This is a genomic window from Sedimenticola selenatireducens, assembly GCF_007625115.1.
Classification (GTDB): Bacteria; Pseudomonadota; Gammaproteobacteria; order Chromatiales; family Chromatiaceae; genus Sedimenticola; species Sedimenticola selenatireducens_A.
In genome coordinates, this window is record NZ_VMNH01000009.1 from 1 (window position 1) to 112,032 (window position 112,032).

Here is a 112,032-nt window from a genome sequence, read left to right on the forward strand (position 1 = left end):
CTGGAAACCTTGCAAGATGGGAAACAAATTTGGCAGGAGAAGTTAGTCAACTGAACTTGACCTGACAATACGGACTTCCAGAAAGCTGGTAACTGTCAGATCAAGTCGCGACTACTACAAGTGATATTATTGTTGACATAAACGACTACCCACTCGGGTTTACCATTTAGGGTTTGTTTCTCTATTGAGTTGGCCTTAACTGCACCCCAACTTTCATCTACTTTCCCTCTTGAAACAAGTGAGGCAATTACTATCCCGGCATTTCTTTCGGCTGCTGATTCATCTACAGGGATTACTGGACCACCAAATCCATGGCTATGCCCCGATCCTGCCATGACTGATGTGCCTGCAAGTAAAAATGACAGTATAAAAATTGTAAAGAACCTTTTCATCGTACTTCTCCAGTTTACTTATCAATAGTTTCGTGTTTACCAGGAATCTGACTATCTGCCGGCTCATTGTGGGAGTGACCATGATCTGAACAGCCTGCTAGTATGAAAATTATAGAAATGGTCAGAGTAAATCGTACTTTCATTGTTTTTTTCCTTAAATGCCAATAAGGATGTATGAATAGATTTTCTAGTAATGATGATAGTAGAGCCCCACTTTAGATTAATTAACCTAAAGTGGGGCTCTACAGTAACTACCAGCGATCTACATGCCTGTATAATTTGCAGCCAGATATTCCCCGCTCAGGGTAAGGAAGATATATAATGTGCGCTTCTCTGGTTCACTCACTTCAGGGTTCGTAAACGCAGCAACCCATTCTTTGCTGCCTTTAAAGGTTTTTGCCTCAATCTTTGAAATTTCAATCGATTTCCAACTTTCCTCAATAACGCCTCGATTAACTAGATTAGAAACAATTTTAGTAGCGATAAGGCTTGCCTTATTTTCATCTACTGGCGCATGTGAATGTCCGCTGCCAGCAAAGACACCGAATGCCAACAGACTCATCACCAATACCATAATCATTTTGTACATACGCATTATTAATTCTCCTGTTGCTTAAAAAATACTGTCGCGTTTTTTCTCAGGTGTTGGTGTTCCTAAAAGAGGTTCACCGACTGCTCCTTTTTTTTCATCATCCAGCCGCGAATAACCACCCTGAACATTTAATGTGATTGTAACGATCGAGTTTGATGAGCTTTTCCAGTACCACCCATGCGTACCTTCAAAAGGTGCAAGCAACTGACCTGAAGCACTACTCATCGTATTTGTCTGATAGCTCTTAAAGGCACCAGTGGTATCGCCAGCCGGTTCTCCATGAAAATCATAGTAGAGCTCTTCTCCATCAGTTTTCCAGGAATAGGTAAGTACAGCACCCTTGGTTAGATAGAGTTTGTACTCTTTCTCACCACGAGGGGGGAGAGTGATGCTGATCGTTTCTGTAGCGCCTGTAGAAACTGGATCCTCGGTTCCTTTATCGGCTTCAGTTACAGCACTAGTATTTGTACCTCCCAGTTCACTCGCATTGGCCACATGCTCATAGCCATGCATCTGCATCAAGAAGAGAAATAGCCCCCCCATAATTAAAGTATAATTAGCTATGAAGCTAAAAGTAGTGAAGCTCTTGCGTTTTCTCCAAGCCGCAACCAGCAGTAACATCACTGCCAGTGCACTGATCTGCCCTAACTCGACGCCCACATTGAATGAAATGATATTGGCCAACAGGTCATCTTCGCTCAGTGGTAATTGCTGGAGCCGGGTAGACAAACCAAAACCATGAATTAAACCCAATCCAACAATCATGAACATCATGTTTGGTGGGTTGATATTGAGGTATTTACGAAAGCCATCGAGATTAGCAAATGCGATGTAGCAGACACTCAAGGCGATAATGGCGTCAATCAGGAAGTAGTTAAGCTGGATGCCATTAAAGGTGGCATATATTAAAGTAACACTGTGCCCCAATGTAAAAGCGGTCACATATTTGGCAATATCACGGAAACTCGTCAAGAAAAAGATAATACCAAAGACGAATGCCAAGTGATCATAACCGGATAGCATATGAGTGGCACCGAGCCAGAGGTAACGGAGATTACCACCAGCAATCACGGCCTGTTTTTCCTCCTCTGACATACCATGCGCAAACGATGCATCTGATAATACAAGAAGAATCACAATGCCCGAAATGAGCATCAGTAAATGACGTATAACTAACATGAATTACTCCGAGAAAATTGGTCTAGAACAGCTGCAATCTTGATTAGATATGACCACTCGTTTCTGTGGCAGTAACCCAAAAGACAGTATGCCCCTTAAGTGGGCCTTTACTCTCCTTCAGCATCGCTATAACTTTTTCGCAGGCGAGATTGTCCAGCAGCATATCAACTCTGAGTCTCGCGGAGTGCCCGACTACTTTATCTCGTGCAGCGAGAAAGTCATTGTCTTCGACATGAGTTCCGTGTCCTTCAGCATGGCTGAAGGTAAAACCATTTACCTCTTTTAAACTGCGTATTTTATCTAGAAGCGCTTGTTGTGCTTCGGAATGAATGAGGATAGTCAGTATTTTCATCTTCACGTTTTTTACCTTAATATTGTATTGACCCATCTATAGTCCCATGGGCTATAGAAATAAGACGCTTGTGTTGGAAGATATCAATGCCTGGAGTCGCCAAAAAGCTGGCTACCCTCCTACTTTGACCTATGACACAAGACCAGGATATTAATGGATTGAGAGGCCACCCCATTGCAGAAAACCCGTCATCTCATTGAAGAGTGTGGTGGCGTTTCTGAATGAGTGGCTTGGGTCAGCTATTGAGGTGGTGCGCGAAGAGGTGGGCAAAGAAGGTAGCGCCAATAGAGGTTGATCGGCCCCGTATGACGATTAATAGTGATGCTACAAATAAACTGGATTAATAGCCCTAGCCAGATCGATACTAAAAACAAGAACGCAGAAGGCCCATCGCTCAATTTAGTAAAAACTGCCTTGGGAGATAGATCCTTCTGGGAAGCAATCTCCCCGTGCTCTATGTCATGTGAGGTATCTGTAGAGGCATGAGGCGCATAAGAGTGGTAATGAGAAGAGTCAGCTATGGAATCAGTAATAAAGAGCGATTCGTGCGCGTGTTCGATGCTATGAGAGTGGATGCCCGTTCCGCTGGAAAACACAAAAGCCAAGGCTGCTAGTAGCACCCAGGAGGTAATTCGCCAAACTTTATGATCTCTTGTAAACATTTCAGCAGAGTCTAATTGTATGCCTTATAGAGATCAAGCTTGTAAGAGGTAAGCACTTTAATTTGTGCCTATCCAGATAAGAGCTAGGCATTATGCACATATGGAATGGGGTGTTTATCCAACCAGTTGCTTTGGAAATGCTCCCCAACAATGCTGACGGGCACCAATAGAAGAACCCACGAACCTTTATTAGTCTGGCTTTATGATCGTGACATATTGTTATTACTGGATGTGGACAGGTTACCTGGGAATTATAATACTGGAAGAATATCCGTTCCGATAGGGTGTTACGATGAGATCTTGTAATTGGAAGATGTATTTTGTAAGCTTCTGAATAATTAGGTATTAATGAATGGGCTGGAGTTTCCCTCGCTCTCCGCCATTATTTATGTCAGTTGTAGAGTTGACAAAGGAGCAAGAAATCTTCAGAATTCGCGCTCCAAAGTTAAGCGCCCGTAGCTCAGCTGGATAGAGTACCTGGCTACGAACCAGGTGGTCGGAGGTTCGAATCCTTCCGGGCGCGCCATTTTATAAGCAAAAACAAACGGTTGCAGAGTTTCATCTGTAACCGTTTTTGCGTTTTGTCCCATAGATAGCTATTTGTCCCATAGATTTATACATAGTTACTCAGAGCCGGGGCGTTTTAGTGGCTTGATATGGGTGGGTTTTCGGCGATAAACGCGGTCGGTTATGCGTGTGTCTGAGTGCGCTAGAAACTCTGATGCCTCTTGCAGTGTGTCTTTGTCACTGCCTGCTTTGGCGCGCAAGTCCCTTTCCTGGAATCTGTCTGTGATTTTCGTCTGGTCCATTACTCTATCCATGAACCGTTGCCAGAGGCTGTCGAAGGCGTTGGCGCTGCCGTCTGCTTTTATGTAGGGCTTGCCTTGGTTTGTGGTGAACAGGGGTGCGTCACCTATTCTGCGTGGCGGTATGCGTAGGATGTCATCAATCAGGGCTCTGAGTTCACCGGCTTCGTCCCAGTCAATGATCAGGCGCTTGCCGGTTGTCTTCGCTGTTTTATTGGGCTGTACGTGGATTCCGTCATCTTTTATTTGTAGCAGCTTCAGTCTGAGGATGTCGCCGCGCCTGAGTCCGGTCATTAGCTTTAGTTGAACGTATAGCTGAGCTATGCGGACATTGCGCGCGCTGCGTTTGTCTGTGGGTGGTTTTAGGTTCAGCGCTTCAGTTATCTCCCAGTCTTCAACCAGTCGCAGCCGGGGTGGTGTGCTGTGTTTCTTTACCTGCCCGAGTAGCGGATTTCTGTCAATAGCTCCCCATTCAACCGCCATGGTGATGAGGTGTGAAAGCACTTCAAGGTCATGGTTTACGCTGGTTTTGCCGTACTTCTTCAGGGCTTCGTGCTTATAGGCGTTGTAATGGCGTGGCTTGATGCCGTCGGGTTGCATGGGGCCAAAGATGGGCCTGAGCCTACCGATGCTGGTGCGGTTGCTGGTTTGTGTTTTGGGTGCCTTGCTGGGGATCACTTCCAGTAGGTAGCGATCCATGAGTTTTGTCATGGTAGATAGGTCAGAATCAACGGCGTTTAGTCGTTTTGACCAGGTTTTATAGGCTTCAGCTTCACTCTTTCCCAGTCTGAATTCTTGTTTTCCATCCCATAGGTCAAGATCGGCAGGCGGTACGCGGTAGTAGTACGCGCCGTTTTTGATTCGCCAGCGCTTTGGAAGTGGGCGGTTGATGGGGAGTTTTGATTTTGGGCTCATGAGTTTTCAGTTATACCGATTTAAACATTCCGAAATCGTCGTTGAATAGCTCAAGAAATCTTCCTTTATACTGAATGTAAGCCCATGGGTAGCCTCTCACTTTATCGTAGGCGCTCATTGCAGCATCAAGGCTTTCGAATTCTTCGCTGTATTTGCAGTTTGGCTCATGGCTCTCGTATTTGCCGGCGATAACTGAGAACATTATTAACCTCGTTATGTTAGATAGCTTTTTCCTCTTCTTACTATTCCGTACATATCGGCTCCGGCATCCAGTGGGCTATTCTGGCTCCGGTCACTATCCACTTTCTTTCTCTATCGCTAAAACTGGTTGTTTCAGTTGTGCTGATGGTCACGGCGCCCAGTATTAGGCCGGTTTGTTCACTCAGGGTGGCCAGTTTTTTGTTGACGATATCCGCTATTTCGTGGACCAGCTCTCTTTCTGCTTTATAAACGGCCTGGGCCATGTCTTGTGCTTTCATTTTAAATTTCAACCTTGTGCGTGGGTGGCTGTTCGTAAATGTACATAGCTAGGCGCTCTGTTTATTGTGCTTGCGCTGCTCAGCGTTTCCAGTGGGCTGGTGATGGCCTTGCCGTTATTCTCCAGTACATGAGTGTAGATCATTGTGGTGTTGAGGTCTTTATGGCCTAACAACTCCTGTACCCGGCGGATGTCGTTGCCGTCTTGCAGCATGTGGGTAGCGAAGCTATGGCGCAGGGTGTGCGCGGTGGCGGGCTTGGTGATTTTTGACCGCCTCACGGCTGATTTGATCGCCTTTTGGGGCGTGGTCTGGTAGACGTGGTGGCGTTTTTGTTCGCCGGTTTCTTTGTCTACCGCATAACCGATAGCCGGGAATAAGTAGTACCAACCCCAGTCATGGGGTGCTGATTTATATTTTCTGGCCAGCGCAAAGGGCAGGGTGACGCCTATTCCTTTTTTTGTGTCCTTTTCGTGGGCTTGTTCAGCCTGTTGCATCTGCCTTTTTATGGGCTGTATGAGTGAGGCTGGTAGTAGGGTGGTTCTATCTTTATTGCCCTTGCCTGATCGCACAGTGATGGTTTGATATTCGAAATCAATGTCTTTGATTCTGAGCCGTAGGCATTCAGATATACGCAGCCCTGCACCATAAAGTAGGTTGGCTATTAGCCAGTTGGTGAAGCCTTCACGCTTCATGTTGTTGAGTACGTTGGCGGTTTCCGTTTTTGTCAGCACCACGGGCAGGCGCTTTGGTTTGGTGGCGTAGTTCACGCCATTGATGTAACCAATATCTTTCTGTAGGTGGTGTTTATACATCCATACCAATGCACAGAGCGCCTGCTTTTGTGTGCTGGCAGTGACGTTTTTGACCGTGGCGAGATAGGATAAATATTGGCCGCACTCATCGGCCCCCATTTCGTCGGGGTGTTTGTTGTGATGAAAACGGATAAAGCCCCTGATGCGTAGCAAGTACGCATCACTGGTTTTATCGCTGTAGTTCATCGCCCGCATTTGATTGCGGATGCCGATTAGGAAGGGTGATTTTGTTTGGAACATTTAATCATTCTCCTGTTGAGAATTATTCTCACCGCTGCTTTTGCCAATATATTTATGCCGCATAATCCCAGTTATAACGAACGGATGCGCTCACGTAGCGTCACCAGCATATCATTACGCGGTGTGTACTTGGCCGCATCAGGTATCTTGATCTTATGAATCGTCGATATCCAGCCGCTCCATGTATACCATTTCAGCTTATCCAAAAATGCCGTTCTTGCTTCCCACGCATTATGCTCTGTAACATGAAACCGACCCATGCCTTTACACCACCAGTAATGTAATGGGCGATTCGCTGGCATATGCGCTGTGTAAAACCTGCCTTTTCTTTTGTGCATGCAAACTCCGTTATAACCAGTAGCTACAGCCGATTCACTCGCTGCGCTCGCTCTCGCCTGAGCATGGTCGTTATATTTCTACCACTCCAAGCCTTTTACATTGAACGTGGTCTTGCATTTTGAACAAGTAACTTCCTTGCACTCGAAGTCATCATGGCTGCCGTGTTCAGGGAATATTTGCCGTACTAGGGCAGCATCATCATCGTGCAATGTTCCATCTGTGTCGTCTTCCCTCAGTAAGTCGATGAGATATTCGCAGTCCTCGTTAGGGCAAGTCACAAACAGTTCAATATCTAGCCTGGCCTCTACTGTTTTAATATCAGTCATATCAATCTCCAAAATATAACAAGTCGCTCCAAAAGATTCGCTTCGCTCACAGTTGAGCTTTAGCGTTGTATTGCCTTAGTGGTCGCTCAAATGCTCCTCCCTGTGTTTCTCGTAATCAGCCAGAGCGCGAAGGATGGCGGCTCGTACCGCATACTCACTCCACACCTTTACCTCTGGCGAAAAGTTACCGGCGCGCTCACCATCGCCCATTTGGGTAGTTACCCAATTAAATACCTTCTCACTCATAATTCTGTTCTCCGTATATGATCGGCAATACAACAAGTCGTGCAAGTTCACTTCGTTCGGACTGGCTGACGCCAGCCGCTTCACTCAGCGTTAACTGCTCGTGCTTCCAATCTCTCGGTATAAGTCATCGCGCAGCTCTTTAATCTCAGTCAGCGCATCCAGATAGCACTGCTCTATGTGGTATAGAGCCGCCTTTGTTTTCGCTAATTCGTTTTCCAGTTCCTTTTCCCGGCGCGTTCCATACTTAAAAAGATCAATCATCCTATCTAGCACATGCTCATATTGTCTTTTCTTCATCGCAGTTAACCAGCAATTCAAAACCGAGTCGCTACCGCTCCCGGCTTAATCAAAATCGTTATGTGCTACTGCTTTCGTAAATCATGTCAAACAGCCTTTTGCTCACCATCACGGTATCTGGCGGAAGCATGTCGTTTTTCATAATCTTTAAGCCGGTTAAGCCCTTGATCAGAAACGTTCCTTCTGGTGCTCCTTTTGGCGCTAGTGCCTTTATTAGCTCCAGTGCCTCATTCAGTTTTTCCATGGTTAGAGTATCGTCCTGGCTGTTTTTTGCGGTGCCAGTTCCCGCGCATAACAAATCGTTCAAAATCGACCTCCTTTCAGTCGGCGCTTTAACTCAAGCGTTAAGTGGATTTGTAATCCTGCAAATCATCATCGCCAATTTCAGTAATATCCCAGTCGTGCAAATCAAAGTCGTTGTGAATGTTTGCTGTAGGATAATTCCATCCTTTTTCTGCCCATAGATCGTGCGCTTTTATTTTAAATTCCTCTGCACTGTCACATTCAATCTCCCCGATCACATGGGTTGCAACTGTCTGTATCGATACCGGTACTTTATACTTTGCCATTGCTTAATTCCTCACTTAACCAGTAATCCAAAAGGAGCGCCTAGACTTTGGCGCTTTATTCTATTCCGTACCACGCCCTTTTAATTTGGCGTTAGTGTGAAAACCTGTGCGACCTATCGCGGCGCCTATCGCTCACGTTGTTCCAATAGGTATCCTTGCAGTTGCCTTTTCCGCTGTTGCTGCAAAATTGAGTTTGATACGACTTTTTCAAAATTCGCCCTCCGCAGTTGGCACAGCGAATCGTTGTGCCAATTTCTGACCGCTTATTGTCGCGGTATCTAGCCTCTTTCTTGTTCAGTCCATCGTAATACGCCCGCTGTTCAAGCTCTCGCATATCGCGCTCTGCGCCACCATCACACTGGCTCTCTAAATAATCAGCCTCTTCACCCATCATCTTGTCCTCTAAATAATCACACTAACCAGTAGCTACACGCGACCTATCGGCGCGTGAGCATGGCCGTTAACACTCGTATATGTCGTGGCGTTGGCAGATGTTGTTAATGTCGATACGCGCACGGAATGTCTGCCATGTGCCTTCCCATATGCCGCGCACCTTAATGTATTTTTGGCCTTTCAAAATCTTATACCGATCTGCCTTGGCCGCGCTGATTGCGTGACGCTCATCGTCTGCCAGATCACACTCATCAATCGGTACATTGTTAATCCATTCACATGCATCACATCGGTACGCCTTTTTTGCTACCGGGTAACTTATATCCTCAACATCCCAACTCATAAAATCCTCCAGTGTTAACCAGTAGCTATAACCGGTTCACTCGCTGCGCTCGCTCTCGTCTGAGCATGGTCGTTAGGCGCTCAGCAATGCCTGTGCACGCGCCCATTTCTGGCGTTCCTCCCCGGTAGAATAGTCAGGCTCCCAGCCGCGCATTATCGGCATTAAGTCGGTAAGTGCCTTTTTAAGCGAGTCGTTCTCTTGTTGCAGTCGCTCAATCTCTTCAGCGGCCCAGTGTGCTATATGTTTTTTACCAGAGCCGTCACTGGTGTATTTCACCTCATGGTCTGCGTATGCAATCAACTGCACTAGCGGCCCAACCTGATCTGTAATCCCTGTCATTTTCATTACCCCTAAAATATCGCCTAACCAATCACACCAGCCGACTCACTCGCTGCGCTCTCGTCTGAGCCTGGTCGTTAGCCGTCATATCCACCAAGGTCTACGGTTTTTGCATTATGGTTAATTTCCGGCCTGTCGTTTTTCTTAGCAAGCGTGTACTCGCTATTGCGAGTCACAACGTAATGCCCTAACCCCTCCGACTCTAGCTGTGCCATTATCATTAATATATCGCTTACAGTTGCATCATTTTGTTTGTTCATGTCTATCTCCTGATAATGGCGCTATGCTCTGTTCCCGCGTAGCTGAAACCAATCAACGGCGTTGCAAATCCCTGCATCGTCCCACCAGTTGTCAATGCCCCTTGTAGCCGCTCGGTCTTTGTAAATCGAAGGGCCAAGATAATCGTGCCAGTCCATAAAAAAGTATCTCCCGTCGGCGGTTCTCATTCGATACCAGCCAGCGGTTACGCATATAATTGCATTTCCAAAATCTAAACAAGGCATAGCTATTCGCTCAAGTTCGTTCCGTGGCCCGCGTTGGCTTAATGGAATCTACAGGCTCTCGCATCCGAAGCGCCCCTTTGTGTTCTTCTATGGCCCATGTTCCTCTGACCAGGGTTATCGGGTCACGCATAATCATACGCCAGCCGCTTTGCAGGTGTTTGTCGATGGCTTGGCGGAGGTCTATTTGCATTCTCAGGTCTACCGCCATCGTCCAATCTCTTTGGCCAGTGTGTTGCTGGGTACGGGCCATGCGTGGGCGATGTTGATTTTGGGTATTGCGCCGTGGAATACGGCTTCTTTTACGCTCATTGTTTTGAGTCGGTACAGGATGGCTGATGGCGGACTTCCAGACTCTTCGCTCCATTCGGTAACGGTTTGTTCTCTGCCGTCGATCTTGAGCGATTTGATACGCTTTCTGCCGGTGCTGAAGGTTTTATAGATGATTTCTTCGGGCATGCTGGTTCCTTTTTGGGTGAGGCTGTACGCCATGGGTGCCAAGTTAATGACCAGGGCGAATAGGCCGAAGCTGATGATTGTTTTTAGTTCGCTCATGGCGGTCGCTTCAGGCAGACAGGTTGCTGAAGTCGGGCTCGGTGTTGGGTTTTTCTGGTGCGCTCGGGTCAAACCCACCCATCACTTTGTTGAAGTGTGAGCGCGCAACCAGTGGGGTGCCGTCGGCGCGTTTTTTGTGCATCAGCCCGTTATCCGTCAGCCAGCGCAGTTGCCGCGCGGGTTGTTGGTAGCCGGTGATTTGTTCTATCTCTGCGGGTAGCAGGTAGATGGGTTCGGGGTTGTTCATGATGCGGCCTTTGTTTTGGGTGGTTCAAAGCAGTTGCGGGCTTCGTCACGCAGTCGGGCGGCTTCGGCTGTCAGTCTGCGGGCCAGCCGAAGTTCTTGCGCGTAGCTGATCATGGCGTCTATGTCGCTTTTTTCAGTGATCTGCCAGTGCCCGTCAAGGGTGTGCATCGCTTTCAGGTGGGCGGCGTTTTCTCTGAGCGTGACAGCGGCTTCATCCAGTAGCCGTAAGGTGATGTCTGTAGCTTTCATGGCGTTACCATCCGTGATAGTTAAAAAGTAGGTCACCCAGCACGGCGCGCGCAGCGTCTGGAAGGTGTAGGGCCAGATTTCCCAGGCCGGTACAGCCTGTTTTTGCCATTAGGCGTGCGCCTTCTTCCGGGTTGTAGAAGCTGACCATGGCGGCGATCATGGCCGCTTTGCTTTTGGGTAGCCGGCTGATGACCTGGTTGATCTCTTTGATCTTGGGCGCGTAGCCGTCCAGCCCCATCAGGTAGTTGCCACCGAACAGGGTGGGGTGGCCTGTGAGGCTAATGGCTTGCTTCCAGGCTGCCATGAAGGCGTCCGGTTTTTCGGATGGCCAGAGTTCGCGGGCTGCGTTCTGCATGGTGTTCTCCTTATGCGGCCGGGTCTGGGTGGCGGGGCAGGTCTGCGCCCATGTACTGGCGTTTGCGCAGCGGCATTTTCAGTACGTTGGTGTTGGTGGCTATGGCGGTGCTTTGCATTTGTGCCAGCATCAGCCGTTGTTCGGGCGTGGTGGGCGGGTTGAGTACGTAGACCGGTTCCCGCCCGGTGGCCAGCAGCCAGCGTGTGCGCCAGGCTTTGAGGCGCTGTTCGTTCATTAGGGCTTGGTAGGCTTGTCTTTCGGCCTCTGAGCTTCTGAATTTTATGGCCATCATGGTTGCTCTCCTGTTTGTTTGTTTGTCGGTGAGTGGGTGATTAGATGATCCCAATGCCGCCAGAAGCGGCGTTGAGTAATCTCAAAAAAGCAAAATCGGCTGATTGCGTTGGCACCATAAAAGAGGCACCGAACAGCAATGCTTTATCCGATTGTTCTGACCCCAATGTTGACCATTTGTCTGGTCTAAATAGATAACGCGCGGCATCCTCTGTGTTGCCACTGATAGGGTCGTTCCTATCAACGAAGGTCGCCCGTGCCGGTTCCTGGCTGTAGCTGTTGGAATAATTTTCCATGCGCGTTTTCCTGTGGCTCGGTTGTTAATAGGTGCCCGGTTTAAGCGCCGGTCGCGCGGGCCGCTGACAGTGAGTCGCGGCGGGTGCCAACCAAGGCTTTGTTTGTTTCAGTTAGGATAAGATAAACAACAAGTTTGCTAAAGTCAAACATAATGTTTATTTAAAAGGCGAGAAAAAACCAGATGGTTTGGTGTGTGGGGGTTAGGCGGTCTAAAAAAAGTGGTAGAGCGGCGTGGTGGTATTCGCCATAGGTGGCAGTAAGGGGGTGGTGATGGGTCTAGTTATTAGGTGAGCGCTAGCGTTAGGGCCATATAAGATTCTTTGTGTCAAATTCGAATACGTGGTTGCCGTTCTGATAAAAAGTGGCTTCGATTTGAACGCGGTTAACCTTCATGATTTTTGCGACAAAATCATTATATTTTTGAATGAATAGTAGCGTTGTACTCTGGTCCTGTGGTTCTAAGGCGGTAAAGGTTTTTGGTTTTTCGTCGCCAAAGCGAACGTTGACTGTACATTTGTTTATTCTGCACGTGAATTGTCCTTTCTCTATATAGAAAAGAACGTCCTTTCCATATTTCGGGTGATCTCTTAGTTGTAAGGTCGCTCTTTGTTCGCCTCTGTATGGGAAATCGAAAGATACTGTATTGATGGATTTTACAGTCGCTCTTTTGATAACGCCCCGTCCCAGTGGGTCTTCTGTCTCATTATAAAACCAATTCAGGCCAAGAATTTTGGTGTCATCAAAAACCGGTGGCTTCGTAATATCGGTGTTTTGGTGTTGGGTGGGGTTATTGGGGCGGGTGGCGCGGGTAGTGCTTTTGATGCCTTTATATAGCGAAAAGAAGATCAAAATAATAAAGCCGATAATTATCAGATATAGCCAATGGCCATTTTTTGTCTTTGATCCGCAATATGGGCATGTGTCAGCTTTTGTGCTGATAATCTTTTTGCATTCCCTGCAGGGCTTCATGGCCATATTAATTCCTTATCGCAGGCTCTCAGTCTGTGATGTGTTAGTTGGTGTAATACTCTTATTTGCAAGTAGCCGCTTAATTTCCTTTAGCTCGCGGTTGGCTTCTTTGGCCTCGATGATGGCGTCTGATAACTTATCGCTTACCCTTAGTACAATATAGGGCATTACGATCCAGGCAACGATCAGTGTCACTAATACGACTAAGACGAATAGGCCGAATAAGCCTGATATGGGTATTCCCTGCATAGATATTGCTCCTTGCTAGCAGAAGTTGATTACATATCACCGCCGATCCAGACCACGCGCCCGATGATGTTGAGCTGCTCTATCTGTTCTGGCGAGATGATTTCATCCCGGTAGTGCCCGGTTTGATTGTCTGAACTGACCACTACGGAACCGTCAAAGCGTTTAGATAGTCGCTTTACCTTGGCCTCGCCTGCGTAGTTGATGGCGTAGACTTTGCCGTCCAGGATGTTGTGGTTTTCGTCTGTTTTTACCAGCAGTACGTCACCGTCACTGATGCGGGGTGACATGCTGTCACCTCTGGCGAATACTACCACCAGGTTGTTTTCTTTATAGCCTTTTTTATTTAACCATGTGCGTTTAAAGGCGAGGGCATTGGTCGCGGTTTCGTTGTCGATGTAGCTGCCGTGCCCGGCTGCGAGGGCAATATCTTCGTATTGCGGGATCAAGACGTCATCGCCTGATGGGTCATTCCTGACATTGTAACTCCCTGAAGCATCGCGCACTGACTGTGCGTCTATTATTTTTCCGGTATCAAGCCATGCGGGCGATACATCAAGGATGCCCGCGGCTTTGATTAACGTGCTACCGGGCATTCCTCTTTTTCGCCAGTTGTTGTAGCTTTGAGTGGATGCGCCAAGTTGCTTGGCAAAATCTACCTTCTTCATGCCTTTCTCGGCAAGTAGTTTTTCAACCCTCTGCATTTGTTCGTGTATTTCAGACATAAACATATTGTTTAGCAGTTTACGACCGCTCGCAACAAACAAAAAGTTTGATTTCATCAAACATATAGTTTACTTTACGTTCATGGACGCATTAGAAACAGTCATTGAAATTATGGGTGCTGGCAGGTTGGCGGAGAGTCAAGGGGTTACTCCTATGGCAATCAGTCAATGGAAAAAGCGTGGTGTTCCGGCTGACCGGGTTATTCCTATCTGCTTGGCCGTAGACCTACGGGTAACACCGCATGAACTTAACCCGAAGATCTACCCAGACCCGGAGTGGTTGCCACCACGTCCGGTTGATGATTCGCCCGGTGATCTGAACGAGCAGGCGGCGTGATGCTAAAGCTGTTGATTCTGATCATTTTGGTCAGTGTGTCGGCTCCTGTGTCGCTGTAACTGTTTTAAGCGTAGACGATGACGGGGGATTTTGAATGATTGATGAAAATCAGAAAAGTGAGGGGTTCATGGCAAGGGCTTGTTCAGTGTCTGCCGAAGAAATGCCGTCATTCCCGCATCCAGGGCAAATTGAAAGTCTGCATTGTGGGTCGTTTGAAGTTGGATCGCACAACCGCCTGTCTCATATCGAACCACATCTATGTGCTTGGCGAGCAATAACAGGGGGTTCAGCTCATGTGTTTCGGTATCGGTGTCCGTTGGTAGAGGAAGTGTGTTAGCGATGTTTTTAGATACGGATGATTCAATTAGATATGCGAGCAACCCCGTGAATTCATCGTTTGTCATAACGGCATCGGCTAGTTCGTTGTTTGTACCTTTGATGGTTAGCTTTACAAATTTTCCGTCTGCGCTGCTGACTACAGTGGCGTTTTTTAATTGCATGGTCACCCCTTTAGCTTGGTGGCGTGTTGCTGTGCAACTTGGGAACCAAGGATAACACAATGGAAAGTCATTCAAGAGAGTCACGCTCCCGCCTGATTGGGCGGTTTATTGAGAACTGGCTGCAGGGGGTGGTGGATAACCAGCTTTCGTATGCTGACCAGGTGCGGTCTGTTTATTTTGCGTATTTCCCGGACCCGAGGGACCGGAAGATTCGTTTTCCGTCAACCGGTGATGCCTTTCATGATCTGCGGGAAACCAAGCAGATTGTGATGCGGCGGTTGCGGGGTGAGATTAAGTTCGAATGTGACTTTGAAGAGTGCGCGGTGGATGCCTTGCCGCCTGAACCCCGTGCGGCGTTGTTGCGCAAGTTGAGCGCGCGCTATGGGTTGATGGCGGTGCCGGTGCCCGGTTCGGTTGCGCCGGGTGTGGCGGCGGATTTGGCCCGGTTTGCCAGGGAGTTTGGTGAGGCCATTACGGCTTACGGTGAGCTACTGGGTGATTCGGGTGTGATTGATGAGCATGACAACCCGGCCAAACTGCGCAAGGCGCTGAATGAAACGGATGATGTGTTGGCGGCGGCTTCGGTGTTCCGAGAGGCGGTGCTGGATGCGTTGCGTAAGCAGGATAAAAAACGCCCATTGAATGTGGTGCGGGGTAGATGAGCGGGGCGTTGCCTGGGGTTTTCTATGGTGACCCCGCTGAGGCGCTTTCGCGGTTAGAGCGCAACAGCGTTTATCGCAAGGTGCGTTGTTGCGGGTGCCAGCACCATGATATGCGGCGGAAAGATGATCCGTGTATCAAGCGGTTGTCGCCGGGTAGAAATTCGTGCAAGGGGTTTGATGAGCGATGAAAGAGTTGAACTTGGATGATGTGGCGGGTGCGCTGGATCGGTTGAATTATGATTGCCGTGATACCTGGGTGCAGATGGGTATGGCCATCAAGACCGAGTTTGGTGATGCGGGGTTTGATACCTGGAATGCCTGGTCTGAACTGTCGGGCCTTTATGATGCCGCTGCGGCAAAGAGTGTGTGGAAGTCATTTAGAAAGGGTGGCGTGGGTATCGGCACGCTGGTGAAGGCGGCAAAAGAGGCCGGCTGGGTGTTTAACCCCGGTGAGCTGGATGAGGCTGAACAGAAGCGCCGCCGTGAAGCGGCTGAGCAACGGCGCAAGGCGTTGGCCGCTGAGATTGAGGCAGATGAGCAGGCGCGCGCTGAATGGCATGAACGTGTGGCACTGGCCTCGGCTGAGTTGGATGAGTTGTTGGCCTGGGGCGGTAAGTCGGATTATCTGTCACGCAAAAAGGTGCGGCCCTACGGCATTAAGTTTGTGAGCAATGGCTTGGTGGTGGTGACACACATCAAGGCGAAGCGCATTGAAATACTATCCGGTAAGGCGTCAATCGACGCTTTTTTTGTGAAAGTGAAATCACCGGACTTTGACCGCGAGACGACCTCATTCAAGTACCTGCGCTATGGCACGGTGGCCCTGCCTTTACGTGATGTCAGCGGCAAGTTGTGGAGTTGGCAGTTTATACCGGAGAAGGGCGGCAAGCAGTTTTTGAAGTTTGGGCGTAAGAGTGGGTTGTTCCACCTGATTGCCGCTGATGCTGAGGGTGATTACAGCCGGGGTGTGGTGGGCTTTCAGGCCGCTACAGCCTTTGGTGAGGGTCAGGTTGTGACACAGGCGGAAGGGTATGCGACTGGGGCCAGCATTCACCAGGCGACCGGCTACCCCTGCGCGGTGGCACTGGATAGCGGCAACATGGCGAAGGTGGCCAAGGCGCTGCGGGGTGCATGGCCTGAAGCCACGCTGTTGATGTGTGGTGATAATGACCGGGACACAGAAGGCAATCCCGGTGTTAAGGCGGCCAAGAAGGCGGCGGGGTTGACGGCGGGCAGGACAGTTATACCCGACTTCTCAGGCTATGAGGAGCAAGCCGCATGACGCAGCCGGCCGATAAGAATAAACAAAAACGGGCCTCTGATTTTAATGACCTTCATCTGATCGCCGGGCTTGATGTGGTTGCGCAGCAAATCAATTCAGCACTCGCTGATGCGCAGCGCAGCTTAGACAGGGGTATAACGCAAAACTCGCCAGAATATGAACCGTCAACCCTACCGCCTGAGCCGCCGATTGAGGCTTATGTGGATGATGCCGCTCAGCCGGGCTGGATGAACCCCAAGGAATTTGGTTGGTATGCGCGGCTGGATACCACGGAGAAGGGCCAGATCAGGCCGCATGCGGCCAATTTAGAGCGCATTTTGGCGAGTGACCCGCGTTGGTCAGGTGTGCTGGCATATGACGATTTCTCATATCGGTTGATCAAGCTGAAAACACCACCCATGCCGCATTCTGCAGCGGGTGAGTGGGAGGATGCGGATACATCCCGTCTGCGGATCTGGTTACACCGTAACTATTTCATGATGCCGCCACCCAAGACAGAGCTACAGGACGCGCTGATCACCGTGGCGCAGGCCAATCGTTACCACCCGGTAAGATCCTATTTGCAAAAGCTCCGCTGGGACGGGGAGAAGCGCATCGGGGCTTGGCTGACAAGTGTGTTCAGGGCGGGTGGTGATACCCGTTATCTCCGCGCGGCGGGGGGCAAGTTTTTGATTATGTGCGTGGCGCGGGTGATGGTGCCGGGGTGCAAAGCGGATAACGTGATGATCTTGGAGGGTGGTCAGGGTTGGGGTAAATCAACCGCCATCGGTGCGCTGTTCGGTGAGTGGTTTTCTGATTCGCCTATTCCAATTGGTGAGAAAGACGCTTATAGCAACATACAGGGTGTGTGGGGCTATGAGCTGGCGGAGCTGGACAGTTTTAATAAAGCTGAATCAACAGCCGCGAAGGCGTTCTTTTCGCAGCGTCGTGACCGCTACAGGCCGCCGTATGGCAGCACATCACAAGATTTCCCACGGCAAACCGTGTTCATCGGATCGACCAACCAAGAAGAGTACCTGAAAGACTACAGCGGCAACCGGCGCTATTGGCCGATTCGCTGCTTGGCGGTGGATGTGGCGTGGGTCACGGCGAACCGGGATCAACTGTGGGCGGAAGCGCTGGACTGTTTCAGTCGCGGTGTGCCGTGGTGGGTGTCAGACCCTGCCGAGCGGGAGCTTTTCGAGCGCGAACAGGATACCAGGCTTCAGCGAGATCCCTGGGAGGATCGCTTACGTGATTTCCTGGGTGGCAATACCACGCAATATTTCACGGCTGAAGAGCTGCTGTCACAGGCGATAGAGAAGCCGGTGGGCACCCAGACGCGTGCGGATATGAACCGGATAGCGCCGATCATGATGTCACTGGGGTGGCATAAGGCCAGAAAGAGTCTGCAAGGCAAGGGTCGGCATTGGGTGTATCTGCGTCCGGTTGAAGATGATTCACCGGATTTACCGGAGGGTGAGGATGAATAAAGCCGTTTTCTGCCCAACCTGCCCAACCTCGGTCAAGAGGTTGGGAGCCACTAAAACCCACCAACGGCGGGGGCTACAGGTCAATGCCCAACCTGCCCAACCTTTTCTACGTGAGGCGCGCACGCGCACGCGCGCACATGCGAGATATAGGTTAGGCACGTTAGGCATTATAAAAAAACAACCAGTAATCAAAAGTTTAAGTATGCCCAACCTAGATAGTGCAGGTCGGGCAGGTTAGGCAGGGCAAATGATATGGCAGAAAAACAGCAAGTATCACTCAGATTCAGACCAGGGCTATCGGGTCTGTGCGTGCCGGGTGTCGGTGTCTGCGGGTTGGTTGTATGTGGCATGGGGGCCAGAGCGTGCGGAGTGGAAGGAGATCATAAAATTTATGCGAACAAGATACGGGGATGTGGATCAGGTGAGGCAATACGGGCTGCTGGCGCATTACAGCATGGGTGAGCCGGTGCCGGGTCCACGAGAGTGTTTGGGGGTCTTTGGTAGCCCGGAAGAGGCAAAAGGTGTGTGTGGTGAGCATTGGGAGATTAACGATGATTGTGCAGCATGAGGGTGATGCAGTGGAGCAAACAAGGGAGCGTTTGCAGTTGTGGGGGCAATGGTTGCGGGATACCTGTGGTGTGGGCATGGGTGGCAATGTGATTGCGATGTACGATGAGCGGATAGGTGGTGATGCACAAGGGCTGGTGCTGATGCCTGATAACGATGTCGCGGAGCGGATTGAGCGTATCTTGTGCCGACTGAAGAAGCAGCAACCCAAGGTGTTCAAGGTGCTGTGGTGGTGGTACTACGGCGGTGTATCCGTTCAGGATATTGCGGACCAGGTGAACGTGAGCCCTGCAACAGTGAAAAGCAGGCGGATGATTGGCGAGGCATCAGTCACATCATACTGGGATGCAGGCTATGGTGAAATTGATACTCAAGAGTCATTGAAAAAAAGTGCTTGACCAGCTAGCCGCCAATTGCTATTTTCCTGCTAACGTAGAGAAAGTGTCACTGCGAAACCCGCAACCGGAAACGGTGGCGGGTTTTTTTATGATCAATCGGGATGATCAGTGGATAAAGAAATTACAACACCTGAGTATTCCGGTCCTGAGCGTCGCGGTAACCCGTGGCACTTGAAGCGCGAGATTTCTGTCGGTCATTTGTTGACTACCATCAGTATGCTGCTTGCCGCGTTCTGGTTCTTCGCGGGCCTGGATAAGCGGGTCACTGTGTTGGAGCAGGTGTCAGGATCAAGGAGCATCGAGATTCAGCGGCGGTTGACCGGGATGGAGTCAAAGATCGATGAAGTCTATCGGCTGCTACTCAATTCAGAATCAATTAAACGATGAAGAAATCTGCCCTCTATAACTACAGGTGGCAGAAGGAACGCGCGAAATACTTGGAAGAACATCCGCTCTGTGTGACGCACAAGGCACAAGGCAAGGTTGTTCCGTCGGCGGTGGTTGATCATATCAATCCGCATCGTGGCAACCTGGAATTGTTCTGGGACAAATCAAACTGGCAGGCACTATGTAAGCAGTGCCATGACAGACATAAACAACGGCTAGAAAAATCAGGCACAGTCATCGGCTGTTCTGATGCTGGCCTACCCATCGACCCACACCATCACTGGAACAGGGGCGGGGGGGCGTAAAACTTCAGGTCCACCCGCACCTAGACCGCGCTCTCATAGTTGTGTTTACAAGCGGGAGTTTTGGAGGGGGGTATATGGGACAGCGAGGGCCGAAAAGTAAGCCGGCGAGTGTTCATTACCTCAATGGAAATCCGTCTAAAAAGCCTGCGGCGGCGCTAGCCGCTGGGTTGCATCCTGCAATTGAGATTCCTGTCTGCCCATCTGACCTGCTGTCAGATGATGCGCGGGCTGAATGGGACCGGATCACAATTGAACTGGCGAAACTGCGCGTGATTGCTCAGATCGATCTGGCTGCCGTGGCGATCTATTGTCAGGCCTGGGGTGATTGGTGTGAGGCCCGCCGCAAACTGAAAGTGGTTGGCTTTACTGGTTACATCACCACAACCCCTAGCGGGTACGAACAACAAAGCGTGTTATTTCAGATCGCCAACAAGGCGGCTGAAACAATGAAATCATACGGTGCATTATTCGGCATGAACCCTAGCGCTAGAACAGGTGTGCAGCCTTCGCAGGGTGATATGCAATTAGGATTATTTGAATCAGATGAAAACGGCTCAGGCGCAGAAGAAGAGGCCGGACCCGAAAAGTATTTCTGATGAGGCCACAGAATACGCGCACGCAGTTGTATCAGGTAAAACGATTGCGGGGCCGCATGTCAGGGATGCCTGTCAGCGCCATCTGAATGATTTAGAGATTGGCCATGAACGCGGCCTAGTGTGGTCGATTGATCACGTCAACTGGGCCATTGGCTACTTCCGTGATGTTCTCTGCCTAAATGGTGGTGAATACGAGGGGGTGCCGTTTGAGCCGTTAGGCTGGCAGCTATTTATTATTGGTAGCTTGTTCGGTTGGTTGGGTGATGATGGTTTCCGCCGCTTCCGTGTGGCGTATGTTGAAACAGCTAAAGGTTCCGGTAAAAGCCCGTTGGCTGCGGGTGTTGGGCTTTACGGTTTAACGGCTGACCAAGAATCCCGCGCGGAAATCTACGCGGCCGCCACAAAGAAAGACCAGGCGATGGTCTTGTTTCGTGATGCGGTGGCCATGGTTGACCTATCGCCGGAACTAACGTGCCGTATTCACAAAAGCGGCTCACCCGGTAAAGAGTGGAACCTGGCCTATCACTCAAGTGATAGCTTCTTCCGCCCGATCAGTGCAGATGACGGCCAATCTGGCCCGCGTCCGCATATCGGGTTGATTGATGAAATACATGAGCATCGCTCACCTGTAGTAGTTGAGATGCTACGCGCGGGCACCAAGTCACGCCGCCAGGCGTTGATGTTCATGATCACCAATAGTGGCACTGATAAACAGTCGGTCTGTTGGGATTACCATGATTACGGCGCAAAGATTGCTGCAGGCACTATTCAGGATGACTCGTTTTTCTCGTTCGTCTGTTCGCTGGATGAACATGATGATCCGTTCAAAGATGAAACATGCTGGATAAAAGCCAACCCGAGTATTGATGCCGGTATACCTGGTCTAAAGTACCTGCGTGAACAGGTTGTGCAAGCGCGCGGCATGCCTTCAAAAGAAAGCATTGTCCGCCGGCTGAACTTCTGCCAGTGGGTTGATGCCGCATCGCCCTGGATCAGTAGTGATGTATGGTTCGCCGCGCAAGATACTGATTTCGACCCAATAGAATTACAAGGCCGCCGCTGCTGGGGTGGCCTGGATCTGGGCAGCACACAAGACCTGACCGCCTTCGTGCTGCTCTTTGAGCCAACAGAAACGGATCAGCACTGGCGGTTGTTGCCGCGCTTCTGGGTGCCGGGTGATCAGCTCACAGAAAAAGAACGCCTTGATCGTGTACCGTACCTCTCGTGGCGTGACGCTGGGCATTTAGTTGCCTTGCCAGGGAAGGCCATTAACAAACTGGCAGTGATCAAACAAGTGGCGGAAGACGTGTCGCGCTACGCGATACAGTCCATCGCCTATGATCGCTGGCGAATAGAAGACCTGAAAATGCTCATGGAGCAGGAAGGCATCGAGTTACCCCTGCAGCCATTCGGGCAGGGCTTCAAAGACATGAGCCCGTCGCTGGATGAATTTGAACAGCGGCTACTGAATGACAGCCTAAAACACAGCGCCAACCCGGTGATGACTTGGTGCGCGGCCAATGCCGTAATCGCCTCTGACCCATCAGGCAACCGAAAGATAGACAAAAAGCGCGCCACCGGCCGGGTGGATGGAATCGTTGCGGCCATCATGGCAGCGGGCCAATCGAGCAAAGAGGCTGAACAACAGCCAACACCCGAGTTGATAATTTTATGAATGAGCTTGCAGACAGAATAGAAGCCTGTGGGCGGTTCAATAATGCCCTGGAAAAATGCAAAACACCGGGCAGCCCCATCCTTGACCGGTTTGTCTCTGAACAACAAGCGTCACGCCGTGCGCCCGCTGTGCGTAATGAAACACTCGACTCATCAAAAATAATCAAAGGCTCCGAACTGTTTGATTGGATGACCGGCGGGCTCAGTGCCTCCGGTGTCGCGGTAACCGAACAGAGCGCCATGCGCGTATCGGCCGTTTACGCCTCGGTCAACCTGATCGGTGGCGCGCTTTCCAGTCTGCCCTTACCTGTTTATCAGCGTGGTCAGGATGGCGAAAAAAAGCGCATCGATCATGACTACTGGTGGCTGCTGAATCGCCAACCAACAGACGCCCTATCGGCGGCGGTGTTCTGGGAATTTCTCACCGGCTCACTCCTGCTGAACGGTGACAGCTTCGCGCGCATCCAGCGCCAGGGGCGCTCACCCATGGCCACGGGGTTTGACCCGCTGCATAAATCCCGCGTAACCGTCGTGCGTAAAGATGGCCGGCTCTGGTATCACGTAAAAAATGATGAAGGCAAAACCGAAGTCATTGACCAAGACGACATGATCCACGTACCCGGTGCCGGCTTTGACGGTTGCAACGGCCAAAGCCAAATCCGCCACGCCCTGCGCAATGCGGCCGGTATCTCGCTGGCTGCGGATGAATACAGTGGCAGCTTCTTCACCAACGGCGCGCGGCCTGATATTGCGCTGGAATTACCGGGGAACCCAACAACCGATCAACAAGACATGATGCGCAATAGCTGGAATGAACGCTATCGCGGATTAGGTAACAACCACAAGCCCGCACTATTGGCGGGCGGCATTAAAGTCCATGAGCTGACAATGAACGCAGAAGATGCGCAGCTCATTGACACACGCAAATTCCAGGTTGAAGACATCGCGCGCATCTTTGGTGTGCCGCCTCACATGATCGGCCACACCGAAAAAACATCCAGTTGGGGTAGCGGTGTAGAGCAGATGTCCATCGGCTTTGTGAAATACACCCTGCAGCGCCACTTGGTTAAATTTGAACAAGAGTTCAACCGTAAACTGTTCCGCGATAGAAAAACCTTTGTTGAATTCAACACAGCCGGGCTTGAGCGGGGTGACTACAAAACCCGCAACGAAGGCTACCGGATCGCCCTGGGTCGCGCGGGTGAGCCGGGCTGGATTACAGTCAACGAAGTTCGGAAACTGGATAACCTGCCACCTATTGCTGGTGGCGAAAAACTCCACGGAGGAGAAGAAAGTGAATCCACTGCTTAAACTGCTGGCTGACAATCGCGGCGTTGGACAATTCCGCGCGGACGCCGCCGAGCAAGAGGCCACCATCTACCTCTATGATGTGATCGTGGCGGATGACTACTGGGGCGGCATCGGTGTAGAAAGTTTTGTACGCACCCTAAACAGCCTGACCGCTCCCGTCATCCATCTACGCTTTGACTGTCCGGGTGGTGATGTCTTTGCCGGCCGCGCTATGGAGCAAGCCATACGCGAACATCCCAGTAAAATCATTGCCCATATCGATGGCTATGCCGCCAGTGCTGCTTCATATGTGGCGCTGGCAGCGGATGAAGTGCTGATCAGTGAAGGCGGCTTCTTCATGATCCACAAAGCCTGGACCATCGCCATAGGTAATGCCGATGAACTGATGGATGTGGCGGGCCTGCTGGAAAAGATCGACGGCACACTAGTGAAAACCTACGCCCGTGAAACAGGCCAAACCCCCGAACAGCTAAACGAATGGATAGCCGCCACCACCTGGTTTGATGCAGAAGAGGCTATCGAATACGGCTTTGCCACGGGCATGGATACACTCGGATCAAAAGCCAAAGCCAAAGCACCCGCGCAACACTGGAACTTGGCCGCCTATGGCCATGCCCCGCAACCAGCGCCGGTTGCAGAACCAGACCCTGTGCCGGAACCAGAACCCACACCTGAACCTATTGCGGCTTACAACAACAGCCACACAGACCACCTAGCGCGCCGGTTGCGCCTGGTCGCCCATGCTGCCTGACGCGCTCCCGTGTCTTGCAACACAAACCGCCTAACGGCGGTTTTTTAATGTCCATAACTTTTTGAGGAACAACACAATGCCAACCAGCATTCAAGAACTGCGGGAGCGTCGCAGCGAACGCGCTCAGGGACTCCATGCACTGTTGGAGAAAAATCCAGGTGACAAATGGGCTGCAGAACTGCAGGCCAAATACGATGAAGGTATGGCGGAAATTGACGCCCTTGACGGCGAAATCAACCGCCATCAAAAGCTGCTGGACGCCATGGCGTTGGAAGCAGAAACCCAAGTCGTCATCACCGCCGCTGATCGTCACGCGCGTGATGCAAAATCACCCGCCTCTGCTCTATTTGCTAAATGGTTGCGGGGTGGTGATGGTGCTTTGTCGGCTGAAGAGTGGGCAGGCATTCGTAACACCATGAGCACAGGTACGGGCTCAGAGGGCGGTTACAGCGTGCAGTCAGATGTTGCGCAAACCATTATCGATGCCCTCAAGGCGTTTGGTGGTATGCGTGAAGCAGCTACTGTGATTCAAACTGAAATGGGCAATCCGCTGTCGTTCCCTACATCAGATGGCACCAGTGAAACCGGTGAGCTGATCGCGGAAAACACCACCGCAACAGCGGCTGACCCCACCTTCGGCACCGTATCCCTCAACGCCTACAAGTTCAGCTCAAAGATCGTGGCAGTCCCGTTCGAGTTGCTGCAGGACAGCCAGGTCGATATCGAGTCGTTTATCAATAACCGCCTGGTTGAACGCATTGGCCGGATCACCAACAGCTACTTTACCACCGGCACGGGCTCATCCCAGCCGCGCGGTATTGTAACGGGTGCGGGTGCAGGTAAAACCGGCACAACCGGCCAAACCACAACCGTGATCTTTGATGACCTGGTTGATCTGGTTCACGCCGTTGACCCCGCCTATCGCCTCTCGGGTAACTGCCGCTTCATGATGAACGACTCATCACTCAAGGTGATTCGTAAACTGAAAGACAGCCAGAACCGCCCGGTATTCCTGCCGGGTTACGACGGTCTGGGTGGCCCGATGGCTGATTCAGTCTTGGGCTACGGCGTCACCATCAACCAGAACGTGGCCACCATGGCGGCCAGTGCAAAATCCATCCTGTTTGGTGATATGGCGAAATACTACATCCGTGATGTGATGCAGGCTTCACTGTTCCGCTTCACCGATTCAGCCTATGCCAAGCTCGGCCAGGTCGGTTTCCTGATGTGGGCACGTTCTGGCGGCAACCTGTTGGATACCAACGCCGTCAAATACTACCAAAACTCCGCCACCTAAGCGGGTTAGGTAATCCACAACGCACAGCAGGGCCAGTCCGCTGGCCCTGCTTGAATCGCGCAAGAGGAAACAATCATGTCAATGAAAAAAGCCAGAATCCTGGTCAATACCCCGCTGGACGGTATCGACTACAAACCAAACCAAGTCATCGAAGCCGAAGCCGCCACCATCAAAGACCTAGTAAACGCAGGTTTTGCCGATGACAAACCCGCCGCCGTCAAATACTGCCTTGAAGAAGGCGAGGAAGTCATCACCCATCAAGGCGTGACGGCTGAGTCAGAGGCGGCTGTAATCACCGATGACCAAACAGGTGAGCTGGCCCCTGATGATGAACCCCCCGATACCGGCGGTTAATCAAAAACCTAACCCACCAAAGGCGGCCAAGTGCCGTCTTTCTATTTCCTGGGACACGAGGAATAAACCATGTCAGATGGTGTATTTAACATAGCAAAAGGCTCCGTTGTGGAAAAAATCCGCGATGCGTCAACCAACGTCCTGCTGTTGCTACTCAAGGCCAATGAGGCGGAAACCGCCCTGGTTGATCACGACAACGTGTCTGTACTGTTGGGCGCTGCGGGTAACACAGAGGCAGACTTCACCAACTACGCCCGTAAAACCGGCCTAACCGGCACCATCACGGTTGATGACTCCAATGACCGGGTTGATGTGGACCTACCAGACCAAGCCTTTATCAGTGCCGGTGGCGCATTAAACAACACGCTGACCAAGGCCGTGGTGGCCTATGAAGAGTCCGCGACTGATACCGGTCGCGTACCACTCACTCATCACGATTTTGCCGCCACCACAGACGGCAGTGATCTCACGCTACAAGTTAATGCCGCCGGTTTCTACCGGGCCGCATAAGGGGAATACCATGGCAAGAAAAGCATCCCTGCCGGATTGGGCAAAAGCCATCGCCCCCGGCAAGATCGATCTGTTTGCAGATCACTTCTACCCAGAACTGCTCATGGAGCTGGGTGTAGAAGGTGAGGCCATTGATCAATACTGGCTGGAAGTCGCCTACCAATGCGCCAAGTTGGACGTGCAAAACGCCATTCGTGGCACGGACCTGATGCCAAAGGTCGGTGGTGCGCTGTGCCTGTTCGTGCAAGACCCAGACAAGCGCTGGTCCCAAAAGAATTACCCAGAAGGTAAGGGCGCAGAATCAGCCACCAAGGGAAAAGAAGCCAGGGACCACTACACCCGTATTCGGGGTGGGTTCTAGGGCGCATAGTGCGCCCGTTGATTCTCGTATTAACGGCCGGCGCTCTCTCATTTGGAGTGGGCTTTCTATGCGGATCACTGGTGGCGTTAATGCTGGTGCAACCGTTTTTACATTTTTAGGAGATCGTGATGGGCTTCAAATCAATCGACCGCGCGCGAAAAATTGCGGATGAACTGCAAGAGATCAATCGAACTGTTGCGCGCTCAATCTCTGATATGTCCAGAGATTTAACCCGCGTTCAACACTTTGCCGCATTTGTTTTTAATTCAGCAGTGAATGGCGATGGCGATGCAGATAGCGCAGACGTTGCGGCGGTCGTTGCAGAGTTCAGAGCGCAACGCGCACAGATAGACGCATTCATTCCTATGCTGGACGCGATACAGGCGATTAATGATGAGGCTGTTCCTACGAACATCCCAACGAATCTTGCGGCCTTTATCGCGAATGAAAATATTGACCTTAACAGCTACGTGACGCGCTTTAAATAATGGCATACGGCTTTACCTATACGCTGCCGACGATCACCGGGAGTCATAGTGATTTTCCGGTTGTATTAAAGACAGCGGACTTCCCGGCTACTGCGATAGACGGCGGAAGCTCGTCCATTTTAAATGGTGGTGGAAATCTACGGGCGTATACGTCCAGTGCGAAAACTACGCAACTAGCAGTTCATGTTGTTGAGTTTGTTGCTGGTGGTACGCCTGCGGCTGATGTCAGGGTAAAAATACCCACTGCGGCTACAGGTAACACGATATACATTGAGGCTGATGCCGTTGAAACGGTGCAGCCTGCCGTTACTAATACCTATGGCCGGAATGCGGTCTACTCGAATGATGATAGGCGATATGGTCTAAAAGACAATTCATCAACGGTTGTCGATTACACGGGCAATGATGATGGAACGCTAGGCGGATCGGGTGCAACTACTGGCACATCACCTGCCTTCGGCTCTAGCAATTTAGAAATGAACCTGACCGCCTATGTCGGTGGGTTGACTGACCCGTTCCCCGGCGCGTCACATGCCGCCATTCGGTCATGGTACAAGATACCAAATGAGGCGAGTAAGGGCGTTTGCGGTGCGTGGCTGGGCGGCGACAGCAATATGTCTGTGCTGCTATTTACCGGCAGCAATGATCTAGTCTTTTTCCGCGTTAATACGGGCGGAACGGCGGCGACCGCGACATCAACGTCCGTCGTGCAAAACTCCGCTTGGCATCATGTCTGCGGATACTGGGACGGCACGACCGTCAGGACAATGGTTGATGGTGCGTTAGAGGGTAGCGCATCCAGAACAGGGACAATTAGCACGCCGTCATCTGCCGTATTCGAGATAGGTAGATATAATAATAATAATTGGACCATTCCTGATGATATGCAGGAGGTTAGTTTATCCACTAACTCGAATGTAACATCAGATTACATCGCCACAGAATACGCCAACCAATCAGCAGCAACCGCATGGGGTACGGTAGGAACGTGGGCGGATAGTGGGGGCGGCTCAACCATCCAAATCGCCCAGGCCACCGAAACCAACACCGCGTTCCCTATAACCGCCCAAAAGTCCCTAGCCATTGGGCAGGCGGTAGAAACAAACACGGCCTTTGCTGTCACGGCACTCACGGCACAAAACATCCCGATCGGGCTGGCCAGTGAAACAGGCACCGCATTCAGCGCCACCTGGTCAAAGGTACTCACCATCGGCTTGGCCGCTGAAACAGATGCCGCTTTTTCAGTAACGCCCGTAACGGCCAACAACGTCCCTATAGGGTTGGCGGTTGAAGCAGATGCCGCTTTTGCCGTCAGTCACATCAAGGCACTATCAACTGGCCTTGCAACAGAAACAGACACAGCTTTACCGGTCACGGCCTCCATTGGTCAACCCATTGGTTTGGCGCAGGAAACAGACACAGCCTTTACGCTGAGTCACAGCAAGGCGTTGGGTATTGATCTCAGTATTGAAACAGACACGGCGTTGCCGTTTGCCTTTCCGCAAACCATCAACATCGGGTTAGCGGTTGAAACAGCCAGCGCCTTTCCCTTCGCGGTCTACCTGGGCCAAGGGGTCATCGCCGCCGCCAGAGCCAGCCGGCGCAGCTACTCCAGTAGACCACCGGCAATCACACACTCAAGGCGTTGGTAATGACACCAAAAACAATCACACCACCAGCAACCACCCCCATCGATCTGGCGGATGTAAAAACCCGGCTATCAATCACCGATGCCCTGGAGGATACCGAAATCCCTGCGCTGATACAGGCGGCGGTAGAACAGGCTGAATCCTACACGGCGCGCTCGTTCATCACCCAAACCCTGGAGCTGGCGGTTGATCGGTTCCCGGTTGAAATTGAACTACCCAAAGGGCCGGTTCAGTCGATCACTTCCATTAAATACCTGGACAGTGACGGCAACGAACAAACCCTCTCCGCAGGCAGCTATGTGCTGGATGACTACAGTCCACTGCCTTGGGTACTGCTGTCTGCGGGTCAAAGCTGGCCATCCACCTATGACGCGGCCAATGCGGTCAAAATCCGCTACGTGGCTGGGTTTGGTGATGCCGCCGATGTGCCTGAAGACATCAAAAGCGCGTTGTATATCGCGGTAGGTCACTGGATCAAGTTTCAGTCAGAAGTTGAAAGCGGCGTCGGGCCATCCCGTATGCCTCGCCAGTTCTATGACCTATTAGAACGTCACCGAATCATTAAACTCTAAGGCTCACATGGCGCACGTAAGACAACAAATACGGGATGCAGTGGGTACACTGCTCAACGCATCCCCAACTGCCTGGAAGGTGGCGATCAAATCCCGCTTGCACCCAATGCGGGAACTGTTGCCGTTGCTGTTGGTGTACATTGAATCAGAAACCATCTACCAGGAAACCATCCACCAAGCGGGTGTGCAATCCAGAGATTTATCCCTGGTGATAAGCGGCCGCGTGCGTATCCCGGACAATGAAACTTTTGAAGAAACGCTGGATGCACAATCAGCAGAAATAGAAACCACGTTGACCTTTGCCGCACTGAATACCGCGTTAAGCGGCAAGCTCGGCGGGCTGACACTCAACAGCGCCACCACTGAAATCATAGAAGAAGAGAATGAAAGAACCTTCGCGGCTGTCAACATGGAATACACCGTCAAAGTGTTCACTCAAGAAAACAGCCCTGAAACGCTGATATAACCAAAACCCACTTCACAAACAACCCGCCTCGGCGGGTTTTTTAATGCTCGGAGAATAGAAATGCCAAGTCCAAAAATATGGTCCAACGTGCAAGTCGCCATGCAATCCGTGCTGGCCACTGCAGACACAATCACCGGTATCACCAAAGCCAATCCGGGCGTTGTCACCTCAACGGGTCACGGCATCCTGGACGGTGAATACGTGGTGCTGACATCCGTCGGCATGAGCCAGCTTGACCAGCGCGTCGTGCGGGCGGCAAATGTCACCGCCAACACCTTTGAACTGGAAGGTGTTGATACCACCAATTTCGACACCTTCACATCCGGTAGCTGTCAGGTGATCACCTTCGGCACCACCTTCGGCACCATCAAAAGCCTGTCCGGTTCCGGTGGCGACTTCTCCTTTGTGGATACCACCACCATTCATGACAGCGTAGCCACCCAGATCCCCGGCATCGCCTCGGCCTCAACCTATTCGTTCGACAACATCTGGGACGTGGCAGACGCGGGGCTGATCGCCATGAAAGCGGCATCAGACACCAAGGCCAAGCGTGCGTTTAAATTCACCTTCTCCGACGGTCAGATCATGGTCTTTAACGGTTATGTTGGCGCGTCGTTACTGCCTACCGGATCGGCTCAAGATCTGGTTACCACATCGTCTGTTGTGACGATGTATGGCACGCCTACCTACTACGCGAGCTAAGCATGCACCCATTAATCGAGAAAATGCGGCGGGCGCGTGAAAAGGTCGTTGAAACGGGCGGCCATCGCTTCACGATCCGCCGTCCTACCCACCTGCAGATCATAGAAGCCCGCGCGGCATCTGGCGGAACCACCGTCCGGTCTGCGCTGGGTTATGTGGTCGGCTGGAATCTCACAGAGATTGATCTGGTCCCAGGCGGCGCGCCTGATCCGGTGCCGTTTGACGAAACCCTGTTTATTGAATGGGTGGAAGACAAGCCAGTGATATGGGGTGACTTGATCCAGGAAATACAAAACGCCTATGCGGATCACGTCAAGAAGATGGAGGAAGCCGAGGGAAACTGACCGGTTGGCTGGAGTCCACTCAGCATAAGGGCACAGCCAAACCGCCGCCGCTCAGTTCAGAGCCTGTTATTCGTGCATGGAACCTCATGGACGGAATTGATTGGGTCGCCTTGCCTGTCGTTGCTGAGATGCTGGGTATTGAAGACATTGATTGGCTAGTCAGTCAGTTGGTCACCATTCGGGATTTTCATCGTGCCAGAAAGTAGCGTCAAAGGGTTGCGTGAACTGCAAAACAAGCTGGCCACGTTAGGCCCAAAACTGGCGGGTCGGGTGCTAAGGCAGGCGACCATGAACGCTACCACGCCGGCCATGAAAACCATGCGCGAAGCGGCCCCAAAAGGTAAGCAGGCCCATCGTACCTATAAAGGTAATTTGGTTGCGCCTGGGTTTCTGTCTCGCAGTATCAAACGCAAATCCAGTTACAAAAACGGCAAAGCGCGGGTGATTATCGGGGTAAAAAAAGAGGCGTTCTATGGTGTGCTGTTTGTAGAGAAAGGCACCAAGGCGCATGACATACCCAAAAAAGAGAAGTGGTATCAGCACCGGGTGCCGCGCCGTAACGGAAAAAGCGTAACCGTGCGGCGTAAATCCCGCGTGACGGGTGCGTGGCGAAAAAAGGCGTTGTTCTTTAATGGTCGTGTTGTGAATCACGTTCGCCACCCCGGAGCCAGAGCCAAACCCTGGTTTGTAAAATCATTCGTGAAAAATGAAAAGGCCATGCTGACTCGGTTATCTGAGCAGCTAAGTAAAAAAATCCAGAGGCATTTACAGCAATGACCGATCTCGCAAAGTTAGTAGTCAGCCTGGAGGCGGAATCATCCAAACTCAGGACTGATCTTGAAAAGGCGCAAAAGCACCTGGATCGATTTGAAAAGAGCGCTGATCGGGCGTCATCCATTGCCAAGAAAGGGTTTATAGGGCTGGCCACCGTATTGCCATTGGCGGGTCTTGCGGCGGCAGCAAAATCATCATTGGATTTTGCAGATGCAATCAGCGTGGCGTCTGATAAAACCGGCTTCTCAGTAAAGTCATTGCAAGAGCTTCGGTTTGCCGCTGAACAAACCGGCGTGGGTATCAGTGTGCTGGATGGTGGCTTGGGGCGATTTACCAAGCGCCTCGGCTTGGCGCGCGCCGGTACGGGTGCGGCGGCTGATACTTATAAGAAGCTGGGTATTGATTTAAAGCAGTCAAACGAGCAGGTATTCCGCCAGGTTGTGAATACGCTGGGTGATATGGATGACCAAACCAACCGGCTGGCCTTAACCACTCGGTTGTTTGGTGATGACGCGCAAAGCCTAGCAACCACCTTTAAAAACGGCACAGCAGGGCTTGATGACTTTGCCGATAAAGCCAGAGGCCTGGGTATTATTCTGGATGATGACCTGGTAGAAGGTGCCGCCGCTGCGAATGAGCAGTTAGGCATACTGAAGCAGGTTATAAACGCGCAAACCACCAAGATATTTGTTGAGCTGGCTCCAGCGATTATTAGTGTGGGTAATGCGTTGTCAGAAGCCGCGCCGAAAGTGGCGAATTTCTTTGGGGCTTGGGGGGATGTGGAGCATCAGACCCTTGGTGCCTTGGATGAGACTATTGAAAATATTAAGGCCCAAATTGCAGAGGAAACGAATAACGCGAAACGAGTAGCAACAGATTCGCCTAACTGGGCTGAGTATTTGTTTGGCTTTAATGAGACAGAAGAAGAGGTCAATCAAAAAGTTGATTCGCTTATTGAAAGATATTGGAAAGCGGTCTCAAGAAAAGAGAAGCTATTAAAACAAAAAGACAAAAACCCCAATTCTGCGGTGGCGGGTGTTGATGTATCCGGTTTGTTCAGTATCGATTCACAAGATACAGAAGCATCTAAAGCAGCAAAGCGTGTTCAAGAGCAATATGACGCGGCCCTCGAATCCCTCAACCAAACCGTTGCTTTACTCGGTGTCACCACGCAATACGAAAAAACCCTCTGGGATGTCCAGAAAGGTCGCTATAAAGATCTGAACGACAACCAGAAAAAAGCCCTGCTGGATGCTGCCCAACGCATTGACCAGAAAACGGCAGACATTGAATCCACCAAAGAGGCGGCGAAGGCAGAAGAAGAGGCCGCTAAATCGGCAGAGCGGCTGAACGAACAGCTAGAAGCACAAGCCAAGCGCTGGCGCGATCTGGTAAACCCCGCGAACGGCGTCAACGACCAAATGGCCGAACTGGATCTACTGCTGGAAAAAGGCAAGATCAGTTGGGATACCTACGGCGATGCCATGTTTGAGGTCATGGGTGGTCTGGAAGACGAAGCAAAAAAGACAGAGGATAAATGGAAAGACCTGGGCCTGACCTTCTCCAGTGCGTTTGAGGATGCCATTGTAAACGGTCAAAGCCTGTCCGATGTATTGGCGGGGTTAGAGCAAGACATCACCCGCATAGTCACCCGTAAACTGGTCACAGAGCCCTTGGGTGATTTCTTTACTGGGTTTGCCAAAAGCTTTATTCCGTCATTCGACGGCGGCGGCTTCACCGGCCTGGGTTCGCGCACGGGTGGGCTTGATGGCAAGGGCGGCTATCTATCCATTCTCCATCCCAACGAAACCGTAATCGACCACACAAAATCCAGCCGTCAATCCAGCGGTATGCGTGTCGTGAATAACATCACGGTATCGGCACCTAACGGCCAAATCTCAACCGAATCCATGAACCAGCTACAAACCAAGCTGGCTAAATCCATGCAACGTTCACTGGCGCGCAATACATGAGCTTTCTAGAAACCCCGCGTTTCCCTGATGACATCTCACTCGGCTCAACGGGTGGGCCTGGGTACAACACCACCATCACGCCGTTCACCTCGGGAAAAGAGAGCCGGAATATTAACTGGGCTGAATCCCGCGCTGAATACGATGTGGCTTATGGGGTACGCACACAAGCGCAACTCTATTCACTCACTGAGCTATTCCATGCGGTAGCGGGGCGGGGTCATGGGTTCCGCTATAAAGATTGGAGCGATTGGAATTCATCAACCGATCAAACCCACGGCGCAACGGTATCGGATACAGATCAAACCATCGGTACGGGTGATGGGGTGGTGGTTGATTTTCAACTGATCAAAACCTACACGAAAGGCGCACTATCCAGAACCCGTGACATCCGCAAGCCCGTTACCGGCACCGTGGTGGTTTCGCTGGATGATGTCACGCAGGGTTCGGGGTGGTCAGTTGACACCGCAACCGGCTTCGTCACCTTTGTAACGCCACCGGGTGTCGGTGTGGTGGTAAAGGCCGGGTATGAGTTTGATGTACCTGTTCGGTTTGATATCGACAAACTGCCCATCCTGTTTGAAAGCTATGAACTGCAATCAGCCAGCGTGCCGCTCATAGAAATACGCGTATGAAAACCATCAGTACGGCATTAAAAAATCACCTAGCGGAAGAGGTGACGACGCTCTGCGTCTGCTGGAAAATAGTCCGGCGTGACGGGGTAGAGCAGGGCTTTACCAGCCACGTAAAAGACCTGACTTATGACGGCCTGCTGTACGAAGCCGCCACCGGGTTTACGCCATCAAACATCGCCTCAACCGATGATCTGGCCGTCAACAACATGGAAGTGGTCGGGCTGCTTGAATCACAGCGCCTCAGCGCCAGTGAGTTGCAAGCCGGTCGCTATGATTATGCCGATGTCTATGTCTTCATGCTGAATTATGAAGACCTGACCATGCAGGATCTCAAGCTCGCCTATGGCAAATTAGGCCAAGTCAGATCCGGTAAGGTGGTGTTTGAAGCAGAAGTACGGAGTCTATCCCAAGGGCTACAGCAAACCATCGGTGAGCTGTTTGATACGGCCTGCCGTGCTGATCTGGGTGATAGCCGTTGTGGTGTGCTGATAAAACCGGATAGATGGGAACCTCACACACTCTACGCCCTTGATGATGTTGTTCGCCCAACGCTGGCCAATGGCAATGAGCGCCAATACAAAATAACAACCGCCGGGTATTCAGGCAGCACAGAGCCCACATGGGATGCAACCATTGGCAATTCCACCAACGGGGTTTCTGTTGAGCTGTTAACCGATGGCGCGTTTACAAATGCCAAGGGCGTTTACTGGAATGGCTCGGCCGCCTGGACGATAGCGGCAGGCGTGGCCAGTTGTGATGGCACCCAAACCGCCAATGATGCCCTGTCCCAGCCGGTAACGGGTGTGAATGGTGTGTTGTATGAAACCAGCTTCACCGTATCAAATTTTTCAGCCGGTCAGGTGCGTATTGTCTGTGGCACACAAGTAGGCACCTGGCGCGTTGCCAATGGCGCGTTTACTGAAGACATCATCATGACAGGCACCACGCCCATCAGCATCGAAGCGGATGCAGATTTCGTGGGTGATATTGATGATGTGTCGGTATCCGAAAAAGTCACCACCGTTTGGGAAACGGAAAATTGCTATACCAAACTCGGCACCATCACCGCTGTTAACTCAAACGAGAATTTTACCGACGCCGCCAGAACAGAAGCCGATAACACTTTTGACCGAGGCTATCTGACCTTTACCAGTGGGTTGAATGTGGGCGTGTCAATGGAGATTAAAACCTTCACATCTGACACATTCCAGAGCGCGTTGCCATTTCCCTACACCGTGCAAGTGGGCGACTCATACGAAGTCTATGCAGGCTGTGATAAGACTATGGAAACCTGCCGGGATGATTACGACAACATCATCAACTTTCGCGGTGAACCGTTCATTCCAGGGTCTGATGAAATTATGAAATTTGGTGGCCAATGATTACCCGCGCTGACATTGTAATCGAAGCAAAGACCTGGATCGGTACACCCTTCCACCATCAAGCCGCTGTCAAACGGGTGGGCTGTGATTGCGCGGGCATGGTTAAAGGTGTGTGGCGTGAACTGGGGAATGATGTTTCAAAGGTGCCGGTAGATTATCCGCGTACCCCATCAGGCGGTAACCTGGTGAGAATACTGATTGAGTTTCTTGATAGAACCGTCACACCTAAAGCGGGTGATGTCATCCTGTTTACCCTGCTCAACGAACCGCAACACCTGGGTATTTTGACCGATAAAAACACCGTAATTCACGCTTATCAGCCGTTTGGAAAAGTGGTGGAGCATCGTCTGGATGATAAATGGAAAAGAAGAGTAACCGCGTACTATTCATTCAGGGGTGTTGAGTAATGGCCTCGCTGGCACTGGGTTTAGTCGGGGCGGGTATTGGATCACTAGCACCTGCCGGGTTCTCGTTTCTCGGTATGACCGGCGCGGGTCTGGGTTGGTCTATCGGGTCAACGCTCGGTAGTATTCTGTTTGCACCGGATGGCCCCAACACCCAAGGGCCGCGACTGTCTGATCTGTCCGTTCAAACCTCCACGCGTGGTGCGCCGATCCCCAAAGTGTACGGCACGGCGCGTATTGCGGGGAATGTGATCTGGTCAGGTGGCATACAGGAAACCTCACACACCCAAGACGTGGGCGGCAAGGGTGGCTCCAGCGCATCACATACCACCTATACCTATAGCTGCTCTTTTTCGGTGGGTATCTGCGAGGGCGAAATTACAGGTATACGCCGCATCTGGGCTGATTCGGTACTGATCTATAACAAGGGCGACACCGCCACGGCTGATGAGCTGGCGGTATCAAACCAGAACGGTATTACGGTCTATACCGGCTCAGAAACCCAGGAACCTGACCCCACTATAGAGGCCGCTGAGGGTATGGGTAATGTGCCTGCCTTCCGTGGTTTGGCGCATGTGGTGTTTGATACATTTCAACTTGAAAACTACGGCAATCGTATTCCTAATTTTACGTTTGAGGTGGTAGGGAGTGGCTACACATCTCATCAAATAGACTCGCTTAATGATTACACTGTAGATGGTGAGCAGTTTGAGCATATAGGTATTCCCTATGCCGATAATAGTGGGTTTGATGTAATAGATTATCAAACGGACTATTTAACATATGCAACTGTGCACAAAAAAAAATACAGCTCCGAAGGGGTTATGATATCAGATACCTCAGAGTCATTATCTTTGCCTGTCTATTCGATAGGTACAATTAGATACTCACAGGACTATGAGTATATATTAAGGGTTTCTGTTTCAAGCCTACAGTATCTGGCACTGAATAGCGGTAATGTACTGCTTTCGCCTCCAGCAGGGACAAACCAGGTATTGGCAGCGATCAGGTATTACCCAACTGATAAAATATTTGTGCTATGGATCAAAAACACCTCATACACAAGTTACGTCCTGAAGGAATACACATCCGCCGGTTCTCCAACTGGAAGAGAGTATATCGGAAGTAAAGGGGCAAATATTAGGCCGGGGCTTTGCTCCAATCAAAACGGCAGTATATTTGTTACAGGAGCAACAGATGCGAGTACAGATGTTGATGTTGATGCTATAGACGCGCTCACAATGCTTTTTGATAAAGCCTGGCAGGTAACTGCGCAGCATATGTCGTCTACTGTAGATTCGTGCGGCGGACACTCTTTTGACGTTAATGCCGACAACATTATTTTCTATAAAGACCAGAATTATTATATAGCCGCTTCTAAGTTAAGTGATAACGGGGCTGTTGTTTATATTGGTAATGTGCCTTCTATTGGCTCCGATCAGTATGATTCAGTAACGTGCTCAGGCAGCATTGCGTACACTAAAAATGGGTCCGCCGTCGTCAGTGATACAGTTGGTATCGTCAATGAATCACTAGCAGACGTTATAGTAGATATATGCTCAGAATCAGGCGTTCATGAACTATCCACAAACACAGTGACTGATGAGATATATGGTTACGTTCGGTCGGGGGTGATGTCATCGAGGTCAGCTCTTGAGCCGCTTTTGTCGGCCTATCAAATAAGCGCAGTAGAATCCGATTACAAACTAAAATTCTCACCCTTAACAGGTACGTCATCAGAAACCATAGTCGATGATGATCTTGCCGCCGATATCAGCATCACCCGCGCACTAGAAACAGAACTACCTCGCCGCGTGACGCTGGCTTATGCGGACAAAGATGCCGACTATCTCCCGGCAGTACAATCGGCGCAGCGCATCAAATCAGCCGGTCAGATCGTCAATGAAATTTCGCAACAGTTCTCACTGTCAACTGACGGCGATCACATGTCGCAACTGTCAGAGAAAATACTCTATCGCGCATGGACAGAGAGAGAATCGTTTGATTGGTCATTGACCACAAAGCATGCCTATCTGGATGCCGGTGATGTGGTTACGCTGGAAAATGGCGGGTTTAATCACATCACCCGCATTACATCCAATGACCAGCAGTTGCCGGGGTTAATCAACTGCGGCGGAGTAGCGACCCGCGCCTCTGTTTATTCATCCAACCTGACCGGGGCAGCATCAAGCTACACCACGCAAACATTGGTGTTGGTGGGTAATACGCTATTCGAGATATTGGATTTGCCCGCGCTGCGAGATGCCGATGCAACAACGGCAGGCTATTACGTCGCTGTGTATGGTCAAAAAACAAATTGGACATCGGGCATTGTCTATAAATCCATTGACTCTGGCGCGTCATGGTCTGGGCTGATCACGACTAGCACAGAGGCAACAATGGGCATCACAACCAATGTGCTGCCTGATGCTGATGCTAAAACATGGGATATGACCAGCACGGTCAATATCTCCATGCACCACGGCACCCTGGCGAGTGATACGGTTGAGAATGTATTGAACGGCGCGAACGCCGCGCTGATCGGAAATGAGCTGATCCACTTTACAACCCGCACGCTTGAGGGTGATGGCACCTATACCCTGTCAGGATTATTGAGGGGTCGAATTGGCACCGAACATGAAACCGGAAACCATGCGATAGGTGACCGGTTCGTGTTACTCAACACAACCAGTATCTACCGCGTGTCGTCTGAGTATTCACAAAAGGGCGTGACCAACAAATTCAAAGCCGTAACCAACGGCCAATACCTTGAATCAGTCACCAATACCACAGATGTGACGTTTGATAACCTTAATTCAAAACCGCTTAGTGTGTGCCAAATCTCAGGCACCCGTGACGGCTCAAACAATTTAACGATCAACTGGCTCAGACGTTCCAGGCTGTCGGGTGTGTCACTGGATGACCCAGCATTAGGCGAACAATCCGAGCTGTACGAAGTGCATATCATGGATGGTGCTGTGGTCAAGCGGGTTATTCAGGCTGCAACCAACAGTGCAGACTATACCGCATCCCAGCAAACCCTGGACGGCTTCACGCCGGGTGATCCTATAACAGTCAATATCTATCAAGTATCCGCGACGGTAGGGCGCGGGTATGTCAGGAGCGAAACACTATGACAGTCGGGTTAGATGCAGGGCAGGCCAATAAAGAGGTCACGGTTAATCAGATGGTGATGGGGTATTTGGCGAAATCAGTAGCGGGTGGTGTTGATGTCACGCTGACTGATAACGAATGCACCTATCAACAAATCGAGCTGACAGGGGCCATCACCGCAAACATCGTTGTCAACATGACCGATTCCGCCAACGTGACCCACTTTTACAACAACACGAGCGGGGCTTTCACGGTCACGGTACAACCCACATCAGGAACGGGCGTAACCATCACCCAAGGCACCCGTTGCCAGATCGGGTGTGATGGTGCGGGGAATGCGTACAAGCTCACAGCGGAACTGTAAACAACAGGGGATCACTATGAAAACGTTAATGATCATGATATCAACCCTATCACTCACCGGCTGTGCGACATCCCCGTTTGGCACAGCCGCCAGTGGTGGTGCTAACTATGCTTACCAAAAAACGGCGGCGGGTGATTGCGTGGTAACCATCAACTCAGCCAGAGATATAGCAGGCGGTACGCTGATGATTGAGGATGACTGTAAAGTTACAGTCTCAGCAGACACCGCCGGGGGCGCTGCAGCAATGAAACTGATCAGTGACCTGGTGGGTAAAATCCGATGAGAAAATTCATTGTTTACCGGTCGATCAAAGGTTATAAGTACGAGCTGGCCGGGCCTGCAGAAACCGAGTCCGGTATTATTGGGCTGGATCTCGAAACCGAATATTTGAAACTGCAAAACGATGGTTTGTTCCTCGCGCGGAAAGGGTACTGCTGGGACGGTCCATCAGGCCCGAGTGTAGATACCAAAACATTTATGCGCGGCTCCCTGTTTCACGATGCCGGGTATCAGTTGATCAGGATGGGGTTGCTGCCGATTGACTATAAAAGCCAGATTGATGACCTATTAAAACGGATCTGCCTTGAGGATGGGATGTCTGGATTCCGGGCGTGGTACGTGCATCAATCGGTATCACTGTTCGGGGGTGGCTCATGCCTGCCCAACACTCAACGCCACAGACTGCCCGAGGTGGCCCCGTGACCGCGTTAACGCTCAGGCAGAAACAATCACTGTTTGTGCGTATGGTGGCTTTGTTGATCGACTATGCTACTGAGCTGGGTTATGAGCTGACCTTCGGTGATGCTTATGCGAAGTCAGGCCACATCAATGGGTCATTCCACTATAAGCGGCTGGCCATTGATTTTAATCTGTTCAAAGATGGTAAGTACCTGACAAAAACAGAGGATCATCAGCCATTGGGTGAGTTCTGGGAATCGATAGGCGGTAGCTGGGGTGGGCGGTTCAAACGGAAAGACGGAAACCATTATTCCCTGGGGGAGCTATGAGGTCATTATTATCAAAAATTGCCCTGCTTTTGTACATAGTGCCGGTGCTGGTTTTCGCAGACTACAAAGCCGAAGTCGTGCGCGTGGTGGATGGCGATACCGTCAACCTAAATGTGCATATCTGGCCCGGCCTGACTCAGCAAATCAGCCTAAGATTGGCCGGGGTTAACACGCCAGAGAAGCGCGCCAGCGCAGAATGTGAGCGGTTAGCCGCAAAAAAAGCCACAGAATTCACGTTATGGTTTCTGGAGGGTGTGGAATCGGTGACTGTCACGGATGTGAAATTGGGTAAATACGCGGGTCGGGTGCTGGGCAAAATCCAGGTTGGCGGAGTTGATCTAGGTCAAGCGCTTATAGAAACAGGTCATGCGCTACCCTATGACGGCGGGCATCGCGGCCCGTGGTGCAGTGACCCAATAAAACCACCCTAAAATTGTCCCATAAACAAAAACAGCATCAATAAAAACAACAAGTTACAAAGAGCGAAAACCTGGTTTTGTGGGACAATTAGCAAGCATTATTCATAATAAAAACAAATACCTACAGAGTTCTAGCTGTCTTTCTACGAACCAGGTGGTCGGAGGTTCGAATCCTTCCGGGCGCGCCATATAAATCATAAAGCTCACCCATAGGGTGGGCTTTTTGTTTATGTGTTGTCAAAAAGTTTGAACTTCAGCAAGAGCTTGTGGCGTGAATCTTCTTTCCGGACGAGTCATTTACCAAAGCTGTGTACCGGGCACATAGGTCACGCTTTATACCGTAGAGATAGGTAACACTTCGGTCTAGCTAAATGCGCCCATACCATGTTCCTTTCCCTTTACCGTGTTGTATGAGTTGCTGGTTGGCAACCAAGGTCTGCAGGTGCTTTTTTACAGTATTGCGATTTGCGCCGGTCAATTCTACGATCTGACTTACGGACAGCCGTCCGTGTTCTGTTGCCAGTTCAAGGATGTTGAAAGAGAGTTCGGGTAGCTTGGCTAGCACAATATGCTCACGTTCAATCTTGGCTTCGAGGCGTTTCTTTTGCTTCTTTAAAGCCTGAAGAAAATATCTTATCCATGGCTGCCAGTCCGGGGTTTTAGTACGAATCGTACCCTGTGTTTTACGTAGTGCTATGTAATAGCCCTCCTTTGACTGCGCAATGATGCTCTCCAGCGAGCAATAGGGAACATAGGCATAACCCTCCCTGAGCAATAGTAGGGTAGTAAGTATGCGCGAAAGGCGTCCGTTACCATTCTGGAATGGGTGAATCTCCAGAAAGATCACTGTAAACAACGCGATCACCAAAAGCGGATGAAGGACTTTGTTCTCAAGTGCGTGTCGTGTCCATTCAACCAACTCCGTCATGAGTCGGGGGGTATCGAAGGGGCTTGCTGTTTCGAATACGATCCCGATTTCATTCCCTTCGACGTCGAAGGCACTGACGTGATTGGGAGTTGTTTTATAATTGCCTCGGTGGCGTTCATCTTTGCTGCTGTAGCCGAGCAGGTCGCGATGTAGCTGTCGGATATGGTTTTCTGTTAGGCCAATGGCTTCCGAGTGGCTGTAAAGAGTGTTCATTACGCCGGCATAGCCGGCAACTTCCTGCTCATCGCGCGAGTCGAACTTCTTGATCTCGATATTTGCAAGGAGTTGGCCAACCTCTTGGTCAGAAAGCCGGCTGCCTTCAATTCGCGTAGAGGAGCCGATGCTTTCGATGGTTGCCACTCTCCGAAGTGCCGAAAGACGTTTTGGAGCTAGCGTTCCTAAGGCACGCCAGGCACCCTTGAACTCGTCCAGCTCAGCGACCAGAGAAAGGATCTCGGGGGTAATGACCAAAGTGTCGGTATGAATGCTCACATCCGAAATGATATCCATAAGTATCCAATAAATCCATATCAGATGTCTAAAAAATCATCCATATATATCCAAATAGATTATAAGGAAGAGACAGAGATGCATCGATTTTATAATTATGCGATTGAACAGACGCTAAGCGGCTAATGTGAAAACAGGAAGGACGAAGTCGTTCACAGTTGAAAGAAAAATACGAGCAAAACCTATTCAGGTAGATAGTTACCTGTTGAGTTGTTGTTGCTATGTAGCGTTGAACTGAGTGTAGACGAGCAACAAGCCTAATGTGTTCTTTGATAAGGGTAGACTTTTTCAAGGCAATTGAGAGTCATCCAAAATTTCTCGATGTGCAACCTATGTGTCAGGTAGCACAACAAGGCTTACGAGAAAACGTGGGCCATTTATTTTTCTAGCGTAGGGAATTTTGCGTGGTTTCTTACGACGCTAAAATGCCGGAAATTGGTGATTTTATCCAATCGTTTTAGGCCTGCTCCTTATAAACCGCCATCGTCCTATCGGTAGCATCGTCATTTAGATAGCGCCGGGTAAAGTTGATAAATGCCGGATGCTGTTTAAGTGGCTCGACGACTTCTGCGCAGGCCAATTGGATCTGCCAGCAGTACCGAGGTGCGGTATTGCTGTTGATCGATTCTCCTGCCTTTATTGCCCGCACACCTGGGATTTGTATCAGCGCCTGTTGACCTCGTCGGGTAATCAGCGCCATCTCTTCGGCGTCGGTACCGGGAAGATTGAATCGGATTTCGTAGATCGCTGGTTGCCATGGATCGCACTGTTCAAATACTTCGGCAGCCCGGCCTGCACAACCCCAGATACGCATCAGCCGGGTCGCTTCCTCTTCCATTTCTGCGCGAACATCAGTAAACAGTTTCAGGTAGCCCTCGTCTTTGGCGCGTGCATTTTTGCGCAGTAATTTTGCAGCGCGGTCGGTGATTGATGTGAATGCGTTAACCTTGGCAATGCCGTTGGCGATGAGGCGTCGTAGCTGGTCTTCGTTCAGTCCTGAACTGCCGTGCAGTACCAGCGGGATCTGCAGGGCTTCATTGATATGGCGCAGACGTGGGTAATCTAGTTGCGGTTTACCGCTGAAGCGACCGTGTACAGTACCAATTGATACGGCCAGAAAGTCTACACCTGTCAGGCGCACAAATCCGCGGGCTTCATCGACCGTGGTAAAAACCAGTTCATCCCCACTGTCCGGAACATAACCCAGTTCGGCTTCTACCGGTATGCCGCAGGTGTGGGCCATGGCCACGACTTCTTTGGTGATAGTGATATTCTCTTCCAGTGATCGATGAGATGCATCCACCATGACACCATTACAGCCGTAATTAATGCCGCGTACAGCCCCCTCAATACCACTGCCATGGTCATAATGAATCGCTACTGGTACCTCACTGCGCCGCGAAGCGGCTTCCACTGCATTGGCGAGCAATGCCAGGTCAAAGTAATCGGTGTGAGGTTCTGACAGTCCTAAAATGACTGGGGCTCGACACGCTTCTGCTGCATTCATAATGCTTTGCAGTTGATCAAGATTTACGATGTCGAATGAACCGACCGCATATTTGTTGTTGTAGGCATGGTGTAACATGTCCTGCATTTTAACGAGTGCCATAACGCTTTACTCTCGGTGAGGGAAGTTGATCACATGATGTGAATCTTCCGTAACATTCAATTGCTGTTCCAACATCGCTTCCATGGCCTCCAGTACACGCTTGATGATCATGCTGGCATTAGAGTGAAACAGCCGAAGCTGACAGTTAATCGGTGTATGCAGCGCATTGCGGTCCGCTGTTTCAAAATCTGTCCAGGCTGCCACAGGCAGGTCATTCAAGGCATTGTCGACAATAATCCAGGCATCCGGCTGCAAAATAATATCGAGCGTTCTTAACTGTGGTATGGCGAGTCGAATACACAGGCCCAGTCGTTTGAAAGCGGTTTGCACCCTGTTGTAATAGAGGGCGTCAAGAACACCGGCTTGGTATTCATAAACGGGCACCTCATTGTGTCGGGTATACATGGCTTTCTTGTGTCTCGCTTGTCTGTACGGTTTACATGGGCGCTATCACATTGCCTGGATAGTATTTGATGAAGCATCAGCGGGTCAGGCTGGCAAACAGCGTTGGCAGTTTTTCCGGTAACCGGTCGACGTTATTAATGATGGTGTAATTACTCTCGCCAAAGATTCGCTTTACATAGCTGTCCGCGTTGGGGTCCAGTGTCAGGCAGTAACTCAGTACGCCGTGACTGTAGAGTTCCTCAACTGCTTTTTTGGTATCGTGACGCAGATGTTGTGGATCACGCTCATCAATATCTGCCGGTTCGCCATCGGTGACCAGCAGGATCAGCTTGCGACGTTCCGGCTGTTTCAGCAGATGATGGCCCGCATGCCGCAGGGCTGCGCCCATGCGTGTTGAGAGTCCACCTTTCATGCCGGACAGTCGGGATTTAGCCTCATCATCAAAATGCTGATTGAAATCCTTGAAGCGGTAGTACTGCACATCATGTCGACCATCTGAGGCAAAACCATGGACGGCGAAGGGATCACCGATACCCTCGATTGCGGTTGAAACCAGGGTGGCCGCCTCACGGGTCAGTTCCAATACGGTTTTGTCCGAGCCCGCCATCTTTTCATTGGTGGATTCTGAGAGATCCAGTAACAGAACAACGGAGAGGTCGCGGTTCTTCAGTACATTCCGCATGGTGATGCGCGGGTTGGGTTGCTCACCCATACGAATGGAGACCATGGCGTCAATGGCTGCGTTGATATCGATCTCATCGCCATCTTCCATATTGCGTACTCGCTGCACACCCTCAGGCGTGAGCAGGTCGATGATCTGTTTAATGCGGTGTGCGATGGGTTTATAGTCCGTAAGAATCGCATTGATTGCTTCCGGATCACCCTTGGGTTGTCGGCGTTCATAAACCGTTGCCCAGTCTGGGCGGTGCAACTGGATCTGGTAATCCCACTCCTGGTAATGGAACGGTTCGGAAACAGCCTCTTTGCCCCACATGTCATTAAAGCTGATCCCTTCGTCTTCGTAGGGGTACATCTCCGTGGCACAGGTCCAAATCTCCTGTGCATCATCGCCGGCCAGTTCACAATCAACTTCGTTGGCCATCTCGATCACGCTGACTGTTTTACGCACCTGGCGTTGACTGGCGGGAATGTATTCATTGCCCAGGTTTAGATCGAACTCCTCAAACTCCCAGATAAAGCGGTTATCATCCCGATAGGGTATGCGGTTGCGCTCCAGTATGCGCAGGCTGGGTACTTCACGACGTACCGAGAAGATATTGAATAGTTCCATACCCATGTGCCATGAGAAGGTATTGTCATCCTGACGTTCTGCAATCTGCTCATGGAAGCGCGCGGCGAAGGCGTTGAGTTCATCGTCATCGGTGGTAACAGTGCTATCGAGCAGCATCAATGACACATCCTCAAGGATGGCCGCTGTGGGGTGTTCCACCTGTCCCTCATAATCATGGGCGAGCAGGGTAGCCCATAACTTCTTCAGGCCGGGAAAATTCTGAATGGCTTTGTATTCGATTCGTGCATCTTCAAGCAAGCCGATGAAATACATTTGGGCCGGGCTGAGTTGTTCTGCAGAGATCCGCGAGGTGGTATAGCTCATGTGAGCGGACATATGGGCAGCCGTGGCGCGATAGAGTTCAAGGCCGGTTATTTCGCCTACATTATCGACCGCATCCGGTAGATGAAAGATGCGGTTTTCGATATAGGGTTTGAAATCGGTGTAGTCGGCACCTGTAGGGCGCAGGAAAAAATCGCGGCCCCATAAGGCACGCAGATAGAAATTGAGTTTGCGCTGCACGCGGATGAAGAGAATGCCTCGACGTTCCTTCTGTAGCATGGCTTTGCTATCTGCCGATTCCAGGTTGAAATAGGCGGTCAGGTTGTCAAAGTCACGGCGATAGGCCTGGGCACCAAAATTGGCCCAGCGACGAAGCCCGCTAATGGTTAGTTTGGAGAGCAGTTCATCCATGTGGTTCAGCATCGGACGCAGGCCGCGTGCGGCAGTACCTGAGAGCTGATGAATCAATGTCAAATAGCCACGCAGCAGTTCGGCATCACCCAGGTTACGCGCGGCAGAAGGCAGACTACTGAAGAGCAAGCCGACCACTTCGCCAGAGACCATAGAGGCGAGTTTCATGGCGGCAGTGATACAGTCAGGAATGATGTCCTCGCCACACTCTTTCACAACCAGGGGCATCTCCTGGACGTAAGTGATGACAACATCACTGCCCCGACCAAGATTAGACAGGCTCTTTGCACCATCCATGTAATCCTGCAATCCGGCAGGTGACATGATGCGTGCCGCTTCATGAAAAGTGCCTTCTAATACATCACGTATTTCAGGTGCTACTTCTCCCAGAAGCGCTTCGTAGTCTTCGAGATTAATACTCATTGTTGATACCTGACCACAGGGTTACAGCGTTGGCAGTAAGTTTGAAATAGATCAGGCAAACCGTCCGATATTAACGCTGTATCTCCTGCGTGAATGATTGATCAGCCGAAGAATGTCTGTACTGCTGCGTCGAGTGTGTCACGCATATCAGGGTCATCCGTCAGTGGCGTCACCATGGTCATCGAGCAGGCTTCCACAGGGTCAATTCCCTTGGCGATCAACTGCCCGGCATAGACCAGAAGGCGTGTTGATATACCCTCATCCAGACCGTGGCCTTTCAGGTTGCGGGCGCGGTGCGCAATCTGTACCAGTTTGCCTGCAGTAGTGAGATCAACGTCAGATTCCTTGCAGACAATCTCGGCTTCTTTCTCCGCGCCCGGGTAATCGAAATTAAGTCCACCAAAACGTTGTTTGGTTGACTGCTTTAGATCCTTCATCAGGCTCTGATAACCTGGGTTGTAAGAGATGACGAGTTGGAAGTCCGGGTGGGCTTCGATCAACTCACCTTTCTTGTCCAGGGGAAGCGAGCGACGATGGTCGGTGAGTGGATGGATGACAACGGTGGTGTCCTGTCGCGCTTCAACGACCTCGTCGAGATAGCATATCGCACCAATTCGCGCAGCGGTTGTCAGTGGTCCATCCTGCCATTTTGTTCCATCCTTATCTAACAGGAATCGGCCTACCAGGTCGGAGGCGGTCATATCTTCATTACAGGCCACGGTGATCAGTGGCTTGTTCAGCTTGTAAGCCATGTACTCGACAAAACGGGATTTGCCACAGCCGGTTGGTCCCTTGAGCATCATCGGCATGCGTACATTATAGGCCGCCTCATAGAGGGCAATCTCTTTTCCCACTTGCTCGTAGTAGGGCTCGTTCTTAACAATGTACTGTTTTGGATCTACTGTTGTGACTGACATGACAGACCTTCTTTTATATCTCGATGAGTTTAGCTTTCGTCGTCGGTTTCGACGTTGCCGTTCCAGCCAGCGGCTTTTGCCAGGGTCATGGCATTTCCATGAATTCGGCTGTGACGCCCGACAAGTGTTTCAGGGAGATGACTGACCAGGCAGCCATACTTGTCCCATTCGGTATTGACCTTCTGTAACAGCGCGTCAATGCCGGCAAGGTTCCAGCCCTCGCATGTTTCAGTCTCAGGGATCAGCTCAAATACCCAAGCGTCGCGGATAACTTTCCCGATGGTGGTCATGCCACCATTGATATCTTTGTCAACGCCTACATATCGGTCAGGTTTAGCCATTGTTTATCTCTCTGATAGGTTGGTTAGTGGATTAAATAGAACCACCCTTTCGATAGAAACCCCCGCCCGACACGATTCGGTCGGGGGTTTTATCTTTACTCTTTTATAGGGTCTTAAACCACATTGCCTCGGTAGATGACCATTGAAGCCCCTGCGCATTGGGCGTAGTTATCCAGCCCCAGCAGACGCACATGGTTTTCCGGGTGTGCCTTGTGGCACGCTTCCAGTTCAGCCAGGATGGCATCGACGTCAGTCTCGCCAAACATCGGCAGTTTCCACATGTACCAGTAGCTGCCGCTAGCGTTCTGAGGCTCGGTATGTTCAATGGAAGGGTTCCAGCCCTTGCTCACGATGAACTCGATCTGTTGGCGTGTCTGCGCTGCATCCATTGCTGGCAGGTATGAAAAGGTTTCGAACTTGCGACTGGTGTTATCACCCAGGCTCGATTTATAGTCTTGCACTGTACTCATTTTTAAATTCCTTCATTCAATGTCGATATATACGAAATCAATTCACTGAGACTAGGCAGGCTCCGAGATATCTGGAGCCGCCAAATCTCTCAAGTCTGTTACTTATGTGAAACGTCCAGTTTGTCGACGGTATCGAACTCGAATTTGATCTCTTTCCAGGTCTCCATGGCCATTTTGAGTTCAGGACTGTGTTCAGCCGCTGTAGTAAGAATATCCTTACCTTCTTTCTCAAGTTCACGACCCTGGTTACGTGCTTCGACACAGGCTTCAACTGCCACACGGTTGGCTGCTGCACCTGCCGCGTTACCCCAGGGGTGACCGAGGGTGCCACCACCGAACTGCAGTACGGAGTCGTCGCCAAAGATGTTGACCAGCGCCGGCATATGCCAGACATGAATGCCGCCGGAGGCAACAGGCATTACACCTGGCATTGACCCCCAGTCCTGATCAAAGAAGATGCCGCGTGAGCGGTCTTCCTTGATGTAGCTGTCGCGCATGATGTCGATCCAGCCCAGAGTGGCATCGCGGTCGCCTTCCAGCTTGCCCACAACCGTGCCGGAGTGCAGGTGGTCACCACCGGAGAGACGCAGGATCTTGGTCAGTACACGGAAGTGGATACCGTGGTGCGGGTTACGATCCAGTACCGCATGCATGGCACGGTGAATATGCAGCAGCATACCGTTGTCCTGACACCACTGCGCCAGCTGGGTATTGGCAGACCAACCGCCGGTGATGTAATCGTGCATGATGATCGGCGCGCCGATCTCCTTGGCGTATTCCGCACGCTTCATCATTTCATCGGAAGTCGGTGCGGTAACGTTCAGGTAGTGACCTTTACGTTCTCCGGTTTCGACTTCAGCTTTATGGATGGCCTCCATCACAAAGTCGAAGCGGTGACGCCAGCGCATGAAGGGCTGGGAGTTGACGTTCTCGTCGTCCTTGGTAAAGTCGAGGCCACCACGCAGGCCTTCATAACAGGCACGGCCGTAGTTCTTGGCGGAGAGTCCCAGCTTGGGTTTGATGGTACAACCCAGTAGCGGACGGCCATACTTGTTCAGCAGGTCGCGTTCGACCTGAATGCCCTGTGGGGGGCCATTACAGGTCATGACGTAGGCGATGGGGAAGCGGATATCTTCCAGACGCAGTGCACGCAGGGCCTTGAAGCCGAAAACGTTACCTACCAGCGAGGTCATGACGTTAACCACTGAGCCCTCTTCAAACAGGTCAATGGGGTAAGCAACAAACGCGTAGAAGCACGTGTCGTCACCGGGTACGTCTTCGATGGCGTAGGCACGACCCTTGTAGTGATCCAGGTCGGTCAGCAGGTCAGTCCAGACTGTGGTCCAGGTGCCGGTTGAAGACTCGGCAGCAACCGCAGCAGCAACCTCTTCACGGGGTACGCCCGGCTGAGGGGTGACCTTGAAGCACGCCAGGATATCGGTATCTGTAGGGGTATATTCCGGCATCCAGTAAGTTTCGCGGTACTCTTTAACGCCCGCGTTGTAGCTTTTGACAGCCATGTTGTTTCGCTCCTCTTCCTAACTCGCATAAGTTTGCGGCGTTTTAATCAGCCGCTGCGCTTTGTTAATCCAGGCTTGAAGTTTTATGGATCTGGATTAATAATGGAAATTAATAGTAAATATGGGTGTCATAATGAATTGTTTATGACTGAGGAATGGGAGAGTAGGGATGATCCGGGCTACCTTACAGCAGTTGCGCGTATTCCAGGCGGTTGCTGAGCATCGTAGTTATACCCGTGCGGCGGAGGAGATACACCTGTCGCAACCAGGGGTATCGATTCAGGTAAAGCGACTCGAAGAGATACTTGACGCTACTCTATTCGAGAAGATGGGAAACCAGATTTTCTTGACCGCAGAAGGGAAAGCGTTGCTGGATACCTGTCGTGAGATTTTCGACAAGCTCTCAGATTTTGAAGAGAAGTTAAAAGAGTTTCATGGGGAGGTCACGGGGCCACTGCGGCTTGCGGCAGTTACCACAGCAAAATATTTCCTGCCGCAATACCTTGGAACCTTTCTGCGAAAATACCCCCAAGTGGTGCCAAAACTCAAAGTGAGTAACCACGAGCGAATCATTGAGCGTATTGAGGCGAACGCGGATGATATCTACATTATGGCTACCCTCCCTTCGCGTGATGATATTGAGGTAGATGCCTTTCTTGAAGATCAATTGGTAGTCTTAGCGCACCCCAATCATCCGCTCGCAAAGAAGAAAAAAATACAGCCTGAACAGCTGGCCTCTGAACGTATCATTACGCGAGAGCTCGGATCCGGAATTCGACTTACCAGTGAACAGGTGTTCAAGGAGCGGGGTATTGTTATCGAGCCTTATATGGAGCTTGGCAGTGGAGAGGCGATTAAACAGGCTGTAATGTCTGATCTTGGTATCAGTATTCTCTCCTCATTTAGTCTCAAGTTGGAGCTTCAGAACAAACAACTCGCGCTACTGAATGTAGAGGGTTTCCCGTTGTGCCGTAACTGGTATGCCGTACATCGAAAGGGTAAGCATTTAACGCGGGCAGCGAAGACGTTTCTCGATTATCTGAAGCAGGAAAATTTTGAAGATGTGTTAAGAATTATAGCGGCGAGTGACGATAGCTGATCCACGTCTTGTCGTGCGGCGTGCTGTTTTAAGATTTTTTACCATCAATAATTTAATCAGAAATCTGCGCTTTTAACCTTTTGTCTGCATTTATGTCCTCGACTTAATGTTTCACATATACCTTGGGTGGCTAGGTCTTACTTATATGCGAATGCCGTTTTCAATTGGCCATCAGAGCTGCATTTTTTTATCTCCAGGGCCCATAAGATACCAGATAATCAGTCCGATAAGAGGCAGTATAAGGACAATTGCAATCCACACTATTTTTAAACCTGTTGATGCTGAACTTTGTACAATTTTAATAATTGCGAAGATGTCTGCGAGTAAAAGAATGAGTCCAAGGATTCCATTTATTTCCATTGTTAGCTCCACAGCAGATTAAGGCACGAGTTGAAGGGCGATGGGTAAGCTTATACTGATACGTCGTTTCAGTGAATGCGACAATGCCAATGTTGACAATTTTTCACATCCTGCCAATAGCGGGAGTTCATTTAAAGGAAGGAGTTGGGTTTAGTTTGCGGGATATTTTTCAGCGCTTTGTCAGCATCAATGTCATTGTGATCCCATAAAAGACAGCCCTAATGGGCTGCCCGAATAAGTACAAAGAATCGCAGTGTGACGGATGTTTATGTTATGTAATCAACAGCAAATAATCTTTGCCAATTGAAGGTGCTAGTCGGCGGCAAAGCAATAAAACTTTCCTGCACCACCTGTGCTAATCAGGCCTTCCTGGCTACATCCGCGTGATGGATGGGCTGAGCTCCAAGATGTATTTCCGCCACCGTGACGATCGTGGTGGCCCACTTGCGCGCTTCCTTTATCACTGCTGGTCCAGTTGCTGCAAGTGTGGTCAGCCTCATCCGGGAAATAGGCGGTGCCATCATCCTGGCTGCCGGTTAATATGTCATGTTCATTGGGTTTATCACCACGGCCTTTTATGCGATTGCCTGCCTCATCAAGTGCCGTTTCTAAAGTGATCGTTCTATTGTATAGGTGTAGATCGGTTGGATTGGTTGCGATCAGAATCCCACGCGCGTTGTACCATGGGCCATTTCCGATACGTGATCTTGCTGAAATGCCCCGTTTACCCTCTTCTTCTGTACTGAGATAAGCTCTCCAGTCTCGGTCACCTGCACCCACAGCAGACGCCAGTTTTTTGCAATGGGCGTCAGCCCCTTCCAATCCTCCCAGATCAGCGCCATTGCCCATGCCTTCACTGGTCACAAAAAATCCCATCGGCCGCTCCTCCGCATTTACCGAGAATGAACCAAAAAGGGCGCACGTGCTAATTACCACAGCTATTACATTATTTTTCATGGGTATATTCCTTCAGTAGCTATGCATCTCAATGCAGATTTATGAAATACGGCATTCAGAGTTTAGTCGTAAATTCATGCCGCAGCTACAAAGACGAATTAAATAGGGTGGTCTCGTTCTTTTTTGTGAAAGGGCACATCAATTTTCCGTTGAAGCGAGATAGTTAGCTAGTTTTTTATCATGTGTAGCAATATGGGTCAGAAGGAGTTCACGTAGCTCTCTAAGTAGCTTGATTTCCAGCCTGGTCTCATTGGAAAGCACTTGGTTGTTAATTGTTAGCAGTTGCTCCATTAGAATGTCATGCTCTCCATCGTGCTCGTCGTACCCTTCATAACTGTGTTGACGCATGATCAGCTGTTCGGACATGAAATGTACCTCGGTGTAGCTGATTAATTGATCGAGGATGGCTGTTTTTTCATCTATAGATTTACCCTCCTTAATGGATCGCCGCAAGAGATCAATCATGCTTATCTGCACTGCGTGCTCACCTGCAATAGTCGATTCTTCTGTCTGGCTCATTTTGTTCTCTCTAGCTGATGCTGATATTACTGACCACACTATCATATGAATCGGTTGTGCTGAAATGGAGGGTATGGAGAAAATATGAGATTTACTACTAATTTATCAATAGATGTGGATGTCTGTTGTTATGCTATTCTTTTAGGCACTTAGCCGGGTGCTGATTGCACTTCATCTCAGTGAGATGGACAATCGCACTCAAACATTTTTTATATGCTATGGCTGAAGAAACAATGGACGAATTAACAAATTGTTGGTTGCTTGACGGTAGCGGTGGTGGAAACAAGCTCATCTGGGAACAGGCGGTGAGTCAGCATGTTGATGCTAAGGCTTCTTTGTGGTTGCACCTTAATTATTCACAACCGGAAGTTCAAGAGTGGATGGTTGAATGCAGTGGCCTATCAGCACTAACGGTTGAAGCTTTATTGCAGGTTGAGACGCGTCCGCGCTGCGTGATGGCCGATGGTGGACTGATGCTTTTTCTCAGAGCAGTTAACCTTAATCCGGGTGCTGATCCTGAGGACATGGTTAGCCTGAGACTCTGGGTCGGCGAAAAGCGTATTTATACCTTGGGTCTGCGTAAATTACTATCACTTGACGATATGCGTGAGTCTATTCACCAAGGAATGGGTCCAGAAACAACGGGGGATTTTCTTGTCCAGCTTGTTGAGTTGCTACTTGATCGAGCGGGTGTGGTTATAGAAGATTTATATGATTTGGTGGATCAGTTGGAAGAGTCGGTTCTTTTGGTATCCAGTCATCAACAAAGAGGGCAAATAGCAAGTATTCGTAGGCAGACCATTGCATTGCGTCGTTTTCTGGCGCCACAACGTGAAGCGCTCAATCGCCTATCCTCGGAGCGAACGGTAATATTGACGGATGAGCATCATTTACGTTTAAGAGAAGCTTTTGATCGTCTTACACGTTTTGTAGAGGATTTGGATGCGGCGAGGGAACGTGCAGGTGTTGTCCATGAATCATTGATCAGTAATCTAACGGAACAGACAAATACACGGATGTATGTGTTGGCGATTATTTCTGCGATTTTTCTGCCACTCTCATTTTTGACGGGGCTGCTCGGTATAAATGTTGGTGGCATACCCGGTGCTGATAGTCCGCTAGGTTTTGCTGTCGTGACCTTATCAATTATTGTGATTGCCGGTGGCCTATGGGCCTTTTTCCGTTGGCGAGATTGGTTTTAATTTAAATTAAGAAAAAGTCGAGTTGGGTTAGTTAATTCAATCACCTATGGAAAGGCAAACTATTTAGTATTTGAGTAGATCACTTATCTAGGGGATATTTCGCACGGGCTGGTCTGCAGATTAGAGGTCATATCCGTGATCTTTCACAGATGGCGATCGTTGAGTTATCGGTTTATTAAACAGTACGCTTTTCATGTAATGCTGTTTTTGCTCTTCACTTTCTTCTATCTATTTGTTGATCAGTTCGCAGGGGCACTGGGCGCCAGTCCCGTTACCTGGAATGGATTGCAGGCCCCTTCGCTCAGTGTCTGGAGTTGCAGATGATAACGTGAACCGACGGAGGGCATGATTGGGAAATGCTTGCGTTCCAACGTGACAGGGCCGAGGGCATTCGTCGCCAGTTGTACCTCAAGGTCTGTCGCGGCAGTCACCTGCCCATCGGTCTCCACGGGGGTATACCGGCAGGGGCCACCCGTCATGGCCTGTCCAGCCAGGGGGAGAATCATTAGCAGCGGGATTATGACTCTGTATCTCATCTTGATGTAACTCCGGTTTCAGTCTAGGTAGAAATTGCTGGCGTAACAGCGCCTGGTGTTACGCCCTTATACCTCAAGTCCATTTTTTACCCGTGAAAAGTTACCAGTATCAATTTAGCGTACTCAATACCTTTGTTTGGGTATATCGAAGAGATGGCGATTGGCCTCCCGGATACGGGCATATCCGGGAGATCTTTTGTGGTGTTTTCTAGTTCAAGGTCTCGATCAGTTTTTGAGCTGTTTTTGCCAGTTCACTCTTTTCATCGATTGCGATAGCGCGTTTAAGGAAGGCCTTAGCCTGTTGCTTCTCACCCTGCTTGTTGAGCGCGTAGCCAAGGTGATAGACAATCTCCTGATTTTTGGGCGCCAGCTCAGCGGCCTGCTTGAGGATCTCCGATCCTTGCTTGTAATCACCTTCCTGCACCAGTATCCATCCATAAGTATCGATGATCTCAGGCCGACGCGGGGCCAAATCGTAGGCTCGTTTGCCTATCTGGGAAGCGCGCTTGTCATTTTTTGTGGAATAGAGCCAGGCCAGATTGTTGAGTGCGATCAGGTTATCCTTATCGGCCTGCAATATTTTCTCATAGGCGGCGATGGATTCATCATTACGCCCCTGACTGAGCAGCATCATGCTTAGGTTGAGCTGGGGTTGCAGCTGATCAGGATGCTGGGTGATCCAGTCATTGAGGAGTGAGAGTCCACGCTCAGGGTCTCCCGCAGCTTGGTATTGTCCGGCTAACAACATAGTCACTTTCTCAGATGCCTGTATCTGCCGCGCTTTTTCATAGAGCGGTATGGCCTGCTTGGGCTTATTTTGGAAAGCGTAAGCCGTGGCTTCAAACTCATAACCGATTGCGTTATCAGGCAGGGCCTTCTGTATGGACCGGGCATGTGTCAATGCCAGTTCCAAGTTACCTGTACTGAGTTCCAGGCTGTACTGTCCAATCAAAACGGGAACGAAGTCAGGTTTATCTTCGAGGGCTTGCTGATAACTGACTCTGGCATCATCAAACTGTTTTGCGGCTTGTTGTGCATTTCCGAGCATTTGGAGTGTCTCAGCACTCTTTACAATATCCTGGAGCCGCTTAAAGGTTGTGACGGCATTGATTGCATCGCCCGAGGTGATTTGAGTTTTTCCGTGAATCGCTAGTACCGCTGGTTCTTTAGGGAAGTCTGTAGAGAGTTGGCTGGTCATGCGCAGTGCTTTGAGCGGTTCGCCATCAGCCAGGTAGTTCTGTGCCAAGATAAGGCCGGGCCGACTGCTTTTAGGTTCGCCGTTATGGGCGCGTTCCAACAGTTCATTCATGCGGGCCAGATCGCCCTTGCGTTTTGCGATGTCGGCCAGTCCCATAAGTACGGTGGTATTTTTCGGGGCCTTTTTCAGGGCCGCTTCCAACTGGGCTTTTGCCTGTTCAATGTCGTCCTTTTGCATGGCCAGTCGAGCGAGGTTGGCGTGGGCAGTGATAAAGGTTGGATCTACCTGGAGTGCCTTGTTAAAGCGCTGCTCTGCCTCATCGTGCTTGCCTGCCATGAGATAGGCCAGTCCGGTAAGATTGTGGCTGACTGGATTATCTGGAGATTTTTTCTCCAAGGACATACTCGCTTCCAGCGCTTTGTCATAATTCTTTTTATTGATATGGGAGAGCACCAGCAGGACATCGGCTTGGACAAACTCTTGTTCCATACCGGTTGTAGATTCCAGCTCATGGATCGCTTCTCCGGTCTTGCCCTGTGCCAATAACCCCAGTGCAAGTTGTGTGCGATAGGAGGCTAGGTCAGGTGAGATCTCGATCGCTTTGGACATCAAGGCTGAACCCTCTTCAAAGCGCTTAACTTGCATGTAGGCAGTGCCCAACATCGCCATCAGTTGAGCGTCGTTGGGATAGTGTCTTGAGGCGGGTTCAAGCAGCTTTATGACTTCCTCTGGCTGTTTGAGTTTGTGCTGTACGGAGGCAAGCAGTTTAATAGCGGGTAGCAGGGCCGGCTGGGCCTTTAGTACCTGAGAGAGGTGCTCATGCGCCGCTTCCAGGTTGCCTTTATAAAGATTGGTAGCACCCAGCATGGTCTGGGTCTGCAAGTTGTTTGGATCGGCAGTGTGGGCTTGTTGCAGTAGTGTGTCGGCTTTATCAATATCTTTCTCGAGCAGTGCCACTGTGCCACTTAGATGCAACAGTTTTGGATGTCCTGGGACCAGTTTTTCAAGTTCGGCCAGGTCGCTCTTGGTCTCTTCCAATTTTCCGCTGGCAAGGTTGATGTTGGCGCGCCCCAGGAGCGCACGGATATTTTTTCCCTGCAAAGAGATCGCTTTATTAAAATCAGTCCGGGCAACGTCTACGCCTCCCGTCTGCATATTTAGTTCTGCCCTAAGTACCAGTGCAGAGACATTGTCAGGGTAGCGGGAGAGGAGACTGTCAACGCTCGCCAATGCTTCACTGCGCTTGTTCTCGGCGAGATCAGCCATAATTAAACCGAGCATGGCCTCTTGTGATTCGCTATTGACGGTTTGCGCCTGGCCGAAGGTTTCTCTCGCCTCCTTCAATTGGCGTAACCCCAGGTGCGCATCGCCTCTGATCAGTAGGATGGCGACGCGCTCTTCGCTTGAACTGTTTGGATCATCGACGATGTTGTCGAGAATCTCATGATACTTCCTCTGTAACAGGTAAGCCTTTGCAAGATCCTGTTCCCAGTAACTTTTTGCGGCGTTCAGCTTTTTCGCACGCTCAAACTCTTTTTCTGCGGAAGCTCCATCACCTGCTTGCAGATAGATTTTTCCCAGCATCAGTCGCGCTTCGATACTGGTGGGATTTTCTTGCAGGGCGTTTTTCAGCTGAATGATTGCCGCTTTTGGCTCATTGTTATCCAGATAGGATTTTGCCTCTTGGATATATTGCTCGGCATCTGCGGCGTTGAGTAGGCTGGATACAAGTAGCAGTGAGGTGAATGAGAGTTGGCGAAGTGATTTCATGAATAAAAAATCCTTTTAGTCTGTACAGCTTTGAGGTGTTTTTTCTATTTGAAGAAGCTGTATTAACTTTATTGATTGGGCTGTTTGACCAGTGACAGGGTTAAGTCAAACTATCATACTCTGTCTGGGAGGGGCAATGCTGCCTCGCTGCGTTAAAAAAGCTAATGATGTCTGGCTTGGCGTGCTCTGTGGCTATCTTGGCCTGTTTCATCGGTGGCTATCGGTTGCATCTCCTGCATGAGGAAGGGCGGCCGTCCTTTTACCCCCGAATCTGCAAAGTCTAACGATAATGCGGCCATCGCCTCTTCGGGATTAACGAGGCGTGTGGTGGTTACGCCCGTATACAGCAACTCAAACAGACGTTTCAGTGCAATCCGGTGGACTTGCCCAGTCGTTTCATAGAGCCAGTTGCTCAATTCCATGAAGCGTTCAAAGGGCTGTCTTTCCAGTATCAGCGGAAGGGTATGCTGGAAGCGGCCTGAGTTGGCGATCATCTCCCAGTAGCGGGTGAATCGGTTAAGGCGCTGAATGGTTTGAAAATCAAGCAGATTATTGCTCAGAATATTATAGGGCGGTGCCGGATTGTAGCGCATGTTATAGGCTTGTGAATGGCGAATGATGGGTGAGCCCTTTAACCGCTTAAGAACACCGACCTGAATCTCATGGGGCGACAGGGCGGCCAGTTCATTGAAACTTTGTGCAAAGCTTGTTAGGTCTTCACCCGGCAAGCCGATAATCAGGTCGGCGTGAAGATGGGCTTGTGTCTCCTGGCGCAGCCAGCGTAAATTTTCTCGGCTCTTCTCATTATCCTGCTTGCGACTGATGATGGCCTGGACCTCTGGGTTGAAGCTCTGAATGCCAATCTCCAGTTGTAAGGAGCCTGCTGGAAATTGGCTCAGTACGGCCTTCAATGATTGCGGTAGGTGATCAGGGATCACTTCAAAATGGAGGAACAACTGATCATCCAGCCGATCCAGGAAAAAATTCAGTATTTTGATGCTCTGTTGTGGATTCAGATTGAAGGTGCGGTCAACAAACTTGAAATGCCTTACTCCACGTCGATAGAGCTGCTCGAGTGATTCCATGAACAGTTGCTCGGGAAAAGGGCGCGAGGTTTTGTCCAGGGCCGAGAGACAGAACTCGCATTTGAAAGGACAGCCGCGTGATGCTTCTACATAGATCAGCCGGTGTTTGATGTCCTCGTCACTGTAGAAGGCGTAGGGGAGTGCAAGCGTATCCAGTGAGGGTGCCGGGGCCTGTATGACCTTTTGGATGGGCCTTTCACCGGCAAACAGTTGCTGACAGAGTTGGGCAAAGGCATGGTCCCCCTGGCCTGCAATCAGATAATCGGCCTGGTCGACAATAAGCTGGTCTTGCCACTCATAACTGACCTCGGGGCCACCGAGAATGATCACTGTCTCTGGGCTGATCTGTTTTAGCAGGGCGACCAGTTGCTGACTTCTTTCTGCATTCCAGATGTAGACACCAATCCCGATAATACGAGGCTTATCAATGAGAAGCTGTTCCGCGATATCAATAGGCCAGGGTTCAAGGGTGTACTCCTGGATGGCTGTTTGCGTTTGCAATTCACCCATATTGGCATACAGGTAACGTAAACCAAGTGAGGCATGGATATGCTTTGCGTTGAGGGTGGTGAGAATAATCTTTGGCACCGTCTATTGGCCTTGCATGAGTGTGCGCACGTCAGTAAAGCTGCCACTCGGCAACTGTTTTAGAGAAGGGATCAGATCAGCGATCATTTGACCCGCGACAGTGGCGCTGGGCATGTTTTCTGTCCCTCTCGCGGCCCGCAGTTTCTTGACTGAGGGGAACTGCCCGTCGTCTACCTGAACCGGATCACATAGCACGTCCTGCATCGCGGTATCTACCAGGCCGGGTGCCAGTGCAACCAAATGGCTGTGTGGAAACTCATGGGCATAGAGCTGGGTGAGCATGTTGAGTGTGGCTTTGGAGAGGGCATAAGCTCCCCAGCCCCGATTGCCATTAACCGCTGCACCGGATGAGATAAGCACGATCTGGTCAATACGGATACCTGATTTCAATAGCCAGTCCAGCAGCACTTTGTTGGACCAGACATTGGCCTCCATGACTCTGCGGATTTCCTCCAGGCTAGTGTCTGCCATGTCCTGCATTTTTCCAAGGATGCCGGCATTCAAGATGGCCACATCCAGATGGCTAATCCCCATTAGCAGGGTTTCGAGGGCCAAGGGTACGGATTCGTAATCGGTAAGATCACAACGAATATCATTCAGTTTATGCTTCGATGAAGCGTAGCCACGTCGGCTCATGCCATATACCTCGAAGCCCTTTTCGAGATAGGCTTCGGTAAGACCTTTACCCAGGCCACTGCTGTTTCCGGTGATGAGTACTGTTCTGCTCATGCTGCTTAATCCATATCAAATTATGCTTTACCATCATCTGTTACGCTGCGCTGTTCAGCGCCCCGCTGTTTTCAGAATATTTATTCCTGATGACAGAGTGGTCCGACTATTTCACTTTTTACAGATTATGAGGTTACCTTTGCTGAGACACTTTGCCCAGTGCCTGATGATCTGGATTGCCCTCTCTCCTCATTCCGTTATGGGTATGACACCCCTTCAGCCGCTTATTGATGCAGCGGAGGTTGGTGCTACTCTGCAGTTGCCACCTGGTCGCTATAGCGGCCCGGTACTGATTGATAAGCCGTTGACTATTGATGGCGCAGGCCAAGTGACAATTGACGGAGGTGGGGTAGGGACGGTGATCACTATCGATACCGATGGAGCCCGTCTGAGTAATCTGCACATTACCGGATCAGGTGATCGGCACAATGAGCTGGATGCCGGAATCCTGGTCTCTGGCAAATTTAATGTCATTAAGGATAACCGGCTGGATGATGTGCTGTTTGGAATTGCGCTTCATCAATCAGAGCATGGCATTGTGCGACGAAATACCATCCAGTCCAAAGTGCGTGAGTTGGCACAGCGGGGTGATGGTCTGCGCATTTGGTACAGCGTTGGCAACAAAATCACACAGAATAGAATTCTAAACGCCCGTGATGTGATTATCCTTGATTCACGGGAGAACTATCTGGCAGAAAACCAGGTACAGGGAGGGCGTTATTCGCTGCATGTGGTGAATTCGCAGGGTACCCAGATTAAAGGTAATCGTTTTATTGATAATGAGGCGGGTATTTTTGCCCTGAAGGCTAATGGTCTGGTTATCCAGCAGAATCTGGTGGCAGAGATCCGGGATGTAACCGGCGTTGGCATTGGTCTCAAAGAGAGTTCCAGTGCACGCATAGAGGAGAATCGCATATTCAACGTCAAGATTGGTATAGCGTTGGACTTATCGCCAGAAGATCATGATCTCCCAAACTATGTCAGCGCCAATCTGATTGCTCACAATACCGTGGGTATCCAGTTCTTGAGTGACCGAGGGGGCAATCATCTATCCGCTAATCGGTTCGTTAATAACTACCTTCCGGTTGCCGTCAGGAATGGGGGTGGTGCATTGAAAAATCGCTGGGGAGGTAATTATTGGAGCGATTATGCCGGTTTTGATCAGGACCAGAATGGCAGTGGAGACACACCTTATGAGTTATACGCCTACGCCGATCAACTGTGGTTGGACTTTCCGGGGGCGCAGTTTTTTGTCGCCAGCCCGACATTCAGCCTGCTCGATTTTCTTGAGCGGTTGGCTCCCTTTACTGAACCCCGCCTGATGGTGAGAGATCATTATCCACGTTTTTCAGGTGATGATGCTGAATTAAGTGTGACCCAGAAAACCAAACCCACCACTTGTACGTTGTGTTAGATCAAGGCGGGTAAAGACTAAAGTGCAGAGGCCATCATCGATGTCTTTTCGAGTCGATCAGCCAGGGTCCGCATCAGTACTTTGTCAAATTTGATCTGTAGCTGAACTGAGGCCTGCTGCAGGGCCTCCGTTTTGATCTTGATGACAGTCACGGGTGTGTTGCTGACCACACTGGCGCTGCGGGGTTTTTTCATGCCGTTGATATAGGCCATCTCCCCAAAGCACTGGCCGGCCTCGATCAGACCCAGAAATGAATCATTTTTCATGATGCGCGCATCACCAGAGGCGAGAATAAAGATTGAGCCGCCAATCTTGCCCTCTTCAATAAGCGTCTTGGCCCCTCGAAAACGTCGCCATTTGCTAATTCTCAGTACCTCCCAGAGTTCCACATCGGTAAACAGATGGAAGAAGGGGAGCGTTTTAAGGATATTAAATTTACGGGTATCTGAAACATCAATACTGGATGAGTGCTCCAGTTGTTCATGGACGGCCGCCAAATCGCAGGCGAGATCCGCCCAGCTAGCGTATCGATCAGATGCCTGTTTACTGATGCAGCGCTCGACGATGCCAACAATCGCCTTGGGTATGCCTCGACGGACATCCTCCAATGGTGTCGGTGGTTTGTTGGATATCTTCTGTATCAGATCAAACTGGTTATCAGCAGTGAAAGGCAGTTTGCCGCTCAGCATCTGATACATGACCACACCCAATGAGTAGATGTCGGCTTGTTGGCTGAGCTCTTGCCCCATGATCTGCTCTGGGGACATGTAGCTCGGCGTGCCGACCGCATCAACTACCTGGGTCAGGTCTGAGTCAGTGAGCAGTGCTGTGCCAAAGTCGGTGACCTTGATATCCGTGCCGCCTGTAGTCAGCAGGTTGGCAGGTTTGATATCGCGGTGGATCAGACCGTTTAGGAACGCATATTCAAGGGCGTTACAGCATTTGAATATAATCTCGACCACATCATCAATCGGTAGAAGGCTATCCGGATTTGTATAACGTTTGAGCGTGTGGCCGTTGATGTACTCCATGACGATGTAGTGCATGTCATGTTCGGTACCCGCATCAAATACGGTCACAATATAGGGGTGACGCAGTTTGCCTGCGAGGCTTGCCTCGTTGATAAACATTTTCTTGAAGCGAGCGCCATTGACCGGATCGCTGAAGATGTTCTGGTGGGCAATTTTTATGGCAACTTCGGATTTTGAAAAGGGATCCTCGGCCAGGTAGACAGAGGCAGTGGCACCTCTGCCGAGCAGTTTGCGGATCTGAAATTTTCCGATCGTTGTGCGTGTCAGGTCGTCGATGTCCGGCTTCTCCACAGGATTAGATCATCTATTGGAGAGTGCCGATGGAGTGGTTTCAGCGCTTTACTGACCAGCTCTCATGATAGTATTGGCACTGCTCCAGAAATTCACTGGTGCTTTTGGGCATTGGAACCCTAGCACCTGAAAGATAGGTGATAAGTTGGGTTCCTGCGGTGATCAACTTCACGCCTTGATCAATATGCCGCTGTTTTTCTCTATCGGTAGTGATTGGCAGGGTGTCATTGAACTGTTCGATCCGCTCTCGTGAAGAGACAAAGTCAGGCCAGACGGTAAAGAGTGCCTTGTCTTGTTTAATGACTTCAATCTGTTGTTTCGCTGCACGGGAATAGTTCAGAACGAAAGGGATGGCGGGTTCAAAGTATTCATCGCCTGTGAATGTGAGTACTATTTGGTGTGTAACCCGATCAATATCGTTCATCGATTGGGCGATCTTGCGATAGCGTGATTCGAACAGCTGCTCAAGCGGATGCGAAAAGGCCTTGAACGGTTCGCCCCACAGCTCATCAATGCCTTCATGCCCACTGTAGTGTTTGACCAATTTGCCGAGTTCCAGCGCCTCTTTGAAGTAGTCACCGCAACGTACCATAAGTTCATTATCATGGTTGACCTTGACGCCTTTGGCTTCAAGATCAACGATGGCATTAAAAATATCCGATGCGCGATTGAACAGGGCGCCGGCCAACATGGCCCCGTTGACCCGTTTTTTTGCAAGATCATGCTCCTGTTCATAGGCCTCGCGGGCCTCTTCCAGTCGCTCTCCCGGAGTATTGATGCCACTTTCTGTATGATGGAAAGCGCGACGAGTCAGGTCGTCGATCAGTTTTTTACGATTGGCGAGGGTGTTTTCCGGGGTAGGGTAGTAGCGGATCCAGTAGCCGTCATAGAAGATGCACTCTTTATCCGCAATGATCTGATGCGTACCGTTTTCAGGAATATTGCTCATGGTTCACTTCTGACATAGCTCAATCAAACAGGCCGACAAACTGAAGTAGAATGATCCACTTCTGGCTATGCGGCGCGATTCTACGCTTTATTATCGGCACAGGGAATTCAAAATTGACTACTAAATTGTATAAAAATGCAGCCGATGCCCTGGAAGTGCTGGAGTCCGGACAGCGCGTATTCATTCATGGGGCGTCATCTACACCGCTGAGACTGATAGAAGGTCTGGTCGGACACGCGGACAGGTTAAGGAACGTAGAGATTATGCATCTGCACACTTTTGGCGATGCGTGTTATGCAGATCAGCGTTACGCCGAAAGTTTTCGAGTGGCCAATCTCTTTGTCGGTGGCAATATGCGGCCCTATTATGATGGTGATCGTGTCGATTATCTGCCCTGCTTCCTCTCTGAGATACCGGCGCTGTTCCGTTCTGGGCAACGGCCCATCGATGTGGCGCTGATGCACCTCTCACCGCCGGATAAGCACGGTTTCTGTACATTAGGCTGCAGTGTCGATGTGGCCCTTGAGGCACTGTTGACTGCCAAAACAGTCATTGCGCAGATCAACCCCAGAATGCCACGAGTGCATGGTGACGGTTTTGTCCATATCTCCAGAGTCGATCACTACATCGAAGTGGATGAGCCCATTCCGGAAGTTGCTCCTGCAATACTGGGGGATGTGGAGTTGGCCATTGGGCGTAATGCTGCCGGGCTGATTGAAGATGGAGCGACACTGCAGATGGGTATCGGTGGTATACCGGACGCGGTATTAAAAGCACTGCATGGGCATCGTCATCTTGGGGTACATACCGAGATGTGGTCAGATGGATTGCTGGATCTGATTGAAGCGGGTGCGGTGGACAATTCCCGGAAAAAGACACACCGGGGTAAAACAGTCTCCGGTTTCATCATGGGTACGCAACGGGTTTACGATTTTATTGATGATGATCCTTCAGTGATTCAGGCGCGTATTGACTGGGTGAACTCGCCCCATGAGATTGCCAAGAATCCCAAGGTGACAGCGATTAATTCAGCCATTGAGGTCGATCTGACCGGGCAGGTATGTGCCGATTCCATTGGCCATCGGATAATCTCAGGTGTGGGCGGACAGATGGATTTTATTCGGGGGGCATCACTTTCACAGGGCGGTAAACCGATTATCGCTCTGCCCAGCCGTACACGTAAGGGTCGTTCACGCCTGGTTTCAGCGCTGAATAGCGGGGCGGGTGTGGTGACTACCCGTTCTCATGTCCATTACATCGTTACCGAATATGGTGTGGCTAACCTCTTTGGGCGTACCCTCAACGAGCGGGCTGAGGCACTGATTGCAATTGCCCACCCGGATGATCGCGAACAGCTGTCCCGTGAGTGGCGAGAGATCAGGGCTTCCTGACGACCCATCAATATATTCATCGACAACTGCATGCTTTATTACCAGGCAATTTTCCTGGGAAATTCTCTGCGCCGTTAAGTTCATGCCCTCCTGGAAACATAGTTTTCATCTCCAGCCTTTTGGTGAAATAACACCTTCCGATATGCATTACTGATATATGTCAGCAACTTAAATAACCCTCTGATTATCAGGATAAAAATATTGCCCTTTTTTTTGGCATGGAAAGTGTAATTACGTCTGGAATGGCAGATCACAGCAGTTGGATCTTCAGACATCAGAATAACGCACCTTCCAGAACCGACAATTGAGGTAGGGGTTAATGAACGACGAGCGCAATTTCGAGCAACTCGAAAAGAGACTGGGCGTATCCCGGCGGGACTTTATGAAGTTCTGTACCGGCGTGGCTGCGACCATGGGTTTGACCACCAGTGATGCCATGGCGATGGCCAATGCGGTAGCCAGCCCAAAGGCGAGACCACCGGTAATTTGGCTGCATGGCCAGGAATGCACAGGCTGTACAGAGTCCCTGTTGCGTTCGGAACATCCGACGATTGAGACCCTGATCCTGGATTTGATCTCGCTCGATTACCACGAGACATTGGCAGCGGCGGCCGGTCATCAAGTGGAGGCTGCTAAGCAGGCCTCCATGAAGGCCAACAAGGGCAAGTACCTGCTGGTCATTGAAGGTGCTACGCCGACCAAGGATGGCGGGATCTACTGCAAGATCGGCGGCAAGACCATGCTGGATCATGTGAAAGAAGCGGCCGAAGGTGCGGCAGCGATTGTCTCTATCGGTTCTTGTGCCTCGTGGGGCGGTATCCCCTCTAGTGGAATCAACCCCACTGAGGCGAAAGGTGCTCCAGAGATCCTCCCTGACAAGACGGTTGTCACCATTCCGGGTTGTCCGCCAAATCCCTATAACTTCCTCTCCACTGTGCTGCATTTTGTCACCTTCGGCAAACTGCCTGCACTGGATCATCTGAATCGTCCCAAGTTTGCTTACGGTCGACTGATCCATGAGAACTGCGAACGTCGTCCACATTTTGATGCGGGTCGTTTTGCACTGGAGTTCGGTGATGAGGGGCATAAGCTGGGTTACTGTCTTTACAAACTGGGTTGTAAAGGTCCTGAGACCTATGCCAATTGTCCCGCTATCGAGTTTGGCGATGTAGGTGGTGGTGCCTGGCCTGTAGGTGTAGGCCATCCCTGTTTCGGTTGTACGGAAGAGGGCGTTGGTTTCACCAAGGCGATTCACCAGTTGGCGGATGTGAAGACTCATGCGCCACCCAATGCCTTCCCTTATGTCAATGATCGTCCAGGCACCAACAGTGCCACACCGGGTGCGGCTGCACTGGTCGGTGGTGTGATCGGTGCTGCAGTTGGTGCGACCGCTATGGCTGCCAAGAAGCTGGGAAAGAGTAACGAGGCAGGCGACGGCGATAGCCAGGGTTAAGGGGGCGTTATGAAACGTAGAGATTTTCTCAAAGCGACTGCAGGGGGTGCAACCGCAGCACTCTGCGGTGCCGGCATTGCCGAAGCGCGGGAAAACAAGCCGCCATTAGAGAATGCTATCGGCATACTCTATGACGCGACCTTGTGCGTGGGCTGTAAAGCCTGTGTGCGCGCCTGTAAAGAGATTAATGGTCTGCCACCCACCCTTATGGGTGAGGATGTTCAGTACGATGCCTCACGGGGTGTTTCTGGCACGACTTACAATGTCATCAAGGTCTACAAAAACGGCACTTCAGAAGCAAAAGATAAAGAGATCGATGGTTTTTCTTTTGCCAAGAAGAGTTGTATGCACTGTGTTGACCCGGCTTGTGTTTCCGGTTGTCCGGTATCGGCGCTGACCAAAAACCCAGTGACGGGTATTGTTCAGTACAACGCGGATACCTGTATCGGTTGTCGTAACTGCATGGTGGGTTGTCCGTTCAGTATTCCTCAGTACGAGTACCACGATGCCAAAGGCCAGATTCAGAAATGTCTGTTCTGTAACCAGGCGGGTGTGGAGCGTATTTCTCAGGGGTTGCTACCGGGTTGTGCGGATGTCTGTCCGACCGGTGCCACGCTGTTTGGTACCCGCAAAGAGTTGCTGGCGGAGGCGAAAAAACGGCTTGCTGCAAAACCGGGTGAGACTTACATCTATCCCAGGGGGCGTGCCTCAGATGAGCTACATACCCATGAGAAGGATGCACCCGCTTATCAACAACACATCTATGGTGAGCATGAGGTAGGTGGCACCCAGGTAATGCATATTGCCGGTGTACCACTGAACAAGTTGGGCATGCCCGAACTCCCTGATCGCTCTTACGCTTCCATCGCAGAAGGGGTCCAGCACACGCTTTATAAAGGCATGATTGCTCCGGCAATTGCCTTGGCGGGACTCGCCTATGTGGTCAAGCGTAACACCAGTAACTCGGACCAGGATGACCCAGATGGTCAAAACAGTCGTCGTCCCGGGCCTAACAACGATAGAGGTGAACCATGAGTGAACATCAACCGGTAGAAGGTAAGATCCTTACCCTGCCCTTCATGTTCCTGGGCGTCCTGGCTGCGATTGGACTTTATTTTCTCGGCGTACGTTTTGCTGATGGATTGGGTGCAGTGGCTAACATCAATTCCGGTTACCCCTGGGGTATCTGGGTAGTCTACGATGTGGTGGTTGGTACCGCTCTGGCCTGTGGTGGCTACGCCTTGGCGTTTGTCATTTATGTCTTTAATAAGGGTAAATATCATCCACTGATCCGACCGGCCATACTGGCCAGTCTGTTCGGTTATGCGCTGGGTGGTTTTGGTGCCTTCTTTGATATGGGGCGCTACTGGCAGTTCTATAACATCGCCATGCCGTCCAACTGGAACTTCAACTCGGTCATGCTCGAAGTAGGTCTTTGCGTCATCACCTACATCTTCGTGCTGTTTATCGAGTTTGCTCCAGCCGTGCTCGAAAGAATGGGTGCGAAGAACATGTTGCGTTGGTTGAATAAGGTACTGTTCTTCTTTATCGCGCTCGGTGTGCTGCTGCCGACCATGCACCAATCTTCCTTGGGATCGCTTTTGATCATCATGGGGGCCAAGGTGCATCCACTGTGGCAGTCACTACAGTGGCAACCATTAATGGCACTGCTAACCGCCTTGACCATGGGCTTCTCGATTGTAATCTTTGAGGCATCCTTTGCCGCCGTTGGTTTTAATCGCCGTCCTGAAACACCGCTGCTGGCGCGGCTTAGTAAAGCGATCATCGCGTTGATTTCAGTCTTCCTGTTGGTGCGTGTTCTTGAACTGGCTCTGAATGGGAAGCTTGGCTTTGCCTTCGCGGGTGATCTGGCTGGCAACATGTTCCTGCTGGAGATGGCGCTGTTTATCTTCCCGCTGGTAGTGATGTTGTCACGGGGCAATCGGGACAACGGTAGGTTACTGCTGTTTGCGGCTGTTTCCTTGTTGTTTGCCGGTGCGCTTTATCGCTTCAATGCGTTCCTGATCGCATTTAATCCAGGTCCAGGTTACAGCTACTTCCCCTCTGTCCCCGAGATTATGGTGACCGTGGGTATCGTTGCGATTGAAATCATGGCCTATCTGGTCTTCGTTAAGAAACTGCCCGTTCTGCATTCTGCTGAACATGCGTAAGGCAGAACAGACATTCCTTAAGTAGGAGAGAATATTGTGGCTACTCGTATTACTGTTGATCCCGTAACCCGCATTGAGGGACACTTGCGCATCGATGTTGAAGTAGAAGATGGCAAGGTTAATAACGCCTGGTCCTCCGGCCAGATGTGGCGGGGTATTGAAAAGATCCTGGTGGGCCGTGATCCCCGTGATGCCTGGGTCTTCACCCAACGCATCTGCGGCGTTTGCACCACCGTACATGCACTCACCTCGGTGCGTGCAGTTGAGAATGCATTGAATCTTGAAGTGCCGCTCAATGCACAATTTGTACGTAACCTGATTGTTGCGGCTCAGGCCGTGCATGATCATATCGTCCACTTTTATCATCTCTCTGCCCTTGACTGGGTGGATGTGGTTTCAGCGCTGGATGCTGATCCGGTTGCGACCTCTAAACTGGCGGAGAGTCTCTCCTCCTGGGGGGGCAATGGGCCCCATGAGATGAAGGCGGTAAAAGATAAACTGGCGGCCTTCGTTGCCAGTGGTCAACTCGGTCCGTTTGCGAATGGTTACTGGGGACACCCTGCCATGAAGCTGCCGCCGGAAGTGAATCTACTGGCCGTCGCGCATTATTTGCAAGCGTTGGAAGTGCAGCGCTATGCCAACAAGATTGTCACCATCCTGGGTGGCAAGACGCCACACATCCAGAACCTGGCTGTCGGTGGTGTCTCCAATTCCATCAATCTGGATAGTCAGTCCACATTGAACATGGAACGTCTGCTGGCGATCAAAGGCTGGATCGATAAGTTGTCCGACTTTGTTCATAATGTTTATTTGGTAGATGTCCCTGCCGTGGGTGCGTTCTATCTGGATTGGGCCGGATACGGCCAGGGTGTGACGGATTATCTTTCTGTTCCTGATATGCCAATCGATACCAAAGGTACAAAGTTTGCGTTGCCCGGCGGTTATATTAAGGGTGGCGATCTGACCACCTTCAAGCCAATCACCAGCTATCAGGATGGTTACTTCCGTGAAGGTGTGAAGGAGAGTTCCAAGCACTCCTGGTATGAAGGTGACGCGGCGTTGCATCCCTGGGACGGTGAGACTGAGCCCCAGTACACTGACTTCCAGGATGAAGGGCAATACTCCTGGATCAAGTCGCCTACCTTCTACGGAAAACCGGCCCAGGTGGGTCCACTGGCCAATGTCCTCTGTATGGCTGCTGCGGGCCATGAGTCCACCGCGAAGCACCTGAAGACAGCCATGGGTACCCTTAATGCGGTTTCTGGTAAAGAGATTCCATTAGCAGCTCTACACTCTACCATTGGGCGCCATGCAGCGCGTGCAGTACGCACCGCGGTCATGCTGGATAATATGAACGAGCAGTGGAATATGCTGGTAGAGAATATCGGCAAAGGTGACACCGATACGTTCAATCAACCGGTGTTCCCTAAAGGTGAGATCAAAGGCTTCGGTTTCCATGAAGCCCCTCGCGGTGTGCTTTCTCATTGGGTGGTTATCAATGATGGCAAGATCAAGAACTACCAGTGTGTAGTACCCAGTACCTGGAATGCGGGCCCGCGTAATGAGAGTGATGAAATGGGTCCTTACGAAGCTTCACTGATGGGTAATCCAGTTGCTGATCCTGAGCAACCGCTGGAAGTGTTACGTACGGTTCACTCGTTTGACCCTTGTATCGCCTGCGCTATCCATCTGGTGGATACCGAGCAACAGGAGATCATCAAGGTTAAAGCCCTCTGAGCATCTGAACAGCTATAGATGCCTCCTTCCCTCCTATCCCTAACAGGGTGGGAGGGTTTTTTAAAATCTCCCTACTTGGTAGGGTGGGCACGCTTTTGTGCCCACGCTGAAAATCCGATATGGGAAAGGTGGGCAAAAACTTCGTGCCCACCCTACGCGACTTTTTGCCTGACGAAGAGTGGAGACGAAATGAGTGTAGTAGTGATCGGTTTGGGAAATGTTCTGCTGTCCGATGAAGGGTTGGGTGTACGTGCCGTCGAGTTGCTTGAGCAACGCTACATCCTGCCTGAATCTGTTGAAGTGATTGATGGTGGCACCTCAGCCATGGATCTGCTCAATCCGCTCAGTAATAACGATCATGTCATCATTGCAGACTCGGTTAAGACCGGTGCAGCACCTTGCACGTTAGTCCGGCTTGCAGATGAACAGGTCCCCAAGTTCTTTCAGACCAAGATATCGCCGCATCAAATTGGTCTCTCTGATCTGTTGGCCCTGCTGACGGTACAAGGGCAAGCCCCTAAAAAGATCACGATCATTGGCATGGTACCTGAATCTTTCGCCACTCATATCGGTTTGACTGAGGGTGTATCCGCCAAGATGGATGAAATGGTCGAACTGTTGGTGGATGAATTGCGTTCGCTTGGCATTGCAGTAAAACCCAGGCAGGATGGAGCCCAGGGCTTCTGGGCAGAAGCAGAACAGTAAACGGGACTGACAGGTTAGGTGAAGATATGTGTATCGGAATTCCTATGCAAGTTATTGAACAGCGTGATTTGATGGCGTTGTGTCGGGGACGTGGGCGGGAAGAGATGGTCAATACCATGTTGATTGGCCCGCAGGCGCCAGGTACCTGGGTTTTGAATTTCATTGGTTCGGCTCGGGAAGTGTTGACTGAAGACGAGGCGAAGCAGACCAACAATGCTTTGGATGCCATGGAACAGATTATGAGTGGCAATGATGAAGTGGATATTGATACCTATTTTGCCGATCTGACCGATCGGAACCGCACCCCTGGTTCTTTTCCTACCGATAAGAGTTGAATGATTGATGTCACACCCTGCTTTTTATTCCAATAATCCTGCCGAGTTGATCACCCAAGCGTTTAGACAGATCGAGCAGAATCAGATGCAGGGATTGCCGGTCTGCAATGAGCAATTGACGACTGAAATTGTTGGGCTAACGCGTTTCCAAGCATTTTGGGTGGGTGCTTTGATTACCCCCTGGACACTCCAATTGATCATGTTGCCTGCCACCGCCGATGCAGAGCAGTTGGTTGAAAGTGATCATAGAACTTATGAATTTCCTCAGGGCAAGGTCGTTTTCATGACGACTGAAAATGAAGCGCTTGGCCCCTATCAATCTTGCGCCCTGATGTCGCCGCTGCACAGCTTTGAAACACAAGAACAGATCAGACAGACCGCGGTGGAAGTGATGGAGTTGATGTTCCAACCGCCTGCGGAAGTTGAACAGACGCAATCCGTTCAGGTAGCAGTGCCTGGACGTCTTGATATTGATCGGGAGTCGAAATCGACCGAGAAGAGTGGATCGCGGCGCGATTTTCTCAGGGGTGCCCTGAAGTAGATCTTTGTGTTACCAGGTATTTATAAAAGCGCCGATCAATTGATCGGCACTTTTCGTTTACATCGCCTTCAGTAGCGCCGCCTTCTCTTCAACTGCCTCTCCGGTCAGAGCAAAACCAAGCAGGGTTCCATCAGCCGATTTGAATAGGCATTTGGTACCCTGTGTGGCTGCTTCGATCTCCCATCCACCCTCTGTGCCACGCGGTGCAGGTGCTACAACAATCGGATGGGCGGGCGTCTTGATGGTGACTGGCATTGCCGGATAAACCACTTCAGAAGGTGTGCCCGTCAATGTCTTGGCCAGGGCTCGTGCGCCAATCATCAGTGGCATGACAAACGGGAGATTCTGTCCTTCAACCTCTGCACAGTCACCCAGGGCATAGATATCGGGTTGACTAGTGGCCAGAAAACGATCGGTAACAATGCCGCGTTCTGTTTTCAGTCCGGTTACTTCTGCCAGTTTCACATCGGGTTTAAGACCGATGGCGGATAACATCACATCGGCCTGCACCTTGTCGCCATTCGCCAGAGTCAGCTCATAACCATTCTCAGCATGATTGATTGATTCAGCCACGGTACCGAGTTGCCATTTGATGCCAATATCGCTGAGTCCTTGTTGCAAGGCTTTTCCGGCAGCCTCGGGCAACAGGGTGCTGATTGGGTAGGGGTCAGGGCCGATCAGGGTGATGGCGCGTCCAGAGACGGCGAGATCATTGGCAAATTCACAGCCAATCAAACCCGGGCCGATAATGGCAACCCGTTCAGCCTTTTCGATCTTGGTGCGGAACTGGGTGTACTCCTCTATATCGTTGACCGATAGAAGATCGTCAGCCGCATCACCTTTAAAAGGCAGGCGAATCGGACGTGCACCCGTTGCCAGTACCAATTTGTCGTAGTGAACCGTTCCTGCGGTATCCGTCTCCAGTGAATGGGCATCACCATCAACGGTTGTTACTCGGGTATGGGTATGGATCACCGCATTCAGCCGTTCTGCCATGGTCGCGGCATCTGCCGAGATGATCTGTTCAGGCTGCTTCCCCTGAATCAGGGCGTTTGAAAGAGCGGGTTTTGGATAGGCGTAACCGTTGTCAGCCGTGATCAGAACAAGCGGCACCTCACTGTCGATTTTACGTATCTCACGGGCCAGGCTATAGCCCGCCATACCCGTTCCAATTATCACGATAGACATAGTTTTTACCCTTTGTTACTGACCTGCTTACTTCAGTCAGCAGGTAATTGCAGTTGCTTGTATGGGGTGTTTGGTCTGTCTGTGCAATCCCTTGCAACAGACAGTGTCAGGGTAGGTGAATTAGACCTCGACCATCTCGAAATCATCCTTGGATGTACCACAGTCTGGGCACTCCCAATCGTCAGGAATATCTTCCCACTTGGTGCCGGCTGGAATGCCCTCATCAGGGATGCCAACGGCTTCGTCATAGATAAAGTCACATACAATACACTTATACTTTTTCATCACTGTTCCCTCTTTAATTAATTCAGTAATACTTTATGGTTCTAATTAGCTGGCGACATTCTTCAGCGCATCACGATAGTGATTGGCATGCCGCTCTTCAACCTTGGTCAAAGCATTGAAGCGTTTGGCGGCAGTATCCAGCAAGCGGCTGAAGCGTTCCGCATGTTCAGCGGATTCGGCAATCTGCTCATCCATCTCTTTCACCGCGTCGTCATTCTTCTCTTGCAAGGCGGTGTGGCGGAACTCAGGATACATCTCCGTATATTCGTATGTTTCACCTTCAATGGCCAGTTCTAACATCCGTTCTACGGTTAATGTGTCTTTGGGGTAGAGCAGATCAAGATGACCAAAGGCATGGGCTGTCTCCTGCTGCGCAGTATTTTCAAATACCGCAGCCACGTCATCAGCGCCTAATTCACGGCACAATTTGGCGAAGTAGAGGTATTTACGGTTTGCCATGGATTCACCGGCAAAGGCTGCCTCAAGGTTCTTTACAGTCTTTGAAATAGTTAATTCAGTCATCTCATTTCTCCTGGTGTTGAATTCGATGGATGTAGGTTACTGAATGGTGTAAATTCGATCCAATTGAATTAAAAAATAGTATTAATGGAGAAAAGCGATTAATGAATCTACCGACACTTAGACAGCTTCATTATCTGGTCACGGTGGTGGAGTTATGTCATTTCGGCCAAGCGGCAGAACGCTGCTTTGTTACTCAATCAACCTTGAGTACGGCTATTCAGGAGCTGGAAGGGCTGCTCGGTGTTCAACTGCTTGAGCGCACTAAGCGCAAGGTGATCCCCACCAAGCTGGGTATCGACCTGGCCAACAAGGCCCGGGAGATCATCAGCATGACCGAATCACTGGTACTGGACGCCCAGGTAGATCGTAAACCACTCAGCGGTGCGCTAAAGCTGGGAGTGATCCCTACCATCAGTCCTTTTCTTCTACCCAAGGTACTGCCGGGCGTCCGCACAACCTTTGCCGATCTGGAGCTTTATCTGCTGGAAGATCAGACCCAGCATTTGCTGGAGCGGCTATCCGCGGGTGAACTGGACTGCGCTATCCTGGCTCTGCCGTTTGATCTGGGTGGGTTGGAACAGCAGGTGTTCTGGCAGGAGGACTTCCTGGTCGCCTTCCCGGCCGGGCATCCTCTCAGTGAAGGAGGACCCATCGCCTCAAGGGCCTTACCCGGTAATGAATTACTGTTGCTCGAAAAGGGCCACTGCCTGCGCGATCATGCCTTGGCTGTCTGTCATATGAAGGCAGTAGCCAATCGAGCCTCGTTTCAAGGCACCAGTCTCTACACCTTGGTACAGATGGTAGCAGGCGGGCAGGGCATCACCTTTCTTCCAGAGATGGCGGTCAATGATGACTTTTTGGCACAGAACCAGATTGCCGTACGTCCACTGGCCGAGAAGGGACCACATCGTGAATTAAGCCTAGTGTGGCGAGCCTCCTATCATCGCAAGGCTGATTTGGCTCTCCTGGCGAACTGTATGCATGGCTTGTTGGAGAAGGGGTAGTTGGCCATTGGTGTAAAAGTGCGCTTTTTTAAACGTTAGTTACCAGTATCAAGCTAGTTTGACCTTTATCATAGATCCACCCGATAGCATTCATGAATAATGGACACGATGACTACCCCTTTGACAGAGCCTATTTATGCACAACCAAGTGCTAGTGTAGATGATCACAACAGGGTGCCAGGAAACAGTGGCATCTGGGTCGGTATCTTCTGCGTACTAGTAGAATTTTTTCTGCTCTTTATTGTTTACTTCGTTGCCAAGGCGCATCACCCTGAAGCCTTCCAGACTGGACCCGATAAACTCGTCACTCTAGCGGGTGTAACGATTACATTGCTTTTATTGACCAGTGGTTATTGCATGGTTAAGGCGGTTGAGTCGATCCGAAAGGACGCTGCGACCAGGGCATTCCGCTGGGTCATACTGGCGTTCATCCTGGGTTGTGGTTATCCACTGGTTAAATATTTTGAAATCCAGTGGAACATGGCACATGGCGTCGATACCAAGGCGGGTATTTTTTACACGGTCTATTACTACCTCACACTTAATCATCTCGTGCATGTGTTCTGGGGGTTGTTGGGGCTTGGTTGGGTCGCTGTACGCACCCATCGCGGTATCTACACATCAAAAGACTACAGTGGCCTGGAAGCGGCGGCGGTCTATTGGCACACCACCGATGTCATCTGGCTGGCGATTTTTCCCTTCTTCTACATATTGAGGTGAAATGGGAAAGATGAATATTGGACATGCAGAAAAAATATGGTTGCTGCTGATTGGCCTGACAGTGGCGGGTGCCTGGTTCGCAGAAACGGGACATCCCGGCTGGCCTTTGACCTTGATTGTTGCAGGACTGATCGCATTTAAAGGTCGCATGGTAGTCGATCACTACATGGAGATGAGTCGTGCCAATGCGCGCATTCGCCATGTCCTCTATACCTTCATAACGATAGTCCCTCTATTGGTTATCTTCAGTCATGGTTGGGGTGATCTATTCAGACGGCTGACAACGTTGAACTGAGCTGTTGATATAACCTTGCTTGCGTAATCATAGAAACTCAGAACCTATTAGCTTCTGTAGTGGATAAGACGAAAAATCAATTCCGCGCCATGCGGCAGGTTACCTCGTTCCAGCGTGGTTCAATAGCGCACTAAAAATATTACTCAGGATAAATGGGATGCCTTGGTGCTTATGACGCTTGAGCAATACCTCTGGCAATCTGTCCAATATGACTGATTCATTAATTGGGATTGTAGGCGGATGGCTAAAGCAAGAAACAGTGTATACCCGCATAGATATAACTACGGAAACCTATTGATGTTTATCAAGTAATAACCCTGCTTACATTGTTACTTTATTCTGGCGGGAGATCTGTAGGGTGGGGTTTTATTGTTATCTAAGGGGCATATTCCCTGAATTCTGATCTCTGACTTTTTAAGCTTGTACGTTCCTGTACGCCATTTTGTTGTGTTCCGGAATGTTCTATAGCTTCTGCCTTGTTGCAGCGGTTGTGTCTCATAAACTGCAGGGATCACGAGATGTCAAAGATCAGCCTTAAATACTCGACCTGGTTCGCCTTCCTCTTATTTATTGCCGTTGTTTTCCCTTTATCAGCCACTGAGAATGGTGTGGCCACGTTGCTAGGCGAAGAGATCCCCCACGGCTTTGACCCCAAGACGGGCAAGCGCATCATACCGAATGAACGCTGCCTGACATGTCACGGCGATGAGAAACAACAAACTGATGTGCGGGATGATGGCAGTCCGGTCAAGATCTTTGTTCATCGCAAAGAGATTGAGGCGAGTGTTCACGGCGAACAGAGCTGCAACAGCTGCCACGTAACGATCGAACGCGTCCCTCACCGCAAGGCACCGGCCGTGATTGTTGGCTGTATCGACTGTCACAAGGAGACCTGGGACGAATACAAAAATGATCTCGACGGCAAACATGACCGCCTCAAAGTGGTTAATGAGCAGATCGACAGCTTTATGCAGTCGGTCCATGCCCAACCCAGCAAACTTGATCAATCACAGACCAATGCCACCTGCTATGACTGTCATGATGCGCATAACGTCGGTGAGCTGGGCAGTATTCAGCGTGCCGAGAAACGCCTGAAAAACCCGGAGGTATGTGGACGTTGTCACGAGAAAGAACTGGTCGCCTACAAAACCTCTGATCACGGTAAGGCTGTTCTGGAGAAAGGTGACAGCGAGTCGGCGGTCTGTTCTGACTGCCACACCACCCATGACATCAGTTCACCCGAGAGCGACAAAGCCAAACGAGCGATCACCAAAAATTGCGGCGACTGTCACGAGGATGCCCAGCGCACTTACTTCGACTCATATCACGGCCAGGTGCATCGTCTCGGCTACACCAATACCGCCAAGTGCCACGACTGCCACGGCGGTCATGAGGTTAAGGGTGCAGATGACCCCACTTCAGAGATTCACGCCAACAATCGCCTGGAGAACTGTAAGGTCTGTCACACCGAGGCCAATGAGAACTTCCTGACCTTCTGGCCCCATGGTGACGCGGACGACAGAGAAAACTATCCTGGTCTGTGGTTCTTCAAAATATTCATGCAAATCCTGATCTTCTCGGTCATGGCCTTCTTCTGGGTCCATGTCATGTTGTGGCTCTACCGCGAGGTGATGGACCGCATCCAGGGCAAGGGCTTTATCGAGGATATGGACAAGCCTGACATCGTCTACTTCCGCCGCTTCCCGCTTGTCTGGCGCTGGATTCATGGGTTGTTCGCGGTCTCTACCATGACCCTGATTCTGACCGGTACCACGCTGCTGTTCTCACATACCAGTTGGGCCAAGGCCGTGGTGGTATTCCTGGGTGGTGTTGAGATGGAAGGCATAATTCACCGTACCGCTGCAGTGATCTGGCTCGGTATCTTTATCGCCCATCTGCTGATCGCCATCAGTAACATCTGGCGTAAGCGTGACGAATTCAAATGGTTTGGCAGTACATCGATGTTGCCCAATATGAAGGACGCCCGTGATCTGCGGGATATGTTCAAGTGGTTCTTCGGCAAGGGACCACGCCCCGAGTTCTCTCACTGGACTTACTGGCAGAAGTTTGATTACTGGGCTCCCTTCTGGGGTGCGGCCGTTATTGGTACCTCCGGTATTATGCTGTTCATGCCAGAGAAGACCGCCCTCTTCCTGCCGGGCTGGATGTTCAATATCGCCACCCTGGTACATGCTGAGGAGGCGCTGCTGGCCGCCATCTTCCTGAACTCGGTACACTTCTTCAACGTGCACTTCAGGCCCGAGCGCTTCCCGATGAGTACCACCATCTTCACCGGCGCCATTCCCTTTGAGGAGTTCAGGCATGACCACAGTGAAGAGTACGAGCGGCTTGTCGCCAGCGGTGAGATCAACAATTACCTGGTCAGACGTCCCTCGCGGCGTGCCGACCTGGCAGCCTCCTTTATCACCAGCGTGTTGATCATGGCGGGTCTGGCCTTGCTTACCCTGGTGCTGATCGGCCTGGCCACCTCACCGAACTGATGATGGGAGCGGATAACATGCAGAGAGATAACATCATGAATAAAACCGTTCGCAATCTCCTCGTGGCAGCACTGACACTGCTCCCGGCCACTGTTCTGGCCGATCCAACGGCACAGGCGCTGGCCTTTACCTGTGCGGGCTGCCATGGCACGGATGGTTCCAGCGTGGGGCCATCCAGCCCCTCCATCGCCGGCATGGACCCTGAGGTCTTTGTTGATGCCATGCAGGCGTATAAAGCGGATCAGCGCAATGCCACTATCATGGATCGTATCGCCAAGGGTTACACCGACGAACAGATCAAAGGCATGTCCTGGTTTTTTGCCAAGCAGCCACTTCTGTTGAAGCCCCAGAAGCATGATCCTGATCTGGCCAAGCTGGGTGCCGATCTTCACAAGGAGTACTGCGAGAAGTGCCACTCTGACGGAGGACGGGAGAGCGATTCCGGCATTCTGGCCGGTCAGTGGATGCCCTACCTTGAGTACTCCATGACCGACTTTGTCGAGGGGAGAAGAGCCTATCCACGCAAGATGAAGCGTAAGGTGGATGCCGTACTGAAAGAGCACGGTAAAAAGGCTCAATCAGCATTGATTCATTTCTACGGCAGCCAGCAGTAAACAGGTATCAGGTATAAGGAAAAAGATGATGAGTGATTTTAATCGCAGAGATTTTATTCGCATAGCATCCGGCGCCACACTGGCAACAGGTGTTCTGGGATTTCCTGGTCTGTTACTGGCAGCCGGCCCCAAGGTCGTGATCGTTGGGGGTGGCGTGGGTGGTTGCACTGCGGCCAAGTATCTTCGCAAGCTCGATCCCCGGATTGATGTGACCCTGGTTGAACCGAAGGCCGCCTACACCTCCTGCTTTATGAGTAACGAAGTACTTAGCGGTGATCGGACTATTGAATCGATCACCTTCGATTACGAAGGCCTAAAGCGTCATGGGGTGAAGATCATCAGCGATCGGGTTTCAGTCATTGATCCCGAGAAAAAACAGGTGGTGACCGATGGCGGAGAACGCTTCCCCTATGATGCCTGTGTCGTCTCACCCGGCGTCGATTTCAAGTGGGACGCGATTGAAGGCTACGATGCGGAGGTGGCTGAAACCATTCCTCATGCCTGGTTTGCCGGTAAACAAACGGTCACTCTGCGCAAGCAGATTGAATCCATGCCCGAGGGGGGGAAAGTGATCATTGTCGCTCCGCCCAACCCATTCAAGTGCCCCCCAGGACCTTATGAGCGGGCGGCCCAGATCGCCATGTACTGTAAGCACCATAAACCCAAGGCGAAGATACTTATTCTCGATCCCAAAGACGCCTTTTCCAAGCAGGGCCTGTTCCGACAGGGTTGGTCCAAGCTGTATGGATTCGGCACCGAGAACAGCATGATCGAATGGGTCGGTGCTGCCGGGGGTGGTAAAGTGGAGGCGATTGATCCCTCCACAATGACCCTGCAGGCGGAGATTGAAGAGTTCCAGGCCGATGTCATCAATATCATTCCCCCACAAAAGGCTGGCAAGGTGGCCTTTGCCTCCGACCTGGTGGACGGTGACTGGTGCCCGGTCGATAAGATGACCTTTGAATCCAAACGTCACCCCGGCATCCATGTCCTGGGTGACGCATCGAACGCAGCCAAGATGCCAAAATCGGCCTATGCCGCCAACTCTCAGGCGAAGGTAGCAGCTGCGGCCATTGTGGCCCGATTCAATGGCCTTGAGCCAGGTGATCCGACCTTTGTTAACACCTGCTACAGCATCTTGGGCGAAGAGCACGGTATCTCCGTTGCTGCAGTATACCGCCTGGACAAGGAGACAAACGTTATCGAATCGATAAAAGGTTCTGGAGGGTTATCACCCATGGATGCCTCGGACGAGCAGCGCAAGCGCGAGGTGACCTATGCACACAGCTGGTTCAAGAACCTGATCCACGACATGATGGGGTGATAGGTGATGTGCCCGATTGGAACATGCGGATACCCGGAGATGTGTAGACCAGCCGTGAGTGTTGGTTTAGATGTTTTGTGAATATCAGCGAGTCTGACCTATCGGATTAATTTTCAGCGTGGGCAAAAATGCCCTACCTTGCTAAGCCGAAATTGATCAGTGCTCGCCTTTTGTCTTACGTATGCCGGCCAGCCGGTTGCCCTGTTTCTGTGGCCCGCCCATCGGGAACATATCGTGCAGGTAGCGAGTATTGGCCCGCTCCTTGCCCCATACCTTGCGAAAGTGTTTGATCATGTCGCGTACCTGCGCCTGTACCCGGTGCTGCTGGTAGTAGTCGCGGATGTAATTGATCACCTCCCAGTGTTCGTCATTCAGGGTCAGCTGCTCTTTCTCCGCAAGGGCTAGGGCAAAGGCCTCCGACCACTCGTCCATGTCCTGTATATAGCCCTCCTGATCGGTAGCAATCAGGTGGCCACCGATGTCAACGTAGTCGATACGGATGGCAAAAGGGTTTGTCTGCATGGGTTCTTTTTTGTTCGGCATATTCATTTTATTAAACCTCACAATGTGCTTTCTATAGGCAGCATCTGCCCTTGGGGCTGTGGTATCCGATGATGGCCTAAAGCCAATCCATAAATGCGTAGCAGATCCTCTTCGCTGACATCAATAAATGAGTCTATCTCGGTCAGTGCGTAGACAAGGTCGCTATGGGCGATCATGCATTTCTCGGTAGGCACTGCCTCTTGCCAGGCCTGAGGGTAGCGCCGCCAGATAAATGGGTAGTTAAAAATCATCGCGATGGTAAGCAGGATTACTGCATTTGCCAGCACCGGCGTAACGGCATAACTGTAACCCATCTCCTGCACGGCGCTACCCCCGAGTACCGCCACCAGTGCAGTGGCACCCCCCGGTGGGTGGAGGCAGTTGAGATAGTGCATGACCACAATCGATAACGATACAGCGATGGCGGATGCCATCAGCGGCGACTCAATCCATCGTGCTACGGTTACACCGATGAGTGCAGAAATGATATGTCCCCCCAGTACAGCCCAAGGCTGGGACATAGCGCCATGGGGTACTGCAAACAGCAGCACTGCACTGGCGCTCATTGAGGCGACTACCAGAGTGGTGCCGTGCATATCCAGCACTTGTTGGCTGATCAACAGGATCATAAAGACACTCACTAATCCACCACCTGCAGAGATCCATTTCTCGGCATGGCTGGTGGGATGGGCGTTGTTATCAGACAAATAACCGAGTAACCGGGAGGGGTGCAGGTTGGGTATGCACCTTGATGCGGTTCTAGTTACTGCTAACAACATCAATGGCCAACGCTCTTTCATACTGCTTCCGTTAAAGTCTGATACTTGGGTCAGTATAGGGAGGTAGCGTATATTGAACAAACGAATATTACCGTTACTTAATATCGTAATATACGATAGAATATAGCTCCTAATTTTCATATTTCCCGGATTATATTTATGGATATAGAGTTTGCCCGGACTTTCCTGGCAGTGACAGCCGCTGGAAATTTTGTTGGCGCGGCGGCAAAGCTGCACATTACCCAATCAACGGTGAGTGCGCGGATCAAAACACTGGAACAGCAGTTGGGCACTGCGCTGTTTCGCCGTGGACGAGGCGGGGCTGCATTGACGGCGGCGGGCAGGCGGTTCTTGCGACATGCCAAGATCATGGTTCGTACCTATGAACAGGCAAGACATGATGTCGGGCTTTCCAGTGGATTCAGTGCAGGACTGACGCTACAGGGTCGTAGCGCCCTGTGGGATGGATTTTTGCCCCTCTGGGTACATTGGATGCGCCAGACTGCCCCGGATATCTCACTAAGGCTGGAGATCGGATTTGAAGAGGGAATCATGCAGGGTATGGTGCAGGGGGATATCGATATCGGCGTGATGTATACACCGCAGAGTCGACCAGCCATTGCGGCAGAACAGCTCTTTGGTGAATCACTGGTGCTGATGACCAGCTCTCGGGAGCGGAAGTGGCAGGACTCCAGTTATCTACACATCGACTGGGGGCCGGAGTTTCTGGCCCAGTTTGCGGCCCGGTTTCCCGATGTGGATACCTCGGCGCAGCGAGTGAATATCGGTTGGCTCGCTATGCAGTTGATCAATAATTACGGGGGTTCCGCCTACCTTCCATTGCGTTTGGTGCGCCATCTGATTGAATCTCAGCAGTTGTTTCCAGTAGAGGACAGTCCATTGATTACGCTACCGGTCTATATGGTTTATCCGCTCGACCGACAAGAGGCGCACATCACAACGGCTATTAAGGGATTACGTGAGCTGGGGGCAGAAGAAGATCAGCGGCACTCTCTGGATGATCTTTCCATGGTCTCTTGATTGTTCTTTTGCAGGTTGATTCTGGATGGCGACCCTAATCCCTTTCGCTTGTCTGGTGCCGTTACTCTTTTGACAGGAATTAATGATTAACTGTCAGAATATTTTACATATTTCAATGCCTTAGTATTTTCCTCAAATAATAAATACCTGTATTTATTAAGTTTATTTTCGTGGCATAGATTATGCTTTTTTATAATTGATTATATAGTTAAATAGGCATAATGGGTTTCAAAATGAAAAAAAGTAACTTAACCAAAGCGTTGATTATCTTTTTTGCGTTGATATCATCAAGCCAGTTTGTTCAGGCTGTGGCTATATCTGACACATCAGCATCATTAACTCTTGACTGGGAAAGTCTTGACTCTCTTGTGATTTGGAATGATGGTGATTTTAAATACAATGGTGCTGATGCAAATTTAGATGGAGTGACAGACAGTAACTACCAATCAGAAGATGGGTGGACCGGGAGTCCTGTGCTTTCATATCAGGCACAAGTCACTGCTGATGCTACAGGTAATGCTGGAACCACTATGACCTCTGCAAATGTATCCGCGCATGCAAGAGCAGATGGTATAGGTACAACAACTCCTCCCGCGGAAGATGTCTCAGCTTCCGGTACATCCCATAGAGGTAAAACGTTTTCGCCTATATCAGATGGCGAAATCACCTTCAGTTTTGACTATCTTATCTCTCATGCATTAAGCAAAGATGATATTTCTGAAGGCAATGCCGTTTATTCACACATTGCACTCAACCTAATGCTTGGCGCTGTAAACATTGGCAGTGATTTATTCACATCGGGTAATGTAGGTGAAATAACTGGGGCGGTGGGATTTACGGTCGACCTTCTTGCTGCAAATACATATTACCTCGAGGGGCACGTTTACAGCAGTGCATCTGCAAGTTCACCTCAGCAGACTACAGAAAGCATTCCAGAACCTGCAACTGTTGCTTTATTAGTTATTGGCTTGGCTGGCTTAGGCTATAGACGCCATCACAGTAACAGTGGGCATAGCTCCATACTAAGTTGAAAAGAGTACATCTAACCGATATTTTCAGGTGCTAAAAGTTCGCTCATGTCGGATTATGAAAAGCTAGTTAACTGGTCGGGTTTAACTTGCACATGATCTGAATCGATGTTTCAGGTCATGTAAAGCAATTGCAAATAACTATTAGCCTAAGCTTTCACTCAGGTTTAATTTATTTAAATTGAGACCGGTCCCGTTGTTTTCACCTTTCTGACCGTAGTGGCGGGTTTTTTTGGTATGTACTACCATTAAAGCTCTATAGAATATCCAAAAAAATTTCGACGCTTGCAGTTCATAGCACCCTACGCAGTCTATCTATATCTTCCAGGTCGTTGCTCAAACATTCTTAAAAGTCTAAGAAAAAAGGGAGTTTTACGATGAATGACGAGAATAACAAGCCTTATGATCTAGAATCTGAGCTTGGCTATAACCCGGAGACTCATCGGGAGTATACGGTCCACGACTATTACGAAGATATGAAGATGATCATGACGGGACATATGCCAAAGCGTCCCATGGGGCTACCAGTGCCCCATATGGATGTGAGCGGCATTACTTTTTTGTTAATGATACCCGTTTTCTTGTTCCTGATATTTATAAAAGATCCATTTTATGACTGGAAGCGCTGGCGGGTTATTGGGCTAATTATTAGCGCAGTGGCAATACTGTTAATGTTCATCTTACTGGTGGTTTTGGGCGCAGTTTTTAATCTACCAGAAGAACACTTTGTTATGGAGTCATTGTTTAATCTTGGCGCAGCCGGATTACTTGGTGTTATTGTTTTTATTTGGCCACGTACCACTGTCCTGCTGCTGCTTTTTGCTCTTGTGATTTCTGCTTTGAGTTACCTTATTCACTTAATCACAATGTAGAAAAAGGGCCGGATTCAGAAAATGGCTTTGACCTTTTCAGTCAGAAAAATCTCCGTTATGTGGAGATGATCTGATATTTATATTGGCGCATAGCCTTCCGGTTTTTCTCCTTTCATCTGTTTGGCCTCTTTTGAAATTACCCCTTCCATAAATCATACCAACAGGCAGTTCCACATCAGGGTGTCTCGATCTCGACGGTGCGTGCTGAATGTAATTTCTTTATTATCTCTTCTTGTCCCTGTTCGGAGGCTCTAATCCTTTTATTAATAGGCAAAAGGATTGATCAGATTTTAACATTCGGTAGTAAGAAATGGACTGCATCAAATGGCACTGGTGAATTCGGCTTCACATGAAAAAACCAATTTTTTGCTCAAGTGGCATGTTCCGAAGGGAATCAATTTGTTGGATGTTTCAAAACTGGCGCTTGATAGAGTAGTTTGTTTTCTGAATCATAGGCTGAGAGAATGTCTAACTATTAAACACTTTTTGAAGTGTTTAACTGCATCACTGGTGGCGCATTCGTAAACTGAATCCACCTTTTTAATTCATCGAGGATCCACAGAGTACATCGGACCCCTCGCAGAGGCCGTATCGGGATAATCAACGTGCATGCAGAGCAAATAGAAATCGCGAGTTTTCTGGTCAATCACCCACCTTTTGATGAACTTCCCGAAGAGGTGCTGAATGAGCTGGCCCGGCAGGTCGAGGTGGTCTATTACCGATCAGGTAGCGACATTCTGAATTTGGCTGACCCGATACAGGATCTCTACGTGATCAGGAAAGGGGCGGTAGAGACTTACCGCAGGACGGGTGAACTCTATAACAGGCTGACCAATGGTGATGTGTTCGGACAGGTGAGCCTGATGATGAATCAGCGGGTCCGTTTTCCGGTCAAGGCGATCGAGGATACGCTGATCTATTGCATCCCGTTTGAGCTGTTCCAGGACTATTGTGATCGTTACGAAACCTTTGCCGACTACTTCGAAAGCGAAAACAGCACGCTCTTGCATAAGGCGGTTTCCGACCACCAGGAGAACAACAACCTGACATCGGTGAAGGTCAAGGAGTTGATCACCCGGGAACTGGTCACGATACCGGGTGATGCGAGTATAAGGCATGCAGCGGAGCTGATGACAGCGCAACAGGTATCCTCCCTGCTGGTGGTTGACCCGAACCCGGAACAGACTGATTCCGAGGGTCCGGGTGGTATCGTCACCGACCGGGATCTTCGCGAACGGGTGTTGGCCACTGGGTTGTCACCGGAAAGTGCAGTGAAGACGGTGATGTCGAAGGTGATGGTAACCCTGGATGAGAATGCCTACGTGTTCGAGGCGATGCTTTTGATGTTGCGCAACAACATCCATCATCTGCTGATCATGCGTCGACAGGTGCCTATCGGTGTGTTGGCGCTCTCGGACCTGGTGCGTCACGAGTCACAGAGCAGTATTCTCCTGGTGCGCAGTATATTCAACATGACCAATGTAGAGGAGCTGCAAGCTTACTCCCAGCAGCTTCCCGCAGTGTTTGTGCGTATGGTCAAGGAGGATGCCAATTCACACATGATCGGCAGTGCCATGGCAGTCATTGGCCAGAGTTTCAAACAGCGCCTGCTGGAGCTTGCTGAAGAGCAGTTCGGACCAGCGCCGGTTCCCTACTGTTTCCTGGCGCTCGGTTCCATGGCGCGCGATGAGCAGTTGATCTACACCGACCAGGACAACGCGATTGTTCTGGACGACCGCTACCGGGAGGAGGCGCACGGTGCCTACTTCGAACAGTTGGCAAAGTTTGTCTGTGATGGCTTGGCAGCCTGCGGCTACAGCTATTGTGATGGAGAGATCATGGCCAGCAATCCCAAGTGGCGTATGACGCGCAGTGCCTGGAAGGCACATTTCAGCCAGTGGATCGATGACCCGAAACCGCAGGCCCTGCTCAACGGCAGTATCTTCTTTGATCTGGATGGCGTGTTTGGGCGAACACAGTGGGCAACCGAGTTGCGCCGGTTCGTGACCGATAAGACCCGGGGTAATCGTAGTTTCCTGGCCAGCATGGCGAGAAATGCCCTGAACCGGAAGCCACCTCTAGGGTTTTTCAAGGAGTTTGTTATGGAGAAGGATGGTCAGCACAAGAACTCGATCAATATCAAGCGGCGCGGGACCGCTCCCTTGACCGACGTGATACGAGTGCATGCGCTGGCGGTAGGTTCTAGCGCGGTCAACTCGTTTGAGCGGCTGGATGACGTGATTCAATCCGGTATCTTGCCGGAGGGCAAGGGTGCCGATCTGGTCGATGCGCTGGAATACCTCTCAATTGTCAGGATTCGCCACCAGTCAAGGCAGATCGAATCCGGTAAGGAACCAGACAACAACATCCATCCGACGAATCTGACCAGTTTTGAACGACGCAACCTGAAAGAGGCGTTCCAGGTAGTGAGCAATGCGCAAAGCTTCTTGAAGTACCGTTATAATGCCAATATTCCCACCGCATCGTAACGCATGAGTGTGCAGCGCCCCTCTTTAGTGACTGGCCCCGGGGCAGTTGGCAGTTGGCCGGAGCATTTTGATCAACTGTATACCCGTAGCAGGGATATGCGTCTTCAGCGTTTCTATGCCGCCGGTACAGTAACTGCGGATACACCGATCATCAACACGCCATTGATCGCGATGGATTTCGAGACCACCGGTCTTGATGCGGAACAAAATGATATCGTGAGTATTGGTGTCGTACCGTTTTCCATTCATCGCATATTCTGTCGCGAATCGGCGCACTGGGTGGTTAAGCCGGGCCAGAACCTGACAGGGGGCTCGGTGGTTATTCACGGCATCACTCACTCTGAGATTGATGTTGCGCCGGATCTCGAATCGATCCTGGAATCACTGTTGACCGCGATTGCAGGTAGGATCGTAGTGGTCCACTATCGCCACATCGAGCGAGAGTTCCTGGCCCAGGCCTTGTTGCACAGACTGGGTGAGAGCATTGAGTTTCCGGTAATCGACACCATGGCGCTGGAGCAGAACATCCTGTATCGAAGGCAGTCTATTCTGGATCGTCTTCTGAAGCGGCGAGTAGGACCTCTGCGTCTAGGTGATTGCCGTGAACGTTACGGCCTGCCGCACTACCAGGCGCACCATGCACTGACCGACGCGCTCGCTACCGCCGAGTTGTTCCAGGCCCAGGTAGCCCATCATTTCGGCGAAGAGACACTGCTTGGAGAGCTCTGGTGTTGAGATAAAAAACCGGCGCTTGATAGCGCCGGTTTTCTACAGTTGAGCCGGATTGCGTGAGTTACTTTGGCTCGGTACGGAACCCCATCAACAGACTGACACACATCAGCAATAGCACAATGGTGAAGGGCAGGCCGGTTGAAATGGCACCTGCCTGCAACGCCTGGATCGCCTCGGTACCACCTATCCAGAGCAGGGCCGCGGCAATGGCACCCTCGGTAGTGGCCCAGAAGATCCGCTGTGGAACTGGTGCATCAATCTTGCCGCCCGCGGTGATGCTGTCGATCACCAGAGAGCCGGAGTCCGATGAGGTGATGAAGAAGACCAGTACCAGGACGATAGCCACGACCGACAGCAGTGTGCTCATCGGCAACTGGTCGAACATCTGGAACATGGCCAGTGGCACTTCAGTAAGACCCTTCTCACCCAGTACGCCTATTTTGTTCATCACTTGGTCGATGGCGAGACCGCCGTAAATTGACATCCAGAGGATGGTTACCAAGGTTGGCACCAGGAGTACGGCGATGATGAACTCCCGAACAGTACGGCCGGAAGATACTCTGGCGATAAACATGCCGACAAAGGGTGACCAGGAGATCCACCAAGCCCAGTAGAAGACAGTCCAGCCCTGGAACCAGGCCTCGTCACTGCGACCGTGCGGATTACTCAGTGGAATAATGTTCTCCAGGTAGGCACCGATGGTGGTTGGTATGTTGCCCATGGCAACGGCAAAGCCGAGCAGGGTGACCAGGATAAGCAGGGCAAATGCGATAATCATGTTGATGTTACTCAACAACTTAACCCCGCCCTCCAGACCGCGTACCACAGAGATCACCGCCAGCGCGGTGACCACGATAATAACCAGGATCTGCAGTCCGATACCATTTTCGATTCCAAATACATGGTTAATACCGGCCGCTGCCTGCTGGGCTCCCAGACCGAGTGAGGTGGCCAGGCCGAACAGGGTAGCAAGGACCGCCAATATATCTATGATATGTCCGGGCCATCCCCAAGTCCGGTCACCCAGGATCGGGTAGAAGATGGAGCGAATGGAGAGGGGTAGTCCCTTGTTGTAAGTGAAGAATGCCAGTGACAGCCCAACCACGGCGTAGATGGCCCAAGGGTGGAGGCCCCAGTGGTACATGGTTGCACCCATTGCCATCCGGGCCGCCTCGGGGGTGTTTGCCTCTACACCAAGTGGTGTTTCATACCACCCGGTTAGATAAGCGACAGGCTCTGCCACGCTCCAGAACATAAGTCCGATACCCATGCCGGCAGCAAACAGCATGGCCAGCCAAGAGATCGTGGAGTGTTTCGGTTTTGCATCCTTGCCGCCGAGACGAAGTTTTCCGTAGGGTGACACGATCAGCAACAGGCAGAAGACAACAAAAATATTACCGGCCCACATAAAGAGCGCATCAAAGTTACCGATGATATCCCACTTCAGACCGTCCAGTAGCTTCTTGGCGGTGGCCGAATCGGTAGCCAACGTGGCTATGAGAAAAAGCAGAATCAGCCCGGCACTGACCCCGAATACCGGGTTGTGAATGTCAAATCCCCACTTTCTAATATTGTCCTGACCCACAGAGTAGTCAGTGTTTTCGATACTGTACTTGTCATGTTCGGAATTCATTGATCCCTCTCTTTATCGCCCCAAATATCTATGTACTCTAATATTTAAACCGTGAGTAAACAACCGGCTGTATAAAATGAAATTGAGGATATTTATAAAAAAACTATATACAATAGCTAGTTGAAGATATATATGTCACATATCGGTAGCGGAATAAAATATTACAACCGTAATTAATAATGGTTTTTGATCGGGTGTGAGTTGGCAGTAGACCCTGATTCAACCCTTGGGCTCTTGATTCGATGGCAGTCGAGTAGGGTGGGCACGATTTTGTGCCCACGCGGACAATTACCGTGAAGAGATAGGTTGCGCCTTGGCTGTTGGCGCGGCGATATCGGGACATCCTTGTTAGATCTCTTATTGAAGATTATTAAAATCGCGTGGGCATAAAAAAATGCCCACCCTACCAGGTTGAAAAGCCTAACCATTGGCGGGTTTTTAGTGGTGAGATCAGCGTCCCGCTAGGGTGATATCCATCCATTCATTTGAGGTTATCAGAACCAGAATCTATGTGAAATAAGTTCTTGGTGGGGGTGTTTTGATATGTGGGGCCAGATAGTCTTTTTACCTCTCATTTGTCATTCTCCCTTAACCCCTTGTCAGACAAGCTATTATTCCCATAACAATCAAACATGAACTATATTGCCTAAATAAAAACGTGACAAATGTCATTTATTGCCATATCCTTAGTTGAAAGGTAGGAAATATAGTGCGTATTTTCTTTATCACAGACGGGGATATCCATGATCAGTTTTCAGACCAATCCAGCGGCATACCAACATTGGGAGCTGGCCTTTGAAGGACCGGTGGCCCGGCTTCGTATGGGTGTTAAGGAAGATGGCGGGCTGGTGCCCGGCTATGAGTTGAAGCTCAACTCTTATGACTTGGGCGTGGACATTGAACTTTATGATGCGGTTCAGCGGTTGCGCTTTGAACATCCAGAGGTGAAGACCGTCATTTTGGAGTCCGCCAAAGAGCGCGTCTTCTGCGCCGGGGCCAATATCCGCATGCTGGGCAGCTCTACCCATGTGCATAAGGTGAACTTCTGCAAGTTCACTAATGAGACCCGCAATAGTATAGAAGATGCCTCCGAATTCTCCGGCCAGCGCTATCTCTGTGCCATTAATGGCACAGCAGCAGGCGGTGGCTATGAACTGGCGTTGGCGGCTGATCATATTATGTTGATTGATGATGGCAACGCCAGTGTCTCACTCCCCGAGGTGCCGCTGTTGGCGGTGCTGCCGGGTACCGGTGGTCTGACCCGTCTGGTGGATAAGCGCATGATGCGCCGTGATCTTGCGGATGTGTTCTGTTCTATAGAAGAGGGTATTAAGGGGCAGCGTGCCGTTGACTGGCGGCTGGTCGATGAAACCGTGGTCTCTTCACAATTCCCCGAGGCGGTTAAGGCGCGGGCCGAGGCGATGGCGGCAGATTCTGATCGTCCCGCAGATGAAGCCGGTATTGCATTGGAGCCACTGGGCGTTATCAGTTCAGATGATGAGCGACACTATCCTCATCTGGATCTTAGCATCGACCGAAATGCCCGGACGGCTGTGGTATTGCTCAAAGGACCAACCGAGCAACTACCTGATGACCTTGCCGCAGCCAAGCAGCAAGGGTGTAATTTCTGGCCACTGGCGGTGATTCGTGAACTGGATGATGCCTTGCTTTACCTGCGCACCAATGAACCTGAAGTTGGTACGCTGATTTTCAAGACCGCGGGTGATTCCGCACAGGTCGCCGCTTATGAAAACTTCCTCAGTGATCATCAGGCCGACTGGTTTATCCGGGAGATCATTCTCTATATGAAGCGAACCCTGAAACGGGTCGACTATACCTCCCGCAGCACCTTTGCCTTTGTTGAACCCGGTAGCTGTTTTTACGGTTTCCTGGCGGAGCTGCTGTTCGCCGTTGATCGCAGCTATATGTTGGACGGTCAGTTTGAAGATGACGACACCGCCGCTCCGATGATTACGCTCTCGGCATTTAATTTTGGTGTGCTGCCGATGGGCAATGGCCTGACCCGTTTGCAGACACGCTTCCTTGGTGAATCGGAAACCTTGGAGAAGGCACAGTCACTGATGGGTGAATCGCTACTCGCTGAAGCGGCAGAGCAGGCAGGATTGGTGACGTTCGCCCTGGATGATATCGACTGGGAAGATGATATTCGCTTCCTGCTGGAAGAGCGGGCCAGTTATTCACCAGACGCCTTGACCGGGATGGAGGCGAACCTGCGTTTTGCCGGGCCGGAAACCATGGAGACCAAGATATTTGGACGCTTGAGTGCCTGGCAGAACTGGATATTCCAAAGACCGAACGCAGTGGGCGTGCAGGGTGCGCTGAAGTGTTTTGGCACGGGTGAAAGAGCAACTTACGATCAGAAAAGGGTGTAACACGATGAGCGAGCAGACTACAGAGATGACCCCGACCGTTGAAGTCAACTACGCGGATAAGATACCGAATAATGTCAACCTGTCGGATGACCGACGCCTGCAGCGCGCCATGGAGAAGTGGCAGCCGGAATTCATCGACTGGTGGAAAAGCATGGGGCCGGATGGCTTTCAGGATGCCGAGGTTTACCTGCGCACGGCAGTGGGTGCCGACCCCAAAGGCTGGGCCGTGTTTGATTACGTAAAGATGCCGGAGTACCGCTGGGGTATTTTGTTGGCCCCCAAAGAGGAAGGTCGCGTTATTCCATTTGGTAAACACAAGGGCGAGCCTGCTTGGCAGGAAGTACCGGGTGAATACCGCTCCATGCTGAAGCGCCTGCTGGTGATTCAGGGTGATACGGAACCGGCGTCGGTTGAGCAGCAACGTTATCTGGGTAAGACCTGTCCATCGCTGTATGACTTGCGCAATCTTTTCCAGGTGAATGTGGAAGAAGGGCGTCACCTCTGGGCGATGGCCTATCTGCTGCAGAAATATTTTGGAAAGGATGGGCGTGAAGAGGCCGAGGCACTGCTGAATCGGCGTTCTGGTGATGAAGACAAACCGCGCATCCTCGGTGCATTCAATGAGAAGACGCCGGATTGGCTCTCTTTCTTCATGTTTACCTTCTTTACTGATCGTGATGGCAAGATGCAGTTGGAGTCACTGGCACAGTCGGGTTTTGATCCGCTGGCCAGAACCTGCCGTTTCATGTTGACCGAAGAGGCGCACCATATGTTTGTTGGTGAGTCGGGTGTTGGGCGTGTGATTCGTCGTACCCTGGAAAAGATGAAAGAAGCGGGCATCACGGATCCCAATGAGGTCGATAAGGTCAGAGCGCTTGGGGGTGTTGATCTGCCTGCATTGCAACGCAAGGTTAATTTCCACTTCTCAGTGACTCTGGATCTGTTTGGAGCGGAGGTTTCCACCAATGCAGCGAATGCCTTTAACGCCGGTATAAAAGGTCGTTACCGGGAAGATCGTCTGGAAGATGATCACCAACTGCTTAACGAAACCTATCCGGTATTGCGAGGTGTGGATGGCAAGCTGGTGGAAGTTGAAGAGCCGGCGCTTAATGCGATCAATGCAAGACTGCTTGATGACTACATCAAGGATGCCTCTGCCGGCGTTAAACGCTGGAATAAAATATTTGATGAGTTTGGTGTCGATTTTCAAATCACGATTCCCCATAAGGCGTTCAACAGACGGGTCGGTGAGTTTGCCGAGATGCATGTGGATGTGGCTGGCAATGTGATGAGTGAAGCGGAGTGGAATGCGCAGGCATCCAACTGGCTGCCCTCTCAGGCCGATGAAGATTATCTGCTGAGCCTGATGAAGCCCGTTACTGAGAAAGGCCAATATGCCGACTGGATTGCACCACCCAAGATGGGTATCGATAAGAAGCCCGGTGACTTTGAGTATGTAACCATCGAATCCTAATCTCTCTGTTGTTGTGTTTTTTAGGCAGCTCTTTATGGGCTGCTTTTTTTATGGGTGCAACAAAGCCGAAGCCTGGCTGGTTCATTTCTGCGACTCTCTGTTATACAGTGGCTTAAAATGAATAGATGGCCCCTTTGTCTTTGGTCATGCAGCTCTTGAAACTGTTTACTAGTATCCCAATTTCAATAGCGATTATCCTTATAAACTGGAGTTACAACGGATGAAACGTATTGTGCTGTTCCTGGCAACCAATCTGGCGGTAGTGGCTGTGCTGTCGGTCACCCTCAGACTATTGGGTGTCGAGCGGATATTGGATGAGCAGGGTATCGGCCTGGATATCAACTCCCTGGTGATCTTTGCCGCTGTACTGGGCTTTGGCGGGGCGCTGGTCTCGCTGTTTATCTCCAAGTGGACCGCCAAACGCATGATGGGCCTGCGGGTGATTGAAACTCCGTCATCAACGGCAGAGAAGTGGCTGGTGGATACCATCAAGCGGCAGTCTCAAGAAGCTGGCATTGGCATGCCGGAGGTGGCGATTTACGAGGGTGCAGAGATGAACGCCTTCGCCACTGGCTGGAATCGCAATAATGCCCTGGTGGCGGTGAGCACAGGACTGCTTCAGCAGATGGATCGTTCCGAAGTGGAAGCGGTACTGGGGCACGAAGTCAGCCATGTCGCCAATGGCGACATGATCACCATGGCGCTGATTCAGGGTGTGGTGAATACCTTTGTGATTGTGTTGTCCCGGGTGATTGGACATATGGTTGATCGGGTGGTGTTCAAGACAGAGCGGGGCCATGGGCCAGCGTTTTGGATTACCTCGATTGTGGCGGAACTGGTGCTGGGTTTCCTGGCCAGTATTATTGTCATGTGGTTCTCAAGACAGCGCGAGTACCGTGCGGATGCGGGAGGTGCCAAACTGGCTGATCGCAACAGTATGATTAATGCACTGGCACGACTGGGTGGTGTACAGGCCGAGGGACTGCCGGATCAACTGGCTGCCTTTGGTATATCCGGTGGCAAGGGTCTGGGTGATCTGTTCAGGACTCATCCGAAGATTGAAGATCGTATCGCCCGTCTACGTGCAGAGGCATAAGTCAAAGATGTCTCTTGATAGATCAAGGATGATGCCCATACGATATCTGCTTCTGTTGTTTTTAGTTTCGCTGTTAACCGGTTGCGTCACCGTGGCAGAGAAAGAGGCCTTTGAATCGCAGCCGATGTATGGCCAGCCGGATCAGGTACGTCCGGACTATCTGAAGTGGGAAGATGCCGCTTTCCTAAAACAGACATCACAGCGTTTTAATGGCGACCTGAAACGGGCCAGTAGAGTTTGGACGCAGCAGGGCAATGAGTTGCTTCAATATGGTGACGTTGAAGGGGCCATGCGCAAGTTCAATCAGGCCTGGCTGCTGGATGATTCGAACTATCAGGTCTATTGGGGATTTGGTCAGGTGTTGGTGATTAAAGATGAGTTGCCAGAGGCCAAGCGCTATCTGCTGAAAGCCAATGAACTGATTGATGATCCCTTCCAAAAACCTGCTTTGCTGACGGATCTGGCGACGGTTGTTTCGCTACAGAGTGAGGCACTTTCTACTTCGCAAACTGCAGAACGTGAAGCCCTGTTTTTACGCGCAAATGATTATTTTGAAGAAGTGCTTGAGCTAGACGCGTCGTACTTTCCTGTCTGGCAGCGGTGGGCGCAATCGCTCTATCGCGAGGGGAACTATGTGGCTGCTTGGGAGAAGATCCATGCTGCAAAGGCTCAGGGCGTGAAACACTTCTCCAAACGCTTTATTGAGCGGCTCTCAGAGAACTATCCGGAACCGAAATAATCAGACGGTTAGTTAGCTTGTTAACTTACGCTGCTCAGTCCGAAAGCACAGCGTAAAGTACTATGCTAAATTCCGTCATTGTCTTTTTCTGCTATGCCACCCTTCATTTGATCGGGGCTCGCGCGCCCCAACGGCGTGTCACTTTTGTTTTAGCAAAAGTGACCAAAACCATGGCTCCGTCATACCACCCTGCGCTACTCATAAACCAGAGGAGTCGAATAATGATTGGAGATGTTGGGCTTCGTTATACTCACCCCAACCTACGCATGGCATTGCTTAGGCAACCTTTGTAGGTTGGGCTGAACAAAGTGAAGCCCAACGATACAGAATCCATAAGGGACTCTGGAGAATGATTGAAGATGTTGGGCTTCGTTACGCTCAAACAGTTGCGACTCTGATCCTTGATTTATTCCGTTGCTCGGTGGTATGAAAGTCGCGACAGGTGCAGGAATTCAACGCTCAATTATCTCATCTGGCATCTTTGCAGCTATGATAAATTATTTTGGGCAATCTGAATGCTTTTTGAAATGCGTTTAAGCCAGTTTACCGTAGAGCGCTTCATACTCCTGCGTCAGCTTGTGGCGCGGATCAAAGTGGATCATGGGGCGGGCGCTCTGGTGTGACTCTCTGATTCGTATTGAGGGAGAGAGGTAGGTATCCAGGATGGGCAGGCCCTCTGCAATCAATTCATTGACCAGATTCTGCGGTAACCGGGCGCGGGACTGGAACTGATTCACTACAATCCCTTCAATCGCCAACTCGCTGTTATGGTCGTCCTGGATCTCTCGTACGTTGCCCAGCAGGGTATAGAGTGCGTGCCTTGAGAAGTCATCACAATCAAACGGAATTAGACAACTGTTCGCCGCAATGAGCGCGGAGCGGGTGTAGAAGTTCAGTGCCGGGGGTGTGTCGATGTAGACGGCGTCGTAATCTTCCAGTGTCTCCAGGGCGTCACGCAGTTTGAACATTTTGTAGCGTGATTCCAGCTTTCCCTGTTGCTCTTCCAGCTCCGGGTGGGCGGGCATCAGATAGAGATTCTCAAACGGGGTCTCGTGGATGTAGCCGGCGGGGCCTTTCGGTTTGAAGCTATAGGAGAGGATCTCCTTGAAGAAATCCACCAGTGTGTCGTTCAGTTCAGCCGGATTGACACCCATTAGGTATCGGGTTGAGTTGCCCTGAGGATCCAGATCAATCACCAGGGTACGTTTGCCCCGAGCGGCACTGATCGCGGCCAGATTACAGGTGATGGTGGATTTGCCCACACCGCCTTTCTGATTGAATACCACACGACGCATGAGAGTCACTCCCTGAATTTGGACTGGTTTATTGGGTGAGTGTATCGCCCCTAATTGTGCGTTGCAACAAAAGTGCTGTTTGCTACCGAGTCAAAGATTCATTCTGGAGGGAGGAATAGGTACACTTTAGCTTTAGATCACTTTGTCAGGATGATAATGACTGCGAAAGTTCATCCCCATGAGCGCATTTGGCGTACCGTACTGGTTGTGCCAGAAGGACGCGTTGCCAGCTATGGCCAGATTGCCGATCTGGCTGGACTTCCGGGGCGTGCCCGTATGGTGGGGAAGGTGCTGGGTTTGGCCCCTGATGAGCTGAACGTGCCCTGGTACCGGATCTTGCGCAGTGATGGTCGCATTGCCTTTCCTGCCGGTTCTGAGTCCGCCGAACGCCAGAAGCAGCGGCTACAGGAGGAGGATGTGGTGGTGTTAAGAAATCGGGTCAAGCTCGCAGAATTTGGTTGGAAGCCTGATCTGGCTGAGTTGCTGATGAAACTGGAATTTTAATCTCCAGTTGTTGAGCTTTCCTGGCTGTTTTGCCGATTGCCGCTGTGTAGCGCTTTGCTGTAGTATGAATCTCATGTGGGCAGATACTCTGCCCTGATTGAAGCGGGGGTGCCGCCTTTTCGGTGGCTGAGAAATACCCTTTGAACCTGATCCGGGTCATACCGGCGTAGGGAAGCTGGCTCTATTCATCACTGAATCAGGGCGTTACTCCTTCCTCTCTGTTCAAGCCCCTGTTTCGTCTGACCCATCATCCCTTTGTGGAGGACGAATCGAAATGCCAAATAAAGATAACACGCTACCCTTGCAGCCCGTCGATACCGATAGCATGGCGGTGCAGCCATTTCCCGGTTCCCGGAAAATCTATATTCAGGGCAGTCGGCCCGATATACAGGTGCCGATGCGTGAGATCACCCTGACCGATACACCGGCTACCTTTGGTGCCGAGCCCAATCCCCCCGTATTGGTCTACGATACATCGGGCATCTATACCGACCCCAATGCCAAGATTAATCTCAAAGAGGGGCTGCCTGAGATTCGTCGCAGCTGGATTGAAGAGCGGGGTGACACTGAGCAGCTCTCCGGTGTCAGTTCGGCCTTTACCCTGCAGCGTAAAGAGAACAGCGAACTGGATATTTTGCGTTTTGCCCATCTGCGGGAACCACGGCGGGCCAAGGCCGGGGCCAACGTCAGCCAGATGCACTATGCGCGCAAAGGCATTGTGACGCCTGAGATGGAGTATATCGCACTGCGTGAAAACATGCGGCTGCAGGAAGCGCGGGACCAGGGACTGCTGAAACAGCAACACCCCGGTTTCAGTTTTGGTGCCGCCATTCCAAAAGAGATCACCGCTGAATTTGTTCGGGATGAGGTGGCGCGGGGGCGTGCCATTATTCCAGCCAATATCAACCACACCGAACTGGAGCCGATGATCATTGGCCGCAACTTCCTTGTGAAGATCAATGGCAACATCGGTAACTCGGCTCTGGGTTCCAGTATTGAGGAGGAGGTAGAGAAGATGGCCTGGGGTATCCGCTGGGGTGCGGACACCATCATGGATCTCTCTACCGGTAAAAACATTCATGAAACCCGCGAATGGATTCTGCGCAACTCGCCGGTTCCAATCGGTACAGTGCCTATCTATCAGGCGCTGGAGAAGGTGGGTGGTGTCGCTGAAGATCTGACCTGGGAAGTGATGCGGGATACCCTCATTGAACAGGCCGAGCAGGGTGTGGATTACTTCACCATCCATGCCGGTGTGTTGCTGCGTTATGTGCCAATGACCGCCCAGCGTGTTACCGGCATTGTCTCTCGCGGTGGTTCGATCATGGCCAAGTGGTGTCTGGCGCATCACCAGGAGAACTTCCTCTACACCCGTTACGATGAGATCTGCGAGATCATGAAGGCCTATGACGTTGCCTTCTCACTGGGTGACGGTCTGCGTCCGGGCTCCATCGCCGATGGTAATGATCAGGCACAGTTTGCCGAGTTGGAGACGTTGGGTGAGTTGACCAAGAAGGCGTGGGAACATGATGTTCAGGTGATGATTGAAGGACCGGGTCATGTGCCGATGCAGATGATCAAAGAGAATATGGATAAGGAGTTGCAGGAGTGCTACGAAGCCCCTTTCTATACCCTGGGTCCGCTGGTGACGGATATCGCCCCCGGCTATGATCACATCACCTCGGGTATCGGTGCTGCCATGATCGGCTGGTATGGCTGCGCCATGCTCTGCTATGTGACGCCCAAGGAACACCTGGGCCTGCCTGATAAGGAAGATGTGCGAGAAGGCATCATTACCTACAAGATTGCCGCCCATGCGGCGGATCTGGCGAAGGGGCATCCCGGTGCGCAGATTCGTGATAACGCCATGTCCAAGGCGCGCTTTGAATTCCGCTGGGAAGATCAGTTCAACCTCGGCCTCGATCCGGAGCGGGCCCGTGAATACCATGACGCGACTCTGCCAAAGGATTCAGCCAAGGTGGCTCACTTCTGCTCCATGTGTGGACCGAAGTTCTGTTCCATGAAGATCTCTCAGGATGTGCGTGAGTATGCCAACAAAAAGGGCCTGGATGATATGTCCAAGGCGGTTGAAGTGGGCATGAGCGAGAAGTCCAAGGAGTTCACTGCGGGTGGTAGTGAGATCTACAAAGAGGCCTGAGGGTTAGGCAAATGCACATATATGTGAATGACGAAGAGACGCCTATTGAGTCCGGCGAGACCCTGGACTCACTGCTCTCGCGATTGACCTCGGGTGGCAAGTTGGCGGTGGCGGTGAATGATACTGTGATTCGCCAGGCTGAGTGGCCCGACTATCAGTTGCAGGCGGATGACCGGGTGCTATTGATTGCCCCGGTACAGGGCGGCTAGCTGACGCGCGTCTCTTTGAAACGGAAGGAAATGGTTAATCATGAAAACTGAACCTTTGATCATTGGCGATTACACCTTTGAGTCTCGCCTGTTCCTGGGAACCGGTAAGTTTGGCTCAAATGCGTTGATGCATGATGCGGTGTTCGCCTCAGGCAGTGAACTGGTGACGGTGGCACTTCGCCGTGTCCGGCTGCAGGAGCAGGAAGATGAGGTAGTCTCCCATCTGCAAATTCCGGGCGTGCATCTGCTGCCCAACACCTCGGGTGTACGGACGGCTAAAGAGGCCGTGCTTGCTGCGCAGCTGGCCCGCGAAGCACTACAGACCAATCTGTTGAAACTGGAGATCCATCCTGATCCCCGTTACCTGCTACCCGATCCTATTGAAACCCTGGCGGCTACAGAGATCCTGGCCAAAGAGGGTTTTATCGTGCTGCCCTATATCAATGCCGATCCTGTCCTCTGTAAGCGCCTGGAAGATGTGGGCGCTGCGGCGGTGATGCCGCTGGGTGCGCCGATTGGCACCAACCAGGGACTGCAGACCCGCGCCATGCTGGAGATTATTATTGAGCAGAGTGCTGTTCCGGTAGTGGTGGATGCGGGCATCGGTGCGCCTTCACAGGCAGCAGAGGCGATGGAGATGGGTGCCGATGCGGTGCTGGTCAACACTGCGATTGCTGTAGCTGGTGACCCTGTGGCCATGGCTAATGCCTTCAGAATGGCTACTCTGGCTGGCCGTATCGCCTTTGAAGCAAGAATGGGTGCGGTGAGTAAATCGGCCGCCGCCAGCAGTCCATTGACAGCATTCCTGGCTCAGGAGTAAATCGGCCATGAGCTTTTTATCGGTCTTTGAACAGCACTCCTGGCAAGGGATGTCCGAACGGATCAATGCCAAGCAGGCGAGTGATGTTGAGCGGGCATTGAGCAGACGGGGTAAGCGTGACCTGGATGATTTCTGCGCGCTGGTTTCTCCCGCGGCGGTGCCCTACCTGGAACGGATGGCGCAGATCAGTCATGACCTGACCCGCAAGCGATTTGGCAATACCACACAGCTGTACATCCCGATGTACCTCTCCAATGAGTGTCACAATATCTGCACCTATTGCGGATTCAGTGTGAATAACAAGCTGGAGCGACGGACACTGGATCAGCAGCAGATCATGCGCGAAGTGGAGGCGATCAAGGCGCACGGTTTTGAGCATCTGCTGCTGGTAACCGGGGAGGCCCATCGGACGGTCGGCGTCGATTATCTGGAGCAGGCACTGGAGTGGGTCAGGCCCCATTTTTCCAGTCTCTCCATGGAGGTGCAATCCCTGGATCAGGCCGATTATGAACGGCTGATCAAACAGGGACTCAACAGCGTGCTGCTGTATCAGGAGACCTATCACCGGGACAACTACCAGCAGTACCATCCGAAAGGCAAGAAGCGCAATTTCAAGTACCGCTTGGAGACACCGGATCGACTGGGCCGGGCCGGTATACATCGAATTGGGCTGGGTACCTTGCTGGGACTGGAGGAGTGGCGCACTGATGCCGCCTTTGTGGCGCTGCATCTGGGTTATTTGGAACGTCAGTACTGGCAGACCAAGTACTCTATCTCACTGCCCCGTCTGCGTCCCGCCGAGGGTGTCCAATCACCCAATGTGGAGGTGACGGATCGGGACTTTGTACAGTTGATCTGTGCCTATCGTATCTACAGCGAAAATGTGGAGATTTCACTCTCAACCCGGGAGCGTCCGGAGTTTCGTGATCATTTGCTGAAACTGGGTATTACCTCCATGAGTGCCGGATCCAAGACCGAACCGGGTGGTTATGCCATTGAGGAAGAGGCACTGGAACAGTTCGAAATCAGTGATGAACGAACACCGGAAGAGGTAGCCGCGATGATCCGTCGGCAGGGCTTTGAGCCGGTCTGGAAAGATTGGGATTCGGTGCTGGGTTGATCATGGGATTTGGTGTCTGCTGGGGTCGGAGTTACACCGGTTGTGTGACTCCGACCCCTGGTAGTTTGTAGAATTTTCGCTCAAGCGGATGAACTCCACAGGCCCTAGTCTTCGCTCTCCTGCAAAAGTTGTTGATAGTTTTCCGTGTGATAAGCTGAGAAGAGATAGGATATCTCATCCAGATGATCTTCAATCACATAGGGCAGGGTGTTGGTGAAGCTGTCGAGCAGCACAATCGCATTCACTGATGAGTCAGTTACAGTTGCGCTCTTCAGGCGTTTCGCAATATGCCGGTTTACAATGTGCATATTTTCGTAAATCTTTCTCAAGCCATGTAGACCTGGGTCACTGGTTAGGCCCTCTTTTTTTAGAAAGAATTGGGCCAGTAGATACATGCTGGCGGCTCGATAGATGGTGTTCTCTTCAGAGGCGAGCGGCAGATGAAAACGCGCCATGGGTTTAAAAAAGGCGGTATGGGGACAGCCTGATGTTGCCATCAATAGTCCAAGCAATGAACTTATCGCACGTTGGGCAGTAGTGTGCTGTGTGACCCGTCGTTCCTCTGTAATAACCTCTAGATCGATCTCGTCAAACGAAACAATGCCGTCAAAGTTCTGAATCATCTCCGCCAGCCCCAAGGCAACGGGGCAGTGGGGGTGGGCATCTTTCATCAAGGGACAGTGAACGCACTGCTCATTTTCCAGATGGGTCCAGTCAGGCAGTGCACTGGTATCGATACCGACGCGATCTAGATTCACCGGATCGAGGTGGATATCGATCTCATGCAAGAGTGTTTCGTTTTGACAAAACCGGTATTGGATATCGATCGTTCCCATCACCATTCCTGATCAGCATCATCTGTACCGGGCTAAGGGTGCAGATGATGAGGGGTTACAGTTCTTGTCTACTGCTAACAGTAAACTCTAGTCTGTTATCGACCGTTTGTGCGGAATATTGATGTTCAGTGGGCCATTCTTTGTCTCATTTAGAAATAACGTTCCAGGGTCAGCTGTAGGTGATCATCTCTATTTAAGGCAGAAATCGGGTCGCGGGCGTCATTGCCTGAGAAGAGGCGCAGATCCATGCTGGCCTTCCAGCCTCGCCCAATGCGGCTGCTGGCCTCCACCTGAAAACTGTAACTGTGATAATCCAGGTCATAACTGACACCTGCCAGCAGTTCAGTGCTTTCAGCGTCGTTGAAGGCGAGGCGACCACCCAAAAAAAGGTCATTTTGGACCGGACTGGTGGCGCGTTTGCCCCGCTCATCCCATCCATACTCGACGAGCAGGCCTAAGTCCTTATCACTCTCTGAAATGCCGTAGAGGGTGTACTCAAAACCGCCCTGCACAGCCCAGAAGGTGTCGTTGCGACTGTCACGCCAGCGCGTCTCCAGTTTCCATAGCCAGTCATCCAGTGTGGCTTGCAGATCTATGCCTACCTGATTGATCTGTTCATAGTGTGGTATTAAAGCCGGGGCACCTAAGCTGGTAAGGCCGGATTGTAATAGCGGCTCCCGATTGGTGCCGCGAAAATAGTGCAGGCCAAGATCAAAGTCTCCCAGCGTACGACTCCAGCGTGCAGCGAAATCGACATGCTTATCACCAGCACCCGATTCATAATTGGCCTGATCTGTATCGACTACCAGTCCGGATCTGAGTCTGCCCTCTGCACCGGGGTAGGTGCGTTCTCGGAAACCTGGTAGGGCAAATAGATCTAGAATGCCCCATTGCCTGGCAATCGAGAGGTGGATCATGGGTTGCCCCAGTTTATCTTCGCCATCGATATCTTCAACGCCATCGGACTGGTTGATGGTGTCTACCAAATGTTGGAATTCGGTGACGCCCCAGAATACCTTGCTGATGCCGCTGTGCAGTTCCCATCCATCACCAATATGACTCCAGGTGAGTTGGCGGATATCGCCGTGAGTACGCTCCCGGTCATGTTGATCCCAGCGGAGGTAGGGGATAAATTTCAGATAATCTGCATCATCATTCCAGGCGTAATAAAACTGAGGCTCAATAAAGCCTGAAATATTGGTTGTTGAATACTGTTCTGAATAGCTCGGGCTGTGGGGGAACAGGCGCAGGTCTATTCCCACCTTGCCGCTTATCTCAACGTTATCATCTGCATTAGCAATGAATGAGCAGAGCAGCAGTGGCATGAGCAAACTTTTTTTCATCTTATCGTGCACGCTTCAGGCTATTTTTATTGAAGTCAGCATCATTCAATCCATTACCAAATGAGTAGTTCTTCCAGAGCAATTCGGTGCTTTTTCCTGTCTGGTGATTGAGCATGTCCATTTTGTCTGGCCGCCAGTATTTACCCAAGTATTGATTGTAACCGCTATAAGACAGGGTCTTTAGCAGGCTATCTTTACGATCATAAAACTCGGCTCGTTGAACACGATATTCAGCTTGGTCTATCCAGACAACGCGACGCGTGTAACCAGAGTTTTTATCAACAGGAAATTGCTCTACAACAAAACAGGTCTGTTCATTGATGGTATCGTCTTTGATGTATTTGTAAGTGTATTTTTCAATTTCAAATGAACTCAGGTCTTCATAGGCAAATTCAGAGCCCATGAAGGGGCCTGATTTGTTCCGCGACGAGATTCTCTTGACCCGCTTTAATGCAGGCAGATAGAGCCACTGATCATCCGCTTCTGTGGCATGGGAGAAACTGAGAAACGCAGTCCCTTTGACATCCAGTGGCTTGTCAAAGATGGTCAGGCTTTTGTCGCCATCATTTGCTTGCTCAAGTGACTGAATGCGAATTTCACGCAGACTCTCTTCACCCTGCTTATTACGCAGGATCATCTGCATGTCCGCCTTCATATCACCCCAGCCGGTATCACGGGCAATACTTTCGGCGGCTATGGCATGGCCTTTCTCTTCGGCTGTCTCGGCTAGAAGCGGTGCTGATAAACAGAGCAGAGCCATCAGCAGGAAATAGTTACGCGGCATTATGTGCCTTCTCATTATCAGTAGCTCCTTCGGTAACAGTGGGTGAATGGGTATCCAGTTTTATCAGCAGGGGTGGCAGGAACAGGAAGTCGATTGCCAGTGCAATCAGGATCGTTATGGCGGTCAGCAGACCCATGTCAGCATTGATTTTAAAGCTGGATTGAGCGAGTACCATGAATCCACAGACCAGTACCAGTGTGGTGATCCAGAGTGCGCGCCCGACACTGCCAAAGGCATAACGCACGGCAGCTTGGGTATCGGCGTTGCGTTCTCTTCTGGCACGCAGGTATTTGCTTAAGAAATGAACGGTGTCATCAACAACAATACCTAGTGTCATTCCGGCCACTACTGAGAGCGCAAGCCCGACCTGTCCATTAATAAAGTACCAGGTACCAAAACCTACCGCTGCCGGGGTCAGGTTTGGCAGCAGACTGATCAATCCAAACTTCACTGACTTTAACGCAATACCCAATAGCAGGGAGATCAACACCAATGCCAGCGTAATACCGATCAGCATGCTCTTGATATTTCGCTGCCCAATGTGAGCAAACATTAGAGCAGGGCTGGCGATATCCACTTTATACTCTGCGGCATTCAGTTCAAACCATTTCAGAATACGCTGTTCTAAAGCGATCTGTTCATTGCTGGTCATGTTATTAAATGTGGCCACCAGTCGGGTGGATGATTTATCCACATTGAGCTGATTATTCAGGTCCAGTCCATAGGGTAAGGACATCTCGTAGAGCAATAGGTATTGGGCGGCCAGCTCTTGGCTGTCAGGAAGCTTATACCAGGCGGGATCATCCGCATGCATATTTCGGTTCAAACGCTTCAAAGTATCAGTCAGCGTGTTGACGTGATCTGTTTCAGGTTGTTCACGCAGCCAGCTACTGAGATCTTCAAGCTTCTGCAAAAATAACGGACTATTGATGCCACTCGATTTCCCACTATCAATGGATATTTCCATGGTGGTCATGCCGGAAATGTTTTCTTGCATGAAATCCGTTGCTTGCCTGAAGGGTACGGAGGTGTCGAAATACTTTACGAAATCATCATTCAGCTCATTTTTTGGCAGGAACAGGATGATGAAAACCATAATCATGGCGGTCACAGGAAGAAGCCATCTTCGGCTCCGTACCACAAAGTCTGCAAAATGCATCATCAGGTCGCCACGTTCTTTATGCGGCTTAACCTTCAGCGGCAGTATGGTAAGCAGGGCAGGAAATACCGTCACCGAAAAGACAAATGCCAACATCACGCCCAATGCCACCATGTTGCCCAGATCCCTGAAGGGTGGTGAGTCGGAAAAGTTCATACTCAAGAAACCAATTGCGGTAGTCACACTGGTAAGAAAGATGGGCTGATAATTGATGCGCAAGCTATCAATAATGGCTTGCCGTTTTTCAACGCCATGCCGCATCTCATAAAACAGGGTGCTGAGGATGTGGATACAGTCAGCTACCGCGAGTGTGAGGATCATGGTAGGTGCACTGACTGAAGGACCCGTTAAATAAAACCCACTCCAACCTGCAATACCCATGGTGGATACAATGCTGAAGATGATGATGAGTACAGTTGAAATTGTTCCGGTAATCGTGCGAAGAAAAAGTCCTATAGTCAGTGCCACAATCAAAAACATAAGTGGGACAAGTGTGGAAAAATCATTTTGGGACGCCTCAGCAAAGCTGGTATTCATCATCACCATACCTGAGAGGTAGACCTCAACGTCCGGATTGGCTTCAAGGAACTCTGCCTTTAGCTCCCTGACTTTTGCGGTGACCTCGGGTATCTCCTCAACCGGGTTTATCCCGGGAAGTTGTACAGTGGTGTTGACTATCGCAACGTGGGCTTTGGGTGAGATCAGCTTTTTCAGCAACAGCGGTTCATTGATAGCGATCTGTTTGGCATGATCCAGGGCATCCTGATTCATCGCCAGGGGATCCAGTGCCAAATCCTCAACAATCAACTCATCGCCGTTTGCATAGCTATGTTGATAGTTGGTGATGGAATCGACTCGGGTTGAGAAAGGGATTTGCCAGGATGCCTCAGTCAGCGTTCTGATGGCCTCAAGTCGTTCCCGAGTAAAAATCTGCCCATCCTTTGGCGCGACAATGAAGGCCACGTTATCGCTTTTGTTGTAGATTTTCTGAATGGATTCATAGGCCGTTAGTTGGGGATTTTCTTTACCAAAGAAGACGCGGTAGTCACTCTTAAAAACCAGTTTCTGTGCGCCCGCGGCGGCGGCAACCACAAAAATCAGGGTCGCTACAATCACCCAGATCGGATGCCGCATGACGAGATGGGTCAGTTTTTGGTGCATTTATCTATTCTCCATTTATGTTGTGCACCCAACTACGGCACGTTTGCTGGTTGTTGGTTTAATCATGCTATGTTTTTTTAGTCGTATCTGTAACAGAATAAACTGGCTATGGGATTATACTGATTATTCATTCCATTGTTTGGTCCTGCTCACAATTCGCCTTGTGGATTGCCGACTTGTGCAGACTCTTCTAGAAATATCTCGTGGGCAATACGTCTAACGCTCTCGCTGTAGTCCGTCTCATGGCTTAATGGATACCACTGCATCCCGTCAAGCAGTAGGTTGGCGTGATTGAACACCTCTATCTGGAATGCCAATCCATTCCGGCCACTGCACTTTCCCTCGCTGTTAATCAGCAGTGCTATTGCGCCAAAGCTACCTGCCCAATGCGTGAATACAATTTGCTGCCTGGACATATGCTTGGGTAATACCAGCTCACCTTTTTCAATCGCTTCATCGACGAGATTGAGCATTGGTCCCATGAGACGGCCCTCTAGCTGGTAATGTTCTGTCTGTCTCCGCTCTGAGGTGCGCTCAATCATTGCGGCTGTTTTTGCTGAGACCACCAGCATAAATTGGGTAGGTTGCAGGAGTGCATGCAGCAGATAGGCATAGAGAATGGCGAGCATTCTCTCTCGGGTTGATCCGTCAAAGGTGATGGCGCGAGAAAACAGATCTGCAAGTACGCTCATCCCTGAATTGCAGACCCCGGTGAGCAGGTCCTCCCGGCTACTGAAGTGGTTGTAGACGGTGCCTTTAGAGTAGGGAACCTTGGCGACCACCTTATCCATAGTCAGACCGGCAGTACCGTCAACTTCCATGATCTGTAGGGCAGCCTCAATGAGCTCCATCTCTCTAGCCAGTAGTTGGTTATTGTCTATTAGTCGTGGGCTCATGTTTATTGTTGACGCTTCGTCATTGACGTTTCGTCAATAATAAACAAAAGCAAGGGCGAATCAACCCGAAAAAAGGTGTGATTATTGTTTTGCGGGCTGGGGGGGATCAGAGCTGGCTTGGGCGGCTTGCCAAAATATTGGGCAGACGGTGTTCTACTCCGGCCTCTGGACTATCCGGGATCATTAAGGAGAGAAGCAGCGAAATCAAAGCCATAGCTGCACCTGAGTAGAATACAAGCGCTGGTGATGCAAGCCAGAGTAATCCAAAGCTGGCTGGTATCACGACTGCAGCAATGTGGTTGATAGAGAAGCTGACCCCCGCCGTAGAGGCGATATCTTCAGGTGCCGCAATCTTCTGAAAGTAGGTCTTCAGGGCAATAGCCATAGCGAAAAAGAGATGGTCCAGCACATACAGGCCTGCTGCGAGTTCAGATTGCTCAACCAACGCATAACCACTGAATACCAGGATCAAACCGGTATATTCTATGAGTAGCGCATTTCGCTCGCCTATTCTCCCAACCAGTCGACCGATGCGTCTAGCGAACAGGACGTTGAGTGAGGCATTCAGTAGAAACAGTAGGGCAATATCGCTTACCGAATACCCAAACTTCTCAACCATCAGAAAGCCGGCAAACACCACGAATATCTGGCGACGAGCACCTGACATAAATGTGAGTGCGTAGTAGAGCCAGTATCTGCGCCGCAATACCATGTGTTTGTGCTGCTCGGTATGTTGCGGAAAGAGTGGGAAGGCTATCCAGGCGATTGTCGCTATGGCTATGGTTATACCGCCTGTCACGAGATAGAGCCATAGGTAGTCAAGTTGGAGGAGGTCATTGCCGAGCCAGATCAATCCAAAAGTGAGAATGGCGGCGAAAGAGCCCGTGGCAATCAAGCGCCCGAGAGTCTCGGCAGCGCTACCTTTATCTATCCACTGTAAGGCGAGAGAAGTCTGTAGAGTTTCGTAGTAGTGAAAGCCAATAGACATCAATACGGTGGTCAAATAAAGTCCGATGATACTTGGAAAGAATCCGGTTAATGCCGTACCAATGCCAAGTAGCAACAATGATATGTACGCCAGCGTTTGCTCGCGAAATAGCAGCAGTAGAAAGATGACACCAAAGGCCAGAAAGCCAGGAATTTCCCGCAGGCTCTGTAGGATACCCATCTCACGACCTGTAAAACTGGCCATCTCAATGGCAAAGTTATTGAGTAGTGCCTGCCAGGCTGCGAAGCTGATCGGTACAGCCGCCGCCATGAGCATTAGAAGTGTCTCGGGGCGTATCCAGCGATGAGTGATGTCTCTTATCATGGGTCATTCTCGCTCAATTTGGCTTGGCGTGTTACAGTCAAAAAGACAATTACTATAGAGAAATAGACATTGTTACAGCCCTCCACAACAGGACAGATCATCAATCCCGACTTGCCGGTAGTGTCGATCGCTTTGGATATAGAGCGAGAACAGGGCGCCCCGCATACCCATCCTCGTGCCCAGTTGCTCTACTCTATTCAGGGGGTGATGCGGGTAGTGACTTCACTGGGAACCTGGCTGGTTCCTTCCACCCAGGCTGTCTGGATTCCCTCCATGATTGAGCATCAGGTGATTGCAAACGAAGCGATTGCGCTACGTACTATCTATGTTGATCCGGCCTGGACAGACGGCTTGCCTAATGATTGCTGTGCAATTGCAGTAAGTGAATTGTTGCGGGCGTTAATACTGCGTGCTGTGAAGATCGGCAATAGCTATCCGCCTGAAGGACCAGAAAGGCGGTTGATGGGCGTTATTCTGGATGAGTTGCGACAGATGAAACGAGCTCCGCTGCATCTGCCAATGCCCAAGCATGCGCGGGTCAGAAAGGTGATAGATGCACTGATTGCCCATCCTGAAGATTCTCGGACCATTGAGGCGTGGTCGGCTGTCGTTGGGAGTAGCCCACGAACATTGTCACGACTTTTTTTGAAACAGACCGGGATGAGTTTTGGTGCCTGGCGAAGACGATTACGGCTGATGGAAGCGATTGACCGATTGGGAAAGGGTGAATCGGTAACCCAGGTTGCCTTTGAACTGGGTTATCAGAGTACCAGTGCCTTTTCGGCAATGTTTCGAAGTGAGTTAGGTGTTTCACCCAAATGTTATAGCCTGCAAGAGAGTGCTGCTTAGTCCCGGTCGGCGTCCTCTTTACCTGGCTTTGGACAGCGGTGGGTGATGCGCTTCGTTCCATCACTCTCTACCGTTTCAATCTCAACATTGAAACACCACAGGCGGTGCAAGTGTTTGATCACCTCTTCAGTGGTCTCGGAGAGGGGCCTGTTCTTATCCTGGTAATAGCGAAGAGTCAGCGTTCTGTCGCCCCGATGATCCACGTTGTACACCTGAATATTGGGCTCCCGATTACTGAGGTTGTATTGTGCACTCAGTTTTTCTCTGACCCTCTTATAGCCGCCGTCATCATGAATGGCCGAGATACCCAAAGTTTCTTCGCTGTCATCATCCAGTACGGCGAATAAGCGGAATTCGCGAATCAGTCGAGGGGAAAGATACTGTCCAATGAAACTTTCATCTTTGAAGTTACGCATGGCGAAGTCGAGGGTCTTTTGCCAATCAGTGTTGGCGATATCAGGGAACCACTGCAGATCCTCATCGGTTGGCTCTTCGCAGATGCGGCGTATATCCATCATCATCTTGAAGCCCAGGGCATAAGGATTGATTCCGGAATAGTAGGGGCTGTCAAAGTCCGGCTGTGATATCACGTTAGTGTGCGTGTGAAGAAACTCCATCATGGCGGCATCGTTGATCAATCCCTCGTCATACATTTGATTCATGATGGTGTAATGCCAGAAGCAGGCCCATCCCTCATTCATCACCTGAGTCTGTCGTTGTGGATAGAAATACTGCGCAATTTTTCTTACGATACGAATGATTTCACGCTGCCAGGGCTTGAGTAGAGGGGCATTCTTTTCAAGAAAATAGAGAATATTCTCCTGTGGTTCTGGTGGAATGCGTTTGTTTTCTTTCTCCCTTTTTTCAGGCTCGAAAATATTCAGTTGTCGCCACAGTTCGTTGACATGGTGCTGTAACATGAGTTCTCTGTCAGACTGAATAAGCGGTTCATCTTCAAGTGTTTCACCTGCCCGTCGTTTGTAGCGGTCTACACCAAAGTTCATCAGGGCGTGACATGAATCCAGAATATCTTCAACCTCTTCTACGCCGTACTTTTCTTCGCATTCGGCTACATAGTTCTTCGCGAAGATAAGGTAATCAATGATGGCTTCTGCGTCGGTCCAAATCTTAAAGAGATAGTTGCCCTTGAAAAAACTGTTATGTCCATAGGCCGCATGCGCTATCACCAATGCCTGCATGGTGAGTGTGTTTTCTTCCATCAGATAGGCAATGCATGGGTTGGAGTTGATGACAATTTCATAGGCCAGATTCATCTGACCCCGTTTATAGTTTTTTTCCGTTATGACAAACTGCTTGCCAAAGCTCCAATGGTTATATCCAATCGGCATACCAACTGAGGCGTAGGCATCCATCATCTGTTCACTTGAGATCAATTCCAATTGCACTGGATAGCAATCGAGATGAAAGATATCTTTTGCTATACGCTCAATCTGTTGGTTGTATTCCTCTATCAGGTCAAAGGTCCAATCTGACTCGGTAGAGATGAGGCGCGTCGACTCTTTATGCGGCCGTGCTTCGGAGCTTTTGGCAGAAGTTTTTTCTTTTGTTCTACTCATGCTTCTTGCCTTTTAAATAGCTCATGAAAAACAGGGTAGATATCACCGGTATCCCTGATCTGTTTCATGGAGAAGGCTTCAAACATCTCTCCGACTTTTTCATACTCTCGCCAAAGGCCTTGATGTTCCTGATTATGTATCTCCACATAAGCGTAGTACTGAAGATAGGGCATGATTGAATCAATCATAAGATCCCGGCAGGTGGCGCTATCATCTTCCCAGTTGTCACCGTCACTGGCTTGTGCGGCATAGATGTTCCAGTCTTCCGTGGGGTAGCGTTCCCGAATAATGTCACGCATCAGTTTTAATGCGCTTGATACGATGGTCCCCCCGGTTTCACGGGAGTAGAAAAACTCTTCTTCATCGACCTCTTTCGCCGAGGTGTGATGGCGTATAAATACGACATCAGTCTTCTCATAGCTGCGGCTTAGAAACAGATAAAGCAGAATGAAAAAGCGCTTGGCGATATCCTTTGTGGCCTGGCTCATGGAGCCTGAGACGTCCATGATGCAAAACATTACCGCCTGTGTGATCGGTTTTGGCTGGGGGATGAACTGATTAAACTTGAGGTCATAGGTGTCAATAAAGGGGATGGCTTCAATGCGTGAGCGTAATAGAGACAGCTCTTCTCGCAAGCCTTTTATCTTCTCCTCGTTGTGCGGTTTTTTATCCAGTTCCTGTTTCAGGACTTCTTCAAGTTCCCTGCAGCGTTTACTGTAGGGTGATGCAATGGCTATCTTGCGACCCTTTGCGCGCCGCATAGTGCGCACCAGATTCAAGTTTGATGCAACGCCCGTGTTG

At 50.7% G+C, this 112,032-nt stretch carries 124 protein-coding genes, 1 tRNA gene and 1 riboswitch (1 of these 126 only partly in view); of the genes, 66 read left to right on the forward strand and 59 right to left on the reverse strand.

Annotated elements, in window-relative coordinates; genetic code table 11:
* Positions 1 to 95: 95 nt before the first annotated feature.
* The 4 genes from FHP88_RS08760 to FHP88_RS08775 all read right to left on the reverse strand — a co-directional run bounded on the left by FHP88_RS08760 (position 96) and on the right by FHP88_RS08775 (position 2,515).
* Positions 96 to 392 carry a DUF6488 family protein gene (locus tag FHP88_RS08760; RefSeq protein WP_144358666.1) on the reverse strand — a complete coding sequence of 99 codons (297 nt, stop codon included), beginning with the start codon at positions 390 to 392 and terminating at the stop codon, positions 96 to 98.
* Positions 393 to 654: 262 nt separating this feature from the next.
* Positions 655 to 987, reverse strand: a complete 333-nt coding sequence (locus FHP88_RS08765; protein WP_144358667.1) for a DUF6488 family protein — start codon at positions 985 to 987, stop codon at positions 655 to 657.
* Positions 988 to 1,005: 18 nt separating this feature from the next.
* Positions 1,006 to 2,163 carry a HupE/UreJ family protein gene (locus FHP88_RS08770; protein WP_144358668.1) on the reverse strand — a complete coding sequence of 386 codons (1,158 nt, stop codon included), beginning with the start codon at positions 2,161 to 2,163 and terminating at the stop codon, positions 1,006 to 1,008.
* A 43-nt stretch (positions 2,164 to 2,206) separates the two neighbouring features.
* Complete coding sequence (locus tag FHP88_RS08775) at positions 2,207 to 2,515, reverse strand: DUF3240 family protein (protein WP_260843233.1); 309 nt, start codon at positions 2,513 to 2,515, stop codon at positions 2,207 to 2,209.
* A 1,111-nt stretch (positions 2,516 to 3,626) separates the two neighbouring features.
* Here FHP88_RS08775 and FHP88_RS08780 point away from each other — a divergent pair.
* Positions 3,627 to 3,703 (forward strand) — tRNA-Arg (locus FHP88_RS08780).
* A gap of 97 nt (positions 3,704 to 3,800) precedes the next feature.
* Here the strand turns inward: FHP88_RS08780 and FHP88_RS08785 are convergent.
* The 22 genes from FHP88_RS08785 to FHP88_RS08890 form a co-directional block, all read right to left on the reverse strand.
* On the reverse strand, positions 3,801 to 4,898 hold the full coding sequence (locus tag FHP88_RS08785) for an integrase (RefSeq protein ID WP_144358670.1): 1,098 nt from the start codon (positions 4,896 to 4,898) through the stop codon (positions 3,801 to 3,803).
* A 242-nt stretch (positions 4,899 to 5,140) separates the two neighbouring features.
* Positions 5,141 to 5,377, reverse strand: a complete 237-nt coding sequence (locus FHP88_RS08790; RefSeq protein WP_144358671.1) for a hypothetical protein — start codon at positions 5,375 to 5,377, stop codon at positions 5,141 to 5,143.
* Positions 5,378 to 5,385: 8 nt separating this feature from the next.
* Positions 5,386 to 6,429 carry an integron integrase gene (locus FHP88_RS08795; protein ID WP_144358672.1) on the reverse strand — a complete coding sequence of 348 codons (1,044 nt, stop codon included), beginning with the start codon at positions 6,427 to 6,429 and terminating at the stop codon, positions 5,386 to 5,388.
* Positions 6,430 to 6,500: 71 nt separating this feature from the next.
* Positions 6,501 to 6,689, reverse strand: a complete 189-nt coding sequence (locus tag FHP88_RS08800) for a hypothetical protein (protein ID WP_144358673.1) — start codon at positions 6,687 to 6,689, stop codon at positions 6,501 to 6,503.
* A gap of 156 nt (positions 6,690 to 6,845) precedes the next feature.
* Entirely contained in the window at positions 6,846 to 7,094 is a 249-nt protein-coding gene (locus FHP88_RS08805) for a hypothetical protein (protein ID WP_144358674.1), read from the reverse strand.
* A gap of 75 nt (positions 7,095 to 7,169) precedes the next feature.
* Positions 7,170 to 7,340 (reverse strand): hypothetical protein, encoded by a 171-nt coding sequence (locus tag FHP88_RS19145; RefSeq protein WP_186297662.1) that lies wholly within the window; start codon positions 7,338 to 7,340, stop codon positions 7,170 to 7,172.
* Positions 7,341 to 7,430: 90 nt separating this feature from the next.
* The gene (locus tag FHP88_RS08810) at positions 7,431 to 7,637 is read right to left on the reverse strand and encodes a hypothetical protein (protein WP_144358675.1); all 207 of its coding nucleotides are present in this window, start codon (positions 7,635 to 7,637) and stop codon (positions 7,431 to 7,433) included.
* Between the two features lie 58 nt (positions 7,638 to 7,695).
* Positions 7,696 to 7,944: a hypothetical protein gene (locus tag FHP88_RS08815; RefSeq protein ID WP_144358676.1), complete on the reverse strand. Its 249-nt coding sequence runs from the start codon at positions 7,942 to 7,944 to the stop codon at positions 7,696 to 7,698.
* Between the two features lie 37 nt (positions 7,945 to 7,981).
* The gene (locus tag FHP88_RS08820; protein WP_144358677.1) at positions 7,982 to 8,206 is read right to left on the reverse strand and encodes a hypothetical protein; all 225 of its coding nucleotides are present in this window, start codon (positions 8,204 to 8,206) and stop codon (positions 7,982 to 7,984) included.
* A 91-nt stretch (positions 8,207 to 8,297) separates the two neighbouring features.
* Complete coding sequence (locus FHP88_RS08825) at positions 8,298 to 8,597, reverse strand: hypothetical protein (protein ID WP_186297663.1); 300 nt, start codon at positions 8,595 to 8,597, stop codon at positions 8,298 to 8,300.
* 69 nt (positions 8,598 to 8,666) lie between these two features.
* Positions 8,667 to 8,942 (reverse strand): hypothetical protein, encoded by a 276-nt coding sequence (locus FHP88_RS08830; RefSeq protein WP_144358679.1) that lies wholly within the window; start codon positions 8,940 to 8,942, stop codon positions 8,667 to 8,669.
* Between the two features lie 72 nt (positions 8,943 to 9,014).
* Positions 9,015 to 9,281 (reverse strand): hypothetical protein, encoded by a 267-nt coding sequence (locus tag FHP88_RS08835; RefSeq protein WP_144358680.1) that lies wholly within the window; start codon positions 9,279 to 9,281, stop codon positions 9,015 to 9,017.
* A gap of 77 nt (positions 9,282 to 9,358) precedes the next feature.
* Positions 9,359 to 9,541 (reverse strand): hypothetical protein, encoded by a 183-nt coding sequence (locus FHP88_RS08840; protein WP_144358681.1) that lies wholly within the window; start codon positions 9,539 to 9,541, stop codon positions 9,359 to 9,361.
* A 253-nt stretch (positions 9,542 to 9,794) separates the two neighbouring features.
* Positions 9,795 to 9,974 (reverse strand): hypothetical protein, encoded by a 180-nt coding sequence (locus FHP88_RS08850; RefSeq protein WP_144358683.1) that lies wholly within the window; start codon positions 9,972 to 9,974, stop codon positions 9,795 to 9,797.
* An 8-nt stretch (positions 9,975 to 9,982) separates the two neighbouring features.
* On the reverse strand, positions 9,983 to 10,336 hold the full coding sequence (locus FHP88_RS08855; RefSeq protein WP_144358684.1) for a hypothetical protein: 354 nt from the start codon (positions 10,334 to 10,336) through the stop codon (positions 9,983 to 9,985).
* 10 nt (positions 10,337 to 10,346) lie between these two features.
* Complete coding sequence (locus tag FHP88_RS08860) at positions 10,347 to 10,583, reverse strand: DUF4224 domain-containing protein (RefSeq protein WP_144358685.1); 237 nt, start codon at positions 10,581 to 10,583, stop codon at positions 10,347 to 10,349.
* Positions 10,580 to 10,831: a hypothetical protein gene (locus FHP88_RS08865; RefSeq protein WP_144358686.1), complete on the reverse strand. Its 252-nt coding sequence runs from the start codon at positions 10,829 to 10,831 to the stop codon at positions 10,580 to 10,582. Before FHP88_RS08865 ends, FHP88_RS08860 begins: the two co-directional genes overlap by 4 nt.
* Positions 10,832 to 10,835: 4 nt before the next feature.
* Entirely contained in the window at positions 10,836 to 11,186 is a 351-nt protein-coding gene (locus tag FHP88_RS08870; protein WP_144358687.1) for a hypothetical protein, read from the reverse strand.
* Between the two features lie 10 nt (positions 11,187 to 11,196).
* Entirely contained in the window at positions 11,197 to 11,478 is a 282-nt protein-coding gene (locus tag FHP88_RS08875) for a hypothetical protein (protein ID WP_144358688.1), read from the reverse strand.
* A 40-nt stretch (positions 11,479 to 11,518) separates the two neighbouring features.
* Positions 11,519 to 11,773, reverse strand: a complete 255-nt coding sequence (locus tag FHP88_RS08880; RefSeq protein ID WP_144358689.1) for a hypothetical protein — start codon at positions 11,771 to 11,773, stop codon at positions 11,519 to 11,521.
* 301 nt (positions 11,774 to 12,074) lie between these two features.
* Positions 12,075 to 12,749, reverse strand: coding sequence for a hypothetical protein (locus FHP88_RS08885; protein ID WP_144358690.1), 675 nt, complete (start codon positions 12,747 to 12,749; stop codon positions 12,075 to 12,077).
* A gap of 272 nt (positions 12,750 to 13,021) precedes the next feature.
* On the reverse strand, positions 13,022 to 13,771 hold the full coding sequence (locus FHP88_RS08890; RefSeq protein WP_144358691.1) for a LexA family transcriptional regulator: 750 nt from the start codon (positions 13,769 to 13,771) through the stop codon (positions 13,022 to 13,024).
* Positions 13,772 to 13,796: 25 nt separating this feature from the next.
* Between FHP88_RS08890 and FHP88_RS08895 the strand changes: the two genes are divergently transcribed.
* Positions 13,797 to 14,051, forward strand: a complete 255-nt coding sequence (locus FHP88_RS08895; RefSeq protein ID WP_144358692.1) for a transcriptional regulator — start codon at positions 13,797 to 13,799, stop codon at positions 14,049 to 14,051.
* Between the two features lie 125 nt (positions 14,052 to 14,176).
* Here FHP88_RS08895 and FHP88_RS08900 read toward each other — a convergent pair whose 3' ends face one another.
* Positions 14,177 to 14,551, reverse strand: a complete 375-nt coding sequence (locus tag FHP88_RS08900; protein WP_144358693.1) for a hypothetical protein — start codon at positions 14,549 to 14,551, stop codon at positions 14,177 to 14,179.
* A gap of 59 nt (positions 14,552 to 14,610) precedes the next feature.
* On the opposite strand from FHP88_RS08900, the gene FHP88_RS08905 reads away from it, so the two are divergent.
* The 32 genes from FHP88_RS08905 to FHP88_RS09060 all read left to right on the forward strand — a co-directional run bounded on the left by FHP88_RS08905 (position 14,611) and on the right by FHP88_RS09060 (position 40,780).
* Complete coding sequence (locus FHP88_RS08905) at positions 14,611 to 15,213, forward strand: hypothetical protein (protein WP_144358694.1); 603 nt, start codon at positions 14,611 to 14,613, stop codon at positions 15,211 to 15,213.
* Between the two features lie 184 nt (positions 15,214 to 15,397).
* Complete coding sequence (locus FHP88_RS08910; protein WP_144358695.1) at positions 15,398 to 16,495, forward strand: PriCT-2 domain-containing protein; 1,098 nt, start codon at positions 15,398 to 15,400, stop codon at positions 16,493 to 16,495.
* Positions 16,492 to 17,967, forward strand: coding sequence for a virulence-associated E family protein (locus tag FHP88_RS08915; protein WP_144358696.1), 1,476 nt, complete (start codon positions 16,492 to 16,494; stop codon positions 17,965 to 17,967). Before FHP88_RS08910 ends, FHP88_RS08915 begins: the two co-directional genes overlap by 4 nt.
* A gap of 247 nt (positions 17,968 to 18,214) precedes the next feature.
* The gene (locus FHP88_RS08920) at positions 18,215 to 18,535 is read left to right on the forward strand and encodes a hypothetical protein (RefSeq protein WP_144358697.1); all 321 of its coding nucleotides are present in this window, start codon (positions 18,215 to 18,217) and stop codon (positions 18,533 to 18,535) included.
* Positions 18,519 to 18,932 carry an RNA polymerase sigma factor gene (locus FHP88_RS08925; protein WP_144358698.1) on the forward strand — a complete coding sequence of 138 codons (414 nt, stop codon included), beginning with the start codon at positions 18,519 to 18,521 and terminating at the stop codon, positions 18,930 to 18,932. Before FHP88_RS08920 ends, FHP88_RS08925 begins: the two co-directional genes overlap by 17 nt.
* A gap of 108 nt (positions 18,933 to 19,040) precedes the next feature.
* Positions 19,041 to 19,319 carry a hypothetical protein gene (locus FHP88_RS08930; protein WP_144358699.1) on the forward strand — a complete coding sequence of 93 codons (279 nt, stop codon included), beginning with the start codon at positions 19,041 to 19,043 and terminating at the stop codon, positions 19,317 to 19,319.
* On the forward strand, positions 19,316 to 19,624 hold the full coding sequence (locus FHP88_RS08935) for an HNH endonuclease signature motif containing protein (RefSeq protein ID WP_144358700.1): 309 nt from the start codon (positions 19,316 to 19,318) through the stop codon (positions 19,622 to 19,624). The genes FHP88_RS08930 and FHP88_RS08935 overlap by 4 nt, the downstream gene beginning before the upstream one ends.
* Before the next feature lie 74 nt (positions 19,625 to 19,698).
* Positions 19,699 to 20,220: a phage terminase small subunit P27 family gene (locus FHP88_RS08940; protein ID WP_144358701.1), complete on the forward strand. Its 522-nt coding sequence runs from the start codon at positions 19,699 to 19,701 to the stop codon at positions 20,218 to 20,220.
* On the forward strand, positions 20,168 to 21,895 hold the full coding sequence (locus tag FHP88_RS08945; protein WP_144358702.1) for a terminase large subunit: 1,728 nt from the start codon (positions 20,168 to 20,170) through the stop codon (positions 21,893 to 21,895). The genes FHP88_RS08940 and FHP88_RS08945 overlap by 53 nt, the downstream gene beginning before the upstream one ends.
* Positions 21,892 to 23,205: a phage portal protein gene (locus FHP88_RS08950; protein ID WP_144358703.1), complete on the forward strand. Its 1,314-nt coding sequence runs from the start codon at positions 21,892 to 21,894 to the stop codon at positions 23,203 to 23,205. Before FHP88_RS08945 ends, FHP88_RS08950 begins: the two co-directional genes overlap by 4 nt.
* A complete protein-coding gene (locus tag FHP88_RS08955; protein WP_260843221.1) occupies positions 23,189 to 23,956 on the forward strand; it encodes a head maturation protease, ClpP-related in 768 nt (255 codons plus the stop codon). Before FHP88_RS08950 ends, FHP88_RS08955 begins: the two co-directional genes overlap by 17 nt.
* 76 nt (positions 23,957 to 24,032) lie before the next feature.
* A complete protein-coding gene (locus FHP88_RS08960; RefSeq protein ID WP_144358704.1) occupies positions 24,033 to 25,253 on the forward strand; it encodes a phage major capsid protein in 1,221 nt (406 codons plus the stop codon).
* Positions 25,254 to 25,328: 75 nt separating this feature from the next.
* Positions 25,329 to 25,607: a hypothetical protein gene (locus tag FHP88_RS08965; protein ID WP_144358705.1), complete on the forward strand. Its 279-nt coding sequence runs from the start codon at positions 25,329 to 25,331 to the stop codon at positions 25,605 to 25,607.
* A gap of 69 nt (positions 25,608 to 25,676) precedes the next feature.
* Positions 25,677 to 26,117, forward strand: coding sequence for a hypothetical protein (locus FHP88_RS08970; protein WP_144358706.1), 441 nt, complete (start codon positions 25,677 to 25,679; stop codon positions 26,115 to 26,117).
* Positions 26,118 to 26,127: 10 nt separating this feature from the next.
* The gene (locus FHP88_RS08975) at positions 26,128 to 26,478 is read left to right on the forward strand and encodes a hypothetical protein (RefSeq protein WP_144358707.1); all 351 of its coding nucleotides are present in this window, start codon (positions 26,128 to 26,130) and stop codon (positions 26,476 to 26,478) included.
* Between the two features lie 128 nt (positions 26,479 to 26,606).
* On the forward strand, positions 26,607 to 26,966 hold the full coding sequence (locus FHP88_RS08980) for a hypothetical protein (RefSeq protein ID WP_144358708.1): 360 nt from the start codon (positions 26,607 to 26,609) through the stop codon (positions 26,964 to 26,966).
* Positions 26,966 to 28,618, forward strand: coding sequence for a LamG-like jellyroll fold domain-containing protein (locus FHP88_RS08985; protein ID WP_144358709.1), 1,653 nt, complete (start codon positions 26,966 to 26,968; stop codon positions 28,616 to 28,618). Before FHP88_RS08980 ends, FHP88_RS08985 begins: the two co-directional genes overlap by 1 nt.
* Positions 28,618 to 29,187 (forward strand): head-tail connector protein, encoded by a 570-nt coding sequence (locus FHP88_RS08990; protein WP_144358710.1) that lies wholly within the window; start codon positions 28,618 to 28,620, stop codon positions 29,185 to 29,187. The genes FHP88_RS08985 and FHP88_RS08990 overlap by 1 nt, the downstream gene beginning before the upstream one ends.
* Before the next feature lie 40 nt (positions 29,188 to 29,227).
* Positions 29,228 to 29,653, forward strand: coding sequence for a hypothetical protein (locus FHP88_RS08995; protein WP_144358711.1), 426 nt, complete (start codon positions 29,228 to 29,230; stop codon positions 29,651 to 29,653).
* A 60-nt stretch (positions 29,654 to 29,713) separates the two neighbouring features.
* Entirely contained in the window at positions 29,714 to 30,355 is a 642-nt protein-coding gene (locus FHP88_RS09000; protein WP_144358712.1) for a phage tail tube protein, read from the forward strand.
* A gap of 2 nt (positions 30,356 to 30,357) precedes the next feature.
* Positions 30,358 to 30,699 carry a hypothetical protein gene (locus tag FHP88_RS09005; RefSeq protein ID WP_144358713.1) on the forward strand — a complete coding sequence of 114 codons (342 nt, stop codon included), beginning with the start codon at positions 30,358 to 30,360 and terminating at the stop codon, positions 30,697 to 30,699.
* A 192-nt stretch (positions 30,700 to 30,891) separates the two neighbouring features.
* Positions 30,892 to 31,476: an HK97 gp10 family phage protein gene (locus FHP88_RS09010; protein ID WP_186297664.1), complete on the forward strand. Its 585-nt coding sequence runs from the start codon at positions 30,892 to 30,894 to the stop codon at positions 31,474 to 31,476.
* Entirely contained in the window at positions 31,473 to 33,446 is a 1,974-nt protein-coding gene (locus FHP88_RS09015; protein WP_144358715.1) for a hypothetical protein, read from the forward strand. The genes FHP88_RS09010 and FHP88_RS09015 overlap by 4 nt, the downstream gene beginning before the upstream one ends.
* Entirely contained in the window at positions 33,443 to 34,078 is a 636-nt protein-coding gene (locus FHP88_RS09020) for a DUF2460 domain-containing protein (protein ID WP_144358716.1), read from the forward strand. Before FHP88_RS09015 ends, FHP88_RS09020 begins: the two co-directional genes overlap by 4 nt.
* Entirely contained in the window at positions 34,075 to 35,460 is a 1,386-nt protein-coding gene (locus tag FHP88_RS09025) for a DUF2163 domain-containing protein (RefSeq protein ID WP_144358717.1), read from the forward strand. The genes FHP88_RS09020 and FHP88_RS09025 overlap by 4 nt, the downstream gene beginning before the upstream one ends.
* Positions 35,457 to 35,867 carry an NlpC/P60 family protein gene (locus tag FHP88_RS09030; protein WP_144358718.1) on the forward strand — a complete coding sequence of 137 codons (411 nt, stop codon included), beginning with the start codon at positions 35,457 to 35,459 and terminating at the stop codon, positions 35,865 to 35,867. Before FHP88_RS09025 ends, FHP88_RS09030 begins: the two co-directional genes overlap by 4 nt.
* Before the next feature lie 215 nt (positions 35,868 to 36,082).
* Positions 36,083 to 39,001, forward strand: coding sequence for a phage tail protein (locus FHP88_RS09035; RefSeq protein ID WP_186297665.1), 2,919 nt, complete (start codon positions 36,083 to 36,085; stop codon positions 38,999 to 39,001).
* Positions 38,998 to 39,342 carry a hypothetical protein gene (locus FHP88_RS09040; protein ID WP_144358720.1) on the forward strand — a complete coding sequence of 115 codons (345 nt, stop codon included), beginning with the start codon at positions 38,998 to 39,000 and terminating at the stop codon, positions 39,340 to 39,342. Before FHP88_RS09035 ends, FHP88_RS09040 begins: the two co-directional genes overlap by 4 nt.
* A gap of 16 nt (positions 39,343 to 39,358) precedes the next feature.
* On the forward strand, positions 39,359 to 39,625 hold the full coding sequence (locus tag FHP88_RS09045; protein ID WP_144358721.1) for a hypothetical protein: 267 nt from the start codon (positions 39,359 to 39,361) through the stop codon (positions 39,623 to 39,625).
* Complete coding sequence (locus FHP88_RS09050; protein ID WP_144358722.1) at positions 39,622 to 40,044, forward strand: hypothetical protein; 423 nt, start codon at positions 39,622 to 39,624, stop codon at positions 40,042 to 40,044. The genes FHP88_RS09045 and FHP88_RS09050 overlap by 4 nt, the downstream gene beginning before the upstream one ends.
* A complete protein-coding gene (locus FHP88_RS09055) occupies positions 40,041 to 40,349 on the forward strand; it encodes a M15 family metallopeptidase (RefSeq protein ID WP_335341527.1) in 309 nt (102 codons plus the stop codon). Before FHP88_RS09050 ends, FHP88_RS09055 begins: the two co-directional genes overlap by 4 nt.
* A complete protein-coding gene (locus FHP88_RS09060) occupies positions 40,346 to 40,780 on the forward strand; it encodes a thermonuclease family protein (protein WP_144358724.1) in 435 nt (144 codons plus the stop codon). Before FHP88_RS09055 ends, FHP88_RS09060 begins: the two co-directional genes overlap by 4 nt.
* Positions 40,781 to 41,135: 355 nt before the next feature.
* Here the strand turns inward: FHP88_RS09060 and FHP88_RS09065 are convergent, their stop codons facing one another.
* The 8 genes from FHP88_RS09065 to FHP88_RS09100 all read right to left on the reverse strand — a co-directional run bounded on the left by FHP88_RS09065 (position 41,136) and on the right by FHP88_RS09100 (position 49,875).
* Positions 41,136 to 42,206 (reverse strand): Fic family protein, encoded by a 1,071-nt coding sequence (locus FHP88_RS09065; protein ID WP_144358725.1) that lies wholly within the window; start codon positions 42,204 to 42,206, stop codon positions 41,136 to 41,138.
* A 457-nt stretch (positions 42,207 to 42,663) separates the two neighbouring features.
* Positions 42,664 to 43,815, reverse strand: a complete 1,152-nt coding sequence (locus FHP88_RS09070; RefSeq protein WP_144358726.1) for a class II fructose-bisphosphate aldolase — start codon at positions 43,813 to 43,815, stop codon at positions 42,664 to 42,666.
* Positions 43,816 to 43,821: 6 nt separating this feature from the next.
* Complete coding sequence (locus FHP88_RS09075; protein ID WP_144358727.1) at positions 43,822 to 44,220, reverse strand: hypothetical protein; 399 nt, start codon at positions 44,218 to 44,220, stop codon at positions 43,822 to 43,824.
* 76 nt (positions 44,221 to 44,296) lie between these two features.
* Positions 44,297 to 46,627, reverse strand: coding sequence for a nitric oxide reductase activation protein NorD (locus FHP88_RS09080; RefSeq protein WP_144358728.1), 2,331 nt, complete (start codon positions 46,625 to 46,627; stop codon positions 44,297 to 44,299).
* Between the two features lie 101 nt (positions 46,628 to 46,728).
* Entirely contained in the window at positions 46,729 to 47,544 is an 816-nt protein-coding gene (locus FHP88_RS09085; protein WP_144358729.1) for a CbbQ/NirQ/NorQ/GpvN family protein, read from the reverse strand.
* A 29-nt stretch (positions 47,545 to 47,573) separates the two neighbouring features.
* A complete protein-coding gene (locus FHP88_RS09090) occupies positions 47,574 to 47,885 on the reverse strand; it encodes a hypothetical protein (protein WP_144358730.1) in 312 nt (103 codons plus the stop codon).
* Positions 47,886 to 47,998: 113 nt separating this feature from the next.
* Positions 47,999 to 48,355, reverse strand: coding sequence for a ribulose bisphosphate carboxylase small subunit (locus FHP88_RS09095; protein ID WP_144358731.1), 357 nt, complete (start codon positions 48,353 to 48,355; stop codon positions 47,999 to 48,001).
* Positions 48,356 to 48,453: 98 nt separating this feature from the next.
* Positions 48,454 to 49,875 (reverse strand): form I ribulose bisphosphate carboxylase large subunit, encoded by a 1,422-nt coding sequence (locus FHP88_RS09100; protein WP_144358732.1) that lies wholly within the window; start codon positions 49,873 to 49,875, stop codon positions 48,454 to 48,456.
* A 169-nt stretch (positions 49,876 to 50,044) separates the two neighbouring features.
* Here FHP88_RS09100 and FHP88_RS09105 point away from each other — a divergent pair, with 169 nt between their 5' ends.
* On the forward strand, positions 50,045 to 50,974 hold the full coding sequence (locus FHP88_RS09105; RefSeq protein ID WP_144358733.1) for a LysR family transcriptional regulator: 930 nt from the start codon (positions 50,045 to 50,047) through the stop codon (positions 50,972 to 50,974).
* Positions 50,975 to 51,145: 171 nt separating this feature from the next.
* On the opposite strand, the gene FHP88_RS09110 is transcribed toward FHP88_RS09105, so the two are convergent.
* From FHP88_RS09110 to FHP88_RS09120, 3 genes are all read right to left on the reverse strand, one after another.
* On the reverse strand, positions 51,146 to 51,334 hold the full coding sequence (locus FHP88_RS09110) for a PLDc N-terminal domain-containing protein (RefSeq protein ID WP_144358734.1): 189 nt from the start codon (positions 51,332 to 51,334) through the stop codon (positions 51,146 to 51,148).
* A 312-nt stretch (positions 51,335 to 51,646) separates the two neighbouring features.
* Positions 51,647 to 52,210: a hypothetical protein gene (locus FHP88_RS09115; protein WP_335341526.1), complete on the reverse strand. Its 564-nt coding sequence runs from the start codon at positions 52,208 to 52,210 to the stop codon at positions 51,647 to 51,649.
* A gap of 219 nt (positions 52,211 to 52,429) precedes the next feature.
* Entirely contained in the window at positions 52,430 to 52,810 is a 381-nt protein-coding gene (locus FHP88_RS09120) for a bacteriohemerythrin (protein ID WP_186297666.1), read from the reverse strand.
* Positions 52,811 to 53,043: 233 nt separating this feature from the next.
* Between FHP88_RS09120 and FHP88_RS09125 the strand changes: the two genes are divergently transcribed.
* Positions 53,044 to 54,012: a zinc transporter ZntB gene (locus FHP88_RS09125; protein WP_186297667.1), complete on the forward strand. Its 969-nt coding sequence runs from the start codon at positions 53,044 to 53,046 to the stop codon at positions 54,010 to 54,012.
* 239 nt (positions 54,013 to 54,251) lie between these two features.
* Here FHP88_RS09125 and FHP88_RS09130 read toward each other — a convergent pair whose 3' ends face one another.
* From FHP88_RS09130 to FHP88_RS09145, 4 genes are all read right to left on the reverse strand, one after another.
* Positions 54,252 to 54,548: a hypothetical protein gene (locus tag FHP88_RS09130; protein ID WP_144358738.1), complete on the reverse strand. Its 297-nt coding sequence runs from the start codon at positions 54,546 to 54,548 to the stop codon at positions 54,252 to 54,254.
* Between the two features lie 208 nt (positions 54,549 to 54,756).
* Complete coding sequence (gene prsT, locus FHP88_RS09135) at positions 54,757 to 57,516, reverse strand: XrtA/PEP-CTERM system TPR-repeat protein PrsT (protein WP_144358739.1); 2,760 nt, start codon at positions 57,514 to 57,516, stop codon at positions 54,757 to 54,759.
* A gap of 161 nt (positions 57,517 to 57,677) precedes the next feature.
* Positions 57,678 to 59,189: a B12-binding domain-containing radical SAM protein gene (locus FHP88_RS09140; RefSeq protein ID WP_144358740.1), complete on the reverse strand. Its 1,512-nt coding sequence runs from the start codon at positions 59,187 to 59,189 to the stop codon at positions 57,678 to 57,680.
* Positions 59,190 to 59,192: 3 nt separating this feature from the next.
* The gene (locus tag FHP88_RS09145) at positions 59,193 to 59,918 is read right to left on the reverse strand and encodes an SDR family NAD(P)-dependent oxidoreductase (RefSeq protein WP_144358741.1); all 726 of its coding nucleotides are present in this window, start codon (positions 59,916 to 59,918) and stop codon (positions 59,193 to 59,195) included.
* Between the two features lie 139 nt (positions 59,919 to 60,057).
* Between FHP88_RS09145 and nosD the strand changes: the two genes are divergently transcribed.
* Positions 60,058 to 61,332, forward strand: coding sequence for a nitrous oxide reductase family maturation protein NosD (gene nosD / locus FHP88_RS09150; protein ID WP_186297668.1), 1,275 nt, complete (start codon positions 60,058 to 60,060; stop codon positions 61,330 to 61,332).
* A 17-nt stretch (positions 61,333 to 61,349) separates the two neighbouring features.
* Here nosD and FHP88_RS09155 read toward each other — a convergent pair whose 3' ends face one another.
* Together FHP88_RS09155 and FHP88_RS09160 are read right to left on the reverse strand one after the other, a co-directional pair.
* Positions 61,350 to 62,654, reverse strand: coding sequence for a serine/threonine-protein kinase (locus FHP88_RS09155; protein ID WP_144358743.1), 1,305 nt, complete (start codon positions 62,652 to 62,654; stop codon positions 61,350 to 61,352).
* Positions 62,655 to 62,694: 40 nt separating this feature from the next.
* Complete coding sequence (locus tag FHP88_RS09160; protein WP_144358744.1) at positions 62,695 to 63,603, reverse strand: hypothetical protein; 909 nt, start codon at positions 63,601 to 63,603, stop codon at positions 62,695 to 62,697.
* Between the two features lie 113 nt (positions 63,604 to 63,716).
* Between FHP88_RS09160 and FHP88_RS09165 the strand changes: the two genes are divergently transcribed.
* The 8 genes from FHP88_RS09165 (at position 63,717) to hybE (ending at position 71,936) form a co-directional block, all read left to right on the forward strand.
* Positions 63,717 to 64,994 carry an acetyl-CoA hydrolase/transferase family protein gene (locus tag FHP88_RS09165; protein WP_260843223.1) on the forward strand — a complete coding sequence of 426 codons (1,278 nt, stop codon included), beginning with the start codon at positions 63,717 to 63,719 and terminating at the stop codon, positions 64,992 to 64,994.
* Positions 64,995 to 65,313: 319 nt separating this feature from the next.
* A complete protein-coding gene (locus FHP88_RS09170) occupies positions 65,314 to 66,447 on the forward strand; it encodes a hydrogenase small subunit (protein WP_144358746.1) in 1,134 nt (377 codons plus the stop codon).
* Positions 66,448 to 66,456: 9 nt separating this feature from the next.
* The gene (hybA, locus tag FHP88_RS09175; RefSeq protein WP_144358747.1) at positions 66,457 to 67,482 is read left to right on the forward strand and encodes a hydrogenase 2 operon protein HybA; all 1,026 of its coding nucleotides are present in this window, start codon (positions 66,457 to 66,459) and stop codon (positions 67,480 to 67,482) included.
* Entirely contained in the window at positions 67,479 to 68,618 is a 1,140-nt protein-coding gene (gene hybB / locus FHP88_RS09180; protein ID WP_144358748.1) for a Ni/Fe-hydrogenase cytochrome b subunit, read from the forward strand. The genes hybA and hybB overlap by 4 nt, the downstream gene beginning before the upstream one ends.
* Positions 68,619 to 68,654: 36 nt before the next feature.
* Positions 68,655 to 70,355, forward strand: a complete 1,701-nt coding sequence (locus FHP88_RS09185; protein ID WP_144358749.1) for a nickel-dependent hydrogenase large subunit — start codon at positions 68,655 to 68,657, stop codon at positions 70,353 to 70,355.
* Positions 70,356 to 70,544: 189 nt separating this feature from the next.
* Positions 70,545 to 71,060, forward strand: coding sequence for a HyaD/HybD family hydrogenase maturation endopeptidase (locus FHP88_RS09190; RefSeq protein ID WP_144358750.1), 516 nt, complete (start codon positions 70,545 to 70,547; stop codon positions 71,058 to 71,060).
* A gap of 26 nt (positions 71,061 to 71,086) precedes the next feature.
* The gene (locus tag FHP88_RS09195; RefSeq protein ID WP_144358751.1) at positions 71,087 to 71,395 is read left to right on the forward strand and encodes a HypC/HybG/HupF family hydrogenase formation chaperone; all 309 of its coding nucleotides are present in this window, start codon (positions 71,087 to 71,089) and stop codon (positions 71,393 to 71,395) included.
* Positions 71,396 to 71,402: 7 nt separating this feature from the next.
* The gene (gene hybE / locus FHP88_RS09200; RefSeq protein WP_144358752.1) at positions 71,403 to 71,936 is read left to right on the forward strand and encodes a [NiFe]-hydrogenase assembly chaperone HybE; all 534 of its coding nucleotides are present in this window, start codon (positions 71,403 to 71,405) and stop codon (positions 71,934 to 71,936) included.
* A 57-nt stretch (positions 71,937 to 71,993) separates the two neighbouring features.
* Here hybE and FHP88_RS09205 read toward each other — a convergent pair whose 3' ends face one another.
* The 3 genes from FHP88_RS09205 to FHP88_RS09215 form a co-directional block, all read right to left on the reverse strand.
* Complete coding sequence (locus FHP88_RS09205; RefSeq protein WP_144358753.1) at positions 71,994 to 73,124, reverse strand: FAD-dependent oxidoreductase; 1,131 nt, start codon at positions 73,122 to 73,124, stop codon at positions 71,994 to 71,996.
* Between the two features lie 120 nt (positions 73,125 to 73,244).
* The gene (locus FHP88_RS09210) at positions 73,245 to 73,409 is read right to left on the reverse strand and encodes a rubredoxin (protein ID WP_144358754.1); all 165 of its coding nucleotides are present in this window, start codon (positions 73,407 to 73,409) and stop codon (positions 73,245 to 73,247) included.
* A 45-nt stretch (positions 73,410 to 73,454) separates the two neighbouring features.
* Positions 73,455 to 73,931 carry a rubrerythrin family protein gene (locus FHP88_RS09215; protein ID WP_144358755.1) on the reverse strand — a complete coding sequence of 159 codons (477 nt, stop codon included), beginning with the start codon at positions 73,929 to 73,931 and terminating at the stop codon, positions 73,455 to 73,457.
* A 101-nt stretch (positions 73,932 to 74,032) separates the two neighbouring features.
* Between FHP88_RS09215 and FHP88_RS09220 the strand changes: the two genes are divergently transcribed.
* The 6 genes from FHP88_RS09220 (at position 74,033) to FHP88_RS09245 (ending at position 80,389) form a co-directional block, all read left to right on the forward strand.
* Entirely contained in the window at positions 74,033 to 74,935 is a 903-nt protein-coding gene (locus tag FHP88_RS09220; RefSeq protein ID WP_144358756.1) for a hydrogen peroxide-inducible genes activator, read from the forward strand.
* Between the two features lie 174 nt (positions 74,936 to 75,109).
* Entirely contained in the window at positions 75,110 to 75,655 is a 546-nt protein-coding gene (locus FHP88_RS09225; protein ID WP_260843224.1) for a cytochrome c oxidase subunit 3 family protein, read from the forward strand.
* Position 75,656: 1 nt separating this feature from the next.
* Entirely contained in the window at positions 75,657 to 75,950 is a 294-nt protein-coding gene (locus FHP88_RS09230; protein WP_144358757.1) for a cytochrome C oxidase subunit IV family protein, read from the forward strand.
* A 518-nt stretch (positions 75,951 to 76,468) separates the two neighbouring features.
* Positions 76,469 to 78,451: a cytochrome C gene (locus tag FHP88_RS09235; protein ID WP_144358758.1), complete on the forward strand. Its 1,983-nt coding sequence runs from the start codon at positions 76,469 to 76,471 to the stop codon at positions 78,449 to 78,451.
* A 35-nt stretch (positions 78,452 to 78,486) separates the two neighbouring features.
* Entirely contained in the window at positions 78,487 to 79,065 is a 579-nt protein-coding gene (locus tag FHP88_RS09240; RefSeq protein ID WP_144358759.1) for a c-type cytochrome, read from the forward strand.
* 28 nt (positions 79,066 to 79,093) lie between these two features.
* Complete coding sequence (locus FHP88_RS09245) at positions 79,094 to 80,389, forward strand: NAD(P)/FAD-dependent oxidoreductase (protein ID WP_144358760.1); 1,296 nt, start codon at positions 79,094 to 79,096, stop codon at positions 80,387 to 80,389.
* A 156-nt stretch (positions 80,390 to 80,545) separates the two neighbouring features.
* On the opposite strand, the gene FHP88_RS09250 is transcribed toward FHP88_RS09245, so the two are convergent.
* Positions 80,546 to 80,938, reverse strand: a complete 393-nt coding sequence (locus FHP88_RS09250) for a TusE/DsrC/DsvC family sulfur relay protein (protein ID WP_260843225.1) — start codon at positions 80,936 to 80,938, stop codon at positions 80,546 to 80,548.
* An 11-nt stretch (positions 80,939 to 80,949) separates the two neighbouring features.
* A complete protein-coding gene (locus FHP88_RS09255) occupies positions 80,950 to 81,732 on the reverse strand; it encodes an HPP family protein (RefSeq protein ID WP_260843226.1) in 783 nt (260 codons plus the stop codon).
* Positions 81,733 to 81,870: 138 nt separating this feature from the next.
* Here FHP88_RS09255 and FHP88_RS09260 point away from each other — a divergent pair, with 138 nt between their 5' ends.
* The 5 genes from FHP88_RS09260 to FHP88_RS09280 all read left to right on the forward strand — a co-directional run bounded on the left by FHP88_RS09260 (position 81,871) and on the right by FHP88_RS09280 (position 87,876).
* The gene (locus tag FHP88_RS09260) at positions 81,871 to 82,752 is read left to right on the forward strand and encodes a LysR family transcriptional regulator (protein ID WP_144358761.1); all 882 of its coding nucleotides are present in this window, start codon (positions 81,871 to 81,873) and stop codon (positions 82,750 to 82,752) included.
* A 233-nt stretch (positions 82,753 to 82,985) separates the two neighbouring features.
* Positions 82,986 to 83,783, forward strand: a complete 798-nt coding sequence (locus FHP88_RS09265) for a PEP-CTERM sorting domain-containing protein (protein ID WP_186297669.1) — start codon at positions 82,986 to 82,988, stop codon at positions 83,781 to 83,783.
* Between the two features lie 374 nt (positions 83,784 to 84,157).
* The gene (locus tag FHP88_RS09270; protein WP_144358763.1) at positions 84,158 to 84,652 is read left to right on the forward strand and encodes a hypothetical protein; all 495 of its coding nucleotides are present in this window, start codon (positions 84,158 to 84,160) and stop codon (positions 84,650 to 84,652) included.
* A 605-nt stretch (positions 84,653 to 85,257) separates the two neighbouring features.
* Entirely contained in the window at positions 85,258 to 87,141 is a 1,884-nt protein-coding gene (locus tag FHP88_RS09275) for a DUF294 nucleotidyltransferase-like domain-containing protein (RefSeq protein WP_144358764.1), read from the forward strand.
* Positions 87,142 to 87,144: 3 nt separating this feature from the next.
* A complete protein-coding gene (locus FHP88_RS09280; RefSeq protein WP_144358765.1) occupies positions 87,145 to 87,876 on the forward strand; it encodes a 3'-5' exonuclease in 732 nt (243 codons plus the stop codon).
* Positions 87,877 to 87,934: 58 nt separating this feature from the next.
* Here the strand turns inward: FHP88_RS09280 and FHP88_RS09285 are convergent, their stop codons facing one another.
* Positions 87,935 to 89,506, reverse strand: a complete 1,572-nt coding sequence (locus FHP88_RS09285; RefSeq protein ID WP_144358766.1) for a BCCT family transporter — start codon at positions 89,504 to 89,506, stop codon at positions 87,935 to 87,937.
* A 743-nt stretch (positions 89,507 to 90,249) separates the two neighbouring features.
* On the opposite strand from FHP88_RS09285, the gene boxC reads away from it, so the two are divergent.
* The 4 genes from boxC to FHP88_RS09305 all read left to right on the forward strand — a co-directional run bounded on the left by boxC (position 90,250) and on the right by FHP88_RS09305 (position 95,208).
* A complete protein-coding gene (gene boxC, locus FHP88_RS09290; protein WP_144358767.1) occupies positions 90,250 to 91,899 on the forward strand; it encodes a 2,3-epoxybenzoyl-CoA dihydrolase in 1,650 nt (549 codons plus the stop codon).
* Positions 91,900 to 91,903: 4 nt separating this feature from the next.
* Positions 91,904 to 93,373, forward strand: coding sequence for a benzoyl-CoA 2,3-epoxidase subunit BoxB (gene boxB, locus FHP88_RS09295; protein ID WP_260843227.1), 1,470 nt, complete (start codon positions 91,904 to 91,906; stop codon positions 93,371 to 93,373).
* A 220-nt stretch (positions 93,374 to 93,593) separates the two neighbouring features.
* Positions 93,594 to 94,469 (forward strand): protease HtpX, encoded by an 876-nt coding sequence (gene htpX / locus FHP88_RS09300; protein ID WP_144358768.1) that lies wholly within the window; start codon positions 93,594 to 93,596, stop codon positions 94,467 to 94,469.
* A 28-nt stretch (positions 94,470 to 94,497) separates the two neighbouring features.
* Positions 94,498 to 95,208 carry a tetratricopeptide repeat protein gene (locus FHP88_RS09305; RefSeq protein WP_144358769.1) on the forward strand — a complete coding sequence of 237 codons (711 nt, stop codon included), beginning with the start codon at positions 94,498 to 94,500 and terminating at the stop codon, positions 95,206 to 95,208.
* Between the two features lie 533 nt (positions 95,209 to 95,741).
* Here the strand turns inward: FHP88_RS09305 and FHP88_RS09310 are convergent.
* Positions 95,742 to 96,503, reverse strand: coding sequence for a ParA family protein (locus FHP88_RS09310; protein WP_144358770.1), 762 nt, complete (start codon positions 96,501 to 96,503; stop codon positions 95,742 to 95,744).
* A gap of 156 nt (positions 96,504 to 96,659) precedes the next feature.
* Here FHP88_RS09310 and FHP88_RS09315 point away from each other — a divergent pair, with 156 nt between their 5' ends.
* The 5 genes from FHP88_RS09315 (at position 96,660) to thiH (ending at position 101,314) form a co-directional block, all read left to right on the forward strand.
* Positions 96,660 to 97,007 carry an MGMT family protein gene (locus tag FHP88_RS09315; protein WP_144358771.1) on the forward strand — a complete coding sequence of 116 codons (348 nt, stop codon included), beginning with the start codon at positions 96,660 to 96,662 and terminating at the stop codon, positions 97,005 to 97,007.
* Between the two features lie 94 nt (positions 97,008 to 97,101).
* A riboswitch (TPP riboswitch) is annotated at positions 97,102 to 97,198 on the forward strand.
* An 83-nt stretch (positions 97,199 to 97,281) separates the two neighbouring features.
* A complete protein-coding gene (gene thiC / locus FHP88_RS09320; protein WP_144358772.1) occupies positions 97,282 to 99,165 on the forward strand; it encodes a phosphomethylpyrimidine synthase ThiC in 1,884 nt (627 codons plus the stop codon).
* 11 nt (positions 99,166 to 99,176) lie between these two features.
* Positions 99,177 to 99,374, forward strand: a complete 198-nt coding sequence (thiS, locus tag FHP88_RS09325; RefSeq protein WP_144358773.1) for a sulfur carrier protein ThiS — start codon at positions 99,177 to 99,179, stop codon at positions 99,372 to 99,374.
* A gap of 40 nt (positions 99,375 to 99,414) precedes the next feature.
* Positions 99,415 to 100,194 carry a thiazole synthase gene (locus FHP88_RS09330; protein ID WP_144358774.1) on the forward strand — a complete coding sequence of 260 codons (780 nt, stop codon included), beginning with the start codon at positions 99,415 to 99,417 and terminating at the stop codon, positions 100,192 to 100,194.
* Positions 100,195 to 100,201: 7 nt separating this feature from the next.
* On the forward strand, positions 100,202 to 101,314 hold the full coding sequence (gene thiH, locus FHP88_RS09335; protein ID WP_144358775.1) for a 2-iminoacetate synthase ThiH: 1,113 nt from the start codon (positions 100,202 to 100,204) through the stop codon (positions 101,312 to 101,314).
* Between the two features lie 104 nt (positions 101,315 to 101,418).
* Here the strand turns inward: thiH and FHP88_RS09340 are convergent, their stop codons facing one another.
* The 6 genes from FHP88_RS09340 to FHP88_RS09365 form a co-directional block, all read right to left on the reverse strand.
* The gene (locus FHP88_RS09340; RefSeq protein ID WP_144358776.1) at positions 101,419 to 102,150 is read right to left on the reverse strand and encodes a DUF6901 family protein; all 732 of its coding nucleotides are present in this window, start codon (positions 102,148 to 102,150) and stop codon (positions 101,419 to 101,421) included.
* A 149-nt stretch (positions 102,151 to 102,299) separates the two neighbouring features.
* A complete protein-coding gene (locus tag FHP88_RS09345) occupies positions 102,300 to 103,493 on the reverse strand; it encodes a hypothetical protein (protein ID WP_144358777.1) in 1,194 nt (397 codons plus the stop codon).
* Between the two features lies 1 nt (position 103,494).
* Positions 103,495 to 104,292, reverse strand: coding sequence for an outer membrane lipoprotein-sorting protein (locus FHP88_RS09350; protein ID WP_144358778.1), 798 nt, complete (start codon positions 104,290 to 104,292; stop codon positions 103,495 to 103,497).
* The gene (locus FHP88_RS09355) at positions 104,267 to 106,597 is read right to left on the reverse strand and encodes an efflux RND transporter permease subunit (RefSeq protein WP_144358779.1); all 2,331 of its coding nucleotides are present in this window, start codon (positions 106,595 to 106,597) and stop codon (positions 104,267 to 104,269) included. Before FHP88_RS09355 ends, FHP88_RS09350 begins: the two co-directional genes overlap by 26 nt.
* Positions 106,598 to 106,746: 149 nt before the next feature.
* Entirely contained in the window at positions 106,747 to 107,493 is a 747-nt protein-coding gene (locus FHP88_RS09360; RefSeq protein ID WP_144358780.1) for a TetR/AcrR family transcriptional regulator, read from the reverse strand.
* Positions 107,494 to 107,599: 106 nt separating this feature from the next.
* Positions 107,600 to 108,805 (reverse strand): MFS transporter, encoded by a 1,206-nt coding sequence (locus FHP88_RS09365; protein ID WP_144358781.1) that lies wholly within the window; start codon positions 108,803 to 108,805, stop codon positions 107,600 to 107,602.
* Positions 108,806 to 108,874: 69 nt separating this feature from the next.
* On the opposite strand from FHP88_RS09365, the gene FHP88_RS09370 reads away from it, so the two are divergent.
* Complete coding sequence (locus FHP88_RS09370; protein ID WP_144358782.1) at positions 108,875 to 109,654, forward strand: AraC family transcriptional regulator; 780 nt, start codon at positions 108,875 to 108,877, stop codon at positions 109,652 to 109,654.
* Here FHP88_RS09370 and FHP88_RS09375 read toward each other — a convergent pair.
* Both FHP88_RS09375 and FHP88_RS09380 read right to left on the reverse strand, forming a co-directional pair.
* Positions 109,651 to 111,231, reverse strand: a complete 1,581-nt coding sequence (locus FHP88_RS09375) for a SpoVR family protein (protein ID WP_144358783.1) — start codon at positions 111,229 to 111,231, stop codon at positions 109,651 to 109,653. The genes FHP88_RS09370 and FHP88_RS09375 overlap by 4 nt on opposite strands.
* Positions 111,228 to 112,032, reverse strand: the 3' portion of a protein-coding gene (locus FHP88_RS09380) for a YeaH/YhbH family protein (RefSeq protein WP_144358784.1). It continues 461 nt past the right edge of the window; 805 of the gene's 1,266 nt are visible here — the last part of the coding sequence; its start codon lies beyond the right edge, outside the window; its stop codon occupies positions 111,228 to 111,230. The genes FHP88_RS09375 and FHP88_RS09380 overlap by 4 nt, the downstream gene beginning before the upstream one ends.

What these genes read in the sequence shown, in the direction of transcription:
- FHP88_RS08760 (WP_144358666.1), bottom strand. Translation starts at nt 392, where the DNA reads ATGAAAAGGTTCTTTACAATTTTTATACTGTCATTTTTACTTGCAGGC.
- FHP88_RS08765 (WP_144358667.1), bottom strand. Translation starts at nt 987, where the DNA reads ATGCGTATGTACAAAATGATTATGGTATTGGTGATGAGTCTGTTGGCA.
- FHP88_RS08770 (WP_144358668.1), bottom strand. Translation starts at nt 2,163, where the DNA reads ATGTTAGTTATACGTCATTTACTGATGCTCATTTCGGGCATTGTGATT.
- FHP88_RS08775 (WP_260843233.1), bottom strand. Translation starts at nt 2,515, where the DNA reads ATGAAAATACTGACTATCCTCATTCATTCCGAAGCACAACAAGCGCTT.
- FHP88_RS08785 (WP_144358670.1), bottom strand. Translation starts at nt 4,898, where the DNA reads ATGAGCCCAAAATCAAAACTCCCCATCAACCGCCCACTTCCAAAGCGC.
- FHP88_RS08790 (WP_144358671.1), bottom strand. Translation starts at nt 5,377, where the DNA reads ATGAAAGCACAAGACATGGCCCAGGCCGTTTATAAAGCAGAAAGAGAG.
- FHP88_RS08795 (WP_144358672.1), bottom strand. Translation starts at nt 6,429, where the DNA reads ATGTTCCAAACAAAATCACCCTTCCTAATCGGCATCCGCAATCAAATG.
- FHP88_RS08800 (WP_144358673.1), bottom strand. Translation starts at nt 6,689, where the DNA reads ATGGGTCGGTTTCATGTTACAGAGCATAATGCGTGGGAAGCAAGAACG.
- FHP88_RS08805 (WP_144358674.1), bottom strand. Translation starts at nt 7,094, where the DNA reads ATGACTGATATTAAAACAGTAGAGGCCAGGCTAGATATTGAACTGTTT.
- FHP88_RS19145 (WP_186297662.1), bottom strand. Translation starts at nt 7,340, where the DNA reads ATGAGTGAGAAGGTATTTAATTGGGTAACTACCCAAATGGGCGATGGT.
- FHP88_RS08810 (WP_144358675.1), bottom strand. Translation starts at nt 7,637, where the DNA reads ATGAAGAAAAGACAATATGAGCATGTGCTAGATAGGATGATTGATCTT.
- FHP88_RS08820 (WP_144358677.1), bottom strand. Translation starts at nt 8,206, where the DNA reads ATGGCAAAGTATAAAGTACCGGTATCGATACAGACAGTTGCAACCCAT.
- FHP88_RS08825 (WP_186297663.1), bottom strand. Translation starts at nt 8,597, where the DNA reads ATGGGTGAAGAGGCTGATTATTTAGAGAGCCAGTGTGATGGTGGCGCA.
- FHP88_RS08830 (WP_144358679.1), bottom strand. Translation starts at nt 8,942, where the DNA reads ATGAGTTGGGATGTTGAGGATATAAGTTACCCGGTAGCAAAAAAGGCG.
- FHP88_RS08835 (WP_144358680.1), bottom strand. Translation starts at nt 9,281, where the DNA reads ATGACAGGGATTACAGATCAGGTTGGGCCGCTAGTGCAGTTGATTGCA.
- FHP88_RS08840 (WP_144358681.1), bottom strand. Translation starts at nt 9,541, where the DNA reads ATGAACAAACAAAATGATGCAACTGTAAGCGATATATTAATGATAATG.
- FHP88_RS08850 (WP_144358683.1), bottom strand. Translation starts at nt 9,974, where the DNA reads ATGCAAATAGACCTCCGCCAAGCCATCGACAAACACCTGCAAAGCGGC.
- FHP88_RS08855 (WP_144358684.1), bottom strand. Translation starts at nt 10,336, where the DNA reads ATGAGCGAACTAAAAACAATCATCAGCTTCGGCCTATTCGCCCTGGTC.
- FHP88_RS08860 (WP_144358685.1), bottom strand. Translation starts at nt 10,583, where the DNA reads ATGAACAACCCCGAACCCATCTACCTGCTACCCGCAGAGATAGAACAA.
- FHP88_RS08865 (WP_144358686.1), bottom strand. Translation starts at nt 10,831, where the DNA reads ATGAAAGCTACAGACATCACCTTACGGCTACTGGATGAAGCCGCTGTC.
- FHP88_RS08870 (WP_144358687.1), bottom strand. Translation starts at nt 11,186, where the DNA reads ATGCAGAACGCAGCCCGCGAACTCTGGCCATCCGAAAAACCGGACGCC.
- FHP88_RS08875 (WP_144358688.1), bottom strand. Translation starts at nt 11,478, where the DNA reads ATGATGGCCATAAAATTCAGAAGCTCAGAGGCCGAAAGACAAGCCTAC.
- FHP88_RS08880 (WP_144358689.1), bottom strand. Translation starts at nt 11,773, where the DNA reads ATGGAAAATTATTCCAACAGCTACAGCCAGGAACCGGCACGGGCGACC.
- FHP88_RS08885 (WP_144358690.1), bottom strand. Translation starts at nt 12,749, where the DNA reads ATGGCCATGAAGCCCTGCAGGGAATGCAAAAAGATTATCAGCACAAAA.
- FHP88_RS08890 (WP_144358691.1), bottom strand. Translation starts at nt 13,771, where the DNA reads ATGAAATCAAACTTTTTGTTTGTTGCGAGCGGTCGTAAACTGCTAAAC.
- FHP88_RS08895 (WP_144358692.1), top strand. Translation starts at nt 13,797, where the DNA reads ATGGACGCATTAGAAACAGTCATTGAAATTATGGGTGCTGGCAGGTTG.
- FHP88_RS08900 (WP_144358693.1), bottom strand. Translation starts at nt 14,551, where the DNA reads ATGCAATTAAAAAACGCCACTGTAGTCAGCAGCGCAGACGGAAAATTT.
- FHP88_RS08905 (WP_144358694.1), top strand. Translation starts at nt 14,611, where the DNA reads ATGGAAAGTCATTCAAGAGAGTCACGCTCCCGCCTGATTGGGCGGTTT.
- FHP88_RS08910 (WP_144358695.1), top strand. Translation starts at nt 15,398, where the DNA reads ATGAAAGAGTTGAACTTGGATGATGTGGCGGGTGCGCTGGATCGGTTG.
- FHP88_RS08915 (WP_144358696.1), top strand. Translation starts at nt 16,492, where the DNA reads ATGACGCAGCCGGCCGATAAGAATAAACAAAAACGGGCCTCTGATTTT.
- FHP88_RS08920 (WP_144358697.1), top strand. Translation starts at nt 18,215, where the DNA reads ATGATATGGCAGAAAAACAGCAAGTATCACTCAGATTCAGACCAGGGC.
- FHP88_RS08925 (WP_144358698.1), top strand. Translation starts at nt 18,519, where the DNA reads ATGATTGTGCAGCATGAGGGTGATGCAGTGGAGCAAACAAGGGAGCGT.
- FHP88_RS08935 (WP_144358700.1), top strand. Translation starts at nt 19,316, where the DNA reads ATGAAGAAATCTGCCCTCTATAACTACAGGTGGCAGAAGGAACGCGCG.
- FHP88_RS08940 (WP_144358701.1), top strand. Translation starts at nt 19,699, where the DNA reads ATGGGACAGCGAGGGCCGAAAAGTAAGCCGGCGAGTGTTCATTACCTC.
- FHP88_RS08945 (WP_144358702.1), top strand. Translation starts at nt 20,168, where the DNA reads ATGAAAACGGCTCAGGCGCAGAAGAAGAGGCCGGACCCGAAAAGTATT.
- FHP88_RS08950 (WP_144358703.1), top strand. Translation starts at nt 21,892, where the DNA reads ATGAATGAGCTTGCAGACAGAATAGAAGCCTGTGGGCGGTTCAATAAT.
- FHP88_RS08960 (WP_144358704.1), top strand. Translation starts at nt 24,033, where the DNA reads ATGCCAACCAGCATTCAAGAACTGCGGGAGCGTCGCAGCGAACGCGCT.
- FHP88_RS08965 (WP_144358705.1), top strand. Translation starts at nt 25,329, where the DNA reads ATGTCAATGAAAAAAGCCAGAATCCTGGTCAATACCCCGCTGGACGGT.
- FHP88_RS08970 (WP_144358706.1), top strand. Translation starts at nt 25,677, where the DNA reads ATGTCAGATGGTGTATTTAACATAGCAAAAGGCTCCGTTGTGGAAAAA.
- FHP88_RS08975 (WP_144358707.1), top strand. Translation starts at nt 26,128, where the DNA reads ATGGCAAGAAAAGCATCCCTGCCGGATTGGGCAAAAGCCATCGCCCCC.
- FHP88_RS08980 (WP_144358708.1), top strand. Translation starts at nt 26,607, where the DNA reads ATGGGCTTCAAATCAATCGACCGCGCGCGAAAAATTGCGGATGAACTG.
- FHP88_RS08985 (WP_144358709.1), top strand. Translation starts at nt 26,966, where the DNA reads ATGGCATACGGCTTTACCTATACGCTGCCGACGATCACCGGGAGTCAT.
- FHP88_RS08990 (WP_144358710.1), top strand. Translation starts at nt 28,618, where the DNA reads ATGACACCAAAAACAATCACACCACCAGCAACCACCCCCATCGATCTG.
- FHP88_RS09000 (WP_144358712.1), top strand. Translation starts at nt 29,714, where the DNA reads ATGCCAAGTCCAAAAATATGGTCCAACGTGCAAGTCGCCATGCAATCC.
- FHP88_RS09005 (WP_144358713.1), top strand. Translation starts at nt 30,358, where the DNA reads ATGCACCCATTAATCGAGAAAATGCGGCGGGCGCGTGAAAAGGTCGTT.
- FHP88_RS09015 (WP_144358715.1), top strand. Translation starts at nt 31,473, where the DNA reads ATGACCGATCTCGCAAAGTTAGTAGTCAGCCTGGAGGCGGAATCATCC.
- FHP88_RS09020 (WP_144358716.1), top strand. Translation starts at nt 33,443, where the DNA reads ATGAGCTTTCTAGAAACCCCGCGTTTCCCTGATGACATCTCACTCGGC.
- FHP88_RS09025 (WP_144358717.1), top strand. Translation starts at nt 34,075, where the DNA reads ATGAAAACCATCAGTACGGCATTAAAAAATCACCTAGCGGAAGAGGTG.
- FHP88_RS09030 (WP_144358718.1), top strand. Translation starts at nt 35,457, where the DNA reads ATGATTACCCGCGCTGACATTGTAATCGAAGCAAAGACCTGGATCGGT.
- FHP88_RS09040 (WP_144358720.1), top strand. Translation starts at nt 38,998, where the DNA reads ATGACAGTCGGGTTAGATGCAGGGCAGGCCAATAAAGAGGTCACGGTT.
- FHP88_RS09045 (WP_144358721.1), top strand. Translation starts at nt 39,359, where the DNA reads ATGAAAACGTTAATGATCATGATATCAACCCTATCACTCACCGGCTGT.
- FHP88_RS09050 (WP_144358722.1), top strand. Translation starts at nt 39,622, where the DNA reads ATGAGAAAATTCATTGTTTACCGGTCGATCAAAGGTTATAAGTACGAG.
- FHP88_RS09060 (WP_144358724.1), top strand. Translation starts at nt 40,346, where the DNA reads ATGAGGTCATTATTATCAAAAATTGCCCTGCTTTTGTACATAGTGCCG.
- FHP88_RS09065 (WP_144358725.1), bottom strand. Translation starts at nt 42,206, where the DNA reads ATGGATATCATTTCGGATGTGAGCATTCATACCGACACTTTGGTCATT.
- FHP88_RS09070 (WP_144358726.1), bottom strand. Translation starts at nt 43,815, where the DNA reads ATGGCACTCGTTAAAATGCAGGACATGTTACACCATGCCTACAACAAC.
- FHP88_RS09075 (WP_144358727.1), bottom strand. Translation starts at nt 44,220, where the DNA reads ATGTATACCCGACACAATGAGGTGCCCGTTTATGAATACCAAGCCGGT.
- FHP88_RS09080 (WP_144358728.1), bottom strand. Translation starts at nt 46,627, where the DNA reads ATGAGTATTAATCTCGAAGACTACGAAGCGCTTCTGGGAGAAGTAGCA.
- FHP88_RS09085 (WP_144358729.1), bottom strand. Translation starts at nt 47,544, where the DNA reads ATGTCAGTCACAACAGTAGATCCAAAACAGTACATTGTTAAGAACGAG.
- FHP88_RS09090 (WP_144358730.1), bottom strand. Translation starts at nt 47,885, where the DNA reads ATGGCTAAACCTGACCGATATGTAGGCGTTGACAAAGATATCAATGGT.
- FHP88_RS09095 (WP_144358731.1), bottom strand. Translation starts at nt 48,355, where the DNA reads ATGAGTACAGTGCAAGACTATAAATCGAGCCTGGGTGATAACACCAGT.
- FHP88_RS09100 (WP_144358732.1), bottom strand. Translation starts at nt 49,875, where the DNA reads ATGGCTGTCAAAAGCTACAACGCGGGCGTTAAAGAGTACCGCGAAACT.
- FHP88_RS09105 (WP_144358733.1), top strand. Translation starts at nt 50,045, where the DNA reads ATGATCCGGGCTACCTTACAGCAGTTGCGCGTATTCCAGGCGGTTGCT.
- FHP88_RS09110 (WP_144358734.1), bottom strand. Translation starts at nt 51,334, where the DNA reads ATGGAAATAAATGGAATCCTTGGACTCATTCTTTTACTCGCAGACATC.
- FHP88_RS09115 (WP_335341526.1), bottom strand. Translation starts at nt 52,210, where the DNA reads ATGGGATTTTTTGTGACCAGTGAAGGCATGGGCAATGGCGCTGATCTG.
- FHP88_RS09120 (WP_186297666.1), bottom strand. Translation starts at nt 52,810, where the DNA reads ATGAGCCAGACAGAAGAATCGACTATTGCAGGTGAGCACGCAGTGCAG.
- FHP88_RS09125 (WP_186297667.1), top strand. Translation starts at nt 53,044, where the DNA reads ATGGACGAATTAACAAATTGTTGGTTGCTTGACGGTAGCGGTGGTGGA.
- FHP88_RS09130 (WP_144358738.1), bottom strand. Translation starts at nt 54,548, where the DNA reads ATGAGATACAGAGTCATAATCCCGCTGCTAATGATTCTCCCCCTGGCT.
- prsT (WP_144358739.1), bottom strand. Translation starts at nt 57,516, where the DNA reads ATGAAATCACTTCGCCAACTCTCATTCACCTCACTGCTACTTGTATCC.
- FHP88_RS09145 (WP_144358741.1), bottom strand. Translation starts at nt 59,918, where the DNA reads ATGAGCAGAACAGTACTCATCACCGGAAACAGCAGTGGCCTGGGTAAA.
- FHP88_RS09160 (WP_144358744.1), bottom strand. Translation starts at nt 63,603, where the DNA reads ATGAGCAATATTCCTGAAAACGGTACGCATCAGATCATTGCGGATAAA.
- FHP88_RS09170 (WP_144358746.1), top strand. Translation starts at nt 65,314, where the DNA reads ATGAACGACGAGCGCAATTTCGAGCAACTCGAAAAGAGACTGGGCGTA.
- hybA (WP_144358747.1), top strand. Translation starts at nt 66,457, where the DNA reads ATGAAACGTAGAGATTTTCTCAAAGCGACTGCAGGGGGTGCAACCGCA.
- hybB (WP_144358748.1), top strand. Translation starts at nt 67,479, where the DNA reads ATGAGTGAACATCAACCGGTAGAAGGTAAGATCCTTACCCTGCCCTTC.
- FHP88_RS09190 (WP_144358750.1), top strand. Translation starts at nt 70,545, where the DNA reads ATGAGTGTAGTAGTGATCGGTTTGGGAAATGTTCTGCTGTCCGATGAA.
- FHP88_RS09195 (WP_144358751.1), top strand. Translation starts at nt 71,087, where the DNA reads ATGTGTATCGGAATTCCTATGCAAGTTATTGAACAGCGTGATTTGATG.
- hybE (WP_144358752.1), top strand. Translation starts at nt 71,403, where the DNA reads ATGTCACACCCTGCTTTTTATTCCAATAATCCTGCCGAGTTGATCACC.
- FHP88_RS09205 (WP_144358753.1), bottom strand. Translation starts at nt 73,124, where the DNA reads ATGTCTATCGTGATAATTGGAACGGGTATGGCGGGCTATAGCCTGGCC.
- FHP88_RS09210 (WP_144358754.1), bottom strand. Translation starts at nt 73,409, where the DNA reads ATGAAAAAGTATAAGTGTATTGTATGTGACTTTATCTATGACGAAGCC.
- FHP88_RS09215 (WP_144358755.1), bottom strand. Translation starts at nt 73,931, where the DNA reads ATGACTGAATTAACTATTTCAAAGACTGTAAAGAACCTTGAGGCAGCC.
- FHP88_RS09220 (WP_144358756.1), top strand. Translation starts at nt 74,033, where the DNA reads ATGAATCTACCGACACTTAGACAGCTTCATTATCTGGTCACGGTGGTG.
- FHP88_RS09230 (WP_144358757.1), top strand. Translation starts at nt 75,657, where the DNA reads ATGGGAAAGATGAATATTGGACATGCAGAAAAAATATGGTTGCTGCTG.
- FHP88_RS09235 (WP_144358758.1), top strand. Translation starts at nt 76,469, where the DNA reads ATGTCAAAGATCAGCCTTAAATACTCGACCTGGTTCGCCTTCCTCTTA.
- FHP88_RS09240 (WP_144358759.1), top strand. Translation starts at nt 78,487, where the DNA reads ATGAATAAAACCGTTCGCAATCTCCTCGTGGCAGCACTGACACTGCTC.
- FHP88_RS09245 (WP_144358760.1), top strand. Translation starts at nt 79,094, where the DNA reads ATGAGTGATTTTAATCGCAGAGATTTTATTCGCATAGCATCCGGCGCC.
- FHP88_RS09250 (WP_260843225.1), bottom strand. Translation starts at nt 80,938, where the DNA reads ATGAATATGCCGAACAAAAAAGAACCCATGCAGACAAACCCTTTTGCC.
- FHP88_RS09255 (WP_260843226.1), bottom strand. Translation starts at nt 81,732, where the DNA reads ATGAAAGAGCGTTGGCCATTGATGTTGTTAGCAGTAACTAGAACCGCA.
- FHP88_RS09260 (WP_144358761.1), top strand. Translation starts at nt 81,871, where the DNA reads ATGGATATAGAGTTTGCCCGGACTTTCCTGGCAGTGACAGCCGCTGGA.
- FHP88_RS09265 (WP_186297669.1), top strand. Translation starts at nt 82,986, where the DNA reads ATGAAAAAAAGTAACTTAACCAAAGCGTTGATTATCTTTTTTGCGTTG.
- FHP88_RS09270 (WP_144358763.1), top strand. Translation starts at nt 84,158, where the DNA reads ATGAATGACGAGAATAACAAGCCTTATGATCTAGAATCTGAGCTTGGC.
- FHP88_RS09280 (WP_144358765.1), top strand. Translation starts at nt 87,145, where the DNA reads ATGAGTGTGCAGCGCCCCTCTTTAGTGACTGGCCCCGGGGCAGTTGGC.
- FHP88_RS09285 (WP_144358766.1), bottom strand. Translation starts at nt 89,506, where the DNA reads ATGAATTCCGAACATGACAAGTACAGTATCGAAAACACTGACTACTCT.
- boxC (WP_144358767.1), top strand. Translation starts at nt 90,250, where the DNA reads ATGATCAGTTTTCAGACCAATCCAGCGGCATACCAACATTGGGAGCTG.
- boxB (WP_260843227.1), top strand. Translation starts at nt 91,904, where the DNA reads ATGAGCGAGCAGACTACAGAGATGACCCCGACCGTTGAAGTCAACTAC.
- htpX (WP_144358768.1), top strand. Translation starts at nt 93,594, where the DNA reads ATGAAACGTATTGTGCTGTTCCTGGCAACCAATCTGGCGGTAGTGGCT.
- FHP88_RS09305 (WP_144358769.1), top strand. Translation starts at nt 94,498, where the DNA reads ATGATGCCCATACGATATCTGCTTCTGTTGTTTTTAGTTTCGCTGTTA.
- FHP88_RS09310 (WP_144358770.1), bottom strand. Translation starts at nt 96,503, where the DNA reads ATGCGTCGTGTGGTATTCAATCAGAAAGGCGGTGTGGGCAAATCCACC.
- FHP88_RS09315 (WP_144358771.1), top strand. Translation starts at nt 96,660, where the DNA reads ATGACTGCGAAAGTTCATCCCCATGAGCGCATTTGGCGTACCGTACTG.
- thiC (WP_144358772.1), top strand. Translation starts at nt 97,282, where the DNA reads ATGCCAAATAAAGATAACACGCTACCCTTGCAGCCCGTCGATACCGAT.
- thiS (WP_144358773.1), top strand. Translation starts at nt 99,177, where the DNA reads ATGCACATATATGTGAATGACGAAGAGACGCCTATTGAGTCCGGCGAG.
- FHP88_RS09330 (WP_144358774.1), top strand. Translation starts at nt 99,415, where the DNA reads ATGAAAACTGAACCTTTGATCATTGGCGATTACACCTTTGAGTCTCGC.
- thiH (WP_144358775.1), top strand. Translation starts at nt 100,202, where the DNA reads ATGAGCTTTTTATCGGTCTTTGAACAGCACTCCTGGCAAGGGATGTCC.
- FHP88_RS09340 (WP_144358776.1), bottom strand. Translation starts at nt 102,150, where the DNA reads ATGGGAACGATCGATATCCAATACCGGTTTTGTCAAAACGAAACACTC.
- FHP88_RS09345 (WP_144358777.1), bottom strand. Translation starts at nt 103,493, where the DNA reads ATGAAAAAAAGTTTGCTCATGCCACTGCTGCTCTGCTCATTCATTGCT.
- FHP88_RS09350 (WP_144358778.1), bottom strand. Translation starts at nt 104,292, where the DNA reads ATGAGAAGGCACATAATGCCGCGTAACTATTTCCTGCTGATGGCTCTG.
- FHP88_RS09355 (WP_144358779.1), bottom strand. Translation starts at nt 106,597, where the DNA reads ATGCACCAAAAACTGACCCATCTCGTCATGCGGCATCCGATCTGGGTG.
- FHP88_RS09360 (WP_144358780.1), bottom strand. Translation starts at nt 107,493, where the DNA reads ATGAGCCCACGACTAATAGACAATAACCAACTACTGGCTAGAGAGATG.
- FHP88_RS09365 (WP_144358781.1), bottom strand. Translation starts at nt 108,805, where the DNA reads ATGATAAGAGACATCACTCATCGCTGGATACGCCCCGAGACACTTCTA.
- FHP88_RS09375 (WP_144358783.1), bottom strand. Translation starts at nt 111,231, where the DNA reads ATGAGTAGAACAAAAGAAAAAACTTCTGCCAAAAGCTCCGAAGCACGG.